General features: G+C 60.1%; 106 protein-coding genes and 7 tRNA genes (1 of these 113 only partly in view). 49 read left to right on the top strand and 64 right to left on the bottom strand.

All coding sequences use genetic code 11. The features are described 5' to 3' along the window. Window positions 1-127 precede the first annotated feature (127 nt). Entirely contained in the window at window positions 128-919 is a 792-nt protein-coding gene (locus KI797_RS02275; protein ID WP_226171264.1) for a TatD family hydrolase, read from the bottom strand. A 39-nt stretch (window positions 920-958) separates the two neighbouring features. Here KI797_RS02275 and tppF point away from each other — a divergent pair, with 39 nt between their 5' ends. Further along, window positions 959-1,576, top strand: a complete 618-nt coding sequence (tppF, locus tag KI797_RS02270; RefSeq protein WP_226171262.1) for a type IVa pilus pseudopilin TppF — start codon at window positions 959-961, stop codon at window positions 1,574-1,576. 233 nt (window positions 1,577-1,809) lie between these two features. On the opposite strand, the gene KI797_RS02265 is transcribed toward tppF, so the two are convergent. From KI797_RS02265 to KI797_RS02250, 4 genes are all read right to left on the bottom strand, one after another. Beyond that, window positions 1,810-2,319, bottom strand: coding sequence for a GNAT family N-acetyltransferase (locus tag KI797_RS02265; protein ID WP_226172973.1), 510 nt, complete (start codon window positions 2,317-2,319; stop codon window positions 1,810-1,812). 122 nt (window positions 2,320-2,441) lie between these two features. Continuing rightward, window positions 2,442-3,794, bottom strand: a complete 1,353-nt coding sequence (rlmD, locus tag KI797_RS02260) for a 23S rRNA (uracil(1939)-C(5))-methyltransferase RlmD (protein ID WP_226171260.1) — start codon at window positions 3,792-3,794, stop codon at window positions 2,442-2,444. Window positions 3,795-4,028: 234 nt separating this feature from the next. Then, window positions 4,029-5,456: an ammonium transporter gene (amt, locus tag KI797_RS02255; RefSeq protein WP_226171258.1), complete on the bottom strand. Its 1,428-nt coding sequence runs from the start codon at window positions 5,454-5,456 to the stop codon at window positions 4,029-4,031. 970 nt (window positions 5,457-6,426) lie between these two features. Further along, window positions 6,427-6,511: transfer RNA gene (locus tag KI797_RS02250), tRNA-Leu, on the bottom strand. A 142-nt stretch (window positions 6,512-6,653) separates the two neighbouring features. Between KI797_RS02250 and KI797_RS02245 the strand changes: the two genes are divergently transcribed. After that, entirely contained in the window at window positions 6,654-7,172 is a 519-nt protein-coding gene (locus KI797_RS02245; RefSeq protein WP_005332441.1) for an RDD family protein, read from the top strand. 83 nt (window positions 7,173-7,255) lie between these two features. Here the strand turns inward: KI797_RS02245 and lptG are convergent, their stop codons facing one another. Both lptG and lptF read right to left on the bottom strand, forming a co-directional pair. After that, window positions 7,256-8,326 carry an LPS export ABC transporter permease LptG gene (lptG, locus tag KI797_RS02240; protein WP_171277177.1) on the bottom strand — a complete coding sequence of 357 codons (1,071 nt, stop codon included), beginning with the start codon at window positions 8,324-8,326 and terminating at the stop codon, window positions 7,256-7,258. Window positions 8,327-8,351: 25 nt separating this feature from the next. Then, window positions 8,352-9,464 (bottom strand): LPS export ABC transporter permease LptF, encoded by a 1,113-nt coding sequence (gene lptF / locus KI797_RS02235; protein ID WP_005332438.1) that lies wholly within the window; start codon window positions 9,462-9,464, stop codon window positions 8,352-8,354. A gap of 172 nt (window positions 9,465-9,636) precedes the next feature. Here lptF and pepA point away from each other — a divergent pair, with 172 nt between their 5' ends. From pepA to pbpG, 6 genes are all read left to right on the top strand, one after another. Beyond that, window positions 9,637-11,148 carry a leucyl aminopeptidase gene (gene pepA, locus KI797_RS02230; RefSeq protein ID WP_226171255.1) on the top strand — a complete coding sequence of 504 codons (1,512 nt, stop codon included), beginning with the start codon at window positions 9,637-9,639 and terminating at the stop codon, window positions 11,146-11,148. A gap of 156 nt (window positions 11,149-11,304) precedes the next feature. Next, a complete protein-coding gene (locus KI797_RS02225) occupies window positions 11,305-11,760 on the top strand; it encodes a DNA polymerase III subunit chi (protein ID WP_025325629.1) in 456 nt (151 codons plus the stop codon). A gap of 65 nt (window positions 11,761-11,825) precedes the next feature. Next, window positions 11,826-14,678 carry a valine--tRNA ligase gene (locus KI797_RS02220; protein ID WP_226171252.1) on the top strand — a complete coding sequence of 951 codons (2,853 nt, stop codon included), beginning with the start codon at window positions 11,826-11,828 and terminating at the stop codon, window positions 14,676-14,678. A 243-nt stretch (window positions 14,679-14,921) separates the two neighbouring features. Further along, complete coding sequence (locus KI797_RS02215; protein ID WP_043128915.1) at window positions 14,922-16,214, top strand: hemolysin family protein; 1,293 nt, start codon at window positions 14,922-14,924, stop codon at window positions 16,212-16,214. An 18-nt stretch (window positions 16,215-16,232) separates the two neighbouring features. Next, window positions 16,233-16,898, top strand: a complete 666-nt coding sequence (locus KI797_RS02210) for a DedA family protein (protein ID WP_005332433.1) — start codon at window positions 16,233-16,235, stop codon at window positions 16,896-16,898. Between the two features lie 136 nt (window positions 16,899-17,034). Beyond that, complete coding sequence (gene pbpG, locus KI797_RS02205) at window positions 17,035-17,862, top strand: D-alanyl-D-alanine endopeptidase (protein ID WP_171275375.1); 828 nt, start codon at window positions 17,035-17,037, stop codon at window positions 17,860-17,862. Window positions 17,863-18,230: 368 nt separating this feature from the next. Here the strand turns inward: pbpG and KI797_RS02200 are convergent. From KI797_RS02200 to pncC, 12 genes are all read right to left on the bottom strand, one after another. Then, window positions 18,231-18,307, bottom strand: a tRNA-Arg gene (locus tag KI797_RS02200). A 25-nt stretch (window positions 18,308-18,332) separates the two neighbouring features. Beyond that, a tRNA-Arg gene (locus tag KI797_RS02195) sits at window positions 18,333-18,409 on the bottom strand. A gap of 25 nt (window positions 18,410-18,434) precedes the next feature. Continuing rightward, window positions 18,435-18,511, bottom strand: a tRNA-Arg gene (locus KI797_RS02190). A gap of 26 nt (window positions 18,512-18,537) precedes the next feature. Then, a tRNA-Arg gene (locus KI797_RS02185) sits at window positions 18,538-18,614 on the bottom strand. 98 nt (window positions 18,615-18,712) lie between these two features. After that, a tRNA-Arg gene (locus KI797_RS02180) sits at window positions 18,713-18,789 on the bottom strand. A 4-nt stretch (window positions 18,790-18,793) separates the two neighbouring features. Then, window positions 18,794-18,886: transfer RNA gene (locus KI797_RS02175), tRNA-Ser, on the bottom strand. Between the two features lie 213 nt (window positions 18,887-19,099). Next, entirely contained in the window at window positions 19,100-19,288 is a 189-nt protein-coding gene (gene csrA / locus KI797_RS02170) for a carbon storage regulator CsrA (RefSeq protein WP_005315760.1), read from the bottom strand. 93 nt (window positions 19,289-19,381) lie between these two features. Further along, complete coding sequence (locus tag KI797_RS02165; protein WP_005332431.1) at window positions 19,382-20,629, bottom strand: aspartate kinase; 1,248 nt, start codon at window positions 20,627-20,629, stop codon at window positions 19,382-19,384. A gap of 16 nt (window positions 20,630-20,645) precedes the next feature. Next, entirely contained in the window at window positions 20,646-23,270 is a 2,625-nt protein-coding gene (gene alaS, locus KI797_RS02160; protein WP_171275374.1) for an alanine--tRNA ligase, read from the bottom strand. 280 nt (window positions 23,271-23,550) lie between these two features. Next, the gene (locus KI797_RS02155; RefSeq protein WP_043128912.1) at window positions 23,551-24,051 is read right to left on the bottom strand and encodes a regulatory protein RecX; all 501 of its coding nucleotides are present in this window, start codon (window positions 24,049-24,051) and stop codon (window positions 23,551-23,553) included. Between the two features lie 40 nt (window positions 24,052-24,091). Further along, window positions 24,092-25,153, bottom strand: coding sequence for a recombinase RecA (gene recA / locus KI797_RS02150; RefSeq protein WP_005324574.1), 1,062 nt, complete (start codon window positions 25,151-25,153; stop codon window positions 24,092-24,094). 80 nt (window positions 25,154-25,233) lie between these two features. Continuing rightward, window positions 25,234-25,725, bottom strand: coding sequence for a nicotinamide-nucleotide amidase (pncC, locus tag KI797_RS02145; protein ID WP_041207091.1), 492 nt, complete (start codon window positions 25,723-25,725; stop codon window positions 25,234-25,236). Window positions 25,726-25,970: 245 nt separating this feature from the next. Between pncC and KI797_RS02140 the strand changes: the two genes are divergently transcribed. Beyond that, on the top strand, window positions 25,971-26,378 hold the full coding sequence (locus KI797_RS02140) for a Spy/CpxP family protein refolding chaperone (RefSeq protein WP_042649970.1): 408 nt from the start codon (window positions 25,971-25,973) through the stop codon (window positions 26,376-26,378). A gap of 702 nt (window positions 26,379-27,080) precedes the next feature. Here the strand turns inward: KI797_RS02140 and KI797_RS02135 are convergent. The 9 genes from KI797_RS02135 to KI797_RS02095 all read right to left on the bottom strand — a co-directional run bounded on the left by KI797_RS02135 (window position 27,081) and on the right by KI797_RS02095 (window position 38,948). Next, the gene (locus KI797_RS02135) at window positions 27,081-27,221 is read right to left on the bottom strand and encodes a hypothetical protein (protein WP_199770507.1); all 141 of its coding nucleotides are present in this window, start codon (window positions 27,219-27,221) and stop codon (window positions 27,081-27,083) included. A gap of 76 nt (window positions 27,222-27,297) precedes the next feature. After that, on the bottom strand, window positions 27,298-27,978 hold the full coding sequence (locus tag KI797_RS02130) for a hypothetical protein (protein ID WP_226171250.1): 681 nt from the start codon (window positions 27,976-27,978) through the stop codon (window positions 27,298-27,300). Further along, a complete protein-coding gene (locus KI797_RS02125; RefSeq protein WP_226171249.1) occupies window positions 27,975-28,307 on the bottom strand; it encodes a hypothetical protein in 333 nt (110 codons plus the stop codon). Before KI797_RS02125 ends, KI797_RS02130 begins: the two co-directional genes overlap by 4 nt. Beyond that, window positions 28,304-28,846 (bottom strand): hypothetical protein, encoded by a 543-nt coding sequence (locus KI797_RS02120; protein ID WP_226171247.1) that lies wholly within the window; start codon window positions 28,844-28,846, stop codon window positions 28,304-28,306. Before KI797_RS02120 ends, KI797_RS02125 begins: the two co-directional genes overlap by 4 nt. A 169-nt stretch (window positions 28,847-29,015) precedes the next feature. Beyond that, window positions 29,016-32,117: a type I restriction endonuclease subunit R gene (locus KI797_RS02115; RefSeq protein ID WP_226171245.1), complete on the bottom strand. Its 3,102-nt coding sequence runs from the start codon at window positions 32,115-32,117 to the stop codon at window positions 29,016-29,018. Between the two features lie 40 nt (window positions 32,118-32,157). Further along, a complete protein-coding gene (locus KI797_RS02110; RefSeq protein WP_226171243.1) occupies window positions 32,158-33,546 on the bottom strand; it encodes an McrC family protein in 1,389 nt (462 codons plus the stop codon). Beyond that, the gene (locus tag KI797_RS02105) at window positions 33,543-35,879 is read right to left on the bottom strand and encodes an AAA family ATPase (protein ID WP_226171242.1); all 2,337 of its coding nucleotides are present in this window, start codon (window positions 35,877-35,879) and stop codon (window positions 33,543-33,545) included. Before KI797_RS02105 ends, KI797_RS02110 begins: the two co-directional genes overlap by 4 nt. Then, complete coding sequence (locus tag KI797_RS02100) at window positions 35,876-37,111, bottom strand: restriction endonuclease subunit S (RefSeq protein WP_226171240.1); 1,236 nt, start codon at window positions 37,109-37,111, stop codon at window positions 35,876-35,878. Before KI797_RS02100 ends, KI797_RS02105 begins: the two co-directional genes overlap by 4 nt. Further along, a complete protein-coding gene (locus tag KI797_RS02095) occupies window positions 37,101-38,948 on the bottom strand; it encodes a class I SAM-dependent DNA methyltransferase (RefSeq protein ID WP_226171237.1) in 1,848 nt (615 codons plus the stop codon). The genes KI797_RS02100 and KI797_RS02095 overlap by 11 nt, the downstream gene beginning before the upstream one ends. A 285-nt stretch (window positions 38,949-39,233) precedes the next feature. Here KI797_RS02095 and KI797_RS02090 point away from each other — a divergent pair, with 285 nt between their 5' ends. Further along, the gene (locus KI797_RS02090) at window positions 39,234-39,656 is read left to right on the top strand and encodes a competence protein CoiA family protein (protein ID WP_226171234.1); all 423 of its coding nucleotides are present in this window, start codon (window positions 39,234-39,236) and stop codon (window positions 39,654-39,656) included. Between the two features lie 752 nt (window positions 39,657-40,408). Here the strand turns inward: KI797_RS02090 and KI797_RS02085 are convergent. The 3 genes from KI797_RS02085 to KI797_RS02075 all read right to left on the bottom strand — a co-directional run bounded on the left by KI797_RS02085 (window position 40,409) and on the right by KI797_RS02075 (window position 43,887). After that, window positions 40,409-41,224 (bottom strand): hypothetical protein, encoded by an 816-nt coding sequence (locus KI797_RS02085; protein WP_128313540.1) that lies wholly within the window; start codon window positions 41,222-41,224, stop codon window positions 40,409-40,411. Window positions 41,225-41,441: 217 nt separating this feature from the next. Next, on the bottom strand, window positions 41,442-41,639 hold the full coding sequence (locus tag KI797_RS02080) for a helix-turn-helix transcriptional regulator (RefSeq protein WP_158196628.1): 198 nt from the start codon (window positions 41,637-41,639) through the stop codon (window positions 41,442-41,444). Between the two features lie 955 nt (window positions 41,640-42,594). Next, window positions 42,595-43,887, bottom strand: coding sequence for a tyrosine-type recombinase/integrase (locus KI797_RS02075; RefSeq protein WP_226171232.1), 1,293 nt, complete (start codon window positions 43,885-43,887; stop codon window positions 42,595-42,597). Between the two features lie 212 nt (window positions 43,888-44,099). Between KI797_RS02075 and mutS the strand changes: the two genes are divergently transcribed. Further along, window positions 44,100-46,655: a DNA mismatch repair protein MutS gene (gene mutS / locus KI797_RS02070; RefSeq protein ID WP_226171229.1), complete on the top strand. Its 2,556-nt coding sequence runs from the start codon at window positions 44,100-44,102 to the stop codon at window positions 46,653-46,655. A 74-nt stretch (window positions 46,656-46,729) separates the two neighbouring features. Here mutS and KI797_RS02065 read toward each other — a convergent pair whose 3' ends face one another. Together KI797_RS02065 and KI797_RS02060 are read right to left on the bottom strand one after the other, a co-directional pair. Then, a complete protein-coding gene (locus tag KI797_RS02065; RefSeq protein ID WP_226171228.1) occupies window positions 46,730-48,328 on the bottom strand; it encodes a BCCT family transporter in 1,599 nt (532 codons plus the stop codon). A 9-nt stretch (window positions 48,329-48,337) separates the two neighbouring features. Further along, a complete protein-coding gene (locus tag KI797_RS02060; protein WP_025325616.1) occupies window positions 48,338-48,865 on the bottom strand; it encodes a hypothetical protein in 528 nt (175 codons plus the stop codon). Between the two features lie 163 nt (window positions 48,866-49,028). On the opposite strand from KI797_RS02060, the gene KI797_RS02055 reads away from it, so the two are divergent. Then, window positions 49,029-49,508, top strand: a complete 480-nt coding sequence (locus KI797_RS02055) for a MarR family winged helix-turn-helix transcriptional regulator (RefSeq protein ID WP_041207092.1) — start codon at window positions 49,029-49,031, stop codon at window positions 49,506-49,508. Between the two features lie 65 nt (window positions 49,509-49,573). Here the strand turns inward: KI797_RS02055 and KI797_RS02050 are convergent, their stop codons facing one another. After that, on the bottom strand, window positions 49,574-50,155 hold the full coding sequence (locus KI797_RS02050; protein WP_042649972.1) for a YjaG family protein: 582 nt from the start codon (window positions 50,153-50,155) through the stop codon (window positions 49,574-49,576). Between the two features lie 161 nt (window positions 50,156-50,316). Between KI797_RS02050 and KI797_RS02045 the strand changes: the two genes are divergently transcribed. Next, entirely contained in the window at window positions 50,317-51,261 is a 945-nt protein-coding gene (locus KI797_RS02045) for a D-2-hydroxyacid dehydrogenase (protein ID WP_005324551.1), read from the top strand. A 66-nt stretch (window positions 51,262-51,327) separates the two neighbouring features. On the opposite strand, the gene mepM is transcribed toward KI797_RS02045, so the two are convergent. Then, on the bottom strand, window positions 51,328-52,665 hold the full coding sequence (gene mepM, locus KI797_RS02040; RefSeq protein ID WP_226171227.1) for a murein DD-endopeptidase MepM: 1,338 nt from the start codon (window positions 52,663-52,665) through the stop codon (window positions 51,328-51,330). 270 nt (window positions 52,666-52,935) lie between these two features. Here mepM and KI797_RS02035 point away from each other — a divergent pair, with 270 nt between their 5' ends. Together KI797_RS02035 and KI797_RS02030 are read left to right on the top strand one after the other, a co-directional pair. Beyond that, window positions 52,936-54,234 carry a LapD/MoxY N-terminal periplasmic domain-containing protein gene (locus KI797_RS02035; protein WP_226171226.1) on the top strand — a complete coding sequence of 433 codons (1,299 nt, stop codon included), beginning with the start codon at window positions 52,936-52,938 and terminating at the stop codon, window positions 54,232-54,234. Then, on the top strand, window positions 54,231-55,172 hold the full coding sequence (locus KI797_RS02030) for a TAXI family TRAP transporter solute-binding subunit (protein WP_171275371.1): 942 nt from the start codon (window positions 54,231-54,233) through the stop codon (window positions 55,170-55,172). Before KI797_RS02035 ends, KI797_RS02030 begins: the two co-directional genes overlap by 4 nt. Here the strand turns inward: KI797_RS02030 and KI797_RS02025 are convergent. Further along, the gene (locus tag KI797_RS02025; RefSeq protein ID WP_041206463.1) at window positions 55,167-55,841 is read right to left on the bottom strand and encodes a transglutaminase-like cysteine peptidase; all 675 of its coding nucleotides are present in this window, start codon (window positions 55,839-55,841) and stop codon (window positions 55,167-55,169) included. The two genes, KI797_RS02030 and KI797_RS02025, sit on opposite strands and share 6 nt — an antisense overlap. A gap of 77 nt (window positions 55,842-55,918) precedes the next feature. Continuing rightward, window positions 55,919-56,842, bottom strand: a complete 924-nt coding sequence (znuA, locus tag KI797_RS02020) for a zinc ABC transporter substrate-binding protein ZnuA (RefSeq protein ID WP_171275370.1) — start codon at window positions 56,840-56,842, stop codon at window positions 55,919-55,921. A 94-nt stretch (window positions 56,843-56,936) separates the two neighbouring features. On the opposite strand from znuA, the gene znuC reads away from it, so the two are divergent. Together znuC and znuB are read left to right on the top strand one after the other, a co-directional pair. Continuing rightward, window positions 56,937-57,701, top strand: coding sequence for a zinc ABC transporter ATP-binding protein ZnuC (znuC, locus tag KI797_RS02015; RefSeq protein ID WP_171275369.1), 765 nt, complete (start codon window positions 56,937-56,939; stop codon window positions 57,699-57,701). Between the two features lie 20 nt (window positions 57,702-57,721). Continuing rightward, a complete protein-coding gene (znuB, locus tag KI797_RS02010) occupies window positions 57,722-58,501 on the top strand; it encodes a zinc ABC transporter permease subunit ZnuB (RefSeq protein ID WP_005331063.1) in 780 nt (259 codons plus the stop codon). 107 nt (window positions 58,502-58,608) lie between these two features. Here the strand turns inward: znuB and KI797_RS02005 are convergent, their stop codons facing one another. Continuing rightward, a complete protein-coding gene (locus tag KI797_RS02005) occupies window positions 58,609-59,526 on the bottom strand; it encodes a LysR substrate-binding domain-containing protein (RefSeq protein WP_042649979.1) in 918 nt (305 codons plus the stop codon). Between the two features lie 91 nt (window positions 59,527-59,617). On the opposite strand from KI797_RS02005, the gene KI797_RS02000 reads away from it, so the two are divergent. Continuing rightward, the gene (locus KI797_RS02000) at window positions 59,618-60,475 is read left to right on the top strand and encodes a DMT family transporter (protein WP_171275368.1); all 858 of its coding nucleotides are present in this window, start codon (window positions 59,618-59,620) and stop codon (window positions 60,473-60,475) included. 1 nt (window position 60,476) lies between these two features. On the opposite strand, the gene KI797_RS01995 is transcribed toward KI797_RS02000, so the two are convergent. Further along, on the bottom strand, window positions 60,477-61,058 hold the full coding sequence (locus KI797_RS01995; RefSeq protein ID WP_171277175.1) for a uracil-DNA glycosylase family protein: 582 nt from the start codon (window positions 61,056-61,058) through the stop codon (window positions 60,477-60,479). A gap of 102 nt (window positions 61,059-61,160) precedes the next feature. Between KI797_RS01995 and rarD the strand changes: the two genes are divergently transcribed. After that, entirely contained in the window at window positions 61,161-62,054 is an 894-nt protein-coding gene (gene rarD, locus KI797_RS01990) for an EamA family transporter RarD (protein WP_226171225.1), read from the top strand. Then, window positions 62,051-62,395, top strand: a complete 345-nt coding sequence (locus KI797_RS01985; protein ID WP_171275366.1) for a GIY-YIG nuclease family protein — start codon at window positions 62,051-62,053, stop codon at window positions 62,393-62,395. Before rarD ends, KI797_RS01985 begins: the two co-directional genes overlap by 4 nt. Window positions 62,396-62,465: 70 nt before the next feature. Here KI797_RS01985 and pspG read toward each other — a convergent pair whose 3' ends face one another. From pspG to KI797_RS01965, 4 genes are all read right to left on the bottom strand, one after another. Next, window positions 62,466-62,684, bottom strand: coding sequence for an envelope stress response protein PspG (gene pspG / locus KI797_RS01980; protein ID WP_005331057.1), 219 nt, complete (start codon window positions 62,682-62,684; stop codon window positions 62,466-62,468). 49 nt (window positions 62,685-62,733) lie between these two features. Then, window positions 62,734-62,940, bottom strand: a complete 207-nt coding sequence (locus KI797_RS01975; protein WP_161506877.1) for a PspC domain-containing protein — start codon at window positions 62,938-62,940, stop codon at window positions 62,734-62,736. 2 nt (window positions 62,941-62,942) lie between these two features. Continuing rightward, the gene (gene pspA, locus KI797_RS01970; protein WP_161506876.1) at window positions 62,943-63,605 is read right to left on the bottom strand and encodes a phage shock protein PspA; all 663 of its coding nucleotides are present in this window, start codon (window positions 63,603-63,605) and stop codon (window positions 62,943-62,945) included. Between the two features lie 207 nt (window positions 63,606-63,812). Beyond that, window positions 63,813-64,541, bottom strand: coding sequence for a 1-acylglycerol-3-phosphate O-acyltransferase (locus KI797_RS01965; protein ID WP_226171224.1), 729 nt, complete (start codon window positions 64,539-64,541; stop codon window positions 63,813-63,815). Window positions 64,542-64,717: 176 nt separating this feature from the next. Between KI797_RS01965 and KI797_RS01960 the strand changes: the two genes are divergently transcribed. From KI797_RS01960 to KI797_RS01940, 4 genes are read left to right on the top strand one after another with little or no spacing between them, the layout of a single operon-like run. Beyond that, window positions 64,718-65,095: a hypothetical protein gene (locus KI797_RS01960; protein WP_139751114.1), complete on the top strand. Its 378-nt coding sequence runs from the start codon at window positions 64,718-64,720 to the stop codon at window positions 65,093-65,095. A 50-nt stretch (window positions 65,096-65,145) separates the two neighbouring features. Continuing rightward, window positions 65,146-67,188, top strand: coding sequence for a protein-disulfide reductase DsbD family protein (locus KI797_RS01950; RefSeq protein WP_161506875.1), 2,043 nt, complete (start codon window positions 65,146-65,148; stop codon window positions 67,186-67,188). Then, a complete protein-coding gene (locus KI797_RS01945; protein WP_226171223.1) occupies window positions 67,185-67,916 on the top strand; it encodes a DsbA family protein in 732 nt (243 codons plus the stop codon). Before KI797_RS01950 ends, KI797_RS01945 begins: the two co-directional genes overlap by 4 nt. A gap of 3 nt (window positions 67,917-67,919) precedes the next feature. Beyond that, window positions 67,920-68,447 carry a protein disulfide oxidoreductase gene (locus KI797_RS01940; protein WP_226171222.1) on the top strand — a complete coding sequence of 176 codons (528 nt, stop codon included), beginning with the start codon at window positions 67,920-67,922 and terminating at the stop codon, window positions 68,445-68,447. 85 nt (window positions 68,448-68,532) lie between these two features. Here KI797_RS01940 and KI797_RS01935 read toward each other — a convergent pair whose 3' ends face one another. Continuing rightward, window positions 68,533-68,952, bottom strand: coding sequence for an EF-hand domain-containing protein (locus KI797_RS01935; protein WP_042649992.1), 420 nt, complete (start codon window positions 68,950-68,952; stop codon window positions 68,533-68,535). 361 nt (window positions 68,953-69,313) lie between these two features. Here KI797_RS01935 and atcJ point away from each other — a divergent pair, with 361 nt between their 5' ends. The 4 genes from atcJ to atcC are packed head-to-tail and all read left to right on the top strand — an operon-like array spanning window position 69,314 to window position 71,826. Continuing rightward, the gene (gene atcJ, locus KI797_RS01930) at window positions 69,314-69,598 is read left to right on the top strand and encodes a cold adaptation protein ActJcold adaptation protein ActJ (protein ID WP_025325592.1); all 285 of its coding nucleotides are present in this window, start codon (window positions 69,314-69,316) and stop codon (window positions 69,596-69,598) included. Window positions 69,599-69,605: 7 nt separating this feature from the next. Further along, window positions 69,606-70,136 carry a cold adaptation protein AtcA gene (gene atcA, locus KI797_RS01925; protein WP_226171221.1) on the top strand — a complete coding sequence of 177 codons (531 nt, stop codon included), beginning with the start codon at window positions 69,606-69,608 and terminating at the stop codon, window positions 70,134-70,136. 12 nt (window positions 70,137-70,148) lie between these two features. Further along, complete coding sequence (gene atcB / locus KI797_RS01920) at window positions 70,149-70,913, top strand: cold adaptation protein AtcB (protein ID WP_171272741.1); 765 nt, start codon at window positions 70,149-70,151, stop codon at window positions 70,911-70,913. A gap of 10 nt (window positions 70,914-70,923) precedes the next feature. Beyond that, the gene (gene atcC / locus KI797_RS01915; RefSeq protein ID WP_226171219.1) at window positions 70,924-71,826 is read left to right on the top strand and encodes a cold adaptation protein AtcC; all 903 of its coding nucleotides are present in this window, start codon (window positions 70,924-70,926) and stop codon (window positions 71,824-71,826) included. 504 nt (window positions 71,827-72,330) lie between these two features. On the opposite strand, the gene KI797_RS01910 is transcribed toward atcC, so the two are convergent. From KI797_RS01910 to KI797_RS01895, 4 genes are read right to left on the bottom strand one after another with little or no spacing between them, the layout of a single operon-like run. Further along, on the bottom strand, window positions 72,331-73,281 hold the full coding sequence (locus KI797_RS01910) for an IS1595-like element ISKpn3 family transposase (RefSeq protein WP_005342491.1): 951 nt from the start codon (window positions 73,279-73,281) through the stop codon (window positions 72,331-72,333). Window positions 73,282-73,341: 60 nt separating this feature from the next. Next, window positions 73,342-73,692 carry a hypothetical protein gene (locus tag KI797_RS01905; protein ID WP_226171216.1) on the bottom strand — a complete coding sequence of 117 codons (351 nt, stop codon included), beginning with the start codon at window positions 73,690-73,692 and terminating at the stop codon, window positions 73,342-73,344. Between the two features lie 4 nt (window positions 73,693-73,696). Continuing rightward, a complete protein-coding gene (locus KI797_RS01900) occupies window positions 73,697-74,740 on the bottom strand; it encodes an SDR family oxidoreductase (protein WP_182786714.1) in 1,044 nt (347 codons plus the stop codon). 3 nt (window positions 74,741-74,743) lie between these two features. Next, window positions 74,744-75,163, bottom strand: a complete 420-nt coding sequence (locus KI797_RS01895; protein WP_041206470.1) for an ester cyclase — start codon at window positions 75,161-75,163, stop codon at window positions 74,744-74,746. Between the two features lie 116 nt (window positions 75,164-75,279). Between KI797_RS01895 and KI797_RS01890 the strand changes: the two genes are divergently transcribed. From KI797_RS01890 to KI797_RS01880, 3 genes are all read left to right on the top strand, one after another. Next, window positions 75,280-76,185 (top strand): LysR family transcriptional regulator, encoded by a 906-nt coding sequence (locus KI797_RS01890; protein WP_226171214.1) that lies wholly within the window; start codon window positions 75,280-75,282, stop codon window positions 76,183-76,185. A 387-nt stretch (window positions 76,186-76,572) separates the two neighbouring features. Beyond that, entirely contained in the window at window positions 76,573-76,824 is a 252-nt protein-coding gene (locus KI797_RS01885; protein WP_005330471.1) for a hypothetical protein, read from the top strand. A gap of 61 nt (window positions 76,825-76,885) precedes the next feature. Continuing rightward, a complete protein-coding gene (locus KI797_RS01880) occupies window positions 76,886-77,260 on the top strand; it encodes a hypothetical protein (RefSeq protein WP_226171211.1) in 375 nt (124 codons plus the stop codon). Between the two features lie 108 nt (window positions 77,261-77,368). On the opposite strand, the gene KI797_RS01875 is transcribed toward KI797_RS01880, so the two are convergent. Further along, a complete protein-coding gene (locus KI797_RS01875) occupies window positions 77,369-77,581 on the bottom strand; it encodes a hypothetical protein (protein WP_005330466.1) in 213 nt (70 codons plus the stop codon). A 288-nt stretch (window positions 77,582-77,869) separates the two neighbouring features. Between KI797_RS01875 and KI797_RS01870 the strand changes: the two genes are divergently transcribed. The 3 genes from KI797_RS01870 (at window position 77,870) to KI797_RS21125 (ending at window position 80,179) form a co-directional block, all read left to right on the top strand. Next, window positions 77,870-78,247, top strand: coding sequence for a hypothetical protein (locus KI797_RS01870; RefSeq protein WP_226171208.1), 378 nt, complete (start codon window positions 77,870-77,872; stop codon window positions 78,245-78,247). 634 nt (window positions 78,248-78,881) lie between these two features. Further along, on the top strand, window positions 78,882-79,832 hold the full coding sequence (locus KI797_RS01865) for an IS1595-like element ISKpn3 family transposase (RefSeq protein ID WP_005342491.1): 951 nt from the start codon (window positions 78,882-78,884) through the stop codon (window positions 79,830-79,832). A 23-nt stretch (window positions 79,833-79,855) separates the two neighbouring features. Next, entirely contained in the window at window positions 79,856-80,179 is a 324-nt protein-coding gene (locus KI797_RS21125) for an SH3 domain-containing protein (RefSeq protein ID WP_404801071.1), read from the top strand. Between the two features lie 52 nt (window positions 80,180-80,231). Here KI797_RS21125 and parC read toward each other — a convergent pair whose 3' ends face one another. From parC to nudF, 8 genes are all read right to left on the bottom strand, one after another. Continuing rightward, a complete protein-coding gene (gene parC / locus KI797_RS01855; protein WP_226171203.1) occupies window positions 80,232-82,523 on the bottom strand; it encodes a DNA topoisomerase IV subunit A in 2,292 nt (763 codons plus the stop codon). A gap of 158 nt (window positions 82,524-82,681) precedes the next feature. After that, entirely contained in the window at window positions 82,682-84,571 is a 1,890-nt protein-coding gene (gene parE / locus KI797_RS01850; RefSeq protein WP_005327124.1) for a DNA topoisomerase IV subunit B, read from the bottom strand. Window positions 84,572-84,710: 139 nt separating this feature from the next. Next, on the bottom strand, window positions 84,711-85,106 hold the full coding sequence (locus tag KI797_RS01845) for a GFA family protein (protein ID WP_226171201.1): 396 nt from the start codon (window positions 85,104-85,106) through the stop codon (window positions 84,711-84,713). Window positions 85,107-85,144: 38 nt separating this feature from the next. Continuing rightward, complete coding sequence (locus tag KI797_RS01840) at window positions 85,145-85,768, bottom strand: NUDIX hydrolase (protein ID WP_226171198.1); 624 nt, start codon at window positions 85,766-85,768, stop codon at window positions 85,145-85,147. 2 nt (window positions 85,769-85,770) lie between these two features. Beyond that, window positions 85,771-86,358, bottom strand: a complete 588-nt coding sequence (locus tag KI797_RS01835; RefSeq protein ID WP_218410248.1) for a YqiA/YcfP family alpha/beta fold hydrolase — start codon at window positions 86,356-86,358, stop codon at window positions 85,771-85,773. Between the two features lie 13 nt (window positions 86,359-86,371). Next, window positions 86,372-87,190, bottom strand: a complete 819-nt coding sequence (gene cpdA / locus KI797_RS01830; RefSeq protein ID WP_226171196.1) for a 3',5'-cyclic-AMP phosphodiesterase — start codon at window positions 87,188-87,190, stop codon at window positions 86,372-86,374. 28 nt (window positions 87,191-87,218) lie between these two features. Further along, entirely contained in the window at window positions 87,219-87,665 is a 447-nt protein-coding gene (locus tag KI797_RS01825) for a DUF1249 domain-containing protein (RefSeq protein ID WP_041206485.1), read from the bottom strand. Between the two features lie 51 nt (window positions 87,666-87,716). Beyond that, on the bottom strand, window positions 87,717-88,358 hold the full coding sequence (gene nudF / locus KI797_RS01820) for an ADP-ribose diphosphatase (RefSeq protein WP_025325572.1): 642 nt from the start codon (window positions 88,356-88,358) through the stop codon (window positions 87,717-87,719). 305 nt (window positions 88,359-88,663) lie between these two features. Here nudF and tolC point away from each other — a divergent pair, with 305 nt between their 5' ends. Further along, window positions 88,664-89,989, top strand: coding sequence for an outer membrane channel protein TolC (gene tolC / locus KI797_RS01815; protein ID WP_226171193.1), 1,326 nt, complete (start codon window positions 88,664-88,666; stop codon window positions 89,987-89,989). Window positions 89,990-90,088: 99 nt separating this feature from the next. On the opposite strand, the gene hldE is transcribed toward tolC, so the two are convergent. Then, window positions 90,089-91,516 carry a bifunctional D-glycero-beta-D-manno-heptose-7-phosphate kinase/D-glycero-beta-D-manno-heptose 1-phosphate adenylyltransferase HldE gene (gene hldE / locus KI797_RS01810; RefSeq protein WP_226171190.1) on the bottom strand — a complete coding sequence of 476 codons (1,428 nt, stop codon included), beginning with the start codon at window positions 91,514-91,516 and terminating at the stop codon, window positions 90,089-90,091. A 253-nt stretch (window positions 91,517-91,769) separates the two neighbouring features. Here hldE and lpxL point away from each other — a divergent pair, with 253 nt between their 5' ends. Continuing rightward, a complete protein-coding gene (lpxL, locus tag KI797_RS01805) occupies window positions 91,770-92,693 on the top strand; it encodes an LpxL/LpxP family Kdo(2)-lipid IV(A) lauroyl/palmitoleoyl acyltransferase (RefSeq protein WP_226171188.1) in 924 nt (307 codons plus the stop codon). A 134-nt stretch (window positions 92,694-92,827) separates the two neighbouring features. On the opposite strand, the gene KI797_RS01800 is transcribed toward lpxL, so the two are convergent. The 3 genes from KI797_RS01800 to KI797_RS01790 all read right to left on the bottom strand — a co-directional run bounded on the left by KI797_RS01800 (window position 92,828) and on the right by KI797_RS01790 (window position 96,600). After that, a complete protein-coding gene (locus KI797_RS01800; RefSeq protein WP_226172968.1) occupies window positions 92,828-94,807 on the bottom strand; it encodes a bifunctional 2',3'-cyclic-nucleotide 2'-phosphodiesterase/3'-nucleotidase in 1,980 nt (659 codons plus the stop codon). A 127-nt stretch (window positions 94,808-94,934) separates the two neighbouring features. After that, window positions 94,935-95,555 carry an L-lysine exporter gene (gene lysE, locus KI797_RS01795; RefSeq protein ID WP_005324974.1) on the bottom strand — a complete coding sequence of 207 codons (621 nt, stop codon included), beginning with the start codon at window positions 95,553-95,555 and terminating at the stop codon, window positions 94,935-94,937. A 262-nt stretch (window positions 95,556-95,817) separates the two neighbouring features. Next, on the bottom strand, window positions 95,818-96,600 hold the full coding sequence (locus KI797_RS01790) for a LuxR family transcriptional regulator (RefSeq protein WP_005324972.1): 783 nt from the start codon (window positions 96,598-96,600) through the stop codon (window positions 95,818-95,820). Between the two features lie 64 nt (window positions 96,601-96,664). Between KI797_RS01790 and KI797_RS01785 the strand changes: the two genes are divergently transcribed. The 8 genes from KI797_RS01785 to KI797_RS01750 all read left to right on the top strand — a co-directional run bounded on the left by KI797_RS01785 (window position 96,665) and on the right by KI797_RS01750 (window position 107,181). Next, window positions 96,665-97,291 (top strand): acyl-homoserine-lactone synthase, encoded by a 627-nt coding sequence (locus KI797_RS01785; protein WP_139751750.1) that lies wholly within the window; start codon window positions 96,665-96,667, stop codon window positions 97,289-97,291. Between the two features lie 243 nt (window positions 97,292-97,534). Further along, window positions 97,535-98,434: a LysR family transcriptional regulator ArgP gene (locus KI797_RS01780; RefSeq protein WP_139751749.1), complete on the top strand. Its 900-nt coding sequence runs from the start codon at window positions 97,535-97,537 to the stop codon at window positions 98,432-98,434. Between the two features lie 86 nt (window positions 98,435-98,520). Then, entirely contained in the window at window positions 98,521-100,536 is a 2,016-nt protein-coding gene (locus tag KI797_RS01775) for an exoribonuclease II (protein WP_226171185.1), read from the top strand. A 637-nt stretch (window positions 100,537-101,173) separates the two neighbouring features. Then, a complete protein-coding gene (locus KI797_RS01770; protein ID WP_041206491.1) occupies window positions 101,174-103,102 on the top strand; it encodes a PTS mannitol transporter subunit IICBA in 1,929 nt (642 codons plus the stop codon). 37 nt (window positions 103,103-103,139) lie between these two features. Further along, complete coding sequence (locus KI797_RS01765; protein ID WP_042649400.1) at window positions 103,140-104,285, top strand: mannitol-1-phosphate 5-dehydrogenase; 1,146 nt, start codon at window positions 103,140-103,142, stop codon at window positions 104,283-104,285. Between the two features lie 116 nt (window positions 104,286-104,401). Beyond that, window positions 104,402-104,923 carry an MltR family transcriptional regulator gene (locus KI797_RS01760; protein ID WP_005332927.1) on the top strand — a complete coding sequence of 174 codons (522 nt, stop codon included), beginning with the start codon at window positions 104,402-104,404 and terminating at the stop codon, window positions 104,921-104,923. A gap of 132 nt (window positions 104,924-105,055) precedes the next feature. Then, entirely contained in the window at window positions 105,056-106,843 is a 1,788-nt protein-coding gene (locus KI797_RS01755) for a cation:proton antiporter (protein ID WP_226171183.1), read from the top strand. A gap of 89 nt (window positions 106,844-106,932) precedes the next feature. Beyond that, window positions 106,933-107,181: a hypothetical protein gene (locus KI797_RS01750; protein ID WP_042649398.1), complete on the top strand. Its 249-nt coding sequence runs from the start codon at window positions 106,933-106,935 to the stop codon at window positions 107,179-107,181. Between the two features lie 39 nt (window positions 107,182-107,220). Here KI797_RS01750 and KI797_RS01745 read toward each other — a convergent pair whose 3' ends face one another. Then, complete coding sequence (locus KI797_RS01745) at window positions 107,221-107,739, bottom strand: mechanosensitive ion channel domain-containing protein (protein ID WP_043132579.1); 519 nt, start codon at window positions 107,737-107,739, stop codon at window positions 107,221-107,223. Window positions 107,740-107,748: 9 nt separating this feature from the next. Continuing rightward, the gene (gene zntB / locus KI797_RS01740) at window positions 107,749-108,714 is read right to left on the bottom strand and encodes a zinc transporter ZntB (RefSeq protein ID WP_043132582.1); all 966 of its coding nucleotides are present in this window, start codon (window positions 108,712-108,714) and stop codon (window positions 107,749-107,751) included. Between the two features lie 140 nt (window positions 108,715-108,854). Here zntB and KI797_RS01735 point away from each other — a divergent pair, with 140 nt between their 5' ends. The 4 genes from KI797_RS01735 to KI797_RS01720 all read left to right on the top strand — a co-directional run bounded on the left by KI797_RS01735 (window position 108,855) and on the right by KI797_RS01720 (window position 111,685). Next, window positions 108,855-109,307 carry a YaiI/YqxD family protein gene (locus tag KI797_RS01735; RefSeq protein WP_005332933.1) on the top strand — a complete coding sequence of 151 codons (453 nt, stop codon included), beginning with the start codon at window positions 108,855-108,857 and terminating at the stop codon, window positions 109,305-109,307. Between the two features lie 117 nt (window positions 109,308-109,424). Then, the gene (locus KI797_RS01730) at window positions 109,425-109,694 is read left to right on the top strand and encodes a PepSY domain-containing protein (protein ID WP_005332935.1); all 270 of its coding nucleotides are present in this window, start codon (window positions 109,425-109,427) and stop codon (window positions 109,692-109,694) included. 48 nt (window positions 109,695-109,742) lie between these two features. Next, window positions 109,743-110,303, top strand: coding sequence for a cytochrome b/b6 domain-containing protein (locus tag KI797_RS01725; protein WP_226171180.1), 561 nt, complete (start codon window positions 109,743-109,745; stop codon window positions 110,301-110,303). 416 nt (window positions 110,304-110,719) lie between these two features. Then, window positions 110,720-111,685, top strand: coding sequence for an IS1595 family transposase (locus KI797_RS01720; protein WP_226170148.1), 966 nt, complete (start codon window positions 110,720-110,722; stop codon window positions 111,683-111,685). Window positions 111,686-111,740: 55 nt separating this feature from the next. Here the strand turns inward: KI797_RS01720 and KI797_RS01715 are convergent, their stop codons facing one another. After that, window positions 111,741-112,946 carry a NupC/NupG family nucleoside CNT transporter gene (locus KI797_RS01715; RefSeq protein ID WP_043132584.1) on the bottom strand — a complete coding sequence of 402 codons (1,206 nt, stop codon included), beginning with the start codon at window positions 112,944-112,946 and terminating at the stop codon, window positions 111,741-111,743. Window positions 112,947-113,476: 530 nt separating this feature from the next. On the opposite strand from KI797_RS01715, the gene dbpA reads away from it, so the two are divergent. After that, a protein-coding gene (gene dbpA / locus KI797_RS01710) for an ATP-dependent RNA helicase DbpA (protein WP_161506850.1) crosses the window boundary here: on the top strand, window positions 113,477-113,743 show its 5' end (the start). Its footprint extends 1,113 nt past the window's final position; only the first 267 of its 1,380 coding nucleotides appear in the window; it begins with the start codon at window positions 113,477-113,479; its stop codon lies beyond the right edge, outside the window.

The following is a 113,743-nucleotide window of genomic DNA, read 5'->3' as shown; positions in this document are numbered from 1 at the left end:
ACTAATTACGGTGCGACAAAATAGAATACTGGTCACATTTTATAAGCCTGAAATGGGCTGAACGTCGTTTAATTAGACCGCAAACGATTTTTATGGGTCCTGTTTTTTATCACACCGGCATCAGTCGTTAATCCGCTGTTAAATTCATGGTCGCACGCGGGAAAAGCCGCAGAGTGGATTCATGTAACACCGGAATAACATCCGCCAGCGGTTGCTGCCGTAATTGCGCCAACAGCAGGGCTATGCTCGGCAGGCTGGCCGGGGTGTTGATCTCCCCCTGGCGCCCCTGCAGCGGCATGTCGGGGGCATCGGTTTCCAGCAGCAAGGCCTCCAGCGGCATGGCGCGGATCGCCTCCCGGGTCTTGTTGGCCCGCTCATAGCTGATGACGCAACCGATCCCCAGCCTGAAACCCAGTTGCCAGAACGCCTCGGCCTGATGCAGGGAGCCGCTGAAGGCGTGAATGACACCGCCTCGCGCCGGTTTGAAGCGCCGCAGGATCTTGGCGACAGTGTCGTTGGCCCGCACCGAGTGGACGATGAGGGGCAGATCATGAGCCATGGCCAGCCTCACTTGCGCCTCGAACAGCGCGAGTTGCCCCTCCTGGGGCACCTGGGTGCGCAAGTCCAGCCCGCATTCGCCGATGGCCACCAGCCCCCTGGGCTTGCCCGCCAGCAGGGCCTCCAGCCTTGCCAGCGCCCCCTCCGTCTGGGCCCCCACATACCAGGGATGCACCCCCAGACCATAACGAATGCCTTGATGGTGCTCGGCCAGCGCCATCACGCGCCCCCAGTTTTCCTCTCCCACGGCGGGGATGATATACTCGCCCACCCCCAGCTGGCGCCACTGGGCCAGCAATGCCTCCCGATCGTCATCGAACACCGGAAAATCCAGGTGGCAGTGGGTGTCTATCAGTTCCATGTCGCGCTTACCTGTTTGTCGTACTCAATGGGTGATTCCATGCCAAAACACCTTTCCCACGGCTTTACCCTGCTCGAACTGGTGCTGGTCATCGTCGTGCTGGCCATCCTGGCGGTCACCGCCCTGCCCCGCTTCATCAATATCCAGGACGACGGGCTCAAGAGCAGCGTCTCGGCGACCGCGGGCGGTTTTGCCAGCGCCGTGCAGCTCGCCCATGCGGGCTGGGCGGTCAAGGTGAAGGGGGAACCGCTGGCACTCTATAACTTTAGCGGCATGGGCAAGCAGGATCTCGACATCAACCACTATGGCTGGCCAGTAGGGACCGATGAAAATCGACCTGGTATGGGGATTGACACCATTTTCCCTGGCGGAAAAAGCAATGAAATATCTGTCAACAGCAGAGCAGACTGCGAGCTTCTCTTCACCGGACTACTCGATACAGAACAAACAGTGGCGGATGAAGATAAAACAGGTGCCGAACCAGATTATATTTCGCAACTCATCCCTGCATACGATCAAACAGAGGCTGGAGGCCTAGAACACAGCAACTGCAGCTATACCCTGCGCGACTCCATCGGCCGCTTCCCCGCTTATCCGGACGGGTTGGGATTTGAGTACAACAGCGTTACCGGGGCCGTGACGCGCAATTTTGATTGAGTGGCGAGGCATCGCCCTCCGACGTAGGCTCCTCCTGCTCGTCCTCATCATGTCGCACCGGCGCGCAGCAGAGCCGGTTCTCCGGAGTGAGTCCCCACTCCTGGCACCAGGCATCGTAGCGAGCCAGCCAACGCAGCAAAATCCCCTTCATGGGCCCTCCTCGTCTCTATTATTCTCCCGCTACAGCCTGCCCCAATCGCGCGCGCCGGGCCAGCCTCACGGGCCCAGCGGCGTCATGGGGCCGTGAACGGCAACAGCAGCCCCATGCTGATCTCGTCGACATAGCCCTCGTCCAGCCGATACGCCTGTCGCCGCAACCCCTCATCCAGGAAACCGCACTTGCGATAAAGTGAATGAGCCGCCTCGTTATGGGCCATCACCCCCAGCTCCAGTCTGCTGATGCCGCAATCCGGCGCACTCGCGATCAGGGTACGCAGCAGCCGCTCGCCCCAGCCCTGGCCGCGCGCATTCGACCGCAATCCCATCACCACCTGGGCACAGTGCCGGTTGCGCGCCAGGCCGCCGCCGATGAGCACGGCAAACCCCTGCACCTCTCCGGCCAGCACCAGCAGCCACATGGCCTGATTGGGGACCGCCGCCATGGCCTCGAGCCGCTGGCGCTGCCCCTCGATATTTGAGGGTCGCTCCCCCACCTCATAGAGCATGAAGCGGGTCTCCCGATCCAGCTGCCCAAAGAAGTGATCCAGCGCCGCTGCATCCTCCACGTCCGCCAAACGAATCATCACCCCGCTCTCCCTGCCTGGTTGTCATGCCGGTCCACGGCCATAAAAAAACGACTCCATTTGGAGTCGTTTTTATCAGAGCCATCTGGCTAATGCCATGCCCTTATGGCGCAGCAGCCCGATCAGGCTTTCGCTGGCAGGCTCAGGCGGGCGACCGCTTCCACGTGCATGGAGTGCGGGAACATGTCCACCGGCTGCACCTCGTCCAGCACGAAGCCCTGCTTGACCAGCCAGGCGAGATCCCGGGCCAGGGTCTGGGGGTTGCAGGAGACATAGACCAGCCGGCGCGGCGCCATGGCGACCAGGGTCTGCAGCACCGCCTTGTCACAGCCCTTGCGGGGCGGATCCATCACCACCACATCGGCAGTCACGCCCTGGGCGTGCAGCTCGGGCATCAGTTGCTCGGCCTTGCCCACGTGGAATTCGGTGTGCTCTATGCCGTTGAGAGCTGCGTTGCGACGGGCATCGCTGATGGCGCTCTCCACCGACTCGATGCCCACCACCTTGGCGGCCTTGCCAGCCAGGAACAGGGAAATGGTGCCGATGCCGCAATAGATGTCGAACACCGTCTCGTTGCCGGTCAGCTCGCTGTATTCAAGCGCCTTGGAGTAGAGCACATCGGTCTGGCTCGGGTTGTTCTGGAAGAAGGAGAGCGGCGAGATCTCGAACGCGAGCTCGTGGATCTTGTCGCGGATCACTCCTTCCCCCAGCAGCACGCGGTTGCTCGTCCCCAGGATGCGGTTGGTGCGCTCGTCATTGATGTTCTGCACCAGGGTAGTGATGGGCAGAACCCTCAGGGCCGCCAGCAGTTCGGCCTCGAAGGGCAGCGCCTCGCCCAGGGTCACCAGCACCACCATCAGCTCGCCGCTCTTGAAGCCCTTGCGGGTCATAAGGTTGCGCACGCAGCCGGTGTGGGCCACCTCGTCATAGGCGGCAATGTCGTGCTCACGCATCCAGCCACGCACCCGGGCATTGAGCTCCACATGCAGGGAGTCCTGCACCGCGCAGTCGTCGGCGGTGATGAGATCATGGGAGTGCTTGCGATAGAAGCCGATCTCGGCGCCGGCCTCGCTGCCACGCACGGCGTACTGCGCCTTGTTGCGGTAGGCGAAGGGGCTGTCCATGCCGAGGATGGGGTTGACCTGGGTCTCACCCAGCCCAACCTGCTCCAACGCGCTCTGCACCAGGGATTGTTTCAGCTTGAGCTGGGCCGGATAGGCCAGCGGGCGCACCTGACAGCCGCCGCACTCGGTGTTGGGGCAGAAATCGGGAACCCTGTCGGCGGACGGCTGGGTCAGCTCGACCAGCTTGCCGTGCAGATAGTTCGGCTTGACCTCGGTCAACTCGACCAGCGCCTGCTCACCGGGCAGCAGACCCTCGACAAACAGGGGGCGATCGAACAGGCGACCCTTGCCATCCCCCTTGTCGGTCAGTTCCAGAATATCGATCTGATGTTGGTGTCCCACTAACGGCATGAGCGGCTCCGAAGGCATAGAAGAAAGGGTGGAAGCAGGGATGACCCAGCTACCCCAAATAAAGGGTGGCAGAGTTTAGCGGAGATCCGGCCAAATTGCAGGCATAAAACGCCCCTTGAAGGAAATAACGGCAGGCAGGATCAGAGCTCGCTGGATGGGGGGCGCCTCATGGGTCACCATAAAAAAACCGCCGGACAAGGCCGGCGGCAGGTAGTCAACGGGAGCCTGAGGGGATCACAGGCTGTAGGCTTTCTCCCCATGGCTGGTGACATCCAGCCCTTCCCGCTCGGCATCTTCCTTGACCCGCAGGCCAATCAGCAGATCCACCAGCTTGTAGGCCACGGCGGAGACCAGGGCAGTCCATGCCACAGTCACCAGCACACCGATGACCTGGATCTTCACCTGGGTCAGGATGGAGTAGCCCTCGGCCACCTGGTTGGTCACATAGTCCCACACCCCGGTGCCACCCAGATCCGGGCTGGCGAACACCCCAGTCAGCACGGCTCCCAGGATACCGCACACCCCGTGCAGGCCGAACACGTCCAGGCTGTCATCGGCCCTCAGCAGGCGCTTGAGACCATGCACCCCCCACAGACCGGCCACACCGCTCAGCAGACCGATGATGAGGGCACCACCGACACCGACGAAACCGGCGGCAGGAGTGATGGCCACCAGACCCGCCACTGCACCGGACACGGCGCCCAGCAGCGAGGGACGGCCCTTCATCATCCATTCGGCCAAGGTCCAGGAGAGCGCGGCACCTGCCGGCGCCAACCAGGTGTTGACGAAGGCCAGGGCGGCCGTGCCGTTGGCTTCCAGCGCGGAGCCGGCGTTGAAGCCGAACCAGCCGAACCAGAGCAGGGCGGCGCCAATCATGGTCATGGTCAGGCTGTGGGGAGCCATGGGATCACGACCGTAGCCGACCCGCTTGCCGACCATGAAGGCACCGACCAGACCGGCGACCGCCGCGTTGATGTGCACCACAGTGCCGCCGGCGAAATCGAGGGCGCCGTGCTGGAACAGATAGCCTGCGGTGGCACCGGCAGCCTCGGCGGCGGCGGCATCCGTGTAGGCATCCGGACCGGCCCAGTACCACACCATGTGCGCCATCGGAATGTAGGCAAAGGTGAACCAGATCACGGCGAACAGCAGCACGGCCGAGAACTTCATCCGCTCGGCGAAAGCACCGACGATGAGCCCGCAGGTGATGGCGGCAAAGGCCCCCTGGAACACCACATAGATGAACTCGCTGATCCCCACCCCTTTGCTGAAGGTGGCGGCAATAGACTCGGGGGTCACCCCGACCAGCAGCAGCTTGTCGAACGAACCGTAAAAGGCGCTCCCCTCGGTGAAGGTCAGTGAATAGCCGTAGATGACCCAGAGCACTGTGATCAGGCAGAACAGGGTGAACACCTGCATCAGCACGCTCAGCATGTTCTTGGCGCGTACCAGGCCACCGTAGAACAGGGCCAGCCCCGGAATAGACATCAGGATCACCAGGGCGGACGCCAGCATCAACCAGGTGTTGTCTCCCTTGTTGATGGTCACGGTCGCGGCAGCCTGCACCACCTCGGCCTGAGCGGCTACCTCTTCTGCCCAACCTGGGGTGGCCATGGTGGCGCTCAGCGCCAGCAGGCCAGTCACTACGAGTCTCTTGAACATACAGCCCTCTCCTTGTCGTCCCGGCACCCGGCCGGGTCCATTTCCTGATATGAATGTCAAACTTGGCCACTTGCACGCATCGTCACATCCAGCGTGCCACCCCCTCGGGCATGACTCTGCGGGCTCTTCATGGCGACCTGATTTATCTAAAGCATAAAGCAGGCCAGAAAATATAATTCTTTATTTTCAATTACTTGAATTTGATTGTGCGATCTGATGCACCATATTGGCGCATCCCGCCCACAATCAGGCAGGGAGGCGCACTTCGGCTGTGCAGTGCCGGGCGTTGCACCAGGATGGCACCTGGGCATACCAAACGGGAAAAATCCCGGGGCAACGGGGGCCCGGCTGGCCCTGACGCTCATTTATTGAACAAATGAAAAACGCCTTTGCATGACGAAGTCACATGATGGCGTAGGTTGGGCATCATTCCTCTGAGGGAGAGGATGGGAGCGCAGAAGGGGATTCACCGCCTGATCTGGTCTGAGCCCGATCTTCCTGACCATACCGGCGCGACCAGGTTTGCCCTGTCACCCGAACGAGGAGCCCATGCCCTGTCTCGCCATGCCCAAAATCAAGGCGTTCGTGCCTGCCCGCGACGTCAGCCTCTCCAGGCAGTTCTATCAGGATCTCGGGTTCACCCTGGCCTCCGGCCTACTTCCATTTCGGGGCGGTGAGCTTCCTGCTGCAGGACCATTACCACGAGGCGCTGGCCGAGCACTTCATGATGCTCATCCTGATGGAGGACGTGGCCGCCTGGTGGGCTCACGGAGAGGAAAGCCAGATCACCCCCGTTACGGCATCAGGGTCACGGAGATCGCCACCCAGCCGTGGCACATGAAGGAGTGCTGTCCCTACGACCTCTCAAACGTGCTGTGACGGATCAGCCAGAGCATCGATTGAGGGGCCGCGAGTGCTGAAAAACAAAAGGCCATCCGCGAGGATGGCCTTTTGTCATTGAATTAGTTGATGGTGCCCGGGGTCGGACTCGAACCGACACGTCTTGCAACGGCGGATTTTGAATCCGCTGCGTCTACCGATTTCGCCACCCGGGCAACTGCGAGGGATTATACGAATGGCGTTTTGGCATGCAAGGTGTTTTTCTTGCACGGCCACCGTTTGCTCAATTATTCAACGCCTTGCCGATGTTCGGCCAGTTACATAGAATGCCCGCATCATATTAATGGAATAATCATCATGGCCAAGCGCAAGACCCCCTCCTCTCTCCAGCCTCCCCCCCAGCACCAGCACCCTTCGGCTGGGCTGCTGCGGCGCCTGGGTGCCCTGCTCTATGACTACCTGGTGGTCATCGCCTTGCTGATCATCGCCGGTTTCATCGGCATGGGGGTGGCGCAACTGCTGCTGGCCACCGGCATGGCGACCGTACCCGAGGGCAAGGATGCGGCCTGGCTGCTGACCAGTCCCCTCTACAGCGCCTGGCTCGCCCTAGTGATCTGCGGTTTCTACACCTGGTTCTGGACCCGCGCCGGCCAGACCATCGGTATGCGCGCCTGGCGCCTGCGCATCCAGAATCTGGACGGCAGCAACATTCGCATCACCCAGGCCCTGATCCGGCTCGCGACCTCGGCCTTCGGTCTCGGCAACCTGATGTGCGTGTTCAATCGTGCACGGCCCCGCGCCTTCCAGGACATCTGGGCCGAATGTGAAGTGGTGGTGCTGAGCAAGCAGGAGAACCTGGAGCAGCTGAACAAGTGACCAGCCGAGTACGAGACAAGAAACAAGAAGGGCACCCACTGGGTGCCCTTCTTGTTTCTTGTCGTCTCACACCACAGCCAGTGTCACTGCTTGCGGCTCAGGATATAGAAGGAGATGCCACCAAACAGCAGGCTGGGTGCAATGGCAGCCAGGATGGGCGGTACCGCATACACCAGGCTGACCGGGCCGAATACCCGATCGCTCACATAGACAGCGAAGCCGGTCATGATCCCCATCAGCATCCTGGCCCCCATGCTCACCGAGCGCAGCGGGCCGAAAATGAAGGAAGACGCAAGCAGTATCATGGCCACCACCGACAGCGGCGACAGCAGCTTGCGCCACATCTCCAGCTTGTAGCGTCCTGCGTCCTGCTTGTTGGCGTCCAGATAGCCGATGTAATCCCGCAGTCCCGAGATGGGCAGGTTTTCGGGATCAATGCTCACCACCCCCAGCTGCTTGGGAGTCAGCTCGGACTGCCACTGCATCTGGGCATGTTTCTCGTCCAGGATCTGCTTGGGATCGTCGAAGCGGGTGATGTGCACCTGCTTGAGCAGCCAGTGATGCTGCTCGAACACCCCTTCCTGCGCCTGGACCACGTCGATCAGGTTGCGGGACGGAGTGAAACGATACAGGGTGATACCGGTCAGGGCGCCGTCGTTGCGCACCCCGTTGATATTGACGAAGTTGTTGCCATCCCGCGCCCAGACACCGTAGGCCGAGACGGTGAGTCGCCCTTCCGACATGGCACCCGCCTTGATGTCATCCGCCATCCGCTTGGCGGCCGGGGCGACGTACTCGCCCATCAGACCGACCAGCAGCATCAGGGGGATCGCCGTCTTGAGCGCCGCCATCACGATGCTGATCTTGGAGCGACCCGATGCCTGCATCACCACCAGCTCGGAGCTGGTGGCGAGCTGACCCAGGCCGATGAGGCCACCCAGCAGGGCCGCCAGGGGGAAGAACAGCACCGCCTCCTTGGGCATGGAGAGCAGCACGAAATAGAGGGCGTTGAGCATGTCGTAGTTGCCCTCCCCCACGGCTTTCAACTGCTCCACATATTTGATGAGCGCCGCCAGCCCGACCAGGGTCAGTTCACACAGCAGGATCGACATGAAGATGACCCTGCCGATGTATCTATCGAGAATGCCGAACATCAACAGAAACTCCTATGTTGCAGCATCATGCTGATTTGCCTTTGAAAAAGTGGCCCTTGACCCCGTTCCACCAGCTGGTGCCCTGCAGGTTGAGCGGCACCCCGATCAGCAGCAGATAGACCAGCGGCACCAGGAACATGCCTGGCCAGTGAGGCAGACGCCCGCTGTCGATGGCTGAACGGGCGGCACTGAGCAGCAGGAAATAGGAGAGATAGAGCAGGATGGCCGGCAACAGTTTGGCGTAACGCCCCTGGCGCGGGTTGACCCGGGCCAGAGGCACCACCAGAACAGTGAGCACCAGGATGGAGAAGGGCAGCGACAGACGCCACTGCAGCTCGGCCATCAGCTGATTGTCCTGGGTACCCAGCAGCGCCATGGTCGGCTTGGCCGCCGCCTTGCGGTTGGAGCGCTCCATCTCCTGCTGACGGATCACCAGGCTGTATTCGCTGAACTCGGAGACCTGGAACTGCTTGCCGGTGAACTGACCTTCATAGCGGGAACCGTCCTTCAGAGTCAGCCATTGCAGGCCATTGCTGTCGGCGGTCACCTGTCCCTCGTTGGCCACCACCACGGAAGGGGGCGAACTCCCTTCGGCACGCTGCAGCACGAAGATCTTCTGCAACTCGGATCCCTTGTCGTTCAGATCCTGGATGTAGGCAACCAGGCGCCCCTTGTCGAGCTCCATGAAACGGCCGGCCTGCAGGAAGGAGATGCCAGGATCGGCCTTGAACTCGTCGATCACCTGATACTCGCGCTCCTTGGCCTGGGGGGCGATCCAGCCGGTATTGAATGCGGCGACGGCTGCTGTCAGCAGAGCCAGCAGCAGGGCGCTGCCCATCACGAAGCGGTGGCTGAAGCCTACCGCATGCATCACCGTCATCTCGCTTTCCGCATACAAACGACCGTGAGCAAACAGAATGGCTAAAAACAGACTGATAGGCAGCATCAACAGGGCCATATTCGGCAGGTTGAGCAGCAGCAGGGTGGAAACCAGGCGCGTCGGCACCTCACCATCGGCAGCATCGCCGATGATCTGGATAAATTGCTGGCTGACGAAGATAAGCAGCAGTACGAACAGCACCGCCAGCTGGGTTTTCAGGGTCTCCCTGAACAAATATCGGAAAACGATCACAGTCATTCCCAAGTAAACTTGTGTTTTTAGTCGAATGCCTGAAAAATAGGGCCCTATATTGGATTTTTACCAGTTTGAACTGCGGAGCCTGTGGCTGTTCGCTCCGCCTCTGATACCCCAACAAGCACCGCATTATTCAATAAATGGTGCCTTTTGTCTTTAGGATGTAGGAGATTCCATGGAGTTCAGTGTAAAGAGTGGCAGTCCTGAGAAGCAACGCAGCGCCTGCGTCGTGGTCGGCGTTTTTGAGCCTCGCCGCCTCTCTCCGGTTGCCGAACAGCTGGACAAGATCAGCGACGGCTACCTCAGCTCGCTGCTGCGCCGCGGCGATCTGGAAGGCAAACCAGGCCAGATGCTGTTGCTGCATCAAGTACCGGGCGTGCTCAGCGAGCGCGTGCTGCTGGTCGGGTGCGGCAAGGAGCGGGAACTCGACGAACGCCAGTACAAGCAGATCATCAACAAGACCATCACCACCCTGAACGAGACCGGGTCCATGGAAGCGGTCTGCTTCCTGACCGAGCTGCACGTCAAGGGCCGGGATACCTACTGGAAGGTGCGTCAGGCGGTAGAAACCACCAAGGCGGGCCTCTACAGCTTCGATCAGTTCAAGACCAACAAGGCCGAACCGCGCCGCCCGTTGCGCAAGCTGGTATTCAACGTGCCGACGCGTCGGGAACTGACCATAGGCGAGCGCGCCATCACCCACGGCCTGGCCGTGGCGAAAGGGGTACGCATCTGCCGCGACGTGGCGAACATGCCGCCCAACGTCTGCAACCCGGCCTACCTCGCCTCCCAGGCCCGCCGTCTGGCGGATGCCTATGACAACATCACCACCAAGGTGATCGGCGAGCAGGAGATGGCAGAACTCGGCATGAACTCCTACCTGGCGGTGGCCCGCGGCTCCGAGAACGAAGCCATGATGGCCATCATCGAATACAAGGGCAACGCCGACGCCAAGCCCATCGTACTGGTGGGCAAGGGACTGACCTTCGATTCGGGCGGCATCTCCATCAAGCCGGCGGACGGCATGGACGAGATGAAGTACGACATGGGCGGCGCCGCCTCCGTGCTCGGCACCATGCATGCCCTGGCCCAGTTGCAGCTGCCCATCAACGTCATCGGCGTGCTGGCAGGCTGCGAGAACATGCCGGGCGGCAACGCCTATCGCCCGGGTGACATCCTCACCACCATGTCCGGCCAGACCGTCGAGGTGCTCAACACCGACGCCGAGGGTCGCCTGGTGCTGTGCGATGCCCTCACCTATGTGGACCGCTACGATCCCGAAACCGTGATCGACGTGGCGACCCTGACCGGCGCCTGCATCATCGCCCTGGGTCACCACACCTCGGGTCTGCTGGCGAACCACAACCCCCTGGCCCACGAGCTGCTCAACGCCTCCGAGCAGGCCGGCGATCGCGCCTGGCGCCTGCCCCTGTTCGACGAGTATCAGGAGCAGTTGGAGAGCCCGTTTGCCGACATGGCCAACATAGGCGGCCGTCCGGCCGGCACCATCACCGCCGCCGCCTTCCTGTCGCGCTTCACCAAGAAGTACAACTGGGCCCACCTGGACATCGCAGGGACCGCCTGGAAGAGCAGCAAGGATAAAGGTTCCACCGGTCGCCCCGTGCCCCTGCTGACCCAGTTCCTGCTCAATCGAGCCGGTGTGGCGGACGTCGAAGAGAAGGAGTAACCCCTCTCTTCAGATGCCCGCATCAGGGGAGTGGTACCACAAGGAAGAGGCTCGCCTCTTCCTTGTTTCATTGAGAGAATCCGGGAAGACCGTGCCTGGCACGGCGCCCCGCAGACGGCCAATCGCTGTCCGTCACAGCCAAACGGGACCAACCTGATGAGCCAAGTGACCTTTTACCTGATGAGTGAGCCTGACGACGCTCAGGCGTCTGCGGTCGAACGCCTCGCCTGCCAGCTGGCGGCCGATGGCTGGAGTGCCGGCCACCTCTATCTGTTTTGCAACGACGAGGCCCAGGCTCTGCGCCTGGACGAACTGCTGTGGCAACTGCCGCCGGATCGTTTCGTGCCGCACCAGTTGCAGGGGGAGAGCGGCCAGGCCCCGGTGGAGATAGGCCATCAGCCACCGAAGCGGCGCTATGCCCGCCTCATCAACCTGGCCGAGCAGACACCTTTGTTTGCAGGACACTTCGCTCAAGTGGTAGATTTTGTCCCCACTGACGAAACGCAAAAGCAGCAAGCCCGCGAGCGCTACAAGCACTATCGCCAGGCGGGCCACACCCTCGAGATGAGGGATCAGCCCGTCCTTGCCGCACCGGATCCGGCGCAGCCCTGACTGCGCCACCCTCGATCCACGACGACTCAACACCAGACTCCATCCATCCAGAATACGGCGAGACCATGGAAAAGACTTTTAATCACAACGCCATCGAACAGGCGCTCTATCAGCACTGGGAAGCCCAGGGTTACTTCAAGCCCCACGGCGACACCAGCAAAGACTCCTTCTGCATCATGATCCCGCCGCCGAACGTCACCGGCAGCCTGCACATGGGTCACGCCTTCCAGCAGACTCTGATGGATACCCTGATCCGCTACAACCGCATGCAGGGCAAGAACACCCTGTGGCAGGCAGGTACCGACCACGCCGGTATCGCCACCCAGATGGTGGTTGAGCGCAAGATCGCCGCCGAAGAGGGCAAGACCCGCCACGATTACGGCCGTGAAGCCTTCATCGACAAGATCTGGCAGTGGAAGGAAGAGTCCGGTGGCACCATCACCCGCCAGATGCGCCGCCTGGGCGACTCCGTGGACTGGGAGCGCGAGCGCTTCACCATGGACGAAGGCCTCTCCGCCGCCGTGCAGGAAGTGTTCGTCCGTCTCTACGAAGATGGCCTGATGTACCGCGGCAAGCGCCTGGTGAACTGGGATCCGAAACTCAACACCGCCATCTCCGATCTGGAAGTGGAAAACCGCGAGATCAAGGGCCACATGTGGCACCTGCGCTACCCCCTGGCCAACGGCGCCAAGACAGCCGAGGGCCAGGATCACCTGATCGTCGCCACCACCCGTCCGGAGACCATGCTGGGTGACACCGCCGTCGCCGTGAACCCGGAAGACCCCCGTTACAAGGCGCTGATCGGCCAGCACATTCTGCTGCCACTGGTGAACCGCCTGATCCCCATCGTCGCCGATGAACACGCCGATATGGAGAAGGGCACCGGCTGCGTGAAGATCACCCCGGCCCACGACTTCAACGACAACGAAGTGGGCAAGCGCCACAACCTGCCAATGATCAACATTTTCACCCTGGACGCCCACGTGCGTGCCGAGGCCGAAGTGGTCGACACCAACGGCAACCCCAGCACCGCCTACGATGCCGCCCTACCGAGCGAGTTCGCCGGCATGGAGCGCTTCGCCGCCCGCAAGGCCATCGTTGCCAAACTGGACGAGCTGGGCCTCTTGGCCGAGATCAAGGATCACGTGCTGCAACAGCCTTACGGCGATCGCGGCGGCGTGCCCATCGAGCCGATGCTGACCGACCAGTGGTACGTGCGCGTGGCCCCCATGGCCAAGACCGCCATCGAGGCGGTGGAAGATGGCCGCATCCAGTTCGTGCCGAAACAGTACGAAAACATGTACTTCTCCTGGATGCGTGACATTCAGGACTGGTGCGTCTCCCGCCAGCTGTGGTGGGGTCACCGCATCCCGGCCTGGTATGACGACGCCGGCAACGTCTACGTGGGCCGTGACGAGGCGGAAGTGCGTGCCAAGCACAGCATCCCGTCCGTGACCACCCTGCGTCAGGACGAAGACGTACTCGACACCTGGTTCAGCTCCGCCCTGTGGACCTTCTCCACCCTGGGCTGGCCGAACAACACAGAGGCGCTCAAGACCTTCCACCCGACCGACGTGCTGATGAGCGGCTTCGACATCATCTTCTTCTGGATTGCCCGGATGATCATGATGACCATGCACTTCATCAAGGACGAAAACGGTCAGCCGCAAGTCCCGTTCAAAACCGTCTACATCACGGGCCTTATCCGTGACGAAGAAGGGCAGAAGATGTCCAAGTCCAAGGGCAACGTGCTGGACCCCCTCGACATGATCGACGGCATCTCCCTGGAAGATCTGCTGGAGAAGCGCACCGGCAACATGATGCAGCCGCAGATGGCCGAGAAGATTGGCAAGCGCACCGCCAAGCAGTTCCCGGAAGGGATCGAGGCCCACGGCACCGACGCCCTGCGCTTCACGCTGGCGGCGCTGGCCTCTACCGGTCGTGACATCAACTGGGACATGAAGCGCCTGGACGGCTACAACAACTTCTGCAACAAGCTGTGGAACGCCTCCCGTTATGTGCTGATGAACACCGAAGATCAGGACTGCGGCCTGCACGGCGGCGAGATGCAGTTCAGCCTGGCGGATCGCTGGATCCAGTCCCAGCTGCAGGTCGCCATCCGCGACTTCCGCACCGCGCTCGATACCTATCGCTTCGATATCGCGGCCGGCGTGCTGTACGAATTTATCTGGAACCAGTTCTGCGACTGGTATCTGGAGCTGACCAAGCCGGTGCTGGGCAAGGGTTCAGAGGCCGAGCAGCGCGCCACCCGTCACACCCTGGTCACTGTGCTGGAGACCCTGCTGCGTCTGGCGCACCCCATCATTCCCTTCATCACCGAGACCATCTGGAAGTCGGTGGCTCCGCTGACCGGCGTGCACGCCGACACCATCATGATTCAGGCTTTCCCGGAGTTCGATGCCGCCAAGGTAGACGACGCCGCCATGGCGGATCAGGAGTGGGTGAAGGAGTTCATCGTCGGCATCCGCAACATCCGCGCCGAGATGAACGTGGCTCCGAGCGTAGCCCTGAACGTGCTGCTCAAGTGCGATGGAAAGGACGCCCAGCGCGCCGGTGACAACGAGGCCTTCCTCAAGTCCCTGGCTCGTCTGGAATCTATCCGCGTGCTGGCGGACGGTGAAGTCGCCCCCCTGTCGGTGAAGAAGCTGATCGGTGCTACCGAGCTGATGATCCCGATGGCCGGTCTCATCGACAAGGATGCCGAACTGGCCCGTCTGGCCAAAGAGGTGGCCAAGCTGGTCGGCGAGTGCGGCCGCATCGAAGGCAAACTCGGCAACGAGGCCTTCGTCGCCAAGGCACCGGATGCCGTCATCGCCAAGGAGCGCGAGAAGCTGGAAGATTACCGTCTCCAGCTGACCAAGCTGGAAGCCCAGCAGGCCGAGATCGCCGCCCTCTAAGTGCTCCTCGCCAACCCCAAAAGCCCCCGTCTATCGGGGGCTTTTCATTTTCCACCCCCGGATGGCAAACCCGCGGCTATCATCCCGATGCCTGGATGACGACGAGTCCGTGATGGACGGATGCCCCGCAGCCCAACGTTGAATTGAAAAATTCACGAGCCACATCACCTCCTTTCACAAGCGCTGCGCCCGCAAATTCATTACACTGCCAGCGATCTTTTCTACCGGGAGTGCTGCTGCAGTATGGAAATATTGATCCTGTTTGGATTGATTTTGCTCAATGGCGTCTTCGCCATGTCGGAAATCGCCATCGTCACCGCACGCAAGGCCCGTCTCAGCAAGATGGCAAGCGAGGGGAGCCGCTCTGCCGCCATCGCCCTCAAGCTGGGAGAGGATCCGACCCATTTCCTCTCCGCCGTCCAGATCGGCATCACCAGCATAGGCCTGCTCAACGGTATCTACGGTGAGTCACTGCTGGCCCAACCCTTCGCCCTCTGGCTGCAGGAGTGGGGTCTCTCCCCCAAGAGCAGCAGCCTGTTCGCCACCGTCATCGTGGTGGTGCTGGTGACCTACCTCTCCATCGTGGTGGGGGAACTGGTGCCCAAGCGCCTCGGCCAGCTCAATGCCGAACGCATCGCCTGCCTGGTGGCTCGCCCCATGCTGTGGCTGGCGACCCTGACCCGCCCCTTCGTCTGGCTGCTGTCCGCCTCCACCAACGCCAGCCTGCGCCTGCTGCGGGTCGATCAGAGCAGCAGCAACAACGTCACCCAGGAGGAGATCCACGCCATCCTGGTAGAGGGCTCAGAGGCCGGCATCATCGAGGATCACGAACACACTATGTTGCGGAACGTGTTCCGCCTCGACGAGCGCAGCCTCTCCTCCCTGATGGTGCCCCGCAGCGACATCCGCTATCTGGATCTCTCCCTGCCGCTGGAGACCAACCTGCAGCGACTGGTGGAGTATCGCCACAGCTTCTTCCCGGTCTGTGACGGCAGCCTCTCTGACCTGGTGGGCATCCTCAACGTCAGCAAGGTGCTGCACGCCTACATCAAGGGGGAGCCCATCGATCTGGCGGCCCTCACCCAGGACGGCAGCCTGCTGCCGGAGACCCTCAACGGCCTGGAGCTGCTCAACCACTTCCGCGCCCACGCCGAACATATGGTGCTGGTGGTGGACGAATATGGCGAGCTGCAGGGGCTGGTCACCCAGCAGGATCTGCTGGAGACCCTGGCGGGCGACTTCCAGCAGGAAGACGGGGAGAACAACTGGGCCTTCCAGCGTGCCGATGGCAGTTGGCTGCTCGACGGCCTGATCCCGCTGCCGGAATTGAAGGACTGTCTGGAGCTGGTTCGCCTGCCGGAAGAAGAAAAACATCACTATCACACCCTCGGAGGGCTTATCATGCTGCTCCTTGGCCGCCTTCCCCAGACCGGAGACCTGGTCACCCTGGAACAGTGGCAACTGGAAATCGTGGATATGGACGGCCTGCGCATCGACAAGGTGCTTGCCATGCCCTTGACCGACCAACCCAGCTAACCTGCGGAGTTTGCATGTATGGAGCAGTTTTACCACCTGGCTCACGCCTTCATTCATCAGGATCTGGCGACCCTGTCCGACCCCAAGATGGTCTTCATGGTCTACATAGTCCTGTTGACCTTCCTGGTGCTGGAAAATGGCTTCATCCCGACCGCCTTCCTGCCCGGTGACACCCTGCTGATCCTGACCGGCGTGCTCATCTATCAAGGGGTACTGCCGCTCGCCGTCATCCCGCTGCTGATCCTGGCGACCTTCTTCGGCACCTGGCTCGGTTACATGCAGGGGCGCTTCCTCGGCCACACCCAGATGTACCACAGGCTGATGTCCCATCTGGACGAGAAGCACAAGGAGAAGGTGCACTACCTGCTCAACAAGTACGGCATCATCACCCTGATCACCGCCCGCTACATCGCCTTCGTGCGCACCGCCTATCCCTACATAGTCGGCGCCAACGAGATACCCCAGGGTCGCTTCCTGGTGGTGAACCTCATCAGCTCCATCATGTGGATCTGCCCTCTGGTCGGGCTGGGTTACTACCTGAGCCACACCAAGCTGGCCGCGCAGTATGAGTCCCAGTTCCTCAGCATCATCCTCTGCCTGCCGCTGGTGCTGCTGGTGGGCGGCTTGATAGCGCTGGTCTGGCGCTGGCTGAGCAAACGCAAGGTCCACGTCTCAAGGGATTGAGACAAATCACAGGGGTCGCCGGCAGGCGGCCCTTTTTTATGGAAATAGTGACGAATTCCATCTTCTCGCTCTTGTAAAGCGAGGGCAAAAATGAGTGAATCTAGCGCCTTTTTTCGCTGTGGATGGAGTCGGTTGTATGGGGTGTCGGATTCGCGCAATCGCGCTGGTATGTGGATTGATGGGACTGCTCGGATCGCAGGCAGCCCTGGCGGCGCCCAACCCGGCCAAGCTGCAACTGAAATCGGGCAGTGCCCTGGTGATGGACATCAACACGGGCAAGACGCTCTACCAGAAGAACCCTGCCCAGGTGCGCCCCATCGCCTCCCTCACCAAGCTGATGACAGCCCTGGTGGTGCTGGATGCCCGCCAGAACCTGAATCAGACCCTGACCATCGATCAGAACGACAGAGACAACCTCAAGCACACCTACTCCCGGGTGCGCATGGGCACCAAGGTGACCCGCCGTGACGCTCTGCATCTGGCGCTGATGTCCTCCGAGAATCGCATGGCCTCTGCCCTCGGCCGCCACTATCCGGGTGGCCGCTCGGCTTTCATTCGCGCCATGAACAACAAGGCCAGGCAGCTCGGCATGCGCAACAGCCGTTTCTACGACTCCACCGGCCTGTCGACCCGTAACGTCTCCACCGCCCGGGATCTCGCCAAGCTCATCGCCGCCGCCTATCGCCAGCCGCTTATCCGCCAGTTCACCCAGGACACCAACAAGGAGATGCGCTTCAGCACGCCCGCCTACAGCCTGATGTTCAACAACACCAACCCCCTGGTGAAGAACTCGGACTGGGACGTGCGCCTCTCCAAGACCGGCTACACCGACGAGGCGGGCCGCTGCCTGCTGATGCGCGCCAAGCCGGACCAGCAGGAGCTCGCCATCGTGCTGCTCAACTCCGTGGGCAAACGCACCCCTGTCGGCGATGCGAATCGCATTCGCAAGTGGCTGAAAAGCTGACTCTCTCCACGAAGACAAGAAAGGATGCCGCGGCATCCTTTTTTATTGCCCGCCAAAGGCTGCTGTCGGCCACCAAGGCGTTCAACGTCCAGAGCCTGGGTTCATGCCGCCCTAGTGGTGCCAACGAGCCTGTAGCAGCGCTGTGAGCAGCTGGAGGTGGCATGGGGCTGGGATGACAAGACGCTGAGTGGCTGGGTCTGGTTCCGGATAGGGGGAAGATAGGACGAAGACAGGGAGTGATGTGGCGGGAATAGCAAGTGTCGTTCAATACGGCGGCACATCGATCGCCATCAGGGCCGCAGCTCCCCAGGACCGGGAGAATGGCGCCCATAAAAAAACAGCCCCGACTAATGTCGAGGCTGTCTGTATGGTGCGCCCGAGAGGATTCGAACCTCTGACCACCTGGTTCGTAGCCAGGTACTCTATCCAGCTGAGCTACGGGCGCTCATCAACTTTTGGTACTGCTAAAATGGTGCGCCCGAGAGGATTCGAACCTCTGACCACCTGGTTCGTAGCCAGGTACTCTATCCAGCTGAGCTACGGGCGCTCACAAACTTTTGATACTGCTAAAATGGTGCGCCCGAGAGGATTCGAACCTCTGACCACCTGGTTCGTAGCCAGGTACTCTATCCAGCTGAGCTACGGGCGCTCATAAATCTTTGATTTCACTTTAAATGGTGCGCCCGAGAGGATTCGAACCTCTGACCACCTGGTTCGTAGCCAGGTACTCTATCCAGCTGAGCTACGGGCGCCCTGATTTAAAGCGATAAAAAAAGCTTACTCAACAGTAAGCCTTTTCTAGCGTACCGACTTGCTGACGGTCGATACATGACTCATCGTGAGTCTAATATGGTGCGCCCGAGAGGATTCGAACCTCTGACCACCTGGTTCGTAGCCAGGTACTCTATCCAGCTGAGCTACGGGCGCAAAATGGCGGAGAAGGGGGGATTCGAACCCCCGATGCGGGTATAAGCCGCATACTCCCTTAGCAGGGGAGCGCCTTCAGCCTCTCGGCCACCTCTCCGTTTGCGGGGCTGATAATACTTCACAGGGATTTTTAGTCAAACACTTTTTTGGAGAAAACAGCGTGTTCGCTCAGCATTTGGCCAAAGCGTGGAATATTCAAGCAATATCGACACTTACCCCCTGGTTCCGCGCCTCGCAAGCCGATTTGCAGGGCCCGGAAAAACAAAAGGCGACACCTGAGATGTCGCCTTGAGGCTGCCAATGGGATGGCTTAGAAATTCGGTTGGCCCGGTACTTTCTCGGCCTGTATCCGCATGTAGATCTCTTCGCGGTGCACGGAGACCTCTTTGGGTGCGTTCACACCGATACGAACCTGGTTACCCTTAACGCCCAGCACGGTGACTGTCACTTCGTCACCGATCATCAGGGTTTCCCCTACACGACGAGTCAAAATAAGCATTCGCTTGCTCCTGTATCCTGTTTTGTATTTATATCGATATGCGCCATTATCTTACAAAGATACCGATATGGTAAATGGTTGAAACTAAATCAATCAGGGATTGTTCCCCAAGGGCTGCTCATGAGGCTCATTATCCAGCCCGAACGCTGAGTGCAACGAACGCACGGCCAGCTCCAGGTACTTCTCGTCAATCACCACGGATATCTTGATTTCAGAGGTGGAGATCAACTGCATGTTGATCCCCTCCTCGCCCAATACCTTGAACATGGTGCGCGCGACCCCGGGATGATTCCACATGCCGACCCCGACGATGGAGACCTTGGCGATCTCCCCGTTACCCTGCACACAGGCGGCCCCCAACAGGGTGGCGGTCTCCTCCAGCAGGGCGCGGGCCCGGCGATAGTCATCGCGATTCACCGTGAAGGTGAAGTCGGCGGTGCCATCCCCCATGGTGTTCTGCACTATCATGTCGACATCTATGTTGGCGTCGCTGATCGGATTCAGGATCTGCGCGGCCACCGTCGGCCTGTCCGGCACACCCAGAATGGTCAGGCTGGCCTCGTTGCGGTTGAACGCAATGCCGGATACCAGGGGTGCTTCCATCCTCTCACCTCCATATGTGATTAAGGTTCCCTCTCCGTCGACAAAACTCGACAGCACCCGCAGCGGTACGCGGTACTTGCCCGCGAACTCCACCGAACGGATCTGCAGCACCTTGGCCCCCAGGCTCGCCATCTCCAGCATCTCCTCGAAGGTGATGGTGGAGAGGCGGCGTGCCTTGGGCTCGATGCGCGGATCCGTGGTATAGACCCCATCCACATCGGTAAAGATCTGGCATTCATCGGCCTTGATGGCGGCCGCCACGGCAACCGCCGTGGTGTCCGAACCACCTCGCCCCAGGGTGGTGATGGCGTTGTGCTCATCACGGCCCTGGAAGCCGGCGATCACCACCACCTTGCCCGCACCCAGCTCGGCCTGAACCTGCTCGGTGTCGATCTGGGTGATGCGCGCCTTGCCATGGGCGGAATCAGTGTGGATACGAACCTGATCACCGGTCATTGAGACCGCAGGACAACCCCGTTTGTTCAACGCGATGGCCAGCAGCGCTATGGTGACCTGTTCACCGGTCGAGACCAGCACATCCATCTCGCGCCGGTTGGCATCCGGATCCAGCTGCTGGGCCATGCCCAGCAACCGGTTTGTTTCGCCCGACATGGCGGAGACGACCACCACCACATCATGCCCCTGGGCGCGGCTCAGCTGAACGCGATCAGCCACCGCCTCGATCCGCTCCAGCGTGCCGACCGAGGTGCCGCCGTACTTCTGTACATAGAGTGCCACAGATCACCTCGCCCGTTTACAGGCGCTCTTCCAGCCAGGAGTGAACGGATTGCAGGGCCGCCGGCACCGCAGCAGGTTGGGTACCACCCGCCTGCGCCATGTCAGGACGACCACCACCCTTGCCACCCACCTGCTGGGCCACCAGATTGACCAGCTCACCAGCCTTCACCTTGGCGGTCAGATCGTTGGTCACACCGGCGATCAGGTTGACCTTGTCCTCGCTGCTGGTTGCCAGCAGCACGACACCGGACTTCATCTGATTCTTCAACTCGTCCAGCATGCCGCGCAGGGACTTGGGATCGGCACCTTCCAGCGCAGCAATCAGCACCTTCTGGCCATTGATCTCGATGACCTGGCTCAGCAGGTCGCTACCGGCCTGCGCCGCCAGCTTGGCCTTGAGCTGTTCCAGCTCGCGCTCCATCAGCTTTGCCTTGTCCATCATCTGGCGAACCTTGTCGGCGATGGAGAACTGATCCCCCTTCACCAGGGCTGCCGCCTCTTCGATCTGCTCGCCCAGCTGGTGCATGAAATCGATGGCACCTTTGCCGGTGACCGCTTCGATACGACGCACCCCTGCGGCGATGCCGCTCTCGGCGATGATCTTGAAGAAGCCGATGTCGCCGGTGCGCTTGGCATGAGTACCGCCACACAGCTCGGTGGAGTAATCCCCCATACGCACGACGCGGACATCATCTTCATACTTCTCGCCAAACAGGGCCATGGCGCCGGCGAACTTCGCGGCCTCCAGATCCATCAGCTCGGTGCTGACATCGTGGTTGGCACGGATCTGGGCATTGACCAGCTCCTCGACCCGGCGAATGGTCGCCATGGTCAGGCCTTCGAAGTGGGAGAAGTCGAAACGCATGCGCTCCGCACCGACCAGGGAACCCTTCTGGGTCACATGGTCCCCCAACGCCTGGCGCAGGGCGGCGTGCAGCAGGTGAGTGACCGAGTGGTTCAGGGCGATGGCCTGACGGCGCTCGCCATCGACCACGGCTTCCACCTCTGCGCCCTTCTCCAGGGTGCCCAGTTCCAGATAACCTTTGTGAATGATGGCCTTGCCAGCTTTCTGGGTATCGGTCACGGCAAAGATGCCGTCATCCACTTTCAGAATGCCACTGTCGCCCACCTGACCACCGGATTCGGCGTAGAAGGGGGTCTCCGCCAACACCACCACAGCCTCTTCGCCAGCGATGAGACCGTTCACCTCGACGCCATCCTTGTAGATGCCGACCACGGTCGTCTTTTCGCTGAGCTGCTTGTAACCGGTAAATGGGGTTTCGAAATCGAGTTTCAACACCTCGTTGTAGTTCACCCCGAAGCTGGAGGCTTCCTTGGCACGGGCGCGCTGCTTCTCCATCTCGGCCTTGAAGCCTTCCTCGTCGATACCGATCTCGCGCTCGCGTACCACGTCGGCGGTGAGATCCGCCGGGAAGCCATAGGTGTCATACAGCTTGAACACCACCTCGCCCGGAATGACCTTGGCATCGCCGAGGTTCGCCAGCACGTCTTCCAGCAGCAGCAGGCCGCGGTCCAGGGTGCGGACGAACTGTTCCTCCTCGATGCGCAGCACGCGCTCGACCAGCGGCAGCTGGGCGATGAGTTCGGCAGCCACGTCCTTCATCTGCACCGCCAGTTCGGCAGCCAGCTTGTAGAAGAAGATCTCGGTGGCCCCCAGCTTGCGGCCATGACGCACGGCGCGGCGGATGATGCGGCGCAGCACATAGCCGCGGCCTTCGTTGGAAGGCATGACGCCGTCAGCCACCAGGAAGGCGCAGGAGCGGATGTGGTCGGCGATGACGCGCAGGGACTGGTTGCTCAGATCCTCGGTGCCGACGATCTCGGCCGCCTTCTTGATCAGCGCCTGGAAGATGTCGATCTCGTAGTTGGAGTGCACACCCTGCATGATGGCGGAGATGCGCTCCAGACCCATGCCGGTGTCCACGGAAGGACGGGGCAGCGGCTCCATGGTGCCGTCGGCCTGACGGTTGAACTGCATGAAGACCACGTTCCAGATCTCGATGAAACGGTCGCCGTCTTCTTCCGGTGAGCCGGGAGGGCCACCCCAGAGGTGGTCGCCGTGGTCGTAGAAGATCTCGGTGCAGGGGCCGCACGGGCCGGTATCGCCCATCTGCCAGAAGTTATCGGAGGCAAAGGCGGCGCCTTTGTTGTCACCGATGCGCACGATGCGATCGGTGGGCACGCCGATTTCATTGGCCCAGATGTTGAAGGCTTCGTCGTCCGTTTCATAGACGGTCACCAGCAGGCGCTCTTTGGGCAGCTTGAGGGTACCGGTCAGGAATTCCCAGGCAAAACGGATGGCGTCCTGCTTGAAGTAGTCACCGAAGCTGAAGTTGCCCAGCATCTCGAAGAAGGTGTGGTGACGAGCGGTATAGCCGACGTTTTCCAGGTCATTGTGCTTGCCGCCAGCCCGTACACAGCGCTGGGCCGTGGTTGCACGGTTGTAGCCACGTTTGTCTGCGCCAAGGAACACGTCCTTGAACTGGTTCATCCCTGCGTTGGTGAACAGCAAGGTCGGATCGTTGTGCGGCACCAGCGAGCTGGAGGAGACAACCTGGTGCCCCTGAGAGCGGAAATACTCGAGGAACGCTGAGCGTAACTCTGACGTGGACATATACATGGAAAATCCTGCTTGATTCGGATACGGACTTTTAATCGCAATAATGTAAGTTTTCTGCGGGGTAAAGTAAAACGCGCGGGCCCGTCACGGGTGAAAAAGCCCCCAATGGACGGGGCTGCAGCAGAACACCTGACAAGCGCAGGCGGAAAGGGGAGTCGGCTGGGTGGCGGATCATGGCGCCATGGCCCTCAGAGGCAGGATAAAACGGGGGAAATGCCCCTCCCATCTCACGCGCCGGAGGATCACGCCACCAGACAGCACCATGGCCAGAACCAACCCGTTATTCGTCCCCCTGCTGCATGGCAGAGATGGCGTAACGCGCCTGCTCCTGGGTAAAACCCCGCCCAAGCAAATACTTGAGCCATTTCATCCGCAGCTTGAAATCACCGAGATCGGCGACTCTGGCACGCCGCTCGAGCAGGACGAACGCCAGTTCGAACCAGTCCAGTTCGGGCTGGTCAAAGGCGGCGTCGATCTGCATATCATCCAGCCCCTTGCGGCGCAGATCGAAGCGGATCTTGATGGGACCATGGCCCTTGGCCGCACCGGCCCGCACCGCCATGGCGCCGTACCGATCGTCATTGACCCAGTTGTAGCCACGGCAATACTCGACAACGGCCTCGATCACCTCTTCATTGAAGCCCTGCAGCCGCAGCCGCTTGGCCAGCTCCGACTCGGCGCTCTCGCGGCGAGCCAGACTGCGCATGGCAAAGGCGCGGGCGGCGGCAAACCGTTCTTCAAAGGAGAGTTCAACGGGTTCGGGGGAAGATTCATCGACCATAAATGACAAGGCCGGGTATCAACCCGGCCTTCCTTGTTCCTTATTCGAACTCTTGTTCGCTTTCGTCTTCAAACTCTTCGGCGACCGCGGCCACCGGCTTCTCGACCGGCACGGCGCCAGAGAGCAGCAGTTCACGCAGGCGGGCTTCCACCTCGGCAGCCATCACCTTGTTCTCGGCGAACAGCTTCATCACGTTGGCCTTGCCCTGGCCGATCTTCTCGCCGTTGTAGCTGTACCAGGCGCCGGCCTTGTCGATCAGCTTGTGCTTGACGCCCAAGTCCACCAGTTCGCCCTCTTTGGAGATGCCGGCACCGTAGAAGATCTGGAACTCGGCCTGCTTGAAGGGCGGGGCCACCTTGTTCTTGACCACCTTGACGCGGGTCTCGTTACCGACCACTTCGTCACCTTCCTTGATGGCACCGATGCGACGGATATCCAGACGCACGGAGGCGTAGAACTTGAGCGCGTTACCACCCGTGGTGGTCTCGGGGCTGCCGAACATGACGCCGATCTTCATCCGGATCTGGTTGATGAAGATGCACAGGCAGTTGGCGTTCTTGATGTTGGCGGTCAGCTTGCGCAGGGCCTGGGACATCAGGCGGGCCTGCAGGCCGACGTGGGAATCCCCCATCTCGCCTTCGATTTCCGCTTTCGGCGTCAGGGCTGCCACCGAGTCGACGATGATGACGTCAACAGCGTTGGAGCGCACCAGCATGTCGCAGATCTCCAGCGCCTGCTCACCGGTATCCGGCTGGGAGATCAGCAGGTCGTCGACGTTGACCCCCAGCTTGGCGGCATAGATGGGATCCAGCGCGTGCTCCGCATCGACGAAGGCACAGGTCTTGCCTTTCTTCTGGGCTTCCGCGATCACCTGCAGGGTGAGAGTGGTTTTACCTGACGATTCCGGACCGTAGATCTCGACGATGCGACCGCACGGCAGACCACCGATGCCCAGCGCCACGTCCAGGGAAAGGGAGCCGGTGGAGATGGCTTCGATGTCCATGGTCTTGCTGTCGCCCAGACGCATGATGGAGCCTTTGCCAAACTGCTTTTCGATCTGGCCCAGCGCAGCCGCCAGTGCCTTCTGTTTGTTCTGATCCATGCCAATCTCCGCTGGGAATCGTGATGAAGAAGTGAAGTTGGGCTAAGTATACTGTTTATGCATACAGTATCAAGCCCAATTTATCTGAGCAGAGCCAGCAGTCCGGACAAGGCCTGCCTGACCGCCTGCTGGCGCACCTGATGGCGGTCGCCATCGAAACGGGCGAGCAGGGAGTGATGACGGCCTGTGCGATCCGCCCAGGCGAACCAGACGGTGCCGACCGGCTTGTCGTCACTGCCACCACCGGGCCCGGCGATGCCGCTGATGGCGACGCAGATCCCGGCATCGGAACGGGCGAGGCCCCCTCTGGCCATCTCCAGCACCACGGCCTCGCTGACGGCGCCATGGCGCAGCAGGCTGTCGATGCTCACCCCCAGCATCTGCTGCTTGGCTTCGTTGGTATAGGTGACAAAGCCGCGATCGAACCAGCCTGAGCTGCCCGCAATATCCGTGATGGCCGTGGCGACGCCCCCCCCGGTACAGGACTCCGCCGTTGCGGCCAGCCAGCCTCGCGCCAGCAATGCCTCGCCGAGCTCCCGGGATAGACGGTCGATCTCTGCCTCAAGCCCCATCCTCATGCCCTCTCTGATCCCTTTCGGGGGAAACATGGGGGTCATTATGCAGTTGCCCCGAATCACGAGCAACCTACCCGGGAGCGGCTGCGTCAGCGACCGGCATGGCCCTGTCGAGCATTTGGCGCAAGCGCGCCAGAGTGGCAAGTCACCCACGCTTAAGCTCCAGTACATGGGGGCTTCCTATAATCAGCAGGCACCGCCCTGTATGCGGTTTCTATCTTTTTGGATACTGGAGAAAGCAGATGAAGCATCAATTTAAAGTCGCCATGACTGCCCTGGCGATCTGTTTTGCCACCAATACCTTCGCCGCCGAGAGCGCCCCCGAGCTGCAGAGCGAAACCACCCTGGCGCAAGAGCTGAACCTCTCCAGCGCACAGGTTGAACAGATCAAGAGCCTGCGTGAGCAGGCGGCCAAGGAGCTCGGCGCGGTCAAGCTCGACGCCATCGGTCAGGACGTCATCATCAACATGATCAAGACTGGCAAGTGGGACGAGGCGGCCGCCAAGAAGCAGTTGCAAACCATCAGCAACGTGCAGGCCGAGGCCCGCTACTACCGTGCCCATTACCTGTTCGAAGTCAGCAAGGTGCTGACCCCGGAGCAGAAAACCAAGCTGCACGAGATGCTCAGTGGCAACGAAGCCATGTATTGAGAGACGGTTCCCGTTTCTGTGATGCCAATCCCCGCGCTGATGGCGGGGATCTTGTTTCCCCTTCCACGCCTTGCGCACAATGCCCCGCTCCCGCCCTCCCGACACGGCTTGTCACTCCCCTCCCACGCCAGTGAAACCCCAGGACAGCCTTCCCCAAAGCGAGATAACCCCTCACCATCTCGGCCCGACCATGTAGAATGGCCACCAGATTCAGACCCATTACGGCAGACGCTTGCCCGCAAGAGCACCTTCTGGAATAGAACATGACAGCACAGCACCAAGCCACCAGCGCCAACCTGAGCGCCCACACCCCCATGATGCATGGGTGTTTGTTTGTTGATTTACAAGGATATTTAAAGGTGAATCATAACAACCTACACTTTAACCTATATTTGTAGCAGCCCCTCTATAGATGGCATTGTCTCAGGGTTAGGACGTCACCATCAGCCAACATCCTCAATCAGAACCGCTTACCAAAAAGCAAAGAAAATGGGGGCTCCTTGGCCCCCACTGCGTACACATCATTCGTCCTCTTCCTCTGGATGCTCGTCATACCCGCGGCTCTGCCAATAGGCATCGTGCTCAGGGTTTAACTGGCGGGAACGGTTGTCATCATCATCTTTTTTTGACATCACAGCCTCCAGAACATCACACGGCAAAGCCCTTGTTATGCTTTGCAGTGAACCAAGATAGTCACGGTTATTACTTGCGATTTGGATTCAAGTTTTTACCATTGTTGCCCTGAGTTTGATCGTACTGACGATTAGTGCCAGGAGTGCCACGATTCGGATTCTGCATGTTGGCACTGTTATCGGCTGGTTTGATGGGGGATTGCTTTGACATAGAAGACTCCTTGAACGTTGATGGTCGTCAGTGCAACGTTGCGCTGACAAGACTCATCATCAATCAGTGCAATGCACTAAAAAGCCCTTCCAAACAAAAAGTCGACTGTTGCAGAGAATTCTTTTGCAGCGCCAAATTCTGCCTCGATATGTTGAGCGAGTTTAACTAGTTCAATTGGCTCATTTTCAGCAGCCAAGGTGACACGAACCGCATGTTGCGCTGCAACATCCAGTTCACCATCCAAGTAGCAACGTAGCATGGGATCAGCCTTGGCAAGGCTGGCACTACGAGCAACATTGCAGTCCAGAAGCCCCACATCCCCCTTCAATAAGATCTGAGGTAACACCTCAAATGGGTTATCCAACCTGTGTTTTCGGAGATCTATATCAGGTGTCGCAAGTTTATGAACGAAGGTTGCCGCATTCACGTTCAGATGGACAAGCTCCAGCAACGATTGCCGATTCATCACAATCAGGCCAGCAAGTTTGGCTGCTCTCTGCCGCACCTCTATATCATCAAAGATTAGCTTAACCTTGGCGGGATCAGGGAAGATCGCCAGCAACAACGTTGCATTGAACAATGTTGTTAGCTCGCACGTTGGTAAGCTTCTGTGATTTCGGTGAGAGATACGTTGAACATCCATACGTATCAGTTCATTGCGAACCAAACTGTTCAGCTGATCTTTGAGCTTGGGGTAGTTCGCCAACTTAACCCCAAACAGGTCCCTTAGTGCATCTGCTAAGGTGTGCGAGCTCATGATTGACAAGCTCCCCGTAACAACGACTCGGTTGATGGCGGCAAGCTCTTCTCATCTTTGTAACCTGCAACGTACCGTGCCCGCTTTAACCAGTCCCCCTTACAATCATGACCACGGTCATATTCATCGATCACACCCTTGCAGTAACCAGCACGTAATGCTTCAGAAAGTGACGTTATCAAGGCAGCTTTGAACGTGTACTGCTGATTGTTCTCATAGATCTGGATAGCTTCAACGCAACCTTCAATCAAAGTTGTCCGATTAGTCTCAGCCATCACCATCTTGGACAACATCAGGATGAGTAACATTGGGACATAACGTAGCATCATCGCGCTTGCTCAACGGTTGGGGTAGAACGAAGGGATTGAAAACTAGGAGCTGCCAGATAGAGCGCTACCAGTAACAACAAACAATCTAAACGTTCATAGATTGCATCGCCGTGATACTCGCTAACATCGCCTACAAGCAACGTTGCATCAGCAACAAAGATGATGCCTACTGTTGCAAGCTCGACCACGTATACCCACCCCCAATATTGCAATGGTCGCAACAATCTCTGCCTGTAGGGCGTTGAACAATACTGGCAGTACCGCCAATGACGCCAAAGCAAAAAGCTCAGTAACAGCAACGTTCCCTTCTCAACAATGTCCATATCAGCTATCCCCTCGCCATATTCGAAGATGGCCGAAAAGAACGTCACAACGTAGCCTCCCCCAAGGCCCAACAGCAGAAACCGCCCGAGCCAATAACACAACCGCTGGCACAAGCTCATCAACCGGTTATCACAACGTTGTAGCAACGAAGGCAAACCGGCTGGTAACGCATCGCTATGTGGTGTCTGGGCCGATTCTGCGTGCAGAGTATTCATATGAGAGGGTCATCCTTGAACTGCATAACATTTCCAAAGGGGCCGTTTTTTTTGCTAAAAAACCGTTCGAGCAACTTGTGCGTCTTCACCACTGATGATCAGCTTATCAAAGCCCTGCCACATCAATGATGTGCGAAGGCTGGCCACCGCCTATAGCCATTCTTTTTCTTCAGACCCACGCCTCACACAGCGCCTCGGCTTGGGCCAGCACCAGTTGGGTGGCCTCCTCCTGGCTGTCGGGCGGATACTTGTACTTGCGCAGAATACGCCTGACCAACAGCCTCAACTTGGCCCGCACGCTCTCCCGGTTGTTCCAGTCCACTGTCACGCTGCTGCGCAGACTTGCCGTCAGCTCGTGGGCAATCTTGGCCAGGATCTCATCCCCAAGCGCCCTGACCGACGCCTCGTTGTTAGCCAGCGCATCGTAGAACGCCAGCTCGTCATCGTTGAGGCCGAGCTGCTGCCCGCGCTCACTGGCGCTGGAGAACTTCTTGGCCATCTCGATCAGCTCCTCGATAACCTGGGCAGTCTCGATGGAACGGTTCTGATAACGCTGGATCACCTTGGTCAACATCTCGGAGAACTTCTTCTCCTGTGCCAGATTGGTGGCGAACTTGGCTTTGATCTCCCCCTCCAGCAGCCGCTCAAGCAGCTCCACCGCCAGGTTGCGTTCAGGCAGATTGCGCACCTCGGCGAGAAAGTCGTCATCGAGCAGCCCGATGTTGGGCTTGTCGAGCCCCACCGCCTGGAACACATCCACCACCTCGCCCGACACCACGGCGTTGCCGATGATCTGCCGAATGGCCAGCTCCCGCTCCTCGTCGCTCTTCTTCTTGGCCGAGATCTCTTTCTTGGTCAGCAGCACCTTGACCGCCTGCAAGAAGGCCACCTCGTCGCGCATGGCTCTGGCCTCATCCAGGGTGCAGCAGAGACTGAACGCCTTGCTCATGGCCAGGGCGTTGTCGGCGAAGCGCTTCTTGCCATCCTCCAGCCCCAGCACATGGTTGGCCGCCCCGGCCAGCAGCTTGTGGCCGCCGGTCAGGTAGTCGCCATAATCGAAGCCATGCAGTAGGGCCCTCAGCACATCGAGCTTCTCCTCCAGCACTGCGTAGGCTTCGTGGGCATCCACCGTTGGCCGCCCACGTCCCTTGCTGCTGGTGTACTCCTTGATGGCCGCCTTGAGCTCGTTGGCGATGCCGATGTAGTCCACCACCAGCCCACCCTGCTTGTCACGAAACACTCGGTTGACCCGAGCAATCGCCTGCATCAGGTTGTGGCCCTTCATCGGTTTGTCAACGTAGAGGGTGTGCATGCAGGGGGCATCGAAGCCGGTCAGCCACATGTCGCGAACGATCACCAGCTTGAGCGGATCGGCCGGGTCCTTGAAGCGCGCCTCTAGCCGCTTCTTGACCTTGCCCGGATAGATATGGGGGCGCAGCAGCTGTTTGTCCGAGGCGCTGCCAGTCATCACGATCTTGATGGCGCCCTTCTCGGGGTCGGGATCGTGCCAGTCAGGGCGCAGCGCCACGATGGCATCATAGAGATGGACGCAGATCTCGCGGCTCATCGCTACCATCATCCCCTTGCCGTCCTGCGCCTGACAGCGCTCCTCGAAATGGGCGACCAGATCGGCGGCCACCTGCCTGATGCGGGGCGTGCTGCCAACCACCTTCTCCAACGCCGCCCAACGCGACTTGAGCTTGGCCTGCTCGCTCTCTTCCTCGTCTTCGGCCAACTCCTCCACCTCATCGTCGATGTGGGGCAGCTCCTCCTGCTTGAGGGAGAGCTTGACCAACCGCGACTCGTAATAGATGGCGACGGTCGCCCCGTCCTCCTTGGCCTGCTGCATGTCGTAGATGTGGATGTAGTCGCCAAACACCGCACGGGTGTCGCGATCTTCGCCTGAGACCGGCGTACCGGTAAAGGCCACGAAGGTGGCATTGGGCAGCGCATCTCGCAGGTGCTGGGCATAACCCACCTGATACCGTGACGCACCTTCTGCCACGCCCGACTGGGCCACCTTGAGGGTGGCACCGAAGCCGTACTGGGTACGATGCGCCTCGTCGGCGATCACCACGATGTTGTGGCGCTCGGACAGCACCGGGAACAGATCCTCGTCCTCTCCCGGCATGAACTTCTGAATGGTGGTGAAGACAATGCCGCCGGAGGGCCGGTTGCCCAGCTTGGCCCGCAGATCACCGCGTGTGCCGACCTGCACCGGCTCCTCGCGCAGCAAGTCTTGGGATAGCGAGAAGACCCCGAACAGTTGGCCATCGAGGTCGTTTCGGTCGGTGATGACGACGATGGTCGGGTTATCCATCGCAGTCTCCTGCATGACCCGCGCCGCGAAGCAGGTCATGGTGATGCTCTTGCCGCTGCCCTGGGTGTGCCACACCACCCCCCCCTTGCGGGAGCCTTCGGGGCGCGATGCCTGCACCACCTGGGAGATGGCCAAGCACACGGCGTGGTACTGGTGATAACCCGCGATCTTCTTGACCAGGGCGCCGTCCTCTTCGAACAGCACGAAGTAGCGTAGGTAGTCGAGCAGCAGGGCCGGGGGCAGGATGCCGCGCACCAGTGTCTCCAGCTCACCGAACGGGCCGAAAGGATCGAGGGTGACCCCATCCACCGTGCGCCACTGCATGAAGCGCTCCGCATTGGCCGACAGCGACCCCATGCGCGCTTCGCTGCCATCGGAGATGACCAGGATCTCGTTGTACTGGAACAGGTCCGGGATCTGCGCCTTGTAGGTTTGCAACTGCTCGAACGCCTTCCAGATGTCTGCCTGCTCATCGGCGGGGTTCTTGAGCTCCAGCACCACCAGCGGCAGGCCATTGAGAAACAGAATGATGTCGGGGCGGCGGGTATGGTGGGGCCCCTTGATGGAGAACTGGTTGATGGCCAGCCACACATTGGCCATCGGATTGGCGAAGTCGGCGAGCCGCACATAGTCGCCCACCGTCTCTCCGCCCCGTTGGTACTCGACTTTCACCCCGTTCACTAGCAGGCGATGGAAGAGGCGGTTAGCCAGCAGTTGAGCCGGGGTATCTAGGTTGAGCACCTGGCGCACCGCGTCCTCGCGCGCCTGCGCTGGCACCTTGGGATTGAGCCGTTGCACCGCCTCACGCAGCACATCTTCCAGCACCACCTGGCGGAAGTCGCTGCGCCAGGGGTTATCCGAATCCGGGGCCACGTCGTAGCCGCAGACGGTGCGATAGCCCACCTCGGCCAGCCACCCCATAACCTCTTGTTCTAATTGGTCTTCGGTCATGTTCCATCACTCTGGTTCGTTAAGCGCACGGCCCGTTCTGTCACGCGCGTGACACCAGGCTGGCCATCAACTTGGTGCGCAGTGGCAGCGCCAATCCTGAAACGCCATCTCCCGCAGGCCACTCGGGCAACAACAGTCGATGCGTTGCCTGCGCGTCCAGCTCGAACGGCAGTACCCACAGCCTGAGCCGGTTATCGTTATCAAAACAAAACGGGGCGAGCGGAACCTTGAAACGCTGCCATGCCGGGTAGATCAACACCAGATCCCCCTGCCCGCCCAAGTACTTGTGGCCATAAGCAAACAGCTGGTAGAAGTCACCCTGGCTGAGACCATATTTGTCATCTCGGTCACCGCTATCGAGCCGCTTCCACTTGGCATCAAGCACCCACCGCTGCTTGCCATGGCTCAGCAGCAGGTCAGGCTGAAGCTGAAACATAGGTCTGCCCTGATGAGTGCATAGCGACTCGCTGGCAGCCTGCCTGCTTAGTTCGGCCCCCGGCAGCAACTGTCGACGCAGGCACGCCTCCACATACCGCTCGAACAGCCGCTCCATGGGAAACAGCAGGCTGATACCGCGCCACTCCCCTCGCAGTGCCAGCGGCATGATGCGATGGAGGATCAACTCGCACCAGGGGCGCGCATCCCGGTAGTGCGCCATCAAACGGTCATCACGCCACTGCCTAAAGTCCCCCGCCACGTCGCGGCTCGCAGGCACCTCGACCAGCAGATGCCGCAGCTCCTGGGCCAGGCGCCAGCTATCCGGCTGCTGGGTCGCCAGCGCAACCTGCTCCAGCGCCAACTTGAGCAGGCGGTTCTCGGCGCGGTCAGGAAGAAAAAGGTCATAACGCAGCGCGAAGTGATGCGCCCTGCCCGGCGGCTGGCGCATCTGACGCGCCACATCGAGTTGGCCGCGTAAGAAGCGCTCCTCCCCCTCGATACGCTGGTAGTCGGAGCGGACCCCGCGCTTGAATAGCTGCTGCAACGTCGCCAGGAAACGGGCCATCACCCACTCGCTGAGCGGGGCATCGAAGCGCTGTAGCGCCGCCTCCGGCATGGTGCGGGCAGGCAGGTCCAGAGCGCACTCCAGCATCTGGCGCAGCAGCTGACGCCCCTGCTCAATACTGTCCCCATCACTGACCGTCTTGGGTAGGATCTCGATGAGTTGACCACTCGGGAGCTCAATGACCCCCACGTAGTTATCGAGCCGCAGGCACCTTCGGTCGAGTACCTCGACCAGCTGCGCCTCCTTGGATGAACTTCCATCCTCCCCCTCTGCCGCCAACACCCCGTGAGTGATCCGAAAACGGCGGCTCTGTTGGCACAGCCAATCGAAGTCATCGGCGCTGATATGGGCGCGCGCCAAGGTTGGGCTCGACACCGGCAGGGTGGTCAGACTGGCGTATTCCCGAACGGTGATGGGCGCCGTCACGGTGTCACCTGTTCTTCCTCAAACGCAGGTTCGGGAGCTGCCGCCCTCGGCCCCTCGGCATGCCCGCCCTTGGCCACAACCTCGATGATCCCGGCGTAGGCCCCGATGCGCGCGAAGGCCCCCTCATTGAGGGTCCAGCGCTGCCGATGACTCCCCACCTTCACCTGGTCGCCAAACAGCGCCGCTCCATCGATTTGGGGAGCCTGCAAGAACTGGTCGGCCTTGCCCTTGCGATGGTCGTTGAGCACCCAGGCGATACGTTGCCAGTCCTCGAAGAAGTACTCCTGCAACAACGGCAGGATCTGGGTCTTGAAGACAGTGCCGAGCTGCGCCAGGGTTGGCGTTGAGTTGCCTTTGAGCGGCATAAAGTAGGCGTGGCCGAGGCAGTGATCGCGGTCCAAGAGCAACTCGATACGCTCGTTCATGACCGCCAGCAGCCGCGCCACATCGACGCGCACGCCGTCCGTTTCAACCACCACGCTGTTGAGTAGGCTGGGGTTGGGGGCCATCTCCTCAAACACAAAGCGGCGACGCAGCGCGATATCCAGCCCGGCCAGGGAGCGATCGGCGGTGTTCATGGTGCCGATAAGGTAGATGTTGTCCGGCACGCTGAACGGCTGCTTGGAGTAAGGCAGGGTCGTGCTCAGCGCCTCGGCGGCCCCGGCCCGCTTGGAGGGCTCGATCAGAGTAATAAGCTCGCCAAAGATACGCGAGACGTTACCCCGGTTGATCTCATCGATGATCAGTACACGCGCATCCGAGCTGGGCTCTGCTTCGCGTGATCCCCCCTCAGAACTCAATAGATGCTCGACCAAAGGCGCCAAGATGTTGTTATAGCCATTCACTAAATATGGCTCCAGGCTGGCATTAGGGAGCTTGTCGATTACCGTCTTCTCACGAATGTCCTGCACCGTGATCTGCCCAGTACGAACCGCATCAGCCAACTCCTGCAGCAGATTGAGGGCAAAACCAAGCCGATTGCCATTGGGCTTTTTCAATTCCAATAAATCAGCACTAGCGCGTACCACCTGGTAGTCACGCCCGAAGACCTGGCCGGGACTGAAGGTACGCTCCCCACCTGCCTTTACCTGAGCCCCCAACAGCACCTGCAACTTTTCCCGGTTCAGAGTCGGGCTACGCAGCTCATAGAGCGTCATCTGGCTAAAGCGGCCGTTGATCAGCTCGCTACTCGGTAGAGAGGGTGTGTACTGGCACAGCCACTTAACCGGGCGAACCTGAGCATAACTATTACCGTACTCGGGGTGCGGCTTGCATTGGTAGTCTCCAATGATTTCGCCAATGGCTCGGAACTTCAGATTGCCATCGGTGACCACTACCAAATCGCCCCGTTTCATGCGGGTGACCAAGGTGACCACACTGGTCACTGTGTAGTCATATGCGTTGTCTATCTTGCCAGCCGATTGCTCCAGCAGAGCCTGAACATCTTCACGGCTCTTGCACTTGCTGTAATCATGTTTGCCACCATACCCCAGACGGATCAGGCCCTCTTCGATGCAATCATCGAAGATATGGGCATCATCCCCCTTGGTATTGCCAAGTGACATCTTCCAGACCCGCCGCCCATCCAGCGTCATCGCCTCATGGTGATCACTGCGAGTGACCCTGGCTGCGGCCACCTCACAGAGGCGCTTGAACACGCCATCAACCACTTCGTAGGTCAGTTGGCCACTCTCTGCATCACTTTCGGCCCGGATCCCCTCCACAAAGTCCTCGTAGCTGAAGCTCTGGTGGAAGGTGACAAAATCGATACGCCCCTCCTTCACCAGCTCATCAAAACGCGCCTTCAAGGCTTGGCGATCCGTCTCGTGCTCCGCCAGCCAGGAGGGGGCGAGAATCGCCAGCGCCTTGTTGATGGTATGGTAGGTCTTGCCGGTGCCCGGTGGGCCAAACAGGATCTGGTTGAGGGGGGATAGTACGAATTGTGGCATAGGAGCGTCCTGCTGCGATGCGGATGGGGTGGGAGGGGTCATAACCGAGCCCTTCGGAATATGGGTTAGTTGGTAGCAATAGGGGTCAGAGCCTATCCGTGTCAACTGAAGTTGATCGCCTGAACGCACGGACAACTGCTTGAACACGGAGCCAAGGCGTTTCTGAAGGCGGCCAAACTTGCTCAATACACAGGTAGTGACCTGCTCACCGGTCGGCAGCAGCAGCGTAATGGCCGCGTGAGCCTCACCTTGTTCATTAGCCACCGCATCCGCCGGAAAGAAGGCAAATTGCCCACGCCCGATGCTGATATAGCCATTATCAATGGCGCCCTGGGTCAAGGTGACGACAAGTGCTGTAGAGAATGGGTCTGATGCGAGCGTCATTTCTGAGCCTCCCGAACCATAGCCTCGGCCTCCGGCAAGCGCAGTTGGCCGGAGATCAGGCGGGGCAGCAGGGTGTCGCGCAAGGCAGCGAGGGTTTGGGCTTGTTGATCATTTGCGATCCAGGAGTTCAGCAATGCCCCCGCAGACTCCTCATACGCATTAAGGACTTCATTTGGCGGTAGCACCAATGAGTGGCTCTCTATGAGGCCCTTATTCAGATTCTGCTGTGCGGAACCGGAAGATTTTGAAGCAAGTGCCACGCGTTCCCGTCTAGCGCACATGAACATGAATGCTCGGGTCTGTGACTTCGGTATCAGGCCACAACATGCTTGGTTGGCTGTCGTTGGCTTTGCCAATAGACAGACTTCACCGGCAGTTGCACCATACATAGCAACCACGGTCGTTCCCTGTGGCCACAATTTGGCCGCACTTTCCCTCACCCCCAAGTCAGTGATGGTTTCTTTAGTATCAAAAACGATAGGGTTGCGCACTTCTCCAGAGCTAAGCCATGGAACACCTCCACCCCAGTATTCCGGCACCGAACGTTTCGGCGTACCTCCACTTTCTATACGGGCGCATACATCACCGAATGCGCCAACCCGCCACCCCTTCGGCACCATGCCAAGCTCGGACTCTTCGAAGCTATCGGGGAACAGGGCGGCGACCTCGGGGGCGAGACCGGCGGGTTCTTCGCCACGGGCGTGGACATGAACCGGGTCGAAGTCGACAAACCACGACTTGAACAGCGCCAGGGCGATGGCCTCCAGCGTGGCATTGGTCTCACGCAGCAGGGCGATGCGGTCGTCGAGGGCACTGAGAACTTCGACTATTGAGTCTTGTTGCGCACGCGATGGAATCTTAAGCGGCATGCCATAGATGTAGTTCCGGTTCAACGATGGCTGCGCGCTACCCGAGTTGTAGCCTGCCAAGTCAAGCGAGCCCAAGACGTAGTACGCGAACCGTGGGTTGTTGCCTTGGAAGTCCGTGACGTAGAGGCAAGTGTTATGTGGCCAGTAGTCGCTTTCCGAGTAGTGAACCCTACCCATGGACGCGCCACTGCGGCCAACCACCACGCCAGGCCCTTTCGCCTTGGCGACGTTGTGACTGCCGTTTTGACCCGCTGAACCCATTACAGGATATGGACCTGGCTGCTGTTCGCTAGCCGTTAGGTCGTGACCTCGTTGTAGTCGGACGAACCCACCGAGGGTTGTTTCTGACCACTCAGAACTCATACCCCAGCCCCCCCAGCTTCTGGCGAATTAGCAGGTCCAGCTCTGCACCCTTGCTCATCTGCTCGCCCAACTGCTCGGTGAGCTTCTGCATCTTGTCGGCAAAGGCCTCGTCATCGTCCTCCACCTCCTCGGCCCCCACGTAGCGGCCTGGGGTCAGCACATGGCCGTGCTCGGCGATCTCGGCCAAGGTGACGCTGCGGCAGAAGCCCGGCACGTCCTCATAGACCTGCGCGGTCTCGCCGTCTGACTTCCAGGCGTGGAAGGTATCAGCAATCCTGGCGATGGCGGCCGCGTCCAGCTCGCACTGCACCCGGCTGACCATGGTGCCGAGCTTGCGGGCGTCGATAAACAGCACCTCGCCGAGGCGGCTGCGCTTGCGCTTGGCGAGAAACCAGAGGCAGGCGGGGATCTGGGTGTTGAAGAACAGCTGGCCCGGCAGGGCCACCATACACTCCACCACGTCCGCCCCCACCATGCGAGCGCGGATCTCCCCCTCGCCGCTCTGGCTCGAGCTCATGGAGCCGTTGGCCAGCACGATACCGGCGCGGCCGCCGGGCTTGAGATGATAGAGCATGTGCTGCAACCAGGCGTAGTTGGCGTTGCCGGTGGGCGGGGTGCCATAGACCCAGCGCGGGTCGTTATCGAGGCTGCCGTGCCACCAGTCGCTGATGTTGAACGGCGGGTTAGCCAGCACGAAATCGGCGCGAAGGTCCGGGTGCTGGTTGCGGGTGAAAGTGTCGCCAGGTTCCTTGCCTAGGTTGTAGTCCATGCCGCGAATGGCCAGGTTCATGGCCGCCAGCCGCCAAGTGGTGGGGTTGGACTCTTGGCCGTAGATGGAGACATCCCCCAGCTTGCCACCGTGGGACTCGATGAAGCGCTCGCTCTGCACGAACATGCCACCCGAGCCGCAGCAGGGGTCGTACACCTGGCCATGGTGCGGGGCGAGCACCGCCACCAGGGTCTGCACAATGCTGGCAGGGGTGTAGAACTGGCCGCCCTTCTTGCCCTCGGCGTTGGCAAACTCGCCGAGGAAGTATTCATAGACCTGACCCAGCACGTCGCGCGCCGCGCCCGGCTCGTCGCCAAAGCCGATGGTGGAGACCAGGTCCACCAGCTCGCCGAGCTTGCCATCGGGCAGTTGGGCACGGGCGAAGCGCTTGTCGAGGATGCCCTTGAGGCGCGGGTTCTCCTGCTCGATCAGCACCAGCGCGTCGTCGATGCGCTTGCCAATGTCGGCCTGCTTGGCACTCGCCCGCAGCGCCTCCCAACGCGCACCCTCGGGCACCCAGAACACGTTGACCTCGCGGTAGTAGTCGCGTTCTTCCAGCTCCTCGGCCAGGAAGTCCGCATCTGCATCGTGCAGGTAATAGTCATCACTCTCGTCGGCGAAGCGGCGCTCAAGCTCTGTCCGGCGCGCCTGGAAGGTGTCGGAGACGTACTTGATGAAGATGAGGCCCAACACGATGTGCTTATACTCGGCGGCGTCCATGTTGGCGCGCAGCTTGTCGGCCGAGGCCCAGAGGGTGCGCTTGATGGCGTCGATGCCGGTCTCTGCCGGGGCGGCCTCCTTGGCTGGGGTGACCTTCTTGCCCTTGACGGCGGGTTTAGCCGTTGCAGGCGCCGTACCATCCGCACGCAGCACAGAGCCGCCGCGCCCCCGCCCCTTGCGCAGTTGCCCCGCCTCGATCAGTGCATCACGGGCCGCCATAAACTGCGCTTCGGTCAGCCCGGCGAACTGCGTCTTGAGTTGGTCCTGCAAGGCTTGGTTGCCGATGCTGCTACCATCCTCGGGAACGGCGGCCAGCAGGGCGGTGGAAAGGGTCTGGGGGTCTAGCATGAACTACTCCGACAATGGCTGCACCCGATGGGCACAGACAACGAAACAGGTGGATGGGCGATGAATAGAAGAGCACCGAAACGGCAACGTTGTGGCCCATCGCTAACAGGGTATTGAGTCTATACAAATCAACCTGATAGTAACATGGAGTGAGTCACATCAGGGCATTACAGTAACAGGCTCGTACTGCGCACTCTGAACTGTTAGTGGGCATTTGTCATGACCCCAACAGTTAGTGCATGGTATCAACTGGCTACGCGGGCTGCATACAGATAGGTAAGAACCATGCAAGGAACCAAGATCCCCTTCGGTGAACGTGACGATGTTCTGCTGCGTGCCTTCGAGGTTGCAAACGGGCTCGCATGCAACTGTATCTGTCCTGGATGCCGGAAACCGTTGGTTGCCGCCAACGGGGGATTGAAGGTTATCCCTCACTTCCGGCATGCCCAAGCCGAAGATTGTTCCCGAGGCTATAAGGAAGGTGTGCGACGCGCAGCAGTCGCTCTGATTGCAACCCAACAACGCCTTACACTCCCGGCTTACTACCACCAGATCAACGCCACGACCCACTCCGGATCCACCTTGCGAAGCGATGTCACCTTCCCCTCAGAGGTCATCCTCGCCGACAACGTTGTACGGTTCGTGGATCTCGGGACGGTAAGGGCACATGCGGTGGTTACCAAGGCAGAGCGTCAACTGCTGGTATAGATAAAGGTATCATCTCGTACCCAACATGAACGGTACCAGCACCTTGCCAGCATTGGGGCCTCAGCGATAGAGATCGATCTCAGTCGACTGACACTTGAGCTGATCAATGACCCAGCAACATTCGAGTATGCGGTCCTATCCAATTCCGACAACAGATCCTGGATCCGTTCTCTGCGAGGGGAGAGGTTAGGGGAACGAGCAGCAGAGAAGATGGCCGCTGAAGTTGCAACCGACAATGTCCGATGGGAGCAGGAAAGGGCTCGCCATCGGGCGCTGGAAGAGGCCCGACGAGCAGAACACGAGGTCAAGTTTGTAGCAGCCGCCAAAGCACTTTCGGCGCAAAGGAAGCTACTGTCGGCGGCTGTTGAGGCCCAACGTGCCATGAACCAAGATGCATGCCTGCAACGTTCAGAACTGCTCGTTAGTCAGGTACTTCGTGCGGCCAGTGAGTGGGGAGGCAATGCTGTCGAATGCACGACATGTTACCTACTTAGCCCGCCAGATACACAATCCTGCCCCTACTGTGCAAGCAACGCCAGTTCGATGTCGCCATTCACGGTATCGGCTGAGTATGCGGCTACGATCCACCATCGAATGCGCAGTTCACCCAAACCGAATCGGTCAGTGCAAGCTGCGCCGATCCTGCGAACCCAGCCTGAGCAGGCTGATGATTAGTGTTAGCCACTTAGATACGTGAATAGACAGTTCCATGGCTGTGTATAGCCAATCCAACCAGGTAGAATCGCGAACCGTCATCTGTTACCACGGACAGACTCCTTCAGCGTTGTTCCGTATTGCCGCATCCCATCCATGAACTCCAAATCCACTAATTTCAATGAATTCAACTTCAGTAATGATTCGACAAATTGACTGTTTGATAATCGATACTTTTTGGTTTTTCTGCGGCCTTTAGTATCGACGTACGACTCCGCACGGTGCCACATAAACTTACAAATATAAGCAATTTGCGCCAACGGGTCTTCGAGTTTCTGAACCACAACAGGGCTGTGTTTTCGAATGTTAACGTTGCTTGGCACATCTTGTTTCTGAAACAAGCTCCGCAACCTCATCCACTCTGGAGAATAGGCGTCTTTACATCTGACAAGGAGGTGGAAGTGGGGCATCCAATGGCGATATGCTGTTTGATAGTCGACTTCAAAATAGCCTATAAAAACATCTTTCACACCTGCACGCTCTAATTGTTTACTAAGCCGGCCTTTCAAACGCTTGATATTGAGGTGTTCTAACTCACGAACCATTTCATCAAAATAGATGAAGGTTGCAATGTTCCACTCAGTGTAATCCTCACTAAAACGTACTAGTTGGCTTATCTTCCTTAGTCGTAATCGTCTTACGCATTCATGGCATGCCAAACTATAACAAGGTTCCTCTTCATCACAATCTAATAGCTTTTCAGCAAGCTGCCTCGCTTTATAGTTACTCGATCTAGAAAGCTTGCCTATTCGCACGCTATTCTCTCTTAAGCATGCTTCGAGAGTTTCAAAATTTGGCAGCAATGATTCAACGTCTATAAGATCGCTTATCTTTGCATTCATGAACTTGTTCATTATGAATACCTAATGATTCGTGGTGTACGTTCTCAAGGCCATAGACTACCCATGTGCCAGCACAGCTACATGTTCTAACCTCATTGAGTAGAAACAAGCGATCTGTTGTGAAACAGTGAACTTAACTAGAGGGCGTCGGTAATGGTTGAGGGTGTGAAGAGGACAATCAAGCGCAACACTCTATGTTGCATGTTCATTCACTAACAGGATTCAAGACTCACTCTGGTTTGGTATATTGCAGGGCATTCATCCAGCCTTGTATATCAGAAGAACGCCACATCACTCGACGACAACCCTTCTGTTGAACTGAACTTGGAAAGTCACCCTTCTTTATCAGACGATAGATCGTTGCGCGAGAGATGGTGCAACATTCGATAACTTCGGCCAGGTTCAGCAAACGTGTTTCATGTTTCATAAATGACTCCTCGTAATGGTCGAAGGTCATTTACAGATTTCGAAAACAGGGGTGGCGTGACGCATTCTCTTCTCCTCAATGTCGTTAGTTGAACGTACAGAATCACGGAGAAAGCTTCATAGTGGCTATGTTTCAGTTACGAGCAGGAGGGAGCCTGAAGCAAGGTCGTCAGCTTGAGGTCCTCTATCATGACCATCCCATCCTGCTAGACGCTGTAGTGACATTGGGCGAACCAGTTCTCGGTGGAGCAAGACAATGATTGGTCCTCTGGCCAGCTTCCAACTAGATAGCAAGATGGATACCCAAACTATCAGAGACGTGTTGAATCCGCTCATCGCATCAGATGTCATGTTCTGTAACGATGATGTCGAGGGATATCTGCACCCAGCCTCACTGTTGGCGAGTCGTGGGGCATAGCAGACAGCAAGGACCACTAACTCCAGCTACAGACTGTCCCTCATGCTCCCCCCATCACAACGTACTATACGAACTACAACGTACAACGTACCCGAGGCAGTTCGCGCGCGCGTTATTACGCGCGTAATAACGCGCCCGCGCGCGTAACACATTTTGAGAAATTTGGCTACGTTGTATAGTGGGAATGGGGCTCAACAGCCTGTGGCTTCAAGTGCTAAGTGTGCGGCCAAGATCTGGTTCAGGCGTAGTTCCCTAGCCCACTGGATGGAACGATCACTTGGATCATTGCACGACGGATCCGTTATGACCGATATGAATGGTTCGACTTTCACCGCAACAGCACTGCCGAGCTCTCCTTGATGTCCAGAAGGACATTCAAGTGTCATTACGCGCCTTAGAAGGTGCAATCGTACCGATGGACCTCCTGTCTCGCTCTGCCCACTTGCTATAGCTGTATCAGCAAGCCAAGGGGGGAGAAACAGGGTAACGTTGCAGATGCGACCGACCAGATTCTTGATTCCAAATCCGGTTCTCTACACTACGATGAAGTCATCAACGTATCCAGATAGTCTGCCCAGCGCTGTAACCACTCTTGGCTTTGCTCGGTGTATCGATGAAGATCATATGTACCAATCAAACCTTTCTTAGTATGCCCGAGAATTGCTTCTGCAACTTCAGAGGGACATTGCAGACGAGACAACCCTGTTCTAACTGTTCGACGGAGATCATGAGGAGTCCATCGTGGTATATCTAGCATCACATTACCCTCTCTCATTGCCCATGCACTTTCCGTCAACTGCTTCTGTTTTATTGGCTTTCCAGTTCTCTGGGACGGGAACAAGTAAACTTTATTTCCTATTTTGTTTACGCTGAGAAAATTTATACATTGACGGGGAAGTTGAACCTCTCTTGCCACACCGGTCTTTGACTCTCTGATATGAAATACACCCTCATCAAGATCAACATCTCGCCAAGCGGCCTCACACACTTCCCCAGTTCTACATCCGGTCCACAACGTCATTCTAAATATATTTTTTTGAACTTCAGTGAATTTTGAACTAGGCAGCCAAGTCAAAAAAAGTCTAAGTTCATCGTTATTCAAAAAACGACTGCCTTTTTTTGATGTCAGCTTCACCTTAGTTCGAACCAAACTCACTTTTGCTTGGAGTGCAGGGTTGATAAATTGATCGTCAAACTTTCCCATCCCCATCGAATAATCGTAAGCAGCTAGAATTTCGCGCAATACATTTCCAGCCTGAACATTAGCGCCTCGATTCACGATGGACATAACAAGATCAATAACATCTTGCCGATTCACATCACGAGCTAATCGATCACCAAGCTTCGGGACAGCATCACCGTAAAGAGTGCGCCTAGCCTCATCCTGTCCCTTCTTTTTCCTTGCTCCGCTCTTTATCGTGCCATTAGGCAAGACTTGATCTTCTATATGCTTCTGTAGATAAAGCTCGATCATCGCTTGAAGGGTAAACTTTCCCAGTTCGCTTTCATTCTTGATTTGCTGTTTAAGCTCAAGTGCTGTCGCCCTAGCCTCGGTAGCCGGACATCGGCCTTGTTGCCTGATGAGCTTTAGCTCCCGAAGTTTAATACGGGCCTGCTCTAAGGATACGGCTGGAAATACGCCAAGTGAGATCTGAATTAACTTATGTGTTACTGGACTCGTATAACGATAGAAAAATGTCTTTTTACCTGTTTTCCCACAGGTAACACGAAGCCCTCTGTTGACCCCATTGTCAGCCTTATCGCTATCTGATGGCTTCATGACTTCAATTGCCCTGAAGGACAGTGCTTTGTTACCCTTATCCGCTGACATAACCGGCCTCCTGTGGCTGATGCATACGGGTTCCTAACCTGACCGTATGCATAGGGCTCAATGTCACTGTAGGCTACAAAACAAAAACCTACATTTCAACCTACACTTTCGCCTGCGATTGGGTGAGATCGAGTGAGACTCTCAGAGCAAACAAGATACCATGCAATCAACACAACACCTTGTTAATTAAGCATTTATGACGAGACAACTGCATGTCAGCAATAGAGAATCTTCACAATCACACACCAATGATGCAGCAGTACCTTGGCCTCAAGGCCGAGAACCCGGAAATCCTGCTGTTCTACCGGATGGGCGACTTCTACGAGCTGTTCTATGACGATGCCCGCAAGGCGTCCCAACTGCTCGATATCTCCCTGACCAAGCGCGGCCAGTCGGCGGGCAGCCCCATCCCGATGGCGGGGGTGCCCTATCACGCCATCGAGGGCTATCTGGCCAAGCTGGTACAGCTCGGTGAATCCGCAGCCATCTGCGAGCAGGTGGGAGATCCCGCTACCAGCAAGGGGCCGGTGGAGCGCAAGGTCATTCGCATCATCACCCCGGGCACCGTCTCCGATGAGGCGCTGCTCAGCGAGCGGCAGGACAACCTGATCGCCGCCGTCTATCACGATGGCCGCCGCTTCGGTTACGGCACCCTGGACATCGGCTCCGGCCGCTTCTTCATCAACCAGTTCGAGAAAGAGGAGACCCTGCTGGCGGAGCTGCAACGCACCAATCCGGCTGAGCTGCTCTATCCCGAATCATTCGAGTTCCTGCACCACATCGAGGGTCGCCGTGGCCTGCGCCGCCGCCCGGAGTGGGAGTTTGAGCTGGGCACCGCCCGCAAGCTGCTTTGCCAGCAGTTCGGCACCCAGGATCTGGTGGGCTTTTGCGTCGACAAGAGCGAGACCGCCCTGTGCGCCGCCGGTTGCCTGATGCAGTACGTCAAAGACACCCAGCGCACCGCCCTGCCCCACATCCGCAGCGTGCGCCTCGAGCAGCCGGATCATGCCGTCATCATGGATGCCGCCACCCGCCGCAATCTGGAGCTGACCCAGAATCTGGCCGGAGGCTATGAAAATACCCTGGCCGAGGTGCTGGATCGCACCGCCACCCCCATGGGCAGCCGCCTGCTCAAGCGCTGGATCCACCAGCCGATCCGCGATCGGGTGATCCTCAAAGGCCGCCAGAGCACCATCAAGGAGTTGATCGAGCAGAACCTCTACGATGAGCTGGGCAACCTGCTGCGTCAGGTGGGCGACGTGGAGCGGGTACTGGCCCGTCTCGCCCTGCGCTCGGCTCGCCCGCGCGATCTCACCCGCCTGCGGCAGGCGTTCGCCCAGCTGCCCGAGTTGCAGCGCCTGCTGGCGGATAACGAGCACGAAGCGGTGCAACAGCTGGCCGAGCGCGCCAGTACCTTCCCTGAACTGCTCGACCTGCTGGAGCGTGCAATCATGGAGGTGCCACCGGTGCTGATCCGCGATGGCGGCGTCATCCGTGACGGCTTCAATCAGGAGCTGGACGAGCTGCGGGATCTGGCCAACGGCGCCACCGCCAGCCTCGCCCGCATCGAGGAGCGGGAGAAGCTGCTGACCGGCATCAACACCCTCAAGGTGGGTTACAACAAGGTGCACGGCTTCTATATCGAGGTAAGCCGGGCCAACAGCCATCTGGTGCCGGCCCACTACATCCGCCGTCAGACCCTCAAGAACAACGAACGCTACATCATCGATGAGCTGAAGAAGTACGAGGACAAGGTGCTCACAGCACAGGCTCAGGCGCTGACGCTGGAAAAACGGCTCTACGAAGAGCTGCTCGATGCCCTGCTACCCCACCTCGGCGATCTGCAGGAGTCCGCCGCCGCACTGGCGGAGCTGGACGTGCTGGCCAATCTGGCCGAGCGGGCCGAGACCCTCGACTACCGCTGCCCGACGCTCATCGACGAGGATCAGATCCTGATCGAAGCGGGCCGCCATCCGGTGGTGGAGCAGGTGATGAGCGATCCCTTTATCGCCAACCCCATCCGGCTGGAGCGGGAACGGCGGATGCTGATCATCACCGGTCCCAACATGGGCGGTAAATCGACCTACATGCGCCAGACTGCGCTGATCGTGCTGCTGGCCCATATCGGTGCCTTCGTGCCCGCCGACAGCGCCCGCATCGGCCCCATCGATCGCATCTTCACCCGGATCGGGGCATCGGACGATCTCGCCTCCGGCCGCTCCACCTTTATGGTGGAGATGACCGAGACCGCCAACATCCTCAACAACGCTACCGCCCGCAGTCTGGTGCTGATGGACGAGATTGGCCGCGGCACCAGCACCTACGACGGCCTCTCGCTGGCGTGGGCCTGCGCCGAACAGCTGGCGAGCAAGATTGGCGCCTATACCCTGTTCGCCACCCACTACTTCGAGCTGACCCGCCTGCCCGAGCTGATGAGCGGGCTGGCCAACGTCCATCTGGATGCAGTGGAGCACGGCGACACCATCGCCTTTATGCATGCGGTGCAGGAGGGGGCAGCCAGCCGCTCCTACGGCCTGCAGGTGGCGGCGTTGGCGGGGGTGCCGAAATCGGTGATCCAGCAGGCCCGCCACAAACTGCATGAGCTGGAGAGCGCCACTCCGGTGGCCGCCGGTGAAAGCCGCCCGGCCCCGGTGGCTCTCACCCCGCAGATCCATCCGGTGGTGGAAGAGCTGGAAGCGGTGCGCCCGGACGAGCTAACCCCCCGTCAGGCCCTCGACCTGCTCTATCGCCTCAAACAGATGCTATAAGCACCGACTGCCGCGCAAGCATGCAAAAGGGGAACCGAGAGGTTCCCCTTTTTTTCCTGGTTGGCAGTGGGCCATCAGCCCGGGCCTATGCGATCCAGCAGGCTCAGATTGACCGAGCCGGGATGGCGCTTGAGCTTCTGCCGGTATTCGAACTGGTGCTGACTCTCCTGCTTGAGCCCCTGCATCAGCGAATAGCACATGGCCAGCATGATCAGCGAGAAGGGCAGCGCGGCTATGATGCTGGCCGCCTGCAAGGCCGCCAGGCCGCCGGAGACCAGCAAGATGGCAGCCACCAGCCCCTGACCCAGTCCCCAGATGGCGCGGTGCAATACGGGGGGATCCTGATCGCCGATGGAGAGCAGCGTCGTAATCACGAGCGTCCCCGAGTCGCTGGAGGTGATGAAGTAGGTGCAGATAAGCAGGGTCAGCACCCCCTTGGCAATCCAGCCGAAGGTCTCCCAATGCATCAGTTCCACCGTCTTGTAGAGCGCCAGGGTCACGTCCTGATTGACTGCCACCACCACGCCACCGCCGCCGAACAGTTCCAGATGCATCGCGGTACCGCCGAACACTGTGAGCCAGAACATGCCGAGCAGGGAGGGCACCAGCAGTACGCCGAGCACGAACTCGCGAATGGTGCGCCCCTTGGAGATGCGGGCGATGAACATGCCGACGAAGGGGGCCCAGGCTATCCACCAGCCCCAGTAGAAGGCGGTCCAACTCGATTGCCAGGCCGAGGTGCCGTTGGCTTCGGTGTTGGTCCAGAAGCTCAGTTTGACGATGTTCTGCAGGTAGTCGCCAATGTTCTGCACATAGGCATTGAGGATGTAGGTGGTCGGTCCCAGCACCAGGAAGAGAGCGAGGATGAAGGCGCTGAGCCAGATGTTGAGCTCGGATAGGATCTTCACCCCGCGCCCCACGCCGGAGATGGCCGACAGGGTGGCGATCAAACTGATGCCGCCGATGAGCCAGAGCTGGCTCTGTTGGGAGACTTCCATGCCGAACATCTGGTTGAGGCCGGTGTTCATCTGGGAGACGCCAAGACCCAAGGAGGTCGCTACCCCGAACACGGTACCGAACACCGCCAGCACGTCGGCGGCATGGCCCCAGAAGCCGTAGATCCGCTCGCCGAGAATGGGGTAGAGCACGGAGCGAATGGCCAGCGGCAACTTGCGGCGGTAGCTGAAGAAGGCCAGCGACAGGCCGACGATCACATAGATGGCCCAGGGGTGCAGACCCCAGTGGAAGAAGGTGAGGCGCATGGCCATCTGGGCCGCTTCCGGCGTCATCCCTTCGGTGACGAAGGGGTTGCCCTGCAGGTGATACATGGGCTCGGCGATGCTCCAGAACACCAGGCCTATGCCCATGCCTGCGCTGAACAGCATGGAGAACCAGGCGAAGTAGCCGAACTCCGGTACCTGGTCGTCGTCGCCCAGTCGAATGCTGCCAAAACGGCTGAACATCAGATAGACGGCGAAGAACAGGAACAGGGCAACCACCAGAATGTAGTACCACTTGAAGCCAGCAATGATGGTGTCCTTGGCGCCGGTGAACCAGGTTCCCGCGGTATCCGGGTCAAACACCCCGAACAACAGGAACAGGGTCACGACGGTCAGGGCCGTCATGGCCATAGTGGGATTGAGGCCTTTCAATAGCCCTTTGGTTGCTCTCATCTGGCCTCCTTAGTCATTGTTGAAAAAATCTTCACCCACGTGATCCCCCGCACCACCGATGGCGCGATAGACCAGTCGACCCGCCACCCGCTCGCGGTGATCCACCAGGGTGACCGAAGGCTGGCCGTTCACGGCGTGACGCTTGCCGAGGAAGATGGCCATGGGCACCCCCAGACTGGAGACACCGCTGGTGATCCAGAGCCGGTTGAAGTCATAGGAGCCGCCGATGAACTCAAGCTGGGCCAGACCATTGTCCAGACCGGCCAGGTAGAAATTCATGGCGCTCTCGTCGGGGAAGAGGTGCACCAGCACATAGGCGTAGCGCAATTCGTTCACCAACTCCTTTAGACTAAAAGAACCTGTGTCGCTGCAGGAGAGCGGCAGCTCACCATCATAGTGATGCACTTGCAGGTTGTTGGGATCCTCGTCATAGGCGGGCTGATAACGCACGAAAGCCGAGGTGTCAGGCAGTTCATAGCGGACCCTGACCACGCGAAGATCGGCAACCAGGGACTTGATATCCAGGTCGTCATTCATGATGTCACTCCTCAAATATCGGGTTTAAATGCGGCAATTGTCCAATAACCTAACATAAAATTCATTAGAGCAGAAATGATTACACCAAAAACCATATTGACCTTGTTGTGGATTAGGCGGAGAATTTTGCGCCTCTCAACTGCCCTGCGATGACCCCGACTCCATGGAAAAACATGATGAAGTGCTGGTTGCTCTGCGCCAGATCATCCGTGCCATCGACATGCACTCCAAGCGCCTGATCAAGGAGGCCGGGCTGACCTCGCCGCAGCTCCTGCTGCTAAAGGGGATCAACGAGCTTGGCCAGATCTCCATGCGCCAGCTCGCCGATCACACCAACATGAGCCAGGCCACCGCGACCACCATCATGGACAGGCTCGAGAGCCGCCAGCTGGTGCAGCGCATTCGCAGTGAGACCGACAAACGCAAGGTGCATGCGACACTGACTGACGCGGGGCGCGCCCTGCTTGCCCAGGCCCCTACCCCGCTGCAGGAGAGCTTCATCCAGCGCTTCCAGGCCCTGGAGAACTGGGAACAGGGACTGCTACTCTCCTCCCTGCAACGGATCTCGGCCATGATGAATGCCGACGGCATCGACGCGGCGCCCGTGCTGAGCGTCAGGCCGCTCACCGAAGAGCGCGCCTGAACAAACGACGGCCATAAAAAAAGCTCCCGAATGGGAGCTTTTTTTATGGGGAGCGGACGGAGAGATCACTCTTCCAGGCTGATGCCTATGTTGGAGACGCCGTCCTGGGCCGCGAAGGTGCGAATGGCCAGGATACGATCACTGTCGCGCTCATGGGCGACCCGCTTGAGCAACTCGACCTGGAACTCCAGCTCGGCTTCCATGTATTCATGCTCGTAGAGCTCTTCGTCACTGAGATCCCGCTCTTCCAGCATCTCGATGAAACCGGCCACGGTACCGACCGAGGCATGGCTGGCATCATTGGCCTCTTCACCCACCCGGCAGATCACCGAGTTGTAGGCACAACCCAGCGCCACACAGGCATCCAGCGCCGGATAGGCACCGTAAGACTCAAATTTGCCAGGCTCGGGAATATAGACTTCAAACGCCTCCAGAATTGCTCCCAGATTGACGCGGGAACCTTTAACCGTCAGGTAATTCCACATCTGATCCAACGCGTGGCGAAATGCCTTCGCATCCCCGAAGCCGGAGGCCTGGGTAAACAGCGCATAGTTGGGATACATGCGCTCTGCCAGCGCCAGGGTGTAGACGGTCTGCTGCCAAGGCTGTAGCTCGGCCAGTCGCTTATAAAACTTGTCACCAAACACTGGAGTCGGATCCTTTGCAAAATGTGGGGCAGATTGTAGCCCACGAGGGGCGTGGCGAAAACGAAAAAGCGCCCTGGTCGACTATCTTGCCCGATCAACTGGGGTAAGATGAGGACAGACCCCTCCTCCTCCGTGCCGTAAACATGATAAGGAACAAGAGTATGAGTCAACGTACCCTGCTTCTGCTCAGCCAGGACAACAACCACTATGAACGCCTGCTCAAGGCCGCCCGCCTTCCTCATCTGCACATACTGCGGGCCGACAACCAGAGCGACGCCGAGAAGCTGATCGGTGATGCCCATATCCTGATGGCTGAGCCGGCACGGGCCAGACCCCTGCTGGCCAAAGCCGACAGGCTGAGCTGGCTCCAGTCTACCTACGCCGGGGTCGACGTGCTGCTGGATGCCAGCTGCCGCCGTGATTACCTGCTCACCAATGTGCGCGGCATCTTCGGGCCGCTGATGAGCGAGTATGTGTTCGGCCACCTGCTCAGCCTGTCGCGACAGTTGCCACTCTACCGCGAACAGCAGCAGCAGCGACTGTGGCAGAGCCATCCCTACCTGGGGCTCAAGGGACGCACCATGTTGATCTTGGGCACCGGCAGCATAGGTCAGCACATCGCACACACCGCCAAGCACTTCGGCATGCGAGTGCTCGGCATCAGCCACGGTGGCAATGAGCGCGCGGGCTTTGATCAGGTGTATCAGCTGCCGGCGCTGAACAAGATGCTGGCCCAGGCAGACGTCATCGTCAGCGTACTGCCAGCGACCCGCGAGACCCGCCATCTGTTCACCACCGATCGGTTCAATCACTGCAAACCGGGCGCCATTTTCTTCAACGTCGGCCGGGGCAATGCCGTCCATGAAGGCGACCTGCTGGCAGCATTGCACGGCGGCAAGCTTGGTACGGCTGTGCTGGATGTGTTCGAGCAGGAGCCCCTGCCCGCCGACAGCCCGCTCTGGCATCAGCCCAATCTCATCCTCACTCCCCACAACAGCGCCTACAGCTTCCCGGAAGATGTGGCCCAGATCTTCATCCGCAACTACATCCGCTTCATCGACGGTCAACAGCTCGATGGCCGCATCGACTTCGACAAGGGCTACTGAGCCCAGGCCTCCAGCAAAAAGGCCCCGCCAGATTGGCAGGGCCTTTTGGTATCCGGAGAGAGGGGATTAACCCGCCTCCATCTCCTTGCGATAGCTCTTCACCTTGGCAAGGAACTGGCGCTTGTCTTTGCCGGAAAGCGGTTCCGCCATCGGCAGCTTGACCTTCATGGCATCCACCGGACGGTTGTTGAGCCGCACCTCATAGTGCAAATGAGCGCCGGTAGAGCGGCCCGTGTTGCCGGAGAGCGCTATCTTGTCTCCCATCTTCACCTTCTGGCCGGGTTTGACCAGCAGCTTGCTCAGATGCAGATAGCGAGTCATCAGGGTACGACCGTGCTTGATCACCACATAGGTTCCCGCGAGGGGGTGACGGGTCGCCTTGAGCACGACACCGTCGCCGGTCGCCATCACGGGCGTCCCCACCGGCAGAGCAAAGTCAGTCCCCTCATGGGGGCGAACCTGGCCGGTAATGGGATGGCGCCGGGCCGGGTTGAAGTTGGAGCTGACCCGATAGCGACTATGGGTCGGGTAACGGCGGAAACCTCGCTCCAGGCTGTTCGCCTGGCCGTCATAATAGTTGCCATCTTCCGACAGCCAGGCCGATACCGTCTTACCCTGGCTGAACACTTCCACTCCCAGCAGCTGGGTGTTGCCCGTGCTCTTGCCCTCGACCGTCTCCTGTCTCACCAACACCTTGAACTTGTCGCCTTTTTGCAGATCCTTGGCGAAATTCAGGCGCCACTGGAACAGGTTGGCAATCTTCTGGATGTGGTTGGCCGGGATCCCCGCGTTGCGGGCGCTGACGTAGAAGCTGCCATTGATGACGCCGTCATAACTCTTCTGCTGCCACTCAACCTCTTCATTGAGCATGTTGGCGCTGTAAGTGTCATCGGTTCGCTCCAGCACCAGGGTTTGCTTGATATTCAGACGGATCTTCAGCTGCTGCAGTATGTTGTCCTGATCGATCAGCAACTCGATGGTCTGACCGGGCTTGAGGCGGGCCAGATTATTCTTGGCATCCGCATCCAGCACCTTGTAGAGGGTGGTGGTGGAGAGGCCGAGATTGTTGAAGATGGTGGTCAGATTCTCGCCGTTACGTACCCGATAATCCTGCCACTGGGGCGTGCCGTCGGCCGGAATGTCATCTTCCGGCGCCGCTGCTTCCACCAGTTCGTGGTCGGGGATATCGTTGAAGTCGGTGTTGTCTTCGTTGGTTGCGGTACCAGTGGTGGCAATGGGCAACTCCAGACGCAATGGCCGCTCAAGGATGTCACCTGGAGCCGGCAATACGGCTACCGCTGACAGCGTCATGGCCGTGAGCAATAGCATGGCATAAAAATGTTTGCGGGGAACCGGGGGTTCCCAGTTGGCAGCCTGCGCTACCAAGGGACGGAGACGTTTCATCCGCTATCCTGTTATTAGATCTAAGGGTGGTAGTTGTGGGTCTGTTTTTATGATTTTTTATTATGAAAACCGAATATCTGGGTTTTAGACCCAAATACTTACAAAAAGTTCATCACGATATGCACGAAACTCACATTTTATGCATAACCTTCTCGCATGGGCAGAAATGATCGCCTTTTTCAGCCAATTTTTTCTATTTTTAAGAACCAAGTCCGGGTGCGTTCACCCCCGGGCGGCCAGATGTTGCAAAAACATTTCCAGGGAGTGGGTATGTCATTGGCAAGATTGTTAAATGTAATCATTCTAATCCTGTTCGCCATAGGTGCCATCCTGCTGCTCATGCTGGAGATCACCACGGTACGGCAATCCATCCTCGATCAGATGTCGGCCAACCTGGAGACGGCCATCACGGCACTCGGCCTGGTGCTGCAAGGTACCCTGCTCAACGACGACAAGGTGCTGGCGGAAACCATCGTCAACGCCATGTTCGATGGCGGTTTCGTCAGCTCGGTCACACTGCTGGATCCCGATGGCCAGTTGCTGTTCCAGAAAGTCTTCCACACGGCCCAGCAAAATATTCCCGTCTGGCTGCCGACTGTCGTCCACATGCCGCCGGTCAAGGTCGAGCAGGAACTCACCGATGGCTGGCGCATTCTGGGCACCCTCACCCTCGAAGGACACGAAGGGTATGCCTACCAGCACCTCTGGAACGCCATCAGCCGCACCGGGCTGGCACTGCTCGCGGGTCTGCTGGTATTCACTCTGGTCATCACCTGGGTGTGCAACCGCCTGTTGCGCCCTCTCGAACAAGTCAGCCTGCAACTGGTGCAGATCCGCAAACGCCAGTTCAGCGGTACTCTGCCAACTCCATGGCTTCGTGAGCTGCAGGAGGTCGTGGCTTCCATCAATCAACTGGTCTCCGAGCGTAAACGAGATCTGCTGCAGCAAAGACTCAAGATCACCCAGCTCGGCAAACATGACAGTCTTCGGGCTCATCAGAAACTCACTGGGTTGACCGACATCGCCAACGGCATGTATCTGCAACACTTTTTCTCCACTCAAGGACACATCCGACTGTATAGCCGGTTGCTGCCCAAGACCCCCCCCACCACAGACAGCTCGCCGGATGAAATCCGGACGCTGATCCACGACTGGCTGACCCAGAAGACGGAAGGGATCCAGCTCCCCCTCAGCCTGATCAATCATCCCGACTGGACACAGTTTTCATCCTCCTTGGCCAGCGCCAGGGGAAAAATTCTGGACTGGCGCTGGGATCTGACAAGCTTCCCTCCCATGGCTGAGGAGCGTCTGGGTGCACTTCAGGCTCTGGGGATCGAGATGGCATTCAGCAATGTGCCCATGAACAACGACAACCTGACAAAGCTCGACCCCATCAAGCCAGTCTTCATCAGTTGCCAGCTGACTCAGGCCCCCCTCTACTGGAACCTGCTTTCCCAGTGCCTGCATGCCTCCGGCTATACCCTGCTGGCAGAAGCCGGTGACATCAACGACGTGGACACCCTGCGCAGTTGGGGCATCGATGGCTATGCCAGCCAGGAGGCATCATGAAACTCCCCATCCTATTGCTTGCCCTGCTGTGGCAGCCCAGTCTGCACGCAGCATCCGTGACCATTGGCACGGGAGGAGAACAGGGCATCTATTACCAGGTCATCAAGGAATTCTGCCGGCTGGCTCACAAGAGCGACCCCACAGTGCAGTGCAAACCGCAGGCCAGTTCGGGCTCCATCGAAAATCTACGTCTGCTGCAAGCCGGAGAGATCCCCTACGCCCTCGTCCAGTCTGACTGGCTCTATCAGGCCAGTCAGGGCACGGGGCCATTTGCCAGGCAACCCCAGCCCGAATTGAGAACCCTCTTTGCCACCCATGCCGAGCCTTTCACCATAGTGGTGCGGGCCGATGGCGATATCACCACTCTGGAGCAACTCAAGCTGGCCCCCATCGACATGGGGCTGAAGAATTCGGGTACCCGTCAAACAGCATTGGCACTGTTCAGCGTGCTGGGGGCAAAGGAACAGGATCTCGATCTGAAGAGCGTGGCCAATCTATCCGAAGCCTTGTGCAGCAAACAGATCGATGCCTATGGACTGGTGATGGGTCACCCCAACCGGATCGTGCTGGAGACATCCAAGCGCTGTGCCATCCGTTTCATGTCCGTCGAGGGCACAATCCGGGAGCAATTGTTACAAGGCGTCAAATATTATCAGCGCAGTCAGATACCGGCCCGCATCTATCCCGGCAATCTGAAAGCCACCCCCACCTTTGCCATCGCCGCCACTCTGGTGACCAATGCCATCACGCCGGATAAGGATGTCTATCGCCTGACCAAGGCGATGCTGAGCCAGCAGACCAGCTTCAACGAGCAGACCTATGGCTATGCCAACCTGTTTCACAAGGCGCGCAACAAAACAGGCCCGGTGCTCAGCGTCACTCAGCATCCGGGGGCAGCGAGGTATTTCGAGGAGTTGAAAGCCGCAGGCAAGCTATAGCTGGCGACGGGGAGCACGCAGATGCTCGCTGGAGAAGCGGCTCTGCATCGACGTCCACTGGGTCAGGCGATCGGCACTCCCGGCCAGGGTTCCCTCACGACGTGACTTCATGACCCAGATGCTCTTGGCATCGAAACTGTACACGGGTTGCAGATCATTTCGCTGGCTGCCGGGCAGGATACGACCGTTGATGTTGTCCAGCACCAAGGGATCGGACTTGGTCGTCGGGAAGTAGAGCGTAACCATGTGAAACTGGTTGTAGCGGATCGCCTTCACATAGGCCAGCCGCAGTTTCTTCTCGTCGACGCCGAGTTCCATCAGGGTGTAGTACTTGGAGATGCTGTAATCCTCGCAGTCCCCCCCCCTGGCCCCGATAAATTCCAGTGGATTGGCCCAGTAGTCCTCATCTCCCCATAGCCTGGGATCCTCGCTGTAGGTCAGATTGTTGAAGTAGTTGTTGACCAGTTCCAGCTTCTGCTGATCCGTCGTACCCGCCCTGGGTGTGAGCAGGCGTGAAAAGGCCTCGGCGCGCTGGATGGCCCGGGCACCATACACTTCCTGCATTTTGACCTTCAGCTCAGGGCTGGCAAGGTGCTCGGAGAGGCGGGAGGCCTGCACGTTGGCACTCAACACTACCAGCGTGCAGGTGGGGACAAGCAACCATCTCATAACTGACACTCCATATCAGACGCTGGAGGTCAGTATAGTTGGCCGCGGCTACCCCATCGGGCAAGCCTGGGGGTGACTCAACGGCACTGAGCGAAGGCGTCGGCCAGCTGTTGCATGAATTGCAGATAAGAATAAGGACCAAGCGGAACTCCCTCGCCCACTTCATCCAGCAACAGCACCTTGGCTCCGGTGTTACGGGCAACCGACTCGATCACCGCTGGCGAGAATTGCGGCTCGGCATAGATGCAGCGTGCCTGCTTCTCTTCCAGCGCCTTGCGGATCTCTACCAGCGTCTTGGCGCCGGGACGACGCTCAGGGCTCACAGTGAAGTGTCCCTTGGAACTCATGCCGTAGTGACGCTCCCAGTAACCATAGGCCTCGTGGAACACGAAATAGCCTTTCTGGTTCACCGCCTTCATCTGGCCGGCGATCACCTCGTCCCTGGCGTCCACCTTGGCATCGAATGCGGCGAGGTTGGCGGCATAACGGGCCTGATTGGCCGGATCCTGCTTGCCAAGCTCGGTCGCGATCGCCTTGGCAATCACCTTGGCCTGGGTCGGACCCAGCCAGAGGTGGGGATCCACCCCCTCATGGTGATGTCCCTCATGCCCTTCATCATGATCACCGTGTGCTTGGGCCTCGTGTTCATGATCGTGGTCGTTGTGGCTCTCCTGAGTCACGTAGTTGAACAGGGGCATGCCCGGCACCTGAGTCAGGGTCAGCGCATGGGGGTGCTTTGCAAGAGGCTTTGTCATGAAACCTTCAAGTTCGGGGCCGACCCACACCACCAGATCGGCGTCGTTGATACTGCGAATATCGGAAGGACGCAGGGAGAAGTCATGGGGAGAGGCGCCGGTTGGCAGCAGTACCCTGGGCTCACTCACGCCATCGGTGATGGCGGCCGCGATAAAACCAAGGGGCTTGATGGTGGTCAGCACCTCGAGGGCACGGACAGGCAGACTCACCGCCAGCAGGGCAGTGATCAGTGTAAGAATTCGCATAGATATCTCGTCAGGAAGTGAGTGTGTGATAATATAACAAACCAATACTGTTGTTATATTATAACTCTCACAGGCTGTAAACCCCGGAGCTGTCATGACCCAACTGGTGGAGCTGAAAGAGGTCTGTCTGTCATTTGACGGACGGTCCGTGCTCGACAAGGTCTCCTTTACCCTGAACAAAGGCAAAATCACCACCCTGGTCGGTCCCAACGGGGCGGGCAAGAGCACCCTGAGCAAGCTGGTGCTGGGTTTGCTCAACCCGGACTCCGGCAAGATCATTCGCCGTCGCGATCTGCGGGTCGGCTATGTGCCGCAACGCCTCTATCTGGATCCCACGTTGCCGCTGACGGTGCGCCGCTTCCTGCAGCTCGGCAAGAACAGCCGCCTCTCCATCGAGGAAGCGCTGGAGCGGGTCGGCGCCCAGGAGCTCTTGGACAACCGGATGCAGAAGCTCTCCGGCGGCGAGATGCAGCGGGTGCTGCTGGCCCGTGCCCTGCTGGTCAAGCCCGAGCTGCTGGTGCTGGACGAGCCTGTCCAGGGGGTGGATATCACGGGCCAGATCGAGCTCTACGCCCTCATCAGCCAGCTCGCCGCCGAGTTCAACTGCGCCGTGCTGATGGTTTCCCACGATCTGCACCTGGTGATGGCCAGCACCCACGAGGTGATCTGCCTCAATCGCCACGTCTGCTGCCACGGCGAGCCGGAAAGCGTGGCCCGTCACCCCGAGTTTGCCCGCCTGTTCGGGCGGCCGGAGCGGGAGGTGCTGGCGGTCTATACCCACCATCACCACTGCGACGGCGAACACCATCATCATGAGCCGCAGGCCCCCGTCATCCGCCTGCCGTCTCGCAATCCATAAGCGCAGTTAAGGACATTCAAGTGGACAGCTTTCTGTTATATGCCCTCGCGGCCGGCCTCGGCATCGCCCTGCTGGCCGGGCCCCTCGGCAGCTTCGTGGTGTGGCGCAAGATGGCCTACTTCGGCGACACTCTCTCCCATGCCTGCCTGTTCGGCATCGCGCTGGGTATTTTGCTGCAGGTGGATCTCACCCTGGCGGTGGTGGTCTGCTGCCTCGCCATGGCCATGCTGCTGGTGATCATGAGCCGCAACCAGCAGGTGGCGACCGATACCCTGCTCGGCATCCTGGCCCATAGCGCCCTGTCGCTGGGCCTGGTCACCTTGAGCTTCATGGACAACGTGCGGGTGGATCTGATGGCCTACCTGTTCGGCGACCTGCTCTCGGTACAGCCCATGGATCTGCTCTGGATTTACGGCGGCGGAGCCCTGGTGCTGCTCACCCTGTGGCGGCTGTGGGATCCCCTGCTCTCCATGACCATCTCGGAGGAGCTGGCGCGGGTGGAAGGGGTGCGGGTCGACGTGCTGCGCTGCGTGCTGATGCTGTTGATTGGCCTGGTGATAGCGGTAGCGATGAAGTTCGTCGGGGCGCTCATCATCACATCCTTGCTGATCATCCCCGCCGCCACCGCCCGGCGCTTCAGCCAGACGCCAGAGCAGATGGCCGGCTTTGCCGCCTTGATCGGTTGTCTGGCGGTGCTGGGTGGGCTGACCCTCTCCTGGTACCAGGACACACCGGCAGGCCCTTCGGTGGTGGTCTGCGCCACCAGCCTCTTCATCCTGAGCCAGTTCAAACGAGCTTAAACACCAAAGCTCCTGATAACGGTGGGCTCTCCAACGTTATCAGGAGACTCCCAAGTACGGCACCTTGATCCAGGTCTGTACCACCAGCCTCTTTATCCCGAGCCAGGTCAAACACGTCTGAGGGGCTCGCTCTCCCCGGGACGCAGGCTCGCCTGCGCCTCCTGCCAGAGCCACTGTCGCAGCCGGCTGATGGCGGGTTCATGGGCGCGCGAGCGTTTGCAAACGAAATAGAAGTTGTCGCCGGTTTCGAGGGCGTGCAGCGGCAATCGTACCAGACCGGGATCCTCCGGCTGCAACATGTAGTCGTTGATGAGCGCCACCCCCTGATCCCAGCTGGCGGCCTCCAGCGCCAGCAGGATGTGGCTGAAATGGTGCATCCTCGCCTCGGGGGGGATGGTCAGCCCGCCCACCTCGGCCCAGCGCCGCCAGTCCTCCCCCTTCTCCTTGTAAATCGCCTGGATGGAGAGCAGCGGTAGTTGCCACAAGGCCGCGGGCCACTCTCCCTCCACCTGTTGCCACAGGCGCCGGCTGCACACCGGCATCAGCCGCTCCCGGTAAAGCAGATCGTGCAGGTAGCCGGGCCCCTCGGGGGAGACGGTGATGAAACCATCCGCCACCCGATCGGAGAGTTCGGGGTCCTCCGCCACCATCTCCAGACTCAGATCCAGTTCTGGGTAGAGCTGGCGCAGCCCGGCCAGCCTGGGGATCAGCCACTTCACCGCAAACGAGCTGTAGACCGCGAGCCGCACCCGCATCTCGCCGCCGCCGCGCAACTGCTCGCTGCTCTGGGCGATCTGGCCGAGCCCGGCGGAGATCCCCTCGAAATAAATCTCCCCCTGAGGCGTCAGCGACAACAGCCGACCCTGGCGCAACAGCAGCCGCTCCCCCAGAAAGTCCTCCAGCAGGCGGATCTGGTGGCTGACCGCGCTCTGGCTGACATTCAGCTCCAGGGCCGCGCGGGAGAAGCTGAGCAGGCGGGCAACCGCCTCGAAGTATTGAACGGCACGCAGGGGGGGCAGCTTCATTATCCAAAATTCTCATGCATGGTGACTTTTTATCATTTTACTGGATAACTAGGCGCGGGCTACCCTCACCTCATCTGAATCTGGAGGTGGTATGAACGCAGTCGGAATAGGCATCCTCTATCTGGTGCTGGGCAACATGGTGGCGGTCTTCTCCGATGCGCTGGTCAAGGTGCTGGAGCCGAGCCAGCCGGTGTTCCAGTTCGTCTTCTTCCGCCAGCTCTCCGCCGCCCTCCTGCTGGCGCCCTGGCTGCTCTGGTCCTGGCGGCGCAACCCGCCGGTAGCCATCAAGTGGCACCTGTTGCGGGCCCATATCTGGGCGGTCGGTGTCTGCCTGATGGTGGTCGCCCTCACCCGCTTGCCACTGGCCACCGCCAACGCCCTCTTCTATGCGGCCCCCCTGCTGATGGTGCCGCTGGCGGTGTGGCTGGCAGGGGAGGCACTGTCGCGCCAGAAGGTGCTGACGGCCATGCTCGGTTTCATCGGTGTGCTGATCGTGTTGCGCCCGACCGAGGTGAACTGGGCCGCCCTGGCGGCGCTCGGGGTGGCGCTCTCCATGGCGGTCAACAACCTGCTGATCAAGCGGATCCCGCTCAAGCAGCCCATCGCCCAGACCCTGTTCTTCACCAACGTGCTGAGCATGCCCTTCATTCTGGCGCTGGCGTGGTGGGAAGGGGGGTATTGGCAATGGCAGATGTGGTGGCCCGCCTTCGGCTCCTCTGCACTGATCATGGTCTATGCGGGCTTGTGCGTGGTGGCCTATCGCAAGGCGGAGGCGAGCAAGATCGCCTCGGCGGAGTACACCGGCCTCTTGATGGCGGTCGCCATCGGGGTCTGGCTGTTCGACGAGCAGCCCGGTCTGCCACTGCTGCTGGGGTGCCTGTGCATCATACTGCCGCTGGTCGCCATGGCGCGCGGCAAGTCAAAACCGCTGGCAGAGCCGGCAGTCTGAATCAAAGCAGCAAGGGGGCAACCCTCTGCTGCAGATGAGGGATCACCTCCTGCTCGAACCAGGGATTCTTCTTGAGCCAGAAGGTGTTGCGCGGGGACGGATGCGGCAACGGCAACCAGGACGGGCCATAGTCAGCCCAGTTGCGTACCGTCTCGGTGAGCGAGTCCTTGCCCGCATCACGCAGGTAGTAGTGCTGGGCGTACTGGCCGATAAGCAGGGTCAGCTCTATGTTGGGCAACAGCATCAACACCTTGTCGTGCCAGGTGGGCGCACATTCTGGGCGCGGCGGCAGATCCCCCGACCTGCCCTTGCCGGGGTAGCAGAGCCCCATCGGCATGATGGCGATGCGGGACTCGTCGTAGAAGGTGGCCTTGTCCACCCCGAGCCAGTGGCGCAGCCGATCGCCGGAGGGATCATCCCAGGGGATGCCGCTGGCATGGACACGGGTACCGGGCGCCTGCCCGATGATCAGCAGGCGAGCGCGCTCGCTGCCGCGGATCACCGGCCTGGGCCCGAGCGGCAGGTGGGCCTCGCACAGGCGGCAGGCCCGGATCTGTTCAAACAGGATATCGAGTCGGTTCATGGTACCGATGGTAACAGACTTTCCGGCAGGATCCCGCTTGTGGAACCGGCGGCAGATACTTATCATGCGGCCACATTTGTTTAATTTAATAAACGGAAAGCGATGAAGAACTGGCTGGGCCCCGGTAGTGCGGCCCTCTCCTTCGTGCTCTGGGGCATGCTGCCCCTCTATTACCAGTTCATGCCCGAGATCAACATGTGGGAGCTGCTCTCCCACCGGGTGCTCTGGTCTGTTGTCCTGCTGGGCGGCCTCTTCCTGCTGCTCGGGGTACGGGTACCCTGGGCACGCCTGCACAGCGAGCCCCGCCAGCTCGGCCTCATCCTGCTGGCGGGCCCCATCATGTCCATCAGCTGGTGCATGTTCACCTGGTGCCTGACCACGGGCCAGGTGCTGGCCACCAGCCTCGCCTTCTTCATGACGCCGCTGTTCAACATCGCCTTCGCCGTGCTCTTCCTCAAGGAGAGGCTCACCCCCCAGAAACATCTGGCGGTCGCTCTGGCCCTGGCGGGGCTGGCCTACATGCTGTTCTCCTACGGCGAGCTACCCTGGTTCTCCCTCATCATGGGGGCCAGCTTCGCCTTCTACGGTCTCATCAAGAAGAAGGTGCGCCACGATGCAGGTATCAGCCTCTATCTCGAGTCCCTGGTTCAACTTCCCGTCGCCCTGCTGATCCTCGGTTGGCTAGGCCTGCACGGCACGAGCCAGTTCATGGCCGGGGACTGGAGCGACAAGCTGCTGCTGATGGGCAGCGCCCCCGCGACCCTGTTGCCGGTAGGTCTGTTCTGTTACGCAGTGGCACGTACCCGCATGAGCACGGTGGGGCTGCTGCAATACATAGAGCCGAGCCTCGCCTTCCTGCTCGCCATCTTCTGGTTTGGGGAGATCCCGGATCCGGTGAAGTCGGTGGGCTTCGCCTTCGTCTGGGCCGGCCTGCTGGTGAGCCTGCTGCCCCTGCATCGGCTCAGGCGCGGCCGGGTCCTGTGGAAAGAGTCATGATGACGGACGTCTGTGCCGATAAGCCTGCAACTAACTGGTTTATCTATCTGGTGCGTACCGGCGCGGGCTCGCTCTATGCGGGGATCAGCACGGATCCCGAGCGGCGACTGCGCCAGCACCAGAGCGGCAAGGGTGCCCGAGCGCTGCGTGGCAAGGGGCCGCTGACCCTGGTGTGGCGCCAGGGGGTGGTGGACAAGGGCGAGGCGCTGCGCCTCGAGTATCGCCTCAAGCAGCAGAGCAAGGCATTCAAGGAGCGCCTGGTGCTCGACCCCGGACTCTGGCACGACTGGAGCCAACCCTGGCTGAGCGCCGATACGGCCCCCATCGATCCGTCCCCCTGAACCAGTCGCTTCCACCATAAAAAAGGCCGCTGGGAGCAGCGGCCAAGGAAGGATTCGATAGCAGGGAGGCTTAACGGTAGGTGTTCGACTGCTTTCGCCTGTTGCTGAGCAACCAGCACACCGCCAGCACCAGCAGCAGCCAGGGCGCCAGCTTGATGATGAGGGCAAACATGCCGGCCAGGGCGCCAAACAGCACGAAGACCCCGCTCACCAGCAGCATGGCCAGCACGGTAAAACCGGTCAGCGCCATGGTCACCAGCACCAGCATCAAGACGATAAATTCCAGCATGTTGTGCTCCTCACAGGCTTGCAGTGGCCAGCGGGTCTGATCCGGGGGATCAGTCCAGCCAGCGTTTCAATTCACGACGGGGGGGCATGACCAGCACCGCCAGCAGATAAAGGGCCAGGGCCAGGGGCGGCATCAGGATCAGCGCCATCAGGGCTGCAACCCGCACCGTCACCCTGGAGAGCCCCAGCCCGTTGGCGATGCCAGCACAGACCCCGGTCAGCTTGCGATGGGCAAGATCCTTCGGCCAGGGCGTCATGGTTATGCCTCCGCCTTCCGGCTTTTCAGGCGGGCCAGCTCGCACTCAATCTCGTCGTTCAACTCCAGCTCGCGGAACTGGGCCTCCAGGGAGGGATTCTGCCCCAGAGTGGCTGCCTCCAGCTGGGCTTCCAGCTGATCGACCCGACCCTGAAAGCCGTCGAAGCGGGCCATCAACTCATGCATGCGCTGGTTGTCCACCTGGGCGCGGGCACGGATCCGGCTGTGGGCTGTCTGTTCGCGCAGGGTCAGCATCTTCTGCTTCTCGCGGGCCTCGGTCAGCTTGGTCGCCAGCCGCTCGCTGTCGGCGGTGAGCTGGGCCAGCACCTCGGCCACCCGGGCCTTGTCCTGCTCCAGTTGATCGCACTTCTTGACCTCGGCCAGCTTCTCCGTGAGGGCGGCACGGGCCAGATCCTCCCGTCCCTTCTGGATGGCGAGCTCGGCCTTGGCAGACCACTCCTGGATCTGGTGGCGCAGCGCCTGCTGATGGCGCTCCAGCTGTTTCTGTTCGGCAATGACGCGGGCGGCCTGGGTTCTCATCTCGATCTGCACCTGCTCCATCTCTTCGATCATCAGACGCAGCATCTTCTCCGGCTCTTCACTCTTGTCGAGCAGGCTGTGCAGGTTGGCATTGATCACGTCGGTCAGGCGGCTGAATACGCTCATGGTCTGGCTCCTTGTTCATGGGATGTCACTCTCTTCCCATGGCATTACAAGAGCCGTGCCAAGATAATTTATTGTTGTTTTACAGATAGATGGAGACTTGGCATTGCCATCTCAAGGCCATGAGTTGGTGAAAATTGCCAACAGCGTGGTGATTTTAACCAATAAAAAAGGGAGCCAGCGGCTCCCTTCATGCAGTTGGGTTCAACCTCAGGCGGCCGGGCGATGGCCCAGCTTGCCATCCAGCTCCGCCAGCTTGGCTTCCATCCTGGCCCGGCAGGTATCCGACAGATCGCGGATGCCAGCGGCGCCGTGCACCTTGCTGCACAGAGGGGGCAGCATCTCCAGCAGCACCTCGCCGTTATCCCAGCGGTTCAGGTCAACCTGACCGAAGTAGCTGGAGCAGACGATGGGCACCACGGGCACTTCGGCCTGGACGGCGGTGTGGAAGGCGCCGGCCTTGAATGGCAGCAGACCACGGCCCTGGGAGCGGGTCCCTTCCGGGAACATCCAGATGGAGGTGCCGTGGTGTTTGATGCGATCCACCACCTGGCCTATGGTGCCGATGGCGCGGGAGCGGTTGGATCTGTCGATCAACACGTTGCCGGAGAGCCAGAAGATGAGACCAAAGAAAGGCAGCCACAGCAGGCTCTTCTTGCCCACCGCCACCACGCCGGGGCGCACGGCACCGGTCACGGTGAAGATGTCGAAATTGCTCTGGTGATTGCAGACATAGACGGCAGGCCCCACCGACTTGACCTCGTCCGGAATGGTGACCCGGACCTTGAGCCCGATGAGCGGGCAGACGGCATGGTACATGCGGGCGAAAACATAGACGTTGTTGGGGTGGCGCGGACGCACCAGACAGAGCAACAGACCAAACACGAACCAGAAGATGAGCAGCAGGGTAAGCAGCAGCACACGGGCAAGTTTGAGCATCGAACACCTCGGAATTTGACTCGGCGCAGTATACTGGTCCCCCTTTTAGCGAACAAGCGTTCGCCAGACAGAACCGACCACCCCCAATGGAGCACGTGCTCTCATCGAATCCCGCTGGCTTGCTCACGCCACCATTGATCGATAGGATATGCCCCATTCAACAGGGTAGGACGAGCATGATTTTGCGACAACGCGTGGCGACAAGACTCCTGCTGCTGGTCTGCATTCTGGTGCTCAACTGTGCGGCCCAGCCGCTGGCCAGATTGGCACAGCTTGACCAGGCCCTGAGTTGCCAGGCTCTTCCCCTCCCCTCGCCCAGCGCCGATGCCGACGAGGGGCAAACCGCGACGCCCCAGCCCAGCAGTTGCCAGCTCAACGGCAAGTGGCTCAGTGCCGCCAACCTGCTCTGCGCCGAGCAGATCTTCTTTGCCATTGCCTTCGTGATTGCCCTGCTGGCGCCCCTGTCGCGCCGCGCCCCTGCGCTTCCCCCTCCCATCAATATCTCGCCCCCCGAACGGCGACTGCACCTCACCCTCTGCGTCTGGCGGGAATGAGTCTGCGGCGGTTTTCTCCACCCTGACTTTCATTTTCAAGAGACAAACACATGTCAAACATCATCAAGACCGCCCTGTTGCTGAGCGGTCTGCTGTGGCAATCCTTTGGGTTGGCCAGCGACACCAGCTGGCTCACCAGCCCCCAGAACGATCACGCCAAGGTGCGGCTGCAAGCTGACACCCGGGATCCCGCCGCCCCACGGGTGCTGCTCAGCCTGCAGCTTGAATCCGGCTGGAAAACCTATTGGCAGAACCCGGGGGAAGGCGGCATAGCCCCCGAGATCCTCTGGGATAAGCCCGAGCCGGCGGCGCAGTGGCACTGGCCAGTGCCCAGACGGTTCGACGTCAGCGGCATCTCGACCCAGGGCTACCAGGGGGACGTCAGCCTTCCCATCAGCCTCACCCGCAGCGGCGGCGAGGCGCTGACGGGTACCCTGCGCCTCTCGACTTGCAGCAACGTCTGCATCCTGACCGACTACCCCTTCACCCTGGCGCTGGACGGCGCTGCCCCTGACGGGTTCGACCTTGCCTATGCGAAGGCGATGAGCACCCTGCCACAGGCCATGCCGGACACGGTGACCCTCAAGGCGGGCTACCGGCAGAACCAGTTGCAACTGACCGCCGACAACCCCCAGGGCTGGCAGGATCCCCAGATTTTCCTCCAACGCCTGGAGGGGGCCGAATTTGGCGAGCCCAGCCTGGAGGTCCAGGGCAACACCCTGATCGCCCGCATTCCGGTCAGCGATGGCTGGCAGGGGGATGCCCCCGATATCCGTCATCAGCGGCTCGGGTTGGTGCTGGCGAGCGGCGAGCAGGCCTGGCAGAGCGAGGTCAGCATAGGTGACCCCCTGACCCTGCCGAGCGGCGGCCAGTCGCTGCTCTGGTTGCTGGGAGCCGCGCTGCTGGGGGGCCTCATCCTCAACCTGATGCCCTGCGTGCTGCCGGTACTGGCCCTCAAGCTGGGATCCGTGCTGCAGCTCGAGAACCGGGAACGCCGTCCGGTGCGCCTGCAATTCCTGGCGGCCAGTGCCGGCATCCTGGTCTCCTTCTGGGCGCTGGCGCTGATGAGCACCCTGCTGCGCGCCACCCAGGGAGTGGTCGGCTGGGGCATACAGTTCCAGAGCGTCTGGTTTATCGGCTTCATGGTGGTGGTGACGGCGCTGTTCTGCGCCAACCTGCTGGGGCTGTTCGAGCTGCGGCTGCCGAGCAACCTCAATACCCGCCTGGCCACCAGCGGCGGCCAGGGGCTGGGAGGTCACTTCCTGCAGGGCTGCTTTGCCACCCTGCTGGCCACCCCCTGCTCAGCGCCCTTCCTCGGCACTGCGGTCGCCTTTGCGCTCGGGGCGCCGCTCGGTCAGCTCTGGCTCATCTTTACTGCGCTCGGTGTGGGCATGAGCCTGCCCTGGCTGCTGATCGCCGCCATCCCCCGCCTGGCGCTCTGGCTGCCGAAGCCGGGCCGCTGGATGGGACGCCTGCGCACCCTGCTGGGCCTGATGATGCTGGGCTCCAGCCTCTGGCTGCTCAGCCTGCTCGGCAACCACGTCGGCCCCTTCTGGATGCTGATCCTGATGGCGCTGATGCTGATCGCCCTGCTGCTGGCCGTGGTGTGGCGCCATGGCATACGCACGCTGACTTTGGGGCTGGCACTGAGTTGCCTGCTGGGCGGGGCCATGCTGCTCGGTGGCGCCTTCACCCTGGACGGCAAACCCCAGCAGGACAGGGTCGACTGGCAGCCGCTCTCGGAGCAGGCCATCGCGCTGGCACTGGCTCAGAACAAGCGAGTCTTCGTCGATGTGACCGCCGACTGGTGCATCACCTGCAAGGCCAACAAATTCAACGTACTACTGCGAGATGATGTGCAACAGGCCCTGAGCGCCCCCGATGTGGTGGCCCTGCGCGGGGACTGGAGCCGCCCCTCCAACACCATCGCCAGCTTCCTGCGCCAGCGCGGCAGCGTGGCCATTCCCTTCAACCAGATCTACGGGCCCGGCCTGACGGATGGCGAGATCCTCTCCCCCCTGCTGGACCGATCGACCCTGCTTGCCACCCTGGCACAAGCCGGTATTGCCCCCTCTCAAGGAGAAACCAAATGAAACCGACCCTGCTCGCCCTGACCCTGCTGGGCACCTTGTTGACCCCGGCCCTGCACTCCGCCCCCTTCACCCCGGAGCAGGAGGCCCGCATCAAGGAGCTCATCCGCGAGACCCTGGTCCAGAACCCGAAGATCCTGGATGAGGCGGCCGAATCCTGGGAGAAACAGAACGCCGCGGATCAGGCGGCCCAGCTCGGCGACTTCATCAAGGGCAACCAGGACGTGCTGTTCAACAGCGCCACCAGCCCGCGCCTGGGGGCCAAGAACCCCAAGCTGACCCTGGTGCTCTTCACCGACTACAACTGCCCCTACTGCAAGCAGTTCGATCCTGCGGTGGCCAAGCTGCTCAAGGCCTACCCGAACGATCTGGGGCTGGTGATCAAGCTGCTGCCGTTCAAGGGGCAGACCTCCGCCAAGGCGGCCCAGTACAGCCTGACCCTGTGGCAGCAGGATCCGGCCCGCTTCCTCGCTCTGCACGACAAGCTGATGAGCAAGCAAGGCATGCTGACCGAGGCGGACATCAACAAGGCGCTGGCGGCCACCGGCAATGTGGCGCTCAAACCCGAGGGCAAGGCCACAGAGGAGCTGCGCAATAGTCTGCGTATCGGCACCCTCTTGGGGGTGCAGGGCACACCGGCGACCCTGATCGGCAATCAGCTGGTGCCGGGCGCCCTCCCCTACGAGCAGCTCGAACAGCTCGTGAAAACTGAACTGGCGAAACTGGGGTAACGAATGACCGAGACGGCAACCCCCAAACCCCGCTGGCGACGCTGGGGCAAGGAGGCGCTCTGGCTGCTGCTGTTTGCCCTGATCCTCTCGACCGTGCTGGATCTGTGGCGCAGCCCGGCGCTGCCGGAGGGCAGCCCGCTGCCAGTGCTGACCCTGCAAGATGGCACCCGGGCCGACCTGCAGGCCATGAGCCGGGAGCGGCCGCTGCTGATCTACTACTGGGCCAGCTGGTGCGCCGTCTGCCGCTTCACGACCCCGGCAGTGGAGCAGCTCTGGCAAGACGGCGAGAACGTGCTGACGGTGGCGCTGCGCTCCGGTGACAACACCAGACTGCGACAGGGCATGGCCAGAAAGGGGCTCAGCTTCCCGACCCACAACGATGAGCAGGGGACGCTCGCCGCCCGCTGGCAGGTAAACGTCACCCCCAGCTTCCTCATCCTCAAGGACGGCAAGGTGGTGAGCAGCACCACGGGCTGGAGCAGTCGCTGGGGCTTGCAGCTACGGCTGCTGTGGGCCAGCTGGCTGGCTTGAGCCCCATCACAATGAGCAGAGCCCGGTATGACTACCGGGCTCTTTTTTCATCTTGAAGGTGGTTCCCTGCACTTAAGGCTCAGACCTATTGCGCCGGGGACATCATCCCCTGGCCGAGCCGGGCCTTGACGTTTGCCCGTTCGGCCTCGTCGATCACGCCGTCACCGTTCTTGTCCAGACGGGTGAAGAGGGTCTCATGGCGTTCCATGAACTGCGCCTTGGTCGTATCCTGCATCGGCCTCATGTTGCCCATCTTGCCCGGCATGGCCTTGCCCGATTGCTTCATCGCCTCTTGCATCTTGGCCATGGCGGCCTCTTTCTCGGCAACCGACAGGGTGCCATCACCGTTGCTGTCTTGCCGGGCGAAGCGCTGCTCGGCTCTTTCCATGAACTGGGCCTTGGTGATATCCCCCTTGAGCATCACCAGCGGCTCATCGAGACTCTCATCGGCGGCGATGGCGACACCGCCCAGCAGTACCAGAGGCAGAAGATAACGTTTGAACATGATGTCTATTCCTTGTGATGGCCCCGGCCTTGCCGGGTCCTGATGCCTATCCCCAGGGCAGGATCCTTGTCACATGCACGCCCGACGATGTGGTTCCAGCATGAGTACACTGTCGCCCGTCACGGATACCCTCTGTCAGTGTAGTCCCCATGCCGGGCCCTCCATGTCTGCAGGGCTGACAAGCCGCTCTGTGACGAGCGGGATCCGTGCCCGTCCCGGGCTGCCGTCATCTCGTGTCCTATTCATGGCGGTGGCCGGTAGTTTCCGTTAAAATGACGGGTTTTTACCGTGCCTGGTTCCCCCAAGCCCCATCAGGCGCCAGCATTGTGACTCTGATGATGCCAGTGATGCAGGATCTGCCATGAACAACTACTTTCGGGTGCTGGGCGTCAAGTCCAACGCCAGCGAAAACGACATCAAGAAAGCCTATCGACGGCTCTCGAACCAGTACCACCCCGACAAGTTGCACGGGGCGAGCGAAGAAGAGAAAGAGCAGGCAGCCATCAAGCTGCATCAGGTGAAGAAGGCCTACGAGGTGCTTTCCGATCCCAAGGCGAGAGCCGCTTTCATCAAGGATTTCAACAACGTCATCGTGACCGATCCCGCTGCTGCCATGCAGGAGATGTGGGACCAATTCTACCCCTGAGGGCGCTATGCAAAAAAAATGGGACCAGGCGCGCATCAAAGCGCTGATGAGTGACGCGGGCGAGAACATCGAATCCTACCGGGATCAGGATCAGCCCAAGGCGCTCGAGCAGTTCACCGGCAAGATGAAGGCCCTGCTGCTGGCCGATATCAGCATGCTGGAGTTCATGCCCGAATACCTGCCGCTCGCCCTCTATGGCCGGGTACAGTTCCCGCCCAAGGCGAAACCGGAGTGGGCCAGGTGGCTCGCCGACGGCGTACAACCCTCATGGGACGCGTTCAAGGTATCGGTGGCGTTCAACAACGCCGATCTGCCGCTGGTCAAGGCGGTGCGGGCCCAGAGCGAAGATCAGCTGATCGAAGCCTGCGCCGTGCTCTATCTGCTGGACAATCCTCTGCCCCGCGGTGGCCGCCGTGTCGATGACGACTACGAGTTGCGGGACGAAGAAGAGGAAGACGGGGAAGATGCCGACGCCGACTATCATGGCGGCGAGGGTGAGGAAGACGATCAGGACATGTACGACGAAGTACGTTTCTAATTGGGGCAAGGCATGAGCAATAGTCTGATAGAAATTACCGCCATCGAGATCAAAGAGCTGGCCGTGGTCGAACCGAAACAGGCGAGCGAGAAGTTCGAGCTGATCGCCAAGACCATGTCCGACGAGCAGTTGGCCGAAGTGATTGAAAACATTGATATCGTCACCCTGACCCAGATCAACGGCCAGCACGACATCTCCTTCCCGTCCATCATCTCCGAGCTGATGACCCCGGAGCGGATCCGCGACATCGTCTGCCAGCAGCCGCTCTACTGGGAAGAGGCCATCAAGAACAATGCCGAAGAGCTGCAGCAGCACACCTTCGACTTCCTCAACTACCTGATCCGCACCCAGGACAGCGAGGCCAAGCAGCGCGAGATCCTGGAGTGCATCGCCGACGATCCCGCCGGGCTCTTCTACCTCGCCATCCCCTTCATCGAGTTCTATCGCGGCGATCGCTACGAGGATGAAGAGGGCTATCGCGACGCCCTGCACGCCGAAGAGGAAGATCTCGAGGAGTCCCTCGCCTACAGCGAGCGCCAGCAGAGCGAAGATGCCCACGACTACCCGCTGGATGACCCGAGAAGCCTCTTGATGCTCATTCGCGAGCAGGCTCCCGAGGTGGAGAAAGCGATCAAGTCGCTGCTGCGCAGCGAGAACGCCACCTGGGACGGCATCATCAACAAGTTCGCCAACGAGCTGGTGATGCAGGCCAAGGAGAAGAACCAGGTCAGCGACGAGTACGACGAAGTGGACGACATGTTCAGCTTCCTGGATTGAGGAGAGCCCTATGCAACTAGTCATCCGCGAGGCCAACGAAGGCCCCTTCCTCACCCAGGTACTGCGTTTTGGCCGCGACAACGAACGCCTGAGCGACCAGCAGCTTGCCGCCATCAAGGGCAAGGCGGTGCTGATGAGCCTGAAGTTCGCCGACAAGTACTACAACAAGTACAAGATGCACCTGCTGGAACAGGCCGCCCACGACGTCATCGGCGTGGTGAGCCTGGGGTTGCAGGAGCTCTCGGCGCGGGATCCGGCCAAGGCGCTGGCCCTGCTGCAGGCACCGGAAGGGCCCATCAAACCGTTCCAGAAGGGCTGGTCCATGCTGATCTCCGTCAGCCCCAGGCAGACGGGCAACAGCCTCTATGGCGACGTGGATGCCAGGCTGCTGGACAAGATCTCGAGCCCCCCCGACATCGAGGAGTGGCAAGGGTGGCAGGAGTACGAGAAGGCGCTGGCCGAGCACAACAAGAGCCGCCTGATGGGGCTCATCGATCAGCACTTCTTCGCCAGCGAGAGCGATCACCCCACCATGGAGGACAAGCTGGCCGAGGCCCTGCTCTACCGCATCCTCTGCGGCAAGGGCAGCGGCGCCGCGCCCTTGAAGGTGAAGCAGGATCTCAAGCGCAAGCTGGCGCGGGAGATTGAACTCGATGAGGCCTGGTACGATACCGACTATCTCGCCGCCCAGCTTGTCCTGATGCTCGCCGAACTGCCCGCCGACATGGCCGCCGCCCTGCGCCAGGAGCTGAGCCCGGGCTTCGTGCCCAACCTGCTGCACACCCTGGGGTTTGTGCGCCAGTATCAGCAACTGCAACGGGACAACGCCTCGCCGGAGAAGCTCGACAACATCGAGATGCGCGCCGGCCTCAGGCACCCCCTGCTCGGCTGGCCGCTCTACCACGACTTCTAGGGCGCATTTTCACCGCCCACACCATAGTCCCACAACGCCCGGCTTGCCGGGCGTTGTGCTATCTGCCTGGCAGTAGGCGCCGCCGAACAAGCACTGCCAATAGAACACGCCCCTATATAAGCACTAACGTACAACCAACCCAATTGTGAGGCGTCGAGCGCTTCTCTCGGGAACGCTCGCAGGTCATTGCAACCATACCCGTATCGGCCCAGTCAATTTCGAAGGGGGATCGCCGATCTCTGTATAACAGAAGCGCTCACCTCTTAAATACTGTCATTTTGATACACAGTCGCACTCCAATATTGGCTGCCGTTACCTGTTTGGCGAGTCCATCCATCTGCCTCCAGTTGTCTGGCGATCATTCGATTCATAAAGCCATGACCGAGCAGCAGCACCGGTCCTTCGCTGGCAAGGGATTGAAGTCGTTGAGCAGCAGTGCTGGCGCGCCTCTTCGCAGTGCCGACAGATTCGACTCCATGTGAGTAACCCCACAACCATACCTGATTACCCATGACCCTCAGCCAGCTTCAAGAGCCGATATGGCATCGGAGGGCTTGCCACGACTGCATGCCCCAATTCAACCAACATGCTCTTGAGGTCAAAACGATGATTAAACCGGAAGCAGTATTCCGCAAGATGCCTTGGTAAATGCTTCGCTCCGAGCGTATGGCAACTGCCCCGCAGCGAGTTTTTCACATTTCCTATCATCGTGTTTACCCAGTTGAATGCCGGATGATCCAGCCAGTCCAGGTTGCCCCCGGTGACAACACCCAGGTGCTCACAATTGGCCTCCTTGACCGCTTTGAAACAGGCCAATCCATCGGATATCACCGCGCTACCACTGGCAATATGCCGTTTTGCCCAATCAGCAACGGACTTGGTTTTGAAACCATCGACCACCGTCATCCGCATCTTGATTGGATGTCCTTCCTTGTTCAGGGCCACTGCTGCCACAAACGGCGTCTTGCCTGCCGCGCCCCGACCCCGTTTGCCACCACGGCGCTCGCCACCCCAGTAGACATCATCGAGCTGAATGATGCCGCTGATGGGCTGCTTGTCATCGGACTCTTTCATGGCTTGCAGCAGCTTGTGCTTGAGCATCCAGGCGGTGTCATATTTGACGCCCAACTGGCGCTTTAGCTCCATCGCTGACAAGCCTGTTTTGGTTTGTGACAACAGGTGCATTGCCAGAAACCACTTGGTCAGTGGGAGCTTGGTGTTTGCGAAAATCGTGTTTCCAGTCAATGACATCTGGTGACGGCAGTGATTGCATTGCCACACACGTGGCCGCCTTCTCAGGCGACAACAGGTCTTGTTGGCACATTCAGGGCAGACAAAGCCGTTAGGAAAGCGCCAAGTGAACAGCGCGTTTTCGCACTGAGCCTCAGTGCCATAGTCCTTGAGAAACTCAAACAGGCTGTAGCCTTTCTGGAATTGGATTTTGCTTTTGGCCATGATCTCGCACCTCGATAACTGTACGTAAGATCAGTATAGTTCGTGGTAACTGACTGCTAATCATGGGTAATCAGGCAACCATAAGATTCTCAGGATAAACGCCCAGACAAACGGCGATAGCCGTGGCAGTCTCCAGTGGCCATAAGGCAGTGGCGCTTCACGAAATAGCCCGTCGACGAGGGCGGGCTTCAGGCCGAGAGCCTGAACTGAGGTCAGCGCACGAGGCAGGTTGCTCGAGACTATCACCTTGGCGGTGGCGGCGAGTTGCTTGCTGGCTTCCGGGACGGGGTGCTTGGTAATGTCGGAGCTGTCGTACTGCTCGATCCAATCTTTCATCTCGAGCGCTGACATTTTGTCGGTTGCGGCCAGCTTGGGCTGGCCGTGACGTATCAGGATTATTTTTCTGTTCACTGTCTCACTGTCCGTTTACGCCCTTGTCCTGATGTGTTCCAAACCAACCATGATCACGGTACCACACCACTGTGTCGGTGATGGTTTGCTCCAACGCCCGGAAACGCAGATCAAGCTCTCGCTCACTCTTGCCGTGATTGAAACAGGTGCGGTCCTTTTCTCGTATCAACAGGCGCAACGTAGCCATGCTCAGCAGAATGGGCTTGCCAGTAATACGCGCGTAGACCTCCTGCACCGCCGCCAAGGCGTATAAAAAGGGCAGCGGCAGTTGTCGAACGGGTGTCTTGACGCCAGCGATACGCCCAAGAACAGGTATCAGCTCACGCATTGTCATATGCCGGCCAGCCGCGAGATAGCGCTCACCCCGGCGCCCATACCTGGCTGCAGCGATCAGCGCCAATGCCACATCGCGAGCATCGACAACGGAGAAGCTACCGGGGATAAGTCCGGGCAATTTGCCGCGTACGACATCGTTGACCAACTGTCCCGAGGAGGTCGGGCCAATGTCGGCAGGACCCCACATCCAGCCAGGCAGGACCATGCAGGCATGCATCTCGGGATGGGTTTCCAGGAACGACAGGACGACACGGTCGGCGAGGATCTTGCTGCGGTAATAGTCATCCGCGTCAGCGTCGGCCCGCAGACAGTTTTCATCAATTGACGTGCCGGGTGCGCCGTCGAGCACGGCAATGGAAGACGTATGGATAAACCGTCTTATACCAGCGCTGTAGGCCTGGCCAAGCAGGTTTCGTGTACCGGACACATTAATCTTGTCGAGCTCCTCCCAGTGACTGCCGCCCTTGTAGCTGTCGCGAAAGTACGCTGCAGTGTGGAACACCGTATCACAGCCTTGTAGCGACGCAGCGAACGCATCGACATCAGCCATGTCGCCCACCACCAGTTCCACCCCCGGCAGATCCTTGAACTGTTGTTCACCTTTGGCTCTTGAACGAACCAGGGCTTTGACTGCGTGACCACGAGCGACCAGTTCACGCACCAGGTTGTTGCCCAGCAAGCCGGTCGCGCCAGTGACAAATGTGTTATGCATGCATTACCCCTCACTCTGATCGGCTAACGGCATCAATACCACACGGTCGAAGAAAACTTCTTCACGTATGACCAAGCCGTCTCTGAAGGTGAGGTGTGCGGCGTAATACAAGGTAATGTGGCGCCCATGAGGTGGAATCACCCGGTCTGACAGCACTAATGGTGCCGTGAAGGTGCCGGTCAGGAAGACGATCAGTGCCAAACGATCGTCAGTGACAACAAATGGGCTCAAGATCACTTTGGCATCGGGGAATGCTTCGAGTAGCGCAAGCTCTCGCTTGTGCATGGCCTCACGACCTGTTTGTATCCCTATGCCATCGAAGTAGCCAACGTCTTCGGAAACCAGTGCAAGCATCGCCTCCAGGTCTCGGCGATTAAAGGCGCTGGCGGCGCGTGCCGCATAGCCATTGGAACCAGTTGTCATACAGTCCATTCCATTCTTTTCGAGGGAGTGTAGATATACCGTTGACGCCGCTATCTAAAAACAGCGACTACTGCATAATGGCTTTGCAAATTTGCAGTTCAGGCAAGATATGGAGCATGGCTTTGCAAGCAAACTGGGATGATCTTCGCCTGTTGTTGGCAGTCTCGCGACGTGGCAGCTTTCTTCAGGCTGGCCAATTGCTGGGGATCGCAGCCTCTACTGTGGCGCGACGGCTGACTCAGCTTGAAGGCGCACTGGGCGAGCCACTCGTCGAGCTGGGAGTTGAAGGATGCAGGTTGACCCCACGAGGCCAATCCCTCGTGGACGTTGCCCTGGCTGCAGAAGCAGGCTTGAGACGTCAAACCGTTACGGGCATATCTGATCCGCACACAGAGCTATCTGGCAATATCGTGGTCAGCGCAGGAGAGGGGTTCTCGTCTTGCGTGCTGGAGGCCGCGAGTCGCTTCACCACTCTGCATCCGCGATGCTCGGTGGAGTTGCTGGTCACAGCCGATTTTCACAAGATCGTCCGCGGCGCCACAGACATTGCTGTACGCACGACTCATCTGAGCGAACCTTCGCTTATTTATCGCTTCATAGACAGGCTCGCTTACGGTGTCTTCGCCGATGAGGCTTATCTGAAGCGGTTTCCGGGGCTGACGCCAGCCACTGCGGTCAATATTGGCCTGCTTCCTCCGCTGGACATGTTGCCTCAAATGCGTGCGGCAAAGGCCGCAGGTCTGGACCACACGCCGATCAGCGTGAACTCGTTTTCGGTTCAACTCGAATCGGTGAGGCGAGGTATGGGGGTGGCGGTGCTGCCCCGTATTCTGGCGAAGGATCTGATCGAATTGTTCCCGGAACTCCAGCTTCCAGATATGGAGGTCTATCTGGTGACCCGGCCGCAGGTATTGAAACAGGCTCACATCAAATGTTTTTTTGTCATCCTGGAGAAGGTTCTCATTGAAGCCCTGTCCATGAAGAGTGTCGACGATCACCTCTTGGAAGACGCGCCGAAATGAGTGCGTCATATACAGGATCTTCAGATTCAACCAATTGAAATAGATATAGAAACACTTCGTTTGTGATCTCGTTTATCGCCAAACAAAATCAACACGGGCGAAGCCTATGACCATTATCAATGCTGATGACTAACTCCTGGCTCCCGCCGTACTCGAACACATTGCCCGGCTGGCCGCTCTACCACGACTTCTAGGGCGCATTTTCACCGCTCACACCATAGTCCCCCAACGCCCGGCTTGCCGGGCGTTGGGCCATCTGCCTGGCAGTAGGCGCAGCCGGACTACCTCCTAAGCGTCATTGGCGCACATTTTGTCAGGGATATAATGACTCCCCTATACGACCGCAGGGGAAGAGCCATGGGCAGAAAGCCGGACAGGATCACCGCGATGCAGCAGATCATCGACGCCGTGAAGCAAGAATTCCCGCTCTATCAGCCGGATACCTTCAAATGTGGACCGGACAACACCTGCATCGGCTGCCCCAAGAAGCTGATGGAGCTGGTGGACACCGACCTCTCCTACTGGCAATACCAGATCGATCGCGGCATCCCGCCCAGCTTCGACGAGATCCAGCGCTTCGGCAAGATGTGCAAGAACATCCGCCGGGCCCTGGTGCGCAACGGCCGCATCCCCGCCTGATTTCGCATACGCCTTGATCACCCATAGACGGCCCTCCGACGAAGGGGCCAAGGAGCAGACCATGACTCAGGAAAGGATCCAGACCCAATACCGACTCGGTGGCCCCTTCGCCAACCAGGCCGAGCTGGCGCAGGCCATCACCCTGACCATAGAGGCCCACAAGCGGGACTTCTTCCCCCTGCTGGAGCGGCTGGTGGATGAGGGGAACCCCGGTGTCCACCTGAGCCAGGAGCACCCGCCGCGGGTGCTGGGCATCGAACTTGACCAGAGTGGTATCCTGGGGCGGGCCCAGCTCGGCTACGAGTCCAACTTCTTCGAGGGTTGCCTTATCGTCGACAAATATGATCAGCACCAGATCGACCTGCCCTTTTGCCTCGAAGGGGATCAGTTGACGTTCGATATCGAGTTGCCCATCGCCTGGAATTTCAATAACTGAGGGGTTCGCGATCTCGCCTGGCATCATCACAAGAAAGGAGCCTTGCCGGCTCCTTTTTCAATGCTCCCGCAGATGGCAGGCGAGGCGGTTGCGACCCCCCTGCCCGCGTCAGGTGAGATAGTAACGCCACGACCTGATCGGCTCTGCGTAGCCGACCCGGATGCAGAAGGGGGCAAGCTCGTGATTGGCCTGCTCCAGGCTGAGGGTCTGGTGGGCATCCTGCTCGCACCACTGCACGAACTCGTCGCTGTTGAAGCTGTAGTGATCCCCGTGAAAGACCCCGTGGGCCTCGATGAGCCCGATGGCTTTCTCCGTTTCCATGTTTGGCCTCCTGGCACTGTGCTGCTCCCTTTAAGCTTAGCGAGCGGGGGCCACTTGCGGGACATCACCAACCACACCCTTGATCCATGACAATTGGCAAAGGGAGACAAGAGGGGTTACCAGCAGGGCCGCAGCAGCCGGTTTTCGCGAACCTCTGATTACGCTTCGCGAATCACTGGTGCACAATGGCCGTATTTCCCGCCTGAGAGCCCGAGTCGCTGCCGGGCGTAACGGGAGCCAGCAAGGCCGAACCATCCCGCCACAGGCAACACCCGAGAGGAGCAGATCATGACCCAGGGAAGAATACAGACCCGCTATACGCTGGTAGGCCCCCTTGCCAGCCGCACCGAGCTGAAGCAGGCCATTGCTTACGCCATCGAGGCCCACAAGCAGGACTTCTTCCCCCCCCCGGTGGAGCGGCTGGTAGATGTGGGGGACAGCCGGGTCAAGCTGAGCCAGAAAGACCCGCTGCGGGTGCTGGGGGTTGAGCTCGACGAGACTCGCACCGGGGGCCGCGCCCGCCTCAACTACGAATCCAACTTCGCCGAGAGTTGCCGTCTTATCGACGAATACGATCAGCACCAGACCAGTGTGGCATTTACCCTCGAGGGGGAGCAGCTTGTTTTCGATCTTGAGCTGCCCATCGAGTGGAATTTCGATAACTAAGATGTGGCGGTGCAATTCACCTTGTTGATTGCACCCAACAATTACCTCCCCTCACCCTGCCCTCTCCCAAGGGGAGAGGGAACATATCGCACCACTCTAGTGCTCTTGCTGTCTTCAGCTAAACCACGCATCCCCCCTTCTGTCGCCGCCAGCCGGTATATCTACGACCAGCACTCCCTTCTCCCCTCGCGGGAGAAGGGTTGGGGATGAGGGGGATGTTGCTTGGACTTCTTTTATATTTATCAACTCGGTTTTCAAGAACCATATGACGCTAGACATAAAATAGACTTAGATCACGAAGAGCCTCACTTGGTTATGTTAGCCTGCAGTCATATATATTAATTCTTTAATCTTTTAATTGTGTAATGAAAATTGTCGTGCGATGCCCGATGAGAGATCTTATTTAGGAGCGAGTAAAGGTGGCAATTAATAGAACTGTATTATTACTGTCATTGTTTATTTCATTGATCATCCCGGCTCACGCCAAAAACTGCAAAAAGGGACAGCCATGCGGAAACTCATGTATTTCATGGAGTAAAACATGCCGTATAAACGCGTACCTGATTACCCATGATTAGCAGTCAGTTACCACGAACTATACTGATCTTACGTACAGTTATCGAGGTGCGAGATCATGGCCAAAAGCAAAATCCAATTCCAGAAAGGCTACAGCCTGTTTGAGTTTCTCAAGGACTATGGCACTGAGGCTCAGTGCGAAAACGCGCTGTTCACTTGGCGTTTTCCTAACGGCTTTGTCTGCCCTGAATGTGCCAACAAGACCTGTTGTCGCCTGAGAAGGCGGCCACGTGTGTGGCAATGCAATCACTGCCGTCACCAGATGTCATTGACTGGAAACACGATTTTCGCAAACACCAAGCTCCCACTGACCAAGTGGTTTCTGGCAATGCACCTGTTGTCACAAACCAAAACAGGCTTGTCAGCGATGGAGCTAAAGCGCCAGTTGGGCGTCAAATATGACACCGCCTGGATGCTCAAGCACAAGCTGCTGCAAGCCATGAAAGAGTCCGATGACAAGCAGCCCATCAGCGGCATCATTCAGCTCGATGATGTCTACTGGGGTGGCGAGCGCCGTGGTGGCAAACGGGGTCGGGGCGCGGCAGGCAAGACGCCGTTTGTGGCAGCAGTGGCCCTGAACAAGGAAGGACATCCAATCAAGATGCGGATGACGGTGGTCGATGGTTTCAAAACCAAGTCCGTTGCTGATTGGGCAAAACGGCATATTGCCAGTGGTAGCGCGGTGATATCCGATGGATTGGCCTGTTTCAAAGCGGTCAAGGAGGCCAATTGTGAGCACCTGGGTGTTGTCACCGGGGGCAACCTGGACTGGCTGGATCATCCGGCATTCAACTGGGTAAACACGATGATAGGAAATGTGAAAAACTCGCTGCGGGGCAGTTGCCATACGCTCGGAGCGAAGCATTTACCAAGGCATCTTGCGGAATACTGCTTCCGGTTTAATCATCGTTTTGACCTCAAGAGCATGTTGGTTGAATTGGGGCATGCAGTCGTGGCAAGCCCTCCGATGCCATATCGGCTCTTGAAGCTGGCTGAGGGTCATGGGTAATCAGGAACGCGTATAGCTACCAATTGGCAACCCCATCTACCCCATCTACCTCATCTACCTCATCTACCTCATCTACCTCATCTACCTCATCGACACCAACGACACCAACGGTTTATGAAAGAAAAGAGACAACTTTGAAGTCAAGTAATGTACTTGTCAGATACGTTATCCCCTCGAAATTAAATGTTCGTGCAAAGCCAAACACATCATCATATATAGCGACGCGACTTATAAAGGGTGACTTCGTTTTGCTATATAAAGTGGAAGGAAAGTGGGCCTATGTCAGTAAGAGAGGAATTTATGGATGGGTCAAAGATGAATACCTGTCTTTATCTCCTGTCACCTGATTTAGAAAAGAAAGGAGCGATTTGATCGCTCCTTTCTATTGGTAGTTGGCCTTTACCCTTCCTGATTTTCCCCGGCTACCGGCTCTGCACCAGCGGTGGCTTCTATCTCTATCCTATCCACCCGCTGCAAACCGCGGGGCAGCTTGGCACCGCGGCGGCCGCGCTCGCCACGGTAGTAGTCGAGATCAGACGGTTTGAGGGTCAGCTTGCGCTTGCCGGCAAACAGGGTGACATATTGCCCTTGCGGGATAATGGCGGCCATCACCATAAACTCTTCCCGCGCCTTCACCCGCGCGGACGGGATGCTGATAAGCTTGTTGCCCTTGCCCTTGCCGAGCACCGGCAGGGTGCTGAGCGGGAACAGCAACATACGCCCCTCGTTGGAGATGGCCATGCAGAGATCGGTCTCTGGCGAGCCAATTTTCTGGGGGGCCATCACCTGGCCCCCTTCCGGCACCGTGAGCAGCGCCTTGCCGTTCTTGTTCTTGCCAATCAGGTCGTCATATTTGCAGACGAAGCCGTAGCCGGCGTCGCTCGCGATCAGATACGGCTCGCCCTCGTTGCCCATCACCAGATGGCGCACCTCTTCCCCCGGCCCCAGCGCGAAGCGACCGGTGAGCGGCTCCCCCTGACTGCGGGCGGAAGGCAGGGTGTGCGCCTCCAGGGAATAGGTACGGCCCAGGCTGGAGAGGAACACCGCCTGCTGGTTGCTGCGCCCGCAGGCGTGGGCGAGATAACCGTCCCCCGCCTTGTAGGAAAGCCCCATAACGTCCACATCGTGGCCCTTGGCGGCGCGCACCCAGCCCTTGTCGGAGAGGATGACGGTCACCGGCTCGCTCGGGGTCAGCTCCTTCTCGGTCAGGGCCACGGCGGTGGCACGCTCCACCAGGGGGGTGCGGCGATCGTCGCCGTACTTCTCGGCATCCGCCAGCAGCTCTTTCTTCAGCAAGGTGTTGAGGCGGCGCTCGGAGCCCAGGATCAGCTCCAGCTTGTCGCGCTCCTGCGCCAGCTCTTCCTGCTCGGCACGCAGCTTGAACTCTTCCAGCTTGGCCAGATGGCGCAGCTTGAGCTCGAGGATCGCCTCGGCCTGGGTCTCGCTGATGTTGAAGCGCTCCACCATCACCTTGCCCGGCTCATCCTCGGTGCGGATGATCTCGATCACCTCGTCGATGTTGAGGTAGGCGACCAGCAAGCCTTCGAGGATGTGCAGGCGGGCCAGCACCTTGTCGAGGCGATATTGCAGACGGCGACGCACCGTCTCGCGGCGAAAGACGATCCACTCGGAGAGGATCATCTTGAGGGTCTTCACCTGGGGTCTGTTGTCCAGCCCCAGGATGTTGAGGTTGACCCGATAGTTCTTCTCCAGATCCGTGGTGGCGAACAGGTGGGCCATCAGCCCCTCCACATCCACCCGGTTGGAGCGGGGAATGATCACCAGACGGGTCGGGTTCTCGTGGTCAGATTCGTCCCGCAGGTCGGTGACCATGGGCAACTTCTTCGCCACCATCTGGGCGGCGATCTGCTCCATGATCTTGGCGCCGGAGGCCTGATGGGGCAGCGCCGTGATGACGATGTCGCCATCCTCCTCGCTCCAGACCGCCCGCTGCTTGATGGAGCCCTTGCCGGTCTCGTAGATTTTGCGGATGTCGCCCTGCGGCGTGATGATCTCGGCGTTGGTCGGGTAATCCGGCCCTTGGATGTGCGCCATCAAGGCATCGAGCCCCGCATTGGGGTTGTCCAGCAGCTCGGCGCAGGCAAGGGCCACTTCCCGTGCGTTGTGGGGCGGGATGTCGGTCGCCATGCCCACAGCTATGCCGGTCACCCCGTTGAGCAGTATGTGGGGCAGGCGGGCGGGCAGCACCACGGGTTCCTTCATGGTGCCGTCGAAGTTCGGTGTCCACTCCACCGTGCCCTGGCCGAGCTCGGAGAGCAGCAGCTCGGAGAAGCGCGACAGCCGCGCCTCGGTATAACGCATGGCGGCGAAGGATTTGGGATCGTCCGGCGCCCCCCAGTTGCCCTGACCGTCCACCAGCGGGTAGCGGTAGGAGAAGGGCTGGGCCATCAGCACCATGGCTTCGTAACAGGCGCTGTCGCCGTGGGGGTGGTATTTACCCAGCACGTCACCCACGGTACGGGCGGATTTCTTGTGCTTGGACAGCGCCGACAACCCCAGCTCGCTCATGGCGTAGATGATGCGCCGCTGCACGGGCTTGAGGCCGTCGCCGATATGCGGCAGCGCCCGGTCCATGATGACGTACATGGAGTAGTTCAAGTAAGCCTGCTCGGTGAAGGCGCGCATGGGCTGGCGCTCTACCCCGTCCAGACTGAGCTCTAGATCGCTCATAGATTTGTTCTCTTTCGGTTATAGAGTCGGTTGGCGCTCTACTTCATCCACAGACTGAGCTCGATAGCATCACTCATGTGATTATCTCTTTCGGTTCGGGAGCCGCCCCTGGGCGACTCCGGCTGATACTTGCTGACCCGCGCGGGCCAGTCGATGGCTTAGATGATGGCGAGATTGCCCTTCTCTTCCAACCATTCACGGCGATCCGGAGCGCGCTTCTTGGCCAGCAGCATATCCATCAGCTGCAGGGTATCTTCCCCCTGCTCGTCCATGGTGAGCTGCACCAGGCGGCGGGTGTTGGGGTCCATGGTGGTCTCCCGCAGCTGTTTCGGGTTCATCTCGCCCAGCCCCTTGAATCGGGTCACCATCACCTTGCCCTTCTTCTTCTCCGCCTCGACCCGTTGCAGCACGCCGTTCTTCTCGTCCTCGTCGAGGGCGTAGAAGACCTCCTTGCCGATGTCGATCCGGTAGAGCGGCGGCATGGCGACGTAGACGTGGCCCTTGTTGACCAGGGTACGGAAGTGCTTCACGAACAGCGCGCAGAGCAGGGTGGCGATGTGCAGACCGTCCGAGTCCGCATCCGCGAGTATGCACACCTTGCCGTAGCGCAGGCCGCTGAGATCGTCCGAATCCGGATCCAGGCCGATGGCCACCGAGATGTCGTGCACCTCCTGGGAGGCGAGCACCTGACCGGCCTCCACCTCCCAGGTGTTCAGGATCTTGCCGCGAAGCGGCATGATGGCCTGAAACTCGCGGTCGCGCGCCTGCTTGGCGCTGCCGCCCGCGGAGTCACCCTCCACCAGGAACAGCTCGCCTTGCATGGGGTCGGCGCAGTTGCAGTCGGTGAGCTTGCCGGGCAGGGCCGGGCCCTGGGTTATCTTCTTGCGCACCACCGTCTTGGCGGCGCGCATCCGACGCTGGGCGCTGCTGATGCAGATCTCGGCTATCTGCTCCGCCAGCTCGGTGTTGCTGTTCAAATACAGGCTGAAGGCATCCTTCACCACACCCGAGACGAAGGCCGAGCTCTGGCGAGACGACAGCCGCTCCTTGGTTTGACCGGCGAACTGGGGATCCTGCATCTTGACCGAGAGGATGTAGGCGCAGCGATCCCAGATGTCTTCCGGGGTCAGCTTGACCCCGCGAGGCAGCAGGTTGCGGAATTCGCAGAACTCGCGCATGGCGTCCAGCAGGCCCTGGCGCAGACCGTTGACGTGAGTGCCGCCGAGGGCAGTGGGAATGAGGTTCACATAGGATTCGGCGAGGCATTCTCCCCCTTCCGGCAGCCAGCACAGGGCCCAGTCCACCGCGGATTGATCCGTGCTGAAGGCGCCGACGAAGGGCTGCTCCGGCAGGCAGGTGAACTGCTTGACCGCATCGATGAGGTAATCCTTGAGGCCATCCTCGTAGCACCACTCCAGCTTGATGCCGGTGTTCTTGTCGAGGAACTTGATGGTGAGGCCGGGGCAGAGCACGGCCTTGGCCTTGAGCAGGTGCTCCAGCTTGGAGACCGAGAAGCGGGGCGAGTCGAAATAGCTTGCCTGCGGCCAGAAGCGCACCCGGGTACCGGTGTTGCGGCGCCCGCAGGTGCCGGTGATGGTCAGCTCCTGTACCTTGTCGCCGCGCTCGAAGGCGATGTCATAGACCTGGCCGTCCCGGCGCACCGTCACCTCGACCCGATCGGACAGGGCGTTCACCACGGAGATGCCCACCCCGTGCAGACCGCCGGAGAACTGGTAGTTCTTGTTGGAGAACTTGCCCCCCGCGTGCAGCTTGCAGAGGATCAGCTCCACCCCGGATACCCCTTCCTCCGGGTGGATGTCGACCGGCATGCCACGACCATCGTCGATCACCTCGAGGGACTGATCTTCATACAGGGTCACCTCCAGGGTGCGGGCATGGCCCGCCAGCGCCTCGTCGACGCTGTTGTCGATGACCTCCTGGCCGAGGTGATTGGGCCGGGTGGTGTCTGTGTACATGCCGGGGCGGCGACGCACCGGTTCGAGGCCATTGAGGACCTCAATGGCATCCGCATTGTATTGAGTGGACATGGAGGGCCTTGCGAATTGACGTTTGGGGGGAATCTTAACTGCTCGGCGGAGGCAGAACAAACTCCCAGCACAGAAAGCTTGATCTGGACAGGTACCCTGCCATTTTTCGGGAAAGGGCCGGGCCGGGGCCGGCGTTGCTTTAACGATCGGCGGGATGATTGACCCCGTCCAGCACTGGCACCTCGCCGAGCGCGAACGGATTGACCCCCTCCAGGCAGGCGAGGTTGTAACCATACTCGGCCGGATTGGAGCGGCGCTGATGGTGGGTGTAGATGCCGCAGACGCCGCAGAAGTAGTGCCTGGCGGTATGGGTGTTGAACTGGTAACAGCGAAGCTCGGCCTCTCCCTGCAGGATGCGGATGCCCGAGAGCGGCACCGAGGCGACGATGGCCCCCCGCCGCCGACAGAGCGAGCAGTCACAGCGGCGGGGATCCACCACGCCGTCCGGCAGGCTGAGCTCCAGCACCACGGCGCCGCAATGACAGCTGGCCCTGTGTTTCCCCTGGATGAGGGTGTTGCCGATGCGCTTGATCATATGGCCTCCTTGCCACCGGGCTCAGCGTCCCGGGTGTGTCAGTCAAACAGGGTGTGGCGCCGCCCCTGCCGCACATGGTCGTGCAGGCTGCGCAGCTGGGACTCCACAACCCGGTGACGGGAGAGCTCGGGCAGGGCATCGATGGGGAAATAAGCCGCACCCTGGGTCTCGTCAGTCTCGGTGAGCAGCGATCCGCCCGTCACCTCGCACAGGAAGAAGGCCTTGTGGGCATGGGGCAGTTGCGGCGGATGGGGGTGCTTGAGCTTGTCGAACAAGGCCAGCAGTTGCACGGCCCGGCATTCGAGGCCGGTCTCTTCGCTCACCTCGCGTACCACTGCACCCGCCGGCGAGTCGCCGATGTCGCACCAGCCCCCCGGCAGGGTCCAGAGCCCGTCGCTGCACTCCTGCACCAGCAGCAGCCGGCCCGCGTCATCCTGGATCAACGCCCGCACATCCAGTTTGGGGGTGGGGTAGCCACTATCCAGGGCAATCCACTGGGCGATGGCCTCGGGCGCCAGCTCGCTCTGGCTGACAATGAGGGCGGCAGTGGCCGCTCTCAGCGCCTCGAAGCGGGCGATATCGAAGGGATCGTTGGAGTAGGTGAGTCCGGCCTGGGCCGTGGCCAGCACCTGTTCCAGAAAGGTGGCCAACGGCGGTTGCACGGCTAGAGCCCGAGGAAGTGAATGATCTGAGCCGGATAGCGTTCGAAGCCAACGAAGGCGTGGTTGCCACCGCACTCCAGCGACAAGCGGGCAAACTCGTATTCCCTCAATGCCTTTCGATAGTCGAGCACCTCATCTTCCTGCTGTTGCAGGATCCAGAGCCGTTCGGGGGCGGTTACCGGCACCGCCAGCGCCCGCAGCTCGTCCATGTGGGTTGGCAGCAACTCATAGCGTTCGTCGGTGTAAGGATTGACCTGGGGGCCCAGGTAATCGCAGAGCAGTTCATGGGGGCGCACCGCCGGATTGATCAGGGCCGCGCGGCAGCCATACAACTCACTGACTCTCGTTGCCATGAAGCCGCCGAGGGAGCTGCCCACGGCACCGAGCCTGAGCTGGCCATCATGGCGAGCCCTGGCCTCGGCAATGACACGCTCTATGGCTTCCCAGGCCGCCGCCGGCGTATTGGGCTGGGCCGGGATGAGCACCTCGATGTCGGGCCTGTGTTCGGCGACCCAGGCAGCCATCTGCTGCGCCTTGGCGGAGCCCGGCGAGGAATTGAAACCATGCAGATAAAGGAGAACCGGGGTCATGGTGACGGACTCCTCAATACCCGGTGGCATCGGGGTCAGGCACGAACTGCCCCACCGGCAGACGCCACACCTGGCTGGCAATGCGACCATCCGAATGCAGGGTGAGGTAGCGCCAGCCCGGACCGGACTCGTCCAGGGCGAAACCATCGGACAGCGGCTTGAACTGGATACAGGTGGAGGGGCTGGCGATCAGCCTCACCCCCTGGTGCACCTCGTCAAACTCCTGATGCACATGGCCGAACAAAATGGTTTTCTGCTGGGGGTGGCGGGCCAGCACGGCGAAGAGATCGTCGGCATTCTTGAGATTGTGCTGATCCAGCCAGGCACAGCCCACCGGCACCGCCTGATGGTGCAGGGCGATGAGGGCGTGACGTTCGGGATGCTGACGCAGCGCCTGATCCAGGGCCGCCAGCTGGTGATCGCCGAGCACACCATGGGGTTTGCCGCGCACCTGGGTATCGAGCAGGATCACCTGCCAGTGGTCCCCCACCAGTTGCTTGGCTTCACTGATCCCGGCGGCGTGGAGGTACTCTGTCATCAGGGGGCCGTCGTCGTGGTTGCCGGGCAACCAGTAGATGGGGCGCGCCAGCGGCGCCATCATGGAAGCAAACCGCTGATAAGACTCCGGGCTGTGATCCTGGGAGAGATCCCCGGTGGCGAGGATCAGATCGAACGGATGCGCGTTGGCCTGCACCTGCTCCAGCACGGCAGCCAGGCTCTCTGCGGTGCGCACGGCCAGCAGTCGTCCCTCGGCACTGGCGAAGAGATGGGTATCGGTAATCTGTAACAGGCGCACACTGCCGTCCGGCGCCTGAGGTAGCTCTGTTTCCAAAATCACGCTTCTTTTTTATTGGGTTCGACTAGAGGATGTTGATCAGGCTGGTGCCATGTTTGAGACAAAATCTTAGCCAATCGGCCAGGAATAGATTTACCTGCTCTTTTTCATCCCTGTGATGCATTTTTTTATTGGGATAATCATAACGTGGTTGCAACATTGAAATCTGTTGCGCCGCACACACTTCCGCCATCCGCACGTCGTGATACAAACGAATCTCGATACGAGCCTGCAAGTAGCTCGGCAACTCGGGATTGTGCTGGGCCAGGATCACCTGGCTGGTGAAGCGGCTCTCCTCGGTGACGGTGAGCTGGAACTGCAGGCCGTTGCCTACCTGATAACGGCGTTCGGCCCCCACGGAACCACCGGGAGGCAACAGCTTCATCAGGGCCATGTAATTGACCTCGCAGGTACGCTGCAAGGACATCAAATCAGGTACATAGCGCTTCATCGGGCTCTGGACTAATGGCATATCGCAGCTCCATCAGTCACAACCCGCAGGCAATATTGAACGAACAACACCTTAGCGCCCCGCCAGCCAGCGGGCCTGCAGCTCGCCATGATTGAGGGCCAGCCATTGCAGGGCGATGACGGAGGCGGCATTGTCGATGCGGCCCTCTTTGAGCCAGGCGTAAGCCTGCTCGCGGCTCACCACATGGACCCGGATGTCTTCACCCTCTTCCGCCAGACCGTGGATCCCCGCCGCCTGGCTGGCATCCACCTCCCCCACATAGACCTCGATCCGCTCTGTGCTGCCACCCGGGCTCACCAGATAGCTGATGGCATGCTCGCAGCGACCCACCTCGATGCCCGCCTCTTCCACCGCCTCACGGCGCACCACGGCCTCGGCGGTCTCCCCTTCATCTATGATGCCGGCCACCAGTTCCAGCAACCAGGGAGTCGGGCTGGTCTCGATGGCACCGATGCGGAACTGCTCCACCAGCACTATCTGGTCGCGCACGGGGTCGTAGGGCAGCAGCGCGGCGGCGTGGCCTCGCTCGAACAGCTCGCGGACGATGGGCTCATTCCAGCCGCCGGCAAATAACCTGTGTTGCAGTCGATAGACGTTCACTTTGAAAAAGCCGTTGTATCCCGATGATTTATCGATGATTTTCACATCATCACCGGAATAATGACTGGTTTGAGGCAAGGCTTGCTGTGACATACGAGACTCCTACCAGCTTGACTTGGCTTGGTTTGACCATAATATTCGGGGGCATGAATGAACATTCATTCACTCGCTCTCGCCGACGATGAGGGATGGATTTTAGCAGCCACAGGACATTTGGCTAGGCGCGTTGCCGAGAAAACTCGCCCTGACTCTTGACGTTTCTGTCGCTGGAAAAGAGACAGTTCGCAATGAAATCTGCTTATAGTAGAGTGGTTAAGCTGAAATCAAGCTTGGTCGATGACAATCCCCCCTCATCCAGCGGACAGCTTTGGGTTGATATATAAGGTTAAAACTATCATATGAAAAGAACACTCTTGTCAGTCATGGTGATGCTGGGTGTGAGCAGTGCCGCTCATGCCGAAAACCTGCTCGAAATCTACCAACAAGCCCAAGTCAAGGATACCCAACTGCTGGAATCCAAGGCCAAGCGAGACCAGGCTTTCGAGAGGATCAACGAATCCCGCGCAGCCCTGTTGCCACAGATCAATCTGGGTGCCGGCCTGAACTATCTGCAGAACAAGGACGATACCCAGACCAACAGCGGCGCCACCGGCTCAGTGACACTGGATCAGTCCATCTACCGTCGCAGCAACTGGGTCAACCTGGACCTGACCGAGAAGAGCGCCACCCAGTCCGACGTGAGCTACAACCTCGAGTACCAGAATCTGATGCTGCGTACCGCCCAGGCCTACTTCAATGTGCTCAAGGCGATGGACACCCTGGAATTTGTACGCGCCAACAAGGTCGCGGTGGAGCGTCAACTGGAACAGACTCAGCAGCGCTTCGAAGTGGGCCTGACCGCCATCACCGACGTGCATGAGGCCGAGGCCGAGCGCGATCAGGCGCTGGCAGACGAGATCAATGCCGAGAACACCCTGGACAACAGCTACGAGAGCCTGCGCGAGCTGACCGGCATCGATCATCGCCAGCTGGACGTGCTCAACACCGAGCGTTTCGCCCCGCAGAAGACGCCGTTCAACTCTGACAAGTGGCTGGAGCTGGCACTGGACAAGAACCTGGAGCTGCACAACGCCCGCATCGGCAAGGACATTGCCAAGGAGCAGATCGACCTGGCCAAGACGGGTCACGAGCCGACCCTGGATCTGGGCGCCGGCCTCTCCGCCGGTTACAACGACTACAAGGACGAGATCCGCAACCCCGAGAGCAACAGCAATCAGGGCAATATCGGCCTGAACTTCAACCTGCCGCTCTACACCGGGGGTGCTACCACCTCCCAGGTCAAGCAGGCCCAGTTCAACTACGTGGCTGCCAGCGAGCAGCTGGAGCGCAGCTTCCGTTCGGTGCAGAGCACGGTGCGTTCTTCCTATAACAACGTGAACGCCAGCATCGGCTCGGTGCGTGCCTACGGCCAGTCCGTCATCTCCGCCGACAGCGCCCTCAAGGCAACCGAAGCCGGTTATGAAGTGGGTACCCGCACCATAGTCGACGTGCTGGACGCCACCCGCAAGCTGTACCAGGCCAAGCAGAAGCTCTCCGAGGCCCGCTACAACTACATCCTCAGCATCCTCTCCCTCAAGCAGGCCGCCGGCATACTGGAGCAGAAGGATCTGGAAGACGTGAACCAGGGCCTGATGCCCGCCGCCCAGGTCACCAAGAAGTCCTGAGCCGGATTCACGGCATGAAAAAAGGCGACCCCCGGGTCGCCTTTTTGCTGCCTGATTGCCGACTCCCGAGGGCACCGACAATGGTCACGTTAGTTCGCCTCAGCCGCGCTCGCGAATGGTCTTGATGATGTCGCTGGTGGAGCAGCCATCCTCGAAGTTCAGCACCCGCACCTCGCCGCCGTTGGCGGTCACTTCGGCATAACCGGCGATCTCTTCGGGCTTGTAATCGCCCCCCTTGACCAGCAGGTCCGGCAGGATCTCGGCGATCAGCCGCTGGGGCGTGTCCTCAGCGAAGGGCACCACCCAGTCCACGGCACCCAGCGCCGCCAGCACAGTCATACGGCGCTCGGTGGGGTTGACCGGACGGCCCGGCCCCTTGAGACGACGCACGGACTCATCGGTGTTGACCGCAACGATCAGGCGATCCCCCAGCTTGCCCGCATTGGCGAGGTAGGAGACGTGGCCCGCATGCAGGATGTCGAAGCAGCCGTTGGTCATCACCACCTTCTCGCCGCGCAGGCGGGCGGCCTGCACGGCCACCTTGAGCTGGGCCTCGGACATGACGCCAAAGCCGGTCTCCTGCTCGGTGTAGAGGGCGTTGGCCAGCTCCACCGGGCTCACTGTGGAGGTCCCCAGCTTGCCAACGACGATGCCGGCGGCGGTATTGGCCAAGGCGCAGGCCTCGTCCAGGCTCATGCCGGCGGCAAGGGATGTCGCCAGGGTGGAGATGACGGTGTCACCGGCACCGGTGACGTCATAGACTTCGTGAGCCTGGGCCGGCAGGTGCAGCTCCGGCTGCCCTTCGCGGATCAGGGTCATGCCATTCTCGGAACGGGTCACCAGCAGGGCGTCCAGCTCGAAGCGCTTGACCAGCTCCAGCCCCTTGGCGACCAGCTCCTCTTCGCTCTTCACCTTGCCCACCACGGCCTCGAATTCGGACATGTTGGGGGTCAGCAGGGTGGCACCGCGATACTTCTCGAACTCCGTCCCCTTGGGATCCACCAGCACCGGGATACCGGCGGCGCGGGCGTGGGCAATCATGCCAGGCACGTCGTTCAAGGCGCCCTTGCCGTAGTCGGAGAGGATCATCACGTCGGCCCCTGGCAGCGCCTGCTCCACCTTGCCCATCAGCAGGCTGGCGTCCACGTCGTGGAAGGCCTCTTCGAAATCGAGGCGCAACAGTTGCTGGTTGCGGGACAGCACCCGCAGCTTGGTGATGGTCGGGTAGTCGGTCAGACGAACGAAATCACAGGCGACCTTGACCCCTGCCATCTGGCCGGCCAGGGCATCGGCGGCCTCATCCTGACCGGTCAGCCCGAGCAACACGGCCTGGGCACCCAGGGCTGCGGAGTTCAGGGCCACGTTGGCGGCGCCACCCGGGCGCTCCTCGATGTGCTCGACCTTGACCACGGGCACCGGTGCCTCCGGCGAGATCCGGCCGGTGGGGCCATGCCAATAGCGATCCAACATGACATCGCCAACGACCAGAACGCGGGCTTTCTCAAACTCGGGCAGGGTGATTTTCATCTGTATCGGCTCTCAAAACCTGAAAATTTCAGCGGGCGATTTTATCACACTCTTTTCCAGGACGTGAAAAAAGCACTGCCATGACCACCATGGTGCTCCCCGCCTGACCCCTCTGACCAGGTGATGGCGATTCGCACCCGCCCCCGTTTTTCGGATAGAATCCCCAGATTGCGAGTGACAGCCTATCCACGGGCTCCGATACCCCCGTGTCGGCTGGGCTCCCTTCCTTGCCTTTGTGAACAAGAGACTCTTCATGGCCCAAGAACATGCTCCCCGCCTCGAACCCCGTCTGTTCCATCCCCGTTACTGGGGCAGCTGGTTCGGCCTGTGCCTGCTGTGGCTGCTGGTGCTGCTGCCCTGGCGCAGCCAGATGTGGCTGGGTCGTCAGCTCGGCACCCTGGCCCGCAAGGTACTGACATCCCGCGTCAAGATTGCCCGTCGCAACCTGGAGCTGGCGATGCCCGAGCTCAGCCGGGATCAGCGGGAAACCCTGCTCAAACAGAACTTCGAGAGCGTGGGCTGCGCCATCTTCGAGGTGGGCATGGCCTGGTTCTGGCCGGATTGGCGGATGCGCCGCCTGATGAAGGTGGAGGGGGAAGAGCATGTCATCGACGCCATCGAAAAGGGTCAGGGCATGCTGCTGCTCTCCTGCCACTTCCTCACTCTTGAGCTCAACGCCCGCTGCTTCGGTTTGGTGCGGCCCGGGGTCGGCGTCTATCGCCCCAACACCAATCCGGTGCTGGAGTATGCCCAGTACCACGGTCGCTGCGCCTCCAACAAGTACCTGGTGGATCGCATGGACGTGAAGGGGATGATCAAGGCGCTGCGCAACGGCGACGCCCTCTGGTACGCGCCGGATCACGACTACGGCAGCCACGCCAGCGTCTTCGTGCCCTACTTCGCGGTGGAGCAGGCGGCCACCATCACCGGTACCGCCACCCTGGCCCGGGTCAAGAACACCGTCACCCTGCCCTGCTACAACATCCGCACCCAGGACGGCTACACCCTGCACATAGGGGCGCCGCTGGAAGACTACCCGAGCGGCGACGACCTGGCCGATGCCGCCCGCGCCAACCGAGAGATTGAAGCCGCCGTGCGCAAGGCCCCCGAGCAGTACATGTGGCTGCATCGCCGCTTCAAGACCCGCCCCAACCCTGAAGACGCAGGTTACTACTGAGAGGCATGCATTGCTCCCTCAAGACCCGCTCCGACCCAGAGGAACCCGGTGACTACTGAGATAACCCCCTTCGGTCAGGAATGAAAAAGCCCTCGCAGTGCGAGGGCTTTTGTTATCTGCTTTTCACCACCGAATTACTGGCGGACCAAGCGGTAGATGGCGTAACCGGGGTGCTTGGCGTCATCCATCGGCAGGGTGGACTGGTACGCCAGATCCGCACCGGCCAGGGCCTTGGCCTCCTCACCCGGGGAAGAGTAGAGACGCACGTCAACGCCTGCGGGCAGCGCCTTCATGTGCCAGTTGTTGTTGGCCGCCGGGCTGAAGCCAGCCGGATTCTCCGCAGACTGGGCCTTCAGGTACTGGGCGATGATCTCCCGTGTCTCGGAGGGATCTTCGTGCACTATGTTGCTGCCGTCGATGCCCGGGAAGTGACCGCCACCGCTGGCGCGATAGTTGTTGGTCACCACGTAGAACTTCTGGGCCGGATCCATGGGCTGGCCATTGAAGGTGAGCCCGCTGATGCGCTGACCGTCGCTGACCTTGAGCCCTTCCTTGCTGTAACGGGCCGGCTGGGTGATGTCCACCTCGTAGCTCACCCCGTCGATCACATCGAAGTTGTAGGTGGGGAAGCTTTCGTTCACCAGCCACTGCACCTCTGTCTTGCCGGTGTCGATCCGGTTGAACTGGCCGGCGCTCATCTCCAGCCACTCCTTGACCGTGGCCCCGTTCACCTCGACCACCTGCAGGGTGTTCGGGTAGATGTAGAGGTCGGAGACGTTGCGCAGGGAGATGTTCCCCTGAGCCACATAGGTGAAGTCATTGATACCGTTGCGCCCGCCACGGAAGGGGGCCGCCACCGACAGGATGGGGTAGGGCTCCTTGAGCAGACCGTCTTGTTGCAGTTGCTCGGCGTAGCGGCGCTGGGCATCGCTCACCAGTTGCACCGAAGGGTCGTCCTGCACCAGGGCGAAGAAGCTGTGGATGGGAGAGGTGATCTTGCCAAGGGGCTCGTCCAGCCACTGGTTGGTGGCGTCGTGATCCGCCTGCACCAGATCCACCACCCGCTGATCCACGGCACTGCCTTCGCTGGAGTCGATCTTGCGCAGGCTGGCCTGGCTCTGCTTCACCTGCCACTTGCCATCCACCTGCTCCAGCTTGAGATCGATGATGCCGAGGTGGTTGCCCCAGTAGCCTGGCATCACGGTCGGGATACCGCTCAGGGTACCGGCCTGATTGTCCACCTCTGGCAAGTCAGGGAAATCACCCGGGAAGTTCTTGTGAGCATGACCCAGCATCAGGGCATCTATCCCCTTTACCTTGGCCAGATGCCAGGCGGAGTTCTCCATCATGGCCTCATAGCTGTTGGCGTTGATGCCGGTGTGGGCAACCACTACCACCAGATCGGCCCCCTTGGCACGCAGCTCTGGCACATAGTGGTTGGCGGTCTCGACCATGTCGGCCACCACCACCTTGCCTTCCAGATGGCGTTTGTCCCACTGCAACACCTGTGTCGGCGTCAGACCCAGGATGCCCACCTTGACGGTCTGCAGCTGGCCCTTGTCATCGGTGACCTGGCGCTCCAGCAGCAGGTAGGGGGTGAACTTGTTGCCACTCCAGTCAATCTGTCCCTTGGCGTCGCGCTTGAAGGCGCCCGCCTCGAACACGTTGGCGTTCACATAGGGGAATTCGGCCCCCGACAGCACCTTGCCGAGGTAATCCAGCCCGTAGTTGAACTCGTGGTTGCCGAGGTTGCCCGCGTCATAGTCGAGCTCGTTCATGGCCTTGAACACCGGGTGGGCCTGCTTCTCGAGGTAGCCGGCACCGGACTGCTCGAAGATGTAGTCCGCCAGCGGCGTACCCTGGATCAGGTCACCGTTGTCGAGCAGCAGGTTGTTGGGATTTTCGGCGCGCGCGGCGCGGATCAGCAGGGCGGTACGGGAGAGGCCGAACTTGCGGTCTTCCTTGTTCTGGTAGTAGTCATACCCCAGCACGTTGGAGTGGATGTCGGAGGTCTGGATCAGGCGCAGAGAGACGGTCCCCGGCTGCGCCTTGCTGTCGTTTTCATTGCTGCAGGCAGTTAGCAGCACGATGGCGGCGATGGCCCCCAGCTTCATGGAGTTATTCACTGTATTTTCCCTTTTATTATGAGTAACGCTTTACCAGCGGCGGGAATTTAACAGACGAATATGTCAGCAGATGAAGCCGGGACTCATTTTTATGAAGCACGGCACAAAAATAGCCTTATGAGGCCATCCATGCCCCGCTGGCCAGCTTGACCGCCAGCACCAGCATGATGAGACCGACAACAAGATCAATGGCTTGCTGTACCCGGCCTCGGGCAAGCCAGGGGGAAAGCGCCGCCGCCCCGACCGCCAGCCCGTAAAACCAGACCAGGGAGGCCAGCATGGCTCCGGCCGCGAAGGCGGGCCGCAGATCCTCGGCAAACTGGCTGCCGAAGGAGCCGAGCAGCATCAGGGTATCCAGATAGACGTGGGGGTTGAGCAGGGTCACCCCCAGCGTCATGGCCAGCACGCTCTTGACCCCCATCAGCTGGGGAGAGTCCGCCAGGGCTGCACCCTGCCCGCGCCAGGCACTGCCAAGGGATCGCACCCCGAACCAGCCGAGAAACAGCACGCCGCCCCAGGTCAGCAGCGCCAGCCCGATGGGGCTGGCCGCCAGCAGGTTGGCACCGCCAAACACTCCTATGCCGATCAGCACGAGATCGCACAGGCAGCAGAGGGTCGCCGCCAGCAGATGGTGGTTGCGGTGAATGCCCCGGCTCAGCACGAAGGCGTTCTGGGCACCGATGGGGATGATCATGGCAAGGCCGAGGGTAAAGCCTTGCAGTGTGGTCGCGAACATGGACAAACCTTTGAGTGGGAGATCTGGCCGCACTATAAGGGGAGGCATGAAATCAGAGAAATTCATTCATTTTCTGATGCATTCAAAAAACTGATAAGGCGGGGCAAAAAACAACTTCTGGCAGGCTGTCAATTGCAGGATCTGACAATTGTGGGGCCACAGCCCCGCCCCGAGAATCGGCGGCAGGATTGGACGGCGCAGGACAGCTGTGATGGCGACAGAGGGGATGCCAGGCGACGAGCCGGTGCCGCCGGGCCTGTATTCACTGCAACAGTCTGGGGAAGTTGGTGACCACGACCTGCTCCAGATTCGGCAGCAGGATGCCACTGCTGACCCCCTTGGCGATGGCCTGGTAGCGATTCATCGACCCCGTCTTGCGGGTGACCTGGTTGAGGTGATAGTTCACTGTGCGCTCGGTGATCCCGAGGATGCAGGCGATCTCCCCCGATGTCTTCCCGTCGCTGGCCCAGAACAGGCACTCGGTCTCCCTTTCCGTCAGGGCCTCCTGGGGATCATCTTCCCTCATGCTTTGGCGCACTATCCGGATCGCCGCCTCGAAGATGTAGTTGGACATCCAGGAGAGAATGGGCGAGGACTCGAGCAGCAGGTCGCTGGACGCCCGCTCCCGGGTGATGAACGACAGTATGCCGTTCTCCCCCGCCGCCCCGTGCAGCGGAAACGAGATGCCGTTGCGCAGCCCGAACTCCGCCGCCAGCCCCATCACATCCATGCTCCCCTCTTGCAGGAAGCGCGCCTTCTCGTCCAGCCGGTTCCAGTAGATGGGCAGGGTCTGTGTCCGGGCGAGCTGGATGATGGGATCGCAAGCCAGCATGTTGTTCACCGTGTAGGCCTGCACCCAGGAGTCCGGGCACTGGTTGAACAACACCACCTTGGGCCTTTGCATCGACATGGGCAGGATGAGCGCAAAGCGATAGTAGTCGTAGCCCATTCCCAGGGTGAAGCGGCCGATCAGCTCGGCCAGCCGGTTTCCATCCGTTACCAGCGTGAAATGTTCCAGATACTCAAGCAGTTGGTCGCGTGTCATAGGCTAGCCTCCCCTGGCCAAGGCCTTGGATTATAGCGCCTAACCATGAAATGGAGAGACATGAATGCTTGTTTTCAAAGGAAAATTGAAAGAACACCCCAGATGGGAGGTCGAAAACGAGCTTTATCGCTTTCGCAAGCGAGTCTTCTCCGATCGGCTCGGCTGGGACGTGGAGTCCCACCGGGGTCTGGAGCGGGACAGCTTCGACAAACCCGATACCCACTGGGTGCTGATTGACGATGAGCAGGGTCTGTGCGGCTGCATCAGGCTGCTCAGCTGTGCCCAGGATTACATGCTGCCCAGCATCTTTCCCGGTGCCCTCGCCGGCGAACGGGCCCCTTGTGGCGCCGATGTCTGGGAGCTGACCCGCCTCGCCATCGATGCCGGCCGCGCGCCCATGCTCGACAACGGCATCAGCGAACTGACCTGCGTCATCTTTCGGGAGGTCCATGCCTTCGCCAGGGAGCAAGGGATCCGGGAGCTGGTCGCCGTGGTCAGCCTGCCGGTGGAGCGCATCTTCCGCCGCCTCGGCCTGCCCATCGAGCGGCTCGGCCACCGTCAGGCGGTGGATCTGGGGGCGGTACGCGGGGTCGGGATCCGCTTCCATCTGGACGAGCGCTTCGAACGCGCCGTCAACCGCCCACTGCGGGGGGAGTACGTACCGGCAGGAGAGCTGCTCGGCATGAGCTGACCCCATAAAAAAGTCCCGGGCTGACACCCGGGACCAAAACTCTCGCTATGGCCCGTTTCCACCCCATGCAAAAACGGACCAAATGAGTATCTTATGAATCTCACCCTGTCGCTACTGTCACATCTCACAGTGACAGGCCCGGGATACCCCGCACGGGGCACCCGCCAGTGTCGGCCAGGTTGTCCTGCCGCCATCACTCCAGTAGCATCCTTGTTCAATCCCCTTCTCTGATAAGGAATGCTGATGAAGACGCTGGACTACAAGCTGCTGCTGGCGCTGGATGCCGTGATGCAGGAGCAGAACTTCGAGCGCGCCGCCCAGCGTCTGCACATCACCCAGTCCGCCATCTCCCAGCGCATCAAGCAGCTGGAGCAGCAGTTTGCAGAGCCGCTGATCATTCGCAGCCAGCCCTTGCAGGCCACCGCCCTCGGACAGAAGTTGCTGGCCCACTACCGCCAGGTACGCCAGCTGGAGCTGGAGCTGGCGGGGGAACTCTCCCCCAGCGAACCCCAGGCGCCGATCCGGATCAGCATAGCCGTCAACGCCGACAGCCTGGCCACCTGGTTTCTGCCCGCCCTGGCGCCGCTGCTGGAGCAGCACCCCATAGAGCTGAACCTGCTGGTGGATGACGAGAGCCGCACCCTGGACCGGGTGCGTGAGGGCCAGGCATTCGGCGCCGTCAGCCTGCAACCCCAGCCGCTGGCAGGCTGCTGCGTCGACGAGCTCGGCGAGATGCGCTACCTGCTGACCGCCAGCCCCGCCTTCGTCGCCCGCCACTTTCCCCGCGGGCTCACCCCGGCGGCGCTGGCCAAGGCACCGGCAGTGGCGTTTGATCAGCGCGACGACATGCACGTCAGCTTCATGGCCCGTCACTTCGCGCTGGCCCCCGGCGGTTACCCCTGCCACACGGTGCGCTCGTCGGAAGCCTTCGTCGCCATGGCCGAGCAGGGGCTCGCCTGCTGTCTCATCCCCGAGTTGCAGATCCGCCAGCAGCTGGCACAGGGACTGCTGCTCGATCTCAGCCCGGACAATCACCTCATCGAGCGCCTCTACTGGCACCGCTGGGTGCTGGAGCGGGGGCTGCACAAGCAGATCTCCCAACGCCTGATCGAGCAGGGTCGCCGGGCACTGCAACCCCGCTGAGCAGGCCATTCACCTTGGCTTTGGAGGGGTAAAAACGTATAGTGCTGGGCGATTCTTCATCAGGTCTCCACTCAGGTTCCTCACTTATGTTCCAAGACAATCCGCTGCTGGCCCAGCTCAAGCAACAAATCCGCGAAAACATCCCCAAGAAAGAGGGTGTGATTCGCGCCTCCGATCGGGGCTTCGGCTTCCTGGAGGTCGATGAGAAGACCAGCTATTTCGTGCCGCCTCCCTACATGAAGAAGGTGATGCACGGTGACCGGGTGAGCGCCCTGATCCGTACCGAGAAAGAGAAGGAAGTGGCCGAGCCGGATGCCCTGCTGGAGCAGGCCGTGGTCCGCTTCGTCGGCCGCGTCAAGATGTTCCGCGACCGCCTCAACGTGGTGCCTGATCACCCCCTCATCAAAGACGCCATCAAGGCCCGCGCCAAGAAGGGTCTGGACGAAAAGTCCTTCAAGGAAGGGGACTGGGTGGTGGCGACCCTCAAGCGCCACGCCCTTGTAGATGGCAACTTCTCCGCCGAGATCACCCAGCTCATCGCCGACAAGGATGATCACAATGTGCCCTGGTGGGTGGTGCTGGCACGCCACAGCTTGGCTCAGATAGAGCCCGCTGATCTGCCGGAGTGGAAGGTGATCGAAGAGGAAGAGCTGCCCCGTCGCGATCTGACCCAGGTGCCCTTCTTCACCGTTGACGGCGCCAAGACCAAGGACATGGATGATGCCCTGGCCATCACCAAGCTGGACAACGGCTGGGAGCTGCTGGTCGCCATCGCCGACCCGACCGCCTATGTGGCCGAAGGCAGCGAACTGGACCAGGAAGCCGCCAAGCGCGCCTTCACCGTCTACATGCCGGGCCGCAACGTGCCCATGATCCCCCGCACCCTCTCCGACGAGCTCTGCTCCCTGAAAGAGGGGGAGGAGCGCAACACCCTGTGCGCCCGCCTGCTGATCGCCGAGGACGGCCTGCTGCTGGAAGAGACCGAATTCTTCGCCGCCCGCATCGTCTCCCACGCTCGTCTGAACTATGACGAGGTCTCCGACTGGGCAGAGCACGGCAAGGCGCTGGACATAGACGCAGGCGTCATGGCCCAGCTGCCCCTGATGAAGGCCATGACAGAAGCGCGTATCAAGTGGCGTACCGAGCACGCCCTGGTGTTCCCGGACCGCCCCGACTACGACTTCGAGCTGGGTGAGAACGGCGCCGTGCTGGCCATCCACGTGGAGCCCCGTCGCATCGCCAACCGGATGATCGAAGAGTCGATGATCGCCGCCAACATCTGCGCCGGTCGTGTATTGGGCAAGAGCGTCGGTTACGGCATCTTCAACGTCCACACCGGTTTTGACGAGGAGTCGCTCGACGGCGCCATCGATCTGCTCAAGAGCGCCGAGGCACCGTTCGAGAAGGAAGATATCGCCAGCCTGTCCGGCTTCTGTGCCCTGCGCCGCTGGATCGACAGCCTGGACACCCGCTGGCTGGACGGCAAGATCCGCCGCTTCCAGAGCTATGCCCTGATGTCCGCCGAGCCGGGTGCCCACTACGGCCTGGGGCTGGATGCCTACGCTACCTGGACCTCGCCTATCCGCAAATACGGCGACATGGTCAACCATCGTCTGCTCAAGGCCGTCATCGCCGGCAAGACCCCGGGGATGCGCCCAAGCCAGGAGCTGACCGAGCACCTGACTGAGTGTCGCCGCCTGCACCGCAGGGTGGAGCGCGACATCGGCGACTGGCTCTATGTCCGTTACCTCCAGGCCGCCGCTGGCACCGATCAGGTGTTCAACGCCGAGATCATCGACGTGATGCGGGCCGGCCTCAAGCTGCGCCTTCAGGAGAACGGCGCCGTGGTCTTCATGCCCGCTCGCCATATCCTGGACAACAAGGACAGGCTGGAGTGCAACTGGGACAACGGTCGCGTCTACCTGGACAAGACCGAGGTGGTCTATGAGCTTGGTCAGATCATCGAGGTGAAGCTGAGCGAGGCGGTGGAAGAGACCCGCTCCCTCATCGCCAAACCGGCGGTGGCTCTGGTACCTGGCCCTGCACCGGTCGCCCCGGCCGTAGAAGAGGCGTCGACCGAGGCTGACCCCAAGAGCGAATAAGCCTGCCCACCAGCCGCTGACCACCAAAAAGCCCGCATCTTGCGGGCTTTTTTTCACACGCCTGCGCCTTGTAGTTAGCTTCCCCTGGCAGGGCACCCTGACACGCTGCTGGTTACGACCGTCGTCGGCTTGCCATTCCAGCTCGATGGCGCTCCACGCCCGCATGAGAGGCTGATGCACCACCTCATGTGGCGGAAGCCTGAAAGTGGGTTACAAAATAGATCATTCATCGCTCATGACCATCAATATGGGCAAGATCCATCGTCAGGACCCCGGGATTCCCCTCATCACCACATGACTCATTTGAATGCAAAATTAATATTTGTGATTAACATCACATTGACACGACATTTGCGCAAACAACAAAGAGTGATATTCATCACAAAAATAACGATGTTTTGACCAGAAAGATCGAAATGTAGCCGAAGCACAGCGTTCGAATGTGATCGAGATCTCTGTTGTTGAAGGGGGGGAATGGGGGTAAACGAGAGGTGCATCACAAGATGCCCCGTTTTCAGCCTAATTTGATCACAAGCTGGTAGATTGAAGTTGCTTAGACGACAGGGATGGGGGTTCGGCAAAACCCGTCATCCCGACTACCACTTTTAATCACACAGGCTTAAAACGGGGTCCCGACATGTTATCACCGGATACCAAAGTCAAGATACAGAATTTTGGACGCTTCCTGTCCAATATGGTCATGCCCAACATAGGCGCCTTCATCGCCTGGGGCTTCATTACCGCCCTCTTCATCCCCACCGGCTGGCTGCCAAACGAAACCTTGGCCAAGCTGGTCGGCCCCATGATCACCTACCTGCTGCCGCTGCTGATTGGCTACACCGGCGGCAAGCTGATCGGGGGTGAGCGGGGTGCCGTGGTCGGTGCCATCACCACCATGGGCGTCATAGTGGGGACCGACATCCCCATGTTCATGGGCGCCATGATGGTCGGCCCGCTCGGTGGCTGGGCCATCAAGCGCTTCGACAAGGCGATGGAGGGCCGGGTCAAGAGCGGCTTCGAGATGCTGGTCAACAACTTCTCCGCCGGTATCATCGGCATGTTGTGCGCCATCCTCGCCTTCTTCGTCATCGGTCCCTTCGTCAAGGTGCTCTCCGGCGCCCTGGCCGGCGGTGTCGACTTCCTGGTCGCCCACAGCCTGCTGCCGCTGACCTCCATCTTCGTCGAACCGGCCAAGATCCTCTTCCTCAACAACGCCATCAACCACGGCATCTTCTCGCCGCTGGGGATCCAGCAAGCCACCGAACAGGGTCGTTCTATCTTCTTCCTGATCGAAGCGAACCCGGGTCCGGGTCTGGGCGTGCTGCTGGCCTACATGGTGTTCGGTCGTGGCGCCGCCAAGCAGTCCGCCGCCGGTGCCTCCATCATTCACTTCTTCGGTGGCATCCACGAGATCTACTTCCCCTATGTGCTGATGAACCCGCGCCTCATCCTGGCGGTGATTGCCGGTGGCATGACCGGGGTCTTCACCCTGACCCTGTTCAACGCAGGTCTGGTCTCCCCCGCCTCCCCGGGCTCCATCTTCGCCGTGCTGCTGATGACACCGAAAGCCTCTCTGATCGGGGTGCTGCTCTCCATCATCGCCTCGGCCACCGTCTCCTTCCTGGTCGCCGCCGTGTTCGTTCGCGCCCAGCAGCCGGAAGCCGACGAGGCCGACGCCCTGGGTGAAGCCACTCGCAAGATGAAGGCCATGAAGGGTGCCAAGCCCGAGACCACAGCGGCCAAGAAGCCGGGTGCCGAGCTGACCGCAGTGCGCAACATCGTGGTCGCCTGTGATGCGGGCATGGGTTCCAGCGCCATGGGCGCCGGCATGCTGCGCAAGCGGGTGCAGGCTGCCGGTCTCGACATCAGCGTCACCAACCGTGCCATCAACAACCTGGACGATCAGGTGGATCTGGTCATCACCCACAAGGATCTCACCGACCGTGCCCGTCGCCATGCACCGCATGCGCAGCACATCTCCCTCTCCAACTTCCTCGACAACGCCCTCTATCAGGAGCTGGTGCAAAACCTCAGCCTGGCCAACGCGGCCAACGACGACGTGGCCAACCCGCAACTGCTGGTGGCGGCCAACGACGACAGCTACGAGCCGCAGGCAGCCGAGGTCTTCACCCTGAGCCTGCAGGACGTGCACCTGGGCCTCAAGGCCGACAACAAGGAGGCCGCCATCCGGGCTGCCGGCAAGCTGCTGGCGGAGCGGGGCTACGTGGCGCCGGATTACGTCAACGCCATGCTGGAGCGCGAGCAACTGGTCTCCACCTACCTCGGCGAGTCCATCGCCGTTCCCCACGGCACCATAGCCGCCAAGGAACACGTGAAGCGTACCGGCATCGTCATCTGCCAGTACCCGGCCGGGGTCGCCTTTGGCGAGGACGCCGATGAAGTGGCACGCCTGGTGATCGGCATCGCCGCCCGCAATGACGAACACATGCAGGTCATAACCCGTCTGACCAATGCACTGGATGAACCCGGTCTCATCGACCGGCTGGCCAGTACCCAGGATCCCCAGGAGTTCCTGGATCTGCTGGGCGCCGAACAGGCCGCGTAGTCATCCTTCATCGTCTTTGGTTGTAGAGGTTAATATCATGAAAACATTGCATTTTGGTGCCGGCAATATCGGTCGTGGCTTCATCGGAAAACTGCTGGCGGACGCCAGCCATCAGGTCACCTTCGCCGACGTCAACGAAACCCTGATCGATCAGCTCAACCACCGTCAGGAGTACAAGGTGCACGTGGTGGGCACGGACCAGAAGTTGGATGTGGTACGCAACGTGGCGGCGGTCAGCTCCGCCGGACACGAGGTGATCGCCCGCATCATCACCGCCGATCTGGTCACCACTGCGGTCGGGCCCAACATCCTGGACAAGATTGCCAGCACCCTGGCCAAGGGGCTGCAGGCTCGTTTCGATGCCGGCAACCTGACCCCCCTCAACGTCATCGCCTGCGAGAACATGGTACGCGGCACCAGCCACCTCAAGCAGGAGGTACTCAAGTACCTGCCGGTCGCGTATCATGCCACCCTCGACAACTGCGTCGGCTTCGTCGACTCGGCGGTGGATCGCATCGTGCCCCCTGCCGCGGCCAACGATGATCCGCTGGAGGTGACGGTGGAGAGCTTCAGCGAATGGATCGTCGACCAGACCCAGTTCAAGGGCGAGCTGCCCCAGGTGGCGGGCATGGAGCCCACCGACAACCTGATGGCCTTCGTCGAGCGCAAGCTGTTCACCCTCAACACCGGGCACATCGTCACCGCCTACCTCGGCAAGCTGAGAGGCTACCGCACCGTGCGCGAGGCGATCGAGGATCCGGTGATCCGCAGCAAGGTGCGCCGCGCCATGGAGGAGAGCGGAGCTGTGCTGGTGAAACGCTACGGCTTCGATCCGCGCCTGCACGCCGCCTACATCGAGAAGATTCTGTCCCGCTTCGCCAACCCCTATCTGGTGGATGAAATCGACCGGGTCGGCCGTCAGCCACTGCGCAAGCTGGCGGCGGGGGACAGGCTGGTGAAGCCGCTGCTCGGCACCCTGGAGTACGGCCTGCCCAGCGATCACTTGCAGGAGGGCATAGCCGCGGCGCTGCTCTATCGCAACGATGATGATCCCCAGGCGGTGGAATTGCAGGCCCTGCTGGCAGAGCTGGGCCCTGCCAGGACCCTGGCCCGGGTGACCGGGCTGGAGGAAGAGAGCGAGATCGTGCGCGCCATCGTCGCCCGTTATGACAATTTGAAGTGACCCCATGGGGCCTAAGGGCCAACCGCCATCACACGGCGAAATGGTCACTATGCCCCATATGATAAAAACCGGGAGAGAGCCTGGCTCTCTCCCAGTCAGCCGGACCCTGAACACCTATGACCACACACCAGGAAGATGATGTACTGGAGCGACTGAACGAGCAGGATGGCCCCCGTGGCTTCTTTCTCGAGGTCGTGACCATCCTGGAAGAGGCGGTCGACTCCCTGATGCGGCGCGCGTTCCGCCAGGAGGAGTATGCCGTCAAATACGCCATCGAGCCCCTGCTCAACCAGAGCGGCCCCCTCGGCCAGCTGGAGGTGCGCCTCAAGCTCATCTTCGCCCTCGGCCTCATTTCCCTCGAGCGCTATCAGGATCTCGAAGCCTACCTGAAGATCCGCGATTTTCTGGTACGCGACCCCAAGGATTACCGTTTCAGCGACAAGCCGATCCGCGACCTGCTAGGCCGCCTGCATGCCATCCATCAGACCAGCATGATGCCGCAGGATCCCCCAGCCAATGAGGAGGACTGGCCCCTCTATCAAATGCAGCTCAACCGGCTCGATCAGATGGTGCGCTCCGCACTGGTGCTGGCGGTGACCGACTGCGTCACCGAACTCCACAAAGAGAGCCCCATCTGATCAGGCCAGTCCGCTAAGGATCTGACCAGGCATCCGAGATCCCGGCCTCCCCGAGGCCACCTCTACCGGGTGTCAATTTGCTCTCCTTCCCCGCTACACTAGGTCCAACCCCATCACCCACTCGAGGTTGGCATGATTGCACTCTCCCTGGCCGGGATCGCCCTGATCTCGCTGCTGGCACAGTGGCTCGCCTGGTCACTGCGCGTCCCCGCCATCCTGTTCCTGCTGCTGAGCGGCCTCTTGCTCGGCCCGATGACGGGCATGCTAGACCCCGACGCCCTGCTCGGAGAGCTGCTGTTTCCGCTGGTGTCGCTCTCGGTCGCCATCATCTTGTTCGAAGGGGCGCTGACCCTGCACCTGACCGAACTCAAGGGGATAGGCAAGGTGGTGCGCAACCTTTGCTCCACCGGCATGCTGGTCAGCTTCGCCGTCATCGGCGCCGCCAGTTACTGGCTGCTGGGCCTGGACTGGCGGGTCGCCATGGTGCTCGGCGCCGTGCTGGTGGTGACCGGCCCGACCGTAGTCGCCCCCATGCTCAACGTGATCAGGCCGGTGCGGGAGGTGGACAAGATCCTGCGCTGGGAGGGGATCGTCATCGATCCCATCGGTGCCCTGTTTGCGGTATTGGTGTTCGAGGCGGTTCGCATCGGCAGCCAGGGGGATCTCATCGATCACACCCTGCTGGCCCTGGCCAAGACGGTGGGGGTCGGCTCCCTCATCGGGGTGGCAGCCGGCTGGATCACCACCCTGATCATGCGCAAGGACTGGCTGCCGGTCAGCCTGCACAAGTTCGGGGTGCTGGCGCTGGTGCTGGTCACCTTCACCCTGTCGGACTGGCTCAGTCACGAATCCGGGCTGCTGGCGGTCACCGTGTTCGGCATCTGGCTCGCCAACCAGGAGGGACTGGATCTGGAGGAGGTGCTGGCCTTCAAGGAGGATCTCGCTGTCATCCTCATCTCTTCCCTGTTCATCCTGCTGGCGGCCCGCCTCGATCTGGCGCAGCTCTGGCAACTCGGCCCCATGGTGCTGGCGCTGCTCTGCGTGGTGCAGTTCGTGGCCCGCCCGCTCTGCATCCTGGTCTCGACCCTGGGATCGGATCTCCCCTGGCGCGCCCGGGCCCTGCTCGGCTGGATAGCCCCCCGGGGCATAGTGGCGGCGGCGGTCAGCGCCTCCTTCGCCATCAGCATGCACGAGGCAGGCATTGAAGATGCCGACAAGCTGGTGCCCCTGGTGTTTGCCGTCATCATCTTCACCGTGGTGTTGCAGAGCCTGACGGCGACCCCGCTGGCCAGACTGCTCGGCATGCGCCAGAGCGCTCCCGACACCTGGCTGCTGATCGGTGCCAATTCGGTGGCCCGCGCCATAGGCCGGGCACTGGCGGATCAGGGCATCCCGGTCCATCTCTCCGATCCGGCCTGGGAACATTGCAAGCTGGCCCGCATGAGCGGCCTGCCCTGCTACTTTGGCAATCCGCAATCGGAACACGCCGAGCTGCACCTGCCTCTCACCAGCATTCATACGGTGCTGGCGCTTTCACCCAACCGTCACAACAACGCCCTCGGGGTGCTGCACTTTGCCCACCTGTACGGGGAGGATAAGGTCCACTCCCTGCGCTCCAGCGAGCAGCACGGCAAGGCGAACCGGGAGAGCGCCACCTTCCGCGCACGCCAGGATCTGTTCGGGCCAGAGATAAATTTCGCCCGCCTGAGCGGCCTGCTGAGCCGGGGCGGCCAGATCAGGGCGACCCGGCTGAGCGACGCCTTTGACTGGAGCCAGTATCAGGACGCCAATCCCGGCGCCATTCCCCTGTTCATCGTCGATGCCAGGGGCAAGCCCAGGGTCGTCACCGGTCCCGTTGTCCCCCTGGCAGGGGAACTGCTGATCGCCCTGCAGCCACCACGGGAGCCCCAGGCGGCTTGATGCGCCATCCGGCGAGCCGGCTCTCGGCACCTGCAATCACTGCGGGCGACTAGACTTGAGGGTGGCGCCATGAGTCACAGGAGGGTGTCATGACAGTCAGCGAATTGCGTGCGTTTCATCAGCAGCACAGGTTCAGGGAGGCGGAGATCATGCATGACATCATCTCTCCCGGCTGGGTAGTGGAGTTTCGGGGTCAGGACGGCCATCTCTACATGATGACGGACACCCTGGGTTGCCCGATGAGTTTCTCCTCAACCGAGGAGGCCCGCGACCATATCCACCTCGTGGCCGATTGCCCCATCCAGGTAGAGCACCTCTATCGCTTCTTCGAGCGTTGAGACAGATGCCAGCAAAAAGGCTCCCGAGGGAGCCTTTTCTCATTCCGGCTGCAGTGGCTCGGCGTCCTTGCTCTCCAGCCGCCTGACCGGCTTTTGCAGGATCAGGTTGGCCGGGTAGGTCACCAGATCACCGTTGTCATCCCGCACCCTCAGGTAGAACAGGCCTATCTCGGTGATGACGCCGGTCACCGAATCGTCCTTGTCGAGGATGCGGATCCGGTCACCTATCTTGTAGGGGAAGGCGAAGAAGATGGTGATGCTGGCGGTGATGTTGGAGAGGATCGACCACTGGGCCACCATGGCAACACCGAGCACGGCGAAGAAGGAAGACGCGAGCACCACCAGCCGGGAGAAGTCGAGCCCCCACACCCCCGCCAGGATCAGCAGGGTGGCGCAGCCGAGCAGGAAGTGGAACACATGCTCCACGTAGAGCACCCGGTTTTCGCTCACCTGCCGGCTCTGGCCGAGCGCCATCAGGCTCTTGTGAATGAGGCCGCGGATCAGGGTGTGTCCCAGCAACAGCAGCAGGGTCACGCCAAAGGATTCCCATGTCGTCATGTGCGTTCCTTACCACCAGCGTCGATATTTGAGCCAGACCGCCAGCCCGGTCGCCAGCGCCAGCAGGGAGCCGCAGAAGACCCAGAAGGCAGTCGGGCTCTCGGCACCGGGAATGCCACCCAGGTTGATGCCAAACAGGCCGGTCAGGAAGCTGGCCGGCAGGAACATCAGCGCCATCACCGACATCTGGTAGGCACGGCGGTTGGTGGCCTCTGCCGTCAGGTTGTTGATCTCGTCCGCCAGCACGGCGGAGCGGGCCACCCCGGCATCCAGATCGTCCAGCCAGCGACGCAACCGGTCGGCGATGTCGAGCAGACGACGGCGGTCATCCTCATCCAGCCAGCTGAGCTTCTCGTTGGCGAGGCGCGCCACCAGATCCCGCTGGGGAGAGAGGTAACGACGGATCATGATGAGTTGCTTGCGGATCCGTGCCAGCCGGCCGTTGGCGGGCAGTTCACGCATCAGCACAATCTCTTCCAGTTCCAGGATCTGATCGTGCAGCTCCTCGACAAACTCCCCCGCCCTGTCGGTCAGGGCATCACAGATCTCCACCAGCCAGTCGGCGCTCGAGATGGCGCCGCCCCCCAGCACCAACTGCTGGAAGACATCTTTTTCCGACAACAGGGAGCGACGGCGACTGCTGAGAATGAAATCCGGGGTGATGTAGATGCGCAGCGCCACCATCTCTTCTGGCCTGTGATCCTTGTTGTGATTGATGCCACGCAGGATCAGCAGCACAGTCTCCCCCATCCGCACCAGCTTGGGTCTGTTGCTCTGGCCGAGCAGGGATTCGCGCGCGGCGTCATTGAGCAAGGGCGTCTGCAACAGCCAGCGCGCCGACTCTGGATTGCCGTAATCCAGATGCACCCAGCTGGGCTGCGCCGCCGGGATCTCGCTGCCTGTGGCCAGCGGAGTCATCCCCCCCTTGCCATCCAGGGTCAGGCCATAAATTACGTCACTGGGCACCCGATCCATCTCGTTTCCTTCTCGTTTCATGCTCAGGCCCCAGCTTACACGAAAGCGGGGGCCGACTCAGCTTCGCACCGGGAAGGGTACGTCTGTGCTACCATGGCCGCTCTCGTGTTATGCCCGTTTCAACTACAGGAAACCATGCCATGCCCATCTGGGTCGATGCCGATGCCTGCCCCATTCCGGTCAAGGAGATCCTCTACCGCGCCGCCCACCGCGCCCAGGTTGTCACCACCCTGGTGGCCAATCAGGGGCTGCGGGTTCCCCCCTCTCCCTTCATCAAGACCCAGCAGGTGGAGAAGGGATTCGATGTGGCGGATCATGTCATTGCCCAGCAGGTGCAGCCCGGCGATCTGGTGATCACTGGCGACATTCCGCTTGCCTCCTGGGTCATCGATGCCGGCGGCGAGGCGCTCAATCCCCGTGGCGAGATCTACACCCGCGAGACCATTCAGGCCCGGCTCGGCATGCGCAACTTCATGGAAGAGCTGCGCTCGGCCGGGGTGCAGACCGGCGGCCCGGCCCCCTTCAACGCCGCCGACAAACAGCGCTTCGCCAATGCCCTCGACAAATGGCTGCTCAAGGGCAAGCTCAGCTGATGCCTCTCCCCGGCTTGCCGCAGGGGAGGCTCATTCATTTCCCTTTTCGCTTAATTTTTTCTTAAGGCTTGTGGACTAACCTTGTGGCTGTTGACCCAACCACCCCAAGGAGCACACATGAAACTGACCCCTCTGTTGTTACTGATCCCCCTGCTGAGCGGCGCCGCTCTGGCCGACCCCCAGTGTACCCAGACCGACAAGAGCAAGTGGCTGAGCGAAGCAGATGCCCAACAGCAGATCAAGGCGATGGGCTACGACATCAAGAAGTTCAAGGTGACCAAGACCAGTTGCTACGAGATCTACGGCTGGGACAAGGACAAACGCAAGGTCGAGATCTACTTCGACCCGACCGATCTGAAGAAAGTGAAAGAAGAGATTGACGAATAACCCTGCCATGGGCTCGTCTGTCTCCGACCCCTTTGATGGAACCTTGCCATGACAACCCCGTCTGAAGTGAGAGTCTGGGATCCCCTTATCCGGGTGTTTCACTGGGCCACCGTCACCCTCTGCCTGCTCAACTTCTTCATCCTGGAAGAGGGCAGCAAGCCCCACAAATATGCCGGCTACGTGGTGGGCATCCTGCTCATCATCCGCCTGTTGTGGGGCATAGTCGGCCCCCATTACGCCCGCTTCGGCCAGTGGTGGCCGACGCCAGCCCGCATTCGTTATTACCTGCGCCAGCTGGCACAAGGTCGCCACCCCTATTACCTGGGCCACAACCCGGTCGGGGCTCTGATGATCTGGCTGCTGCTGCTGTCGCTGGTCGGTACCGTCGTCACAGGCTGGCTCACCACCTGGGATGCCTTCTGGGGTGAGGATTGGCTGGAGGAATTGCACGGGACCATTGCCAACACCCTGATGGCCGCCGTCGGCGTCCATGCGGCTGTGGTGATCCTGACCGATCGTCTCACCCGCAGCGACCTGGTGCGCGCCATGGTACTGGGCAAAAAACGGGTACCCGCCGATGCCAAGGTGGAAGATCCGCGCAGCGAATGACCGGGCCGCCCCCGGCCCCGGTTTTTTGCTGCAATGGCCCGCGACACAGGAAAGATGCGCCGCCATGCCCCCGTGCTGACCATCACGACAGCCCCAAGGTACCTGCTGTTGCCCGTCACCAGCCCCTGATCCCCCACATATTCCTGCTGACGCCGGCCCTGGCCGACGCCAGCCCGTGACAACCCATACCCACAACGCCGCCCCGCGCCCCGCTGCAAACCGGGGGCAAGGATGCACTCATTATTGGCCACCTCAGCCACCGGTCGGGAGACAAGCCCACTTTCGCCAGCCTACGGTTGTTCTGGCCCCTCAAGCACCGCGACCGGCGGCCGGGTCGTCCCAAAAACAAGGCGCTGTCCCAATTACGTGTTGGAAGACTAACCTTGGAGTAGGTCATCACCTTGAGGGCCTCCATCATGGATACCCAAGCCTTCCAACATCTCCTTACCCTGTTCCCGCAACTCTCTGTCCGACAACGACATATCGCTCAACGTGAGTTGCAGCAACCCAGCTTGCCTTCTCGCATTAACGCCTTGCTACCGGATTGCCCTGCTTGTCCCCATTGTCATGCACAGCCAGACCAGCTTGCTCCCTGGGGCTGGACTCGGGGGTTACGGCGTTACCGTTGTAAACAATGCTTGCGGACCTGCTCTACCTTGACCAAGACGCCATTGGCACGCCTGAGAAAATCCCAATGCTGGCAAGCCTATGCCCAGGCGCTCATCGACGGTCTAACCGTCAGAGCAGCGGCTCGGCGCTGTGGGGTCAGCAAGAACACCGCCTTCCTGTGGCGCCATCGCTTTTTGCGTGCCATGGCGGAGCATCGGGCCGACCATGAAGGCGGGATTGTGGAAGTGGATGAGACCTTCTTTCTTGAGTCCTTCAAAGGCCAGCATGTCTGGTCACGACCAGCCCGACAGCGAGGTGGCAAAGGGCGAACCCGAGGAACGGGACCGGATTACATCCCGGTGGTCGTGGTGCAAGACAGGGAAGGCCATCTGGCCGATTTCCAACTGGAGCAACTGGATGCCAGGCATGTGAAGGCGGTCCTGGCGCCGCTAGTCGACAAGGATGCGGTGCTGTGCAGTGATGGGGCAGGCGTGTATGCGAGCTTTGCCCGTAGCCAGGGATTGAGCCATCAGGTGCTGCATAACCGGGCGGGACAGCGAGTGATAAGCGGTGCTTACCATATCCAGCATGTGAACGGGTATCACCGCAGGCTAAAGGAATGGATGGAGCGATTTCACGGTGTCGCGACGTCTTACTTGAAGCATTATCTGGGTTGGCGGCGGATGCTGGAGCGTTATCAACGAGGGATAGACGTCAGGTGTTGCTTGCATGAGGCGCTAGGGCGCCCCATGCAACACGTAATTGGGACATAGCCAAAAACAAACCCCTGCCGAGGCAGGGGTTTGTCGTGGTGATGGCGAGGCGCGCTCAGATCATCACACCGGCGATCACGGCGGAGAGCAGACTCACCAAGGTGGAGCCGTACACCAGCTTCAGACCGAAGCGGGAGACCATGTTGCCCTTCTCTTCATTCAGTGCCTTCACCGCACCGGCGATGATGCCGATGGAGCTGAAGTTGGCGAACGACACCATGAAGATGGAGAGGATGCCGACGGTGCGCGGGGAGAGCCCGGCAGCAATCTTGCCCAGATCCATCATGGCCACGAACTCGTTGGTCACCAACTTGGTCGCCATGATGGAGCCGGCTTGCAGCGCTTCACCGCTCGGAATACCCAGGATCCAGGCGATCGGATAGAAGAGGTAACCCATGACGTACTGGAAGTTGACGCCAAACGCCAGCTCGAACAGGTAGTTGACCAGGGCGATCAGGGCGATGAACCCGACCAGCATGGCAGCCACGATAACGGCCACGGAGAAACCGGCCATGATGTACTCCCCCAGCATCTCGAAGAAGTTCTCCTTCTTCGGAGTGTGGTGCTCGTCACCCTCGGCCAGCGCCTTGGCGTCGGTCACTGTATTGTCCGGCTCGTACGGGTTGATCAGGGACAGCACGATAAAGGTGCTGAACATGTTGAGCACCAGGGCGGCCACCACGTAACGGGGCTCGATCAGCTGCATGTAGGCACCGACGATGGACATGGAGACGGTGGACATGGCCGTCGCCGCCAGGGTGTACATCTGCTTCTCGTTCAGGTGCGGCAGTGTGTTCTTGAGCGCGATGAAGTTCTCGGACTGGCCGACGATCATCGAACTGATGGCGTTGAAGGACTCCAGCTTGCCCATGCCGTTGATCTTCGCCAGCACGGTACCGATGCCACGAATGACGATGGGCAGCAGACGAATGTACTGCAGGATGCCGATCAGCACCGAGATGAAGACGATGGGCATCAGCACCATCAGGAAGAAGGAGAAGGCCCCTTCGTTGACCAGGCCACCGAACACGAAGTCGGTACCCTGTTTGGCAAACTCCATCAACTTGGTGAAGCCGGCGGCGAAGCCACCCACCACAGCCAGACCCACTTCGGAGTTCAGCATGAACCAGGCCAACGCCAGTTCGACCACCAGCAGTTGGCCGATGTAGCGCAGTTTAATCTGTTTCCAGTTGTGGCGGTTTGCCAGCAACGCCAGCGCGAGGACCATCACGAGTCCAAGCACAAAGTGAACGTATTCCATACCAGTAGCACCCAGTGAATTGTTATTTTTGACCGGCGCCATCATAAAGAATCGTATATTTAAAAATCAGATAGCCATCACAATCCGACTCAATAATATGTATGCGAGATAATACAAACGTTTTTAAATTAATTAAGCGGAAACGGGATATTAATCGCGCAACGAAAAATCAAAATAATCTTAAAAAACATTAATTTATATTTATTCCGGTTGCGGCAGCAGTGCCGATCAATATTTCATTATCACTCCCGCAACATTCGTATTAAAATATTACTCATGTTTCAGCCATGATATTTAATCAACCAGAACAGAAAACGTTTACCCTTGATAAATAATTACCTGGATACCGTAAACATTCACCTCGAGCCATCCCCGTGGCACCTCTCTGTCGCCATGGCGACGGATGAGCCCACGTTGAGGTTGCGCTGGGTCAACCGTTCAAAAATCCGCCACATCCGGTGTCACATTCTGGTATGATGCGCGGCCTTAGCGTTCGCGCATCCCCGTTTTCTCCGAAATAGAGTCCTTTTGTGAACAACAGCGAATTTAGCAGCCTCAATCTCTCCCCCGCCCTGCAAGAGAACCTCACCAGCCTGGGCTATCTGCAGATGACCCCGATCCAGGCTCAGAGCCTGCCTCTGGTACTCGAAGGCAAAGACCTGATTGCCAAGGCAAAAACCGGCAGCGGCAAGACCGCCGCCTTCGCCCTCGGCCTGCTCTCCCGCCTCAACATCAACCGTGTCGACGTACAGGCCCTGGTGCTCTGTCCGACCCGCGAGCTGGCGGATCAGGTGGCC

The sequence above is a fragment of the Aeromonas media genome (genome assembly GCF_020423125.1).
Taxonomy (GTDB): Bacteria; Pseudomonadota; Gammaproteobacteria; order Enterobacterales; family Aeromonadaceae; genus Aeromonas; species Aeromonas media.
Note: the sequence above shows the minus strand (reverse complement) of the source record. Positions and strands in the feature narration are given on the sequence as shown.

Excerpts from the sequence above, each read along its gene's own strand:
- KI797_RS02275 (WP_226171264.1), bottom strand. The coding sequence starts at position 919 with ATGGAACTGATAGACACCCACTGCCACCTGGATTTTCCGGTGTTCGAT.
- tppF (WP_226171262.1), top strand. The coding sequence starts at position 959 with ATGCCAAAACACCTTTCCCACGGCTTTACCCTGCTCGAACTGGTGCTG.
- KI797_RS02265 (WP_226172973.1), bottom strand. The coding sequence starts at position 2,319 with ATGATTCGTTTGGCGGACGTGGAGGATGCAGCGGCGCTGGATCACTTC.
- rlmD (WP_226171260.1), bottom strand. The coding sequence starts at position 3,794 with ATGCCGTTAGTGGGACACCAACATCAGATCGATATTCTGGAACTGACC.
- amt (WP_226171258.1), bottom strand. The coding sequence starts at position 5,456 with ATGTTCAAGAGACTCGTAGTGACTGGCCTGCTGGCGCTGAGCGCCACC.
- KI797_RS02245 (WP_005332441.1), top strand. The coding sequence starts at position 6,654 with ATGGCCAAGCGCAAGACCCCCTCCTCTCTCCAGCCTCCCCCCCAGCAC.
- lptG (WP_171277177.1), bottom strand. The coding sequence starts at position 8,326 with ATGTTCGGCATTCTCGATAGATACATCGGCAGGGTCATCTTCATGTCG.
- lptF (WP_005332438.1), bottom strand. The coding sequence starts at position 9,464 with ATGACTGTGATCGTTTTCCGATATTTGTTCAGGGAGACCCTGAAAACC.
- pepA (WP_226171255.1), top strand. The coding sequence starts at position 9,637 with ATGGAGTTCAGTGTAAAGAGTGGCAGTCCTGAGAAGCAACGCAGCGCC.
- KI797_RS02225 (WP_025325629.1), top strand. The coding sequence starts at position 11,305 with ATGAGCCAAGTGACCTTTTACCTGATGAGTGAGCCTGACGACGCTCAG.
- KI797_RS02220 (WP_226171252.1), top strand. The coding sequence starts at position 11,826 with ATGGAAAAGACTTTTAATCACAACGCCATCGAACAGGCGCTCTATCAG.
- KI797_RS02215 (WP_043128915.1), top strand. The coding sequence starts at position 14,922 with ATGGAAATATTGATCCTGTTTGGATTGATTTTGCTCAATGGCGTCTTC.
- KI797_RS02210 (WP_005332433.1), top strand. The coding sequence starts at position 16,233 with ATGGAGCAGTTTTACCACCTGGCTCACGCCTTCATTCATCAGGATCTG.
- pbpG (WP_171275375.1), top strand. The coding sequence starts at position 17,035 with ATGGGGTGTCGGATTCGCGCAATCGCGCTGGTATGTGGATTGATGGGA.
- csrA (WP_005315760.1), bottom strand. The coding sequence starts at position 19,288 with ATGCTTATTTTGACTCGTCGTGTAGGGGAAACCCTGATGATCGGTGAC.
- alaS (WP_171275374.1), bottom strand. The coding sequence starts at position 23,270 with ATGTATATGTCCACGTCAGAGTTACGCTCAGCGTTCCTCGAGTATTTC.
- KI797_RS02155 (WP_043128912.1), bottom strand. The coding sequence starts at position 24,051 with ATGGTCGATGAATCTTCCCCCGAACCCGTTGAACTCTCCTTTGAAGAA.
- recA (WP_005324574.1), bottom strand. The coding sequence starts at position 25,153 with ATGGATCAGAACAAACAGAAGGCACTGGCGGCTGCGCTGGGCCAGATC.
- pncC (WP_041207091.1), bottom strand. The coding sequence starts at position 25,725 with ATGGGGCTTGAGGCAGAGATCGACCGTCTATCCCGGGAGCTCGGCGAG.
- KI797_RS02140 (WP_042649970.1), top strand. The coding sequence starts at position 25,971 with ATGAAGCATCAATTTAAAGTCGCCATGACTGCCCTGGCGATCTGTTTT.
- KI797_RS02135 (WP_199770507.1), bottom strand. The coding sequence starts at position 27,221 with ATGTCAAAGCAATCCCCCATCAAACCAGCCGATAACAGTGCCAACATG.
- KI797_RS02130 (WP_226171250.1), bottom strand. The coding sequence starts at position 27,978 with ATGAGCTCGCACACCTTAGCAGATGCACTAAGGGACCTGTTTGGGGTT.
- KI797_RS02125 (WP_226171249.1), bottom strand. The coding sequence starts at position 28,307 with ATGATGCTACGTTATGTCCCAATGTTACTCATCCTGATGTTGTCCAAG.
- KI797_RS02120 (WP_226171247.1), bottom strand. The coding sequence starts at position 28,846 with ATGAATACTCTGCACGCAGAATCGGCCCAGACACCACATAGCGATGCG.
- KI797_RS02115 (WP_226171245.1), bottom strand. The coding sequence starts at position 32,117 with ATGACCGAAGACCAATTAGAACAAGAGGTTATGGGGTGGCTGGCCGAG.
- KI797_RS02105 (WP_226171242.1), bottom strand. The coding sequence starts at position 35,879 with ATGACGCTCGCATCAGACCCATTCTCTACAGCACTTGTCGTCACCTTG.
- KI797_RS02100 (WP_226171240.1), bottom strand. The coding sequence starts at position 37,111 with ATGAGTTCTGAGTGGTCAGAAACAACCCTCGGTGGGTTCGTCCGACTA.
- KI797_RS02095 (WP_226171237.1), bottom strand. The coding sequence starts at position 38,948 with ATGCTAGACCCCCAGACCCTTTCCACCGCCCTGCTGGCCGCCGTTCCC.
- KI797_RS02090 (WP_226171234.1), top strand. The coding sequence starts at position 39,234 with ATGCAAGGAACCAAGATCCCCTTCGGTGAACGTGACGATGTTCTGCTG.
- KI797_RS02085 (WP_128313540.1), bottom strand. The coding sequence starts at position 41,224 with ATGAACAAGTTCATGAATGCAAAGATAAGCGATCTTATAGACGTTGAA.
- KI797_RS02080 (WP_158196628.1), bottom strand. The coding sequence starts at position 41,639 with ATGAAACATGAAACACGTTTGCTGAACCTGGCCGAAGTTATCGAATGT.
- KI797_RS02075 (WP_226171232.1), bottom strand. The coding sequence starts at position 43,887 with ATGTCAGCGGATAAGGGTAACAAAGCACTGTCCTTCAGGGCAATTGAA.
- mutS (WP_226171229.1), top strand. The coding sequence starts at position 44,100 with ATGTCAGCAATAGAGAATCTTCACAATCACACACCAATGATGCAGCAG.
- KI797_RS02065 (WP_226171228.1), bottom strand. The coding sequence starts at position 48,328 with ATGAGAGCAACCAAAGGGCTATTGAAAGGCCTCAATCCCACTATGGCC.
- KI797_RS02060 (WP_025325616.1), bottom strand. The coding sequence starts at position 48,865 with ATGAATGACGACCTGGATATCAAGTCCCTGGTTGCCGATCTTCGCGTG.
- KI797_RS02055 (WP_041207092.1), top strand. The coding sequence starts at position 49,029 with ATGGAAAAACATGATGAAGTGCTGGTTGCTCTGCGCCAGATCATCCGT.
- KI797_RS02045 (WP_005324551.1), top strand. The coding sequence starts at position 50,317 with ATGAGTCAACGTACCCTGCTTCTGCTCAGCCAGGACAACAACCACTAT.
- mepM (WP_226171227.1), bottom strand. The coding sequence starts at position 52,665 with ATGAAACGTCTCCGTCCCTTGGTAGCGCAGGCTGCCAACTGGGAACCC.
- KI797_RS02035 (WP_226171226.1), top strand. The coding sequence starts at position 52,936 with ATGTCATTGGCAAGATTGTTAAATGTAATCATTCTAATCCTGTTCGCC.
- KI797_RS02030 (WP_171275371.1), top strand. The coding sequence starts at position 54,231 with ATGAAACTCCCCATCCTATTGCTTGCCCTGCTGTGGCAGCCCAGTCTG.
- KI797_RS02025 (WP_041206463.1), bottom strand. The coding sequence starts at position 55,841 with ATGAGATGGTTGCTTGTCCCCACCTGCACGCTGGTAGTGTTGAGTGCC.
- znuA (WP_171275370.1), bottom strand. The coding sequence starts at position 56,842 with ATGCGAATTCTTACACTGATCACTGCCCTGCTGGCGGTGAGTCTGCCT.
- znuC (WP_171275369.1), top strand. The coding sequence starts at position 56,937 with ATGACCCAACTGGTGGAGCTGAAAGAGGTCTGTCTGTCATTTGACGGA.
- KI797_RS02005 (WP_042649979.1), bottom strand. The coding sequence starts at position 59,526 with ATGAAGCTGCCCCCCCTGCGTGCCGTTCAATACTTCGAGGCGGTTGCC.
- KI797_RS02000 (WP_171275368.1), top strand. The coding sequence starts at position 59,618 with ATGAACGCAGTCGGAATAGGCATCCTCTATCTGGTGCTGGGCAACATG.
- KI797_RS01995 (WP_171277175.1), bottom strand. The coding sequence starts at position 61,058 with ATGAACCGACTCGATATCCTGTTTGAACAGATCCGGGCCTGCCGCCTG.
- rarD (WP_226171225.1), top strand. The coding sequence starts at position 61,161 with ATGAAGAACTGGCTGGGCCCCGGTAGTGCGGCCCTCTCCTTCGTGCTC.
- KI797_RS01985 (WP_171275366.1), top strand. The coding sequence starts at position 62,051 with ATGATGACGGACGTCTGTGCCGATAAGCCTGCAACTAACTGGTTTATC.
- pspG (WP_005331057.1), bottom strand. The coding sequence starts at position 62,684 with ATGCTGGAATTTATCGTCTTGATGCTGGTGCTGGTGACCATGGCGCTG.
- KI797_RS01975 (WP_161506877.1), bottom strand. The coding sequence starts at position 62,940 with ATGACGCCCTGGCCGAAGGATCTTGCCCATCGCAAGCTGACCGGGGTC.
- pspA (WP_161506876.1), bottom strand. The coding sequence starts at position 63,605 with ATGAGCGTATTCAGCCGCCTGACCGACGTGATCAATGCCAACCTGCAC.
- KI797_RS01965 (WP_226171224.1), bottom strand. The coding sequence starts at position 64,541 with ATGCTCAAACTTGCCCGTGTGCTGCTGCTTACCCTGCTGCTCATCTTC.
- KI797_RS01960 (WP_139751114.1), top strand. The coding sequence starts at position 64,718 with ATGATTTTGCGACAACGCGTGGCGACAAGACTCCTGCTGCTGGTCTGC.
- KI797_RS01950 (WP_161506875.1), top strand. The coding sequence starts at position 65,146 with ATGTCAAACATCATCAAGACCGCCCTGTTGCTGAGCGGTCTGCTGTGG.
- KI797_RS01945 (WP_226171223.1), top strand. The coding sequence starts at position 67,185 with ATGAAACCGACCCTGCTCGCCCTGACCCTGCTGGGCACCTTGTTGACC.
- KI797_RS01940 (WP_226171222.1), top strand. The coding sequence starts at position 67,920 with ATGACCGAGACGGCAACCCCCAAACCCCGCTGGCGACGCTGGGGCAAG.
- KI797_RS01935 (WP_042649992.1), bottom strand. The coding sequence starts at position 68,952 with ATGTTCAAACGTTATCTTCTGCCTCTGGTACTGCTGGGCGGTGTCGCC.
- atcJ (WP_025325592.1), top strand. The coding sequence starts at position 69,314 with ATGAACAACTACTTTCGGGTGCTGGGCGTCAAGTCCAACGCCAGCGAA.
- atcA (WP_226171221.1), top strand. The coding sequence starts at position 69,606 with ATGCAAAAAAAATGGGACCAGGCGCGCATCAAAGCGCTGATGAGTGAC.
- atcB (WP_171272741.1), top strand. The coding sequence starts at position 70,149 with ATGAGCAATAGTCTGATAGAAATTACCGCCATCGAGATCAAAGAGCTG.
- atcC (WP_226171219.1), top strand. The coding sequence starts at position 70,924 with ATGCAACTAGTCATCCGCGAGGCCAACGAAGGCCCCTTCCTCACCCAG.
- KI797_RS01910 (WP_005342491.1), bottom strand. The coding sequence starts at position 73,281 with ATGGCCAAAAGCAAAATCCAATTCCAGAAAGGCTACAGCCTGTTTGAG.
- KI797_RS01900 (WP_182786714.1), bottom strand. The coding sequence starts at position 74,740 with ATGCATAACACATTTGTCACTGGCGCGACCGGCTTGCTGGGCAACAAC.
- KI797_RS01895 (WP_041206470.1), bottom strand. The coding sequence starts at position 75,163 with ATGACAACTGGTTCCAATGGCTATGCGGCACGCGCCGCCAGCGCCTTT.
- KI797_RS01890 (WP_226171214.1), top strand. The coding sequence starts at position 75,280 with ATGGCTTTGCAAGCAAACTGGGATGATCTTCGCCTGTTGTTGGCAGTC.
- KI797_RS01885 (WP_005330471.1), top strand. The coding sequence starts at position 76,573 with ATGCAGCAGATCATCGACGCCGTGAAGCAAGAATTCCCGCTCTATCAG.
- KI797_RS01880 (WP_226171211.1), top strand. The coding sequence starts at position 76,886 with ATGACTCAGGAAAGGATCCAGACCCAATACCGACTCGGTGGCCCCTTC.
- KI797_RS01875 (WP_005330466.1), bottom strand. The coding sequence starts at position 77,581 with ATGGAAACGGAGAAAGCCATCGGGCTCATCGAGGCCCACGGGGTCTTT.
- KI797_RS01870 (WP_226171208.1), top strand. The coding sequence starts at position 77,870 with ATGACCCAGGGAAGAATACAGACCCGCTATACGCTGGTAGGCCCCCTT.
- KI797_RS01865 (WP_005342491.1), top strand. The coding sequence starts at position 78,882 with ATGGCCAAAAGCAAAATCCAATTCCAGAAAGGCTACAGCCTGTTTGAG.
- parC (WP_226171203.1), bottom strand. The coding sequence starts at position 82,523 with ATGAGCGATCTAGAGCTCAGTCTGGACGGGGTAGAGCGCCAGCCCATG.
- parE (WP_005327124.1), bottom strand. The coding sequence starts at position 84,571 with ATGTCCACTCAATACAATGCGGATGCCATTGAGGTCCTCAATGGCCTC.
- KI797_RS01845 (WP_226171201.1), bottom strand. The coding sequence starts at position 85,106 with ATGATCAAGCGCATCGGCAACACCCTCATCCAGGGGAAACACAGGGCC.
- KI797_RS01835 (WP_218410248.1), bottom strand. The coding sequence starts at position 86,358 with ATGACCCCGGTTCTCCTTTATCTGCATGGTTTCAATTCCTCGCCGGGC.
- KI797_RS01825 (WP_041206485.1), bottom strand. The coding sequence starts at position 87,665 with ATGCCATTAGTCCAGAGCCCGATGAAGCGCTATGTACCTGATTTGATG.
- nudF (WP_025325572.1), bottom strand. The coding sequence starts at position 88,358 with ATGTCACAGCAAGCCTTGCCTCAAACCAGTCATTATTCCGGTGATGAT.
- tolC (WP_226171193.1), top strand. The coding sequence starts at position 88,664 with ATGAAAAGAACACTCTTGTCAGTCATGGTGATGCTGGGTGTGAGCAGT.
- hldE (WP_226171190.1), bottom strand. The coding sequence starts at position 91,516 with ATGAAAATCACCCTGCCCGAGTTTGAGAAAGCCCGCGTTCTGGTCGTT.
- lpxL (WP_226171188.1), top strand. The coding sequence starts at position 91,770 with ATGGCCCAAGAACATGCTCCCCGCCTCGAACCCCGTCTGTTCCATCCC.
- KI797_RS01800 (WP_226172968.1), bottom strand. The coding sequence starts at position 94,807 with ATGAAGCTGGGGGCCATCGCCGCCATCGTGCTGCTAACTGCCTGCAGC.
- lysE (WP_005324974.1), bottom strand. The coding sequence starts at position 95,555 with ATGTTCGCGACCACACTGCAAGGCTTTACCCTCGGCCTTGCCATGATC.
- KI797_RS01790 (WP_005324972.1), bottom strand. The coding sequence starts at position 96,600 with ATGACACGCGACCAACTGCTTGAGTATCTGGAACATTTCACGCTGGTA.
- KI797_RS01785 (WP_139751750.1), top strand. The coding sequence starts at position 96,665 with ATGCTTGTTTTCAAAGGAAAATTGAAAGAACACCCCAGATGGGAGGTC.
- KI797_RS01780 (WP_139751749.1), top strand. The coding sequence starts at position 97,535 with ATGAAGACGCTGGACTACAAGCTGCTGCTGGCGCTGGATGCCGTGATG.
- KI797_RS01775 (WP_226171185.1), top strand. The coding sequence starts at position 98,521 with ATGTTCCAAGACAATCCGCTGCTGGCCCAGCTCAAGCAACAAATCCGC.
- KI797_RS01770 (WP_041206491.1), top strand. The coding sequence starts at position 101,174 with ATGTTATCACCGGATACCAAAGTCAAGATACAGAATTTTGGACGCTTC.
- KI797_RS01765 (WP_042649400.1), top strand. The coding sequence starts at position 103,140 with ATGAAAACATTGCATTTTGGTGCCGGCAATATCGGTCGTGGCTTCATC.
- KI797_RS01760 (WP_005332927.1), top strand. The coding sequence starts at position 104,402 with ATGACCACACACCAGGAAGATGATGTACTGGAGCGACTGAACGAGCAG.
- KI797_RS01755 (WP_226171183.1), top strand. The coding sequence starts at position 105,056 with ATGATTGCACTCTCCCTGGCCGGGATCGCCCTGATCTCGCTGCTGGCA.
- KI797_RS01750 (WP_042649398.1), top strand. The coding sequence starts at position 106,933 with ATGACAGTCAGCGAATTGCGTGCGTTTCATCAGCAGCACAGGTTCAGG.
- KI797_RS01745 (WP_043132579.1), bottom strand. The coding sequence starts at position 107,739 with ATGACGACATGGGAATCCTTTGGCGTGACCCTGCTGCTGTTGCTGGGA.
- zntB (WP_043132582.1), bottom strand. The coding sequence starts at position 108,714 with ATGGATCGGGTGCCCAGTGACGTAATTTATGGCCTGACCCTGGATGGC.
- KI797_RS01735 (WP_005332933.1), top strand. The coding sequence starts at position 108,855 with ATGCCCATCTGGGTCGATGCCGATGCCTGCCCCATTCCGGTCAAGGAG.
- KI797_RS01730 (WP_005332935.1), top strand. The coding sequence starts at position 109,425 with ATGAAACTGACCCCTCTGTTGTTACTGATCCCCCTGCTGAGCGGCGCC.
- KI797_RS01725 (WP_226171180.1), top strand. The coding sequence starts at position 109,743 with ATGACAACCCCGTCTGAAGTGAGAGTCTGGGATCCCCTTATCCGGGTG.
- KI797_RS01720 (WP_226170148.1), top strand. The coding sequence starts at position 110,720 with ATGGATACCCAAGCCTTCCAACATCTCCTTACCCTGTTCCCGCAACTC.
- KI797_RS01715 (WP_043132584.1), bottom strand. The coding sequence starts at position 112,946 with ATGGAATACGTTCACTTTGTGCTTGGACTCGTGATGGTCCTCGCGCTG.